The organism is Pseudomonas sp. DF5 (assembly GCF_058148225.1).
Genome location: NZ_JBYVYM010000010.1, coordinates 1 through 115343 on the forward strand (window position 1 = coordinate 1; position 115343 = coordinate 115343).

Sequence of the window (115343 nt, forward strand, 5' to 3'; positions counted from 1 at the left end):
AAGCGCCCTCACTACCCGCCTGGCGACTACCCAGGCTTGTGGTTATCCAGTACGCGTTTGACCGCTAACTCACTCATCAGGATCACCCGTTGCAACACCAGCATCGTATAGCGTCGCGAGCCGTCCGCCAGCTCGGCGAGATCGTTGACCATCTCGCTGGCGTCGACCAGCAACGTTTCGTCATCCACCGCTGCGTCGATGGTGAAGATGGTGCTGGGCTTGCGGGGCGCTATCTGCGTTTTCGTCGCCCCTGGGTTGAGATAGAAGTTGAGTGCGCGGTCGGCCGCCTCTTTCAGTTTCTTGGGGTCAAGATCAAGAGAGACGTCGTAAGGTACTGGATTGGTATCCGGGGGGTTGGGCGTGACTTTGAACATAGATAAAACTCCATCGCAAATTTGAGGAGCCATCACCTTCGCTACCAAACGACTGGGTGGCGGCCATACGTGGGTTGGTAGACCGGTCGCGATAGAAAACCCGGCGCTCACAAAGGAGCCCCACGCATGACCACCATATAAAGCGAGTCCCAAAAACAGGGCTGCATAAGGTGTTGCCATACGACTATCACGACGGGCTACCAAACCCGATCACTGTTTTGCAGTGACCCGGAAACGATATAGACCACCCCGCAGCCGCACAAGCCGGCGGATTCTGGCGCACACGTAGGTAACGACGCAAGGTGTTGTAGCCGCTTATGACGTAACACCGAGTGTCTATAAACACGCGTCGTTAAACCTTAAACGGTTGAGTGTTGGGGGGAATGGATGGCGGAGCATGCTCGCTCCTGCAGAGGGAGTTGGCCCATGTCCCTCAAAGGGACATGGGCCGGGTTCATACCAGCGGGAGCGCGGATCAGAACTCCGGCGTGTATTTCACGCTGAACATCACGTTGCGTGGATCACCGTAGTTGTTGTTGCCGTTGATCTGGTTGTAGGCCGCTGCGAAGTAGGTCTTGTCAAACAGGTTGTTGGCATTCATCGCCAGCTCGATTTCCGGGGTGAGCTGGTAACCGACGCGGGCATTCCACACGGTGTAACCCGGAACGTTGACGGAGTGGTCGAAACCTATCGTGTGGGTTTGTGCGGTAAAGCCCAGGCCTGTACTCACACGGCTCCAGTCGCCGCTCAACTGATAATTGCCCCACACACGCAGCATGTGTTTAGGCGTCCACCAGCTGAAGATTTTGCCTTCGTTGTCAGGGTCGTCGAGGTATTTGGTGGTGTTGTAGGTGTAGCCGGCAAACAGTTGCAGATTGTCGATCACTTCGCCGCTGATTTCGGCGTCCAGACCCTGGCTGCGCACTTTGCCCGATGCCGTCGAGCAATACCAACCGTCGCAGGTTTGCGCACCCTGCGTATCGAGAACGGCACGGTTTTCCTGGTCGTAACGGAACAGGGCCACGGAGGTATTGATCCGGCCATCCATTAACTCGCCCTTGAGACCGATCTCGTAGTTAGTACCAACAATCGGTTTAAGTACCGAGCCGGCGGTATCGCGTTCGGTCTGCGGTGTATATACGTCGGTGTAACTGGCGTAGACCGTCCATTCGCGGCTCAGGTCATAGACGATACCGGCATAGGGCGTGACTTCTCCGGTTTCAGTGGCGGTGCTTTTTGGATCTTCTGTAATGCCGCTCGCGGTCTGGGTCGAAGACTTGTAATTGTAGTCGTACCAACTGACGCGCGAGCCGAGCACCAGGGTCAGGTCTTCAACAGGCTTGACCCGCCAGCTGCCGTACAGGCCTTTCTGGCGGATGTCGTATTGGCTGGGAGTCCCACGACCACCGGGGCTATTGATCAAGCCTTCGTAGCTGATATCCGGACGGTTGTGATCAATGTCGAAGATATTGTCGGAGCTGTCATTGAAGGTTCGGGCGTATTTGTCGCCCGAGGTGTATTTGGAATAGTTGCCGCCCACCATGATTTCCTGCGGCATGGACAAGGCTTCGAACTTGCCGGTGAGGTTCATGTCCAGAGCGACTTTGGTGGAGTCCATGTCCGTCACGAAGTCCGCGTATTGCACGCCGCTGCCATCGGGATTGATGCCATCGCCGGTGGATTGCACCCGCTGGTTCTTCGCCTTGTTGGTTTCCGTCATGCGCACGGCGCCGATCTTGAAAGCCCAGTCATCGTTGAAACGGTGTTCCAGATCGGTGTAGAGCGTGGTGACGTCGATATCCGAATGGTTCCACTTCGCCCCGGTGTACGTGCTGCGCGGCAGGTCGATGGGTTTACTGTCGGAGTAACGCGGGAAGCCGCGGACATTCGAGCGCGATTCGCCGTCGGACTGGCTGACCGCCACGCCCACGGTGGTGGCTTCGCTCAGATCGAAGTCCAGCGCGCCGTACAGCGAGGTGGTCTTGTACCATTCGGAATCAACGAACGTGTGGGTGTCGTCCTGGTCGGCCACGAAACGTCCACGGATGGTGCCGTTCTGGTTCAACGGCCCACCGGCGTCCAGTTGCAGACCGTAGTGATCCCAGGAGCCGGCCTTGCCGGTCAGGGTCACGGTCGGTGTGGCCTGACCGCGCTTGCGCACCAGGTTGACCGCGCCACCCGGGCTGCCGGTGCCTTGCAGCAAGCCCGACGCACCACGCAGCACTTCCATGCGATCGAAGAAAATCAAGTCCTGCGTGGCCCAGTTGCCCAGCGCGTAAGTGTTGCGCGGAATCGGCACACCGTCGTACTGCCAGTCATCGATCTGGAAACCGCGCGAAGAGAGGATCAAACCTCTGCCAACGCCTTGGGCACCGACCAGTCCGGTGGTCTTGTTGGCGGCGTCCTTGAGATCGACGATATCCTGATCGTCCATTTGCTTGCGGGTCATCACCGTGACCGACTGCGGGATTTCCTTGAGGGTGTGGGTGCCCTTGCCGATGGTCACGGCATTCGAGGTGTAGGAGTTCGAACCTTCGGTGGTCGCGCCCACCTGTTGCGCATTGATGGTGGTAGCGCCCAGTTCCAGACCCTCGGTCGAACTGCCGCGTACCAGCATCAGCGTGTTGCCTTCAAAGCTGTAGTGCACGCCCGTGCCCTTGAGCAATTGGGCAATCGCCGCTTCGCTGCTCAACTTGCCGCTGACGCGTGTGCTGCGCAGGCCGGCCATGTCATCGGCGCTGTAGATCACCTGCTGATTGGTCTGCGTGCCAAACGCCTGCAACGCCTGGGGCAAAGGCTGGGCAGGAATGTCGAGGGTGAAGTCTTCCGCGTGGACCTGCGCGCTGAGCGGCAGCAGGCAAGCCATGCCCAGACCGGCCAACGAGCGACGCGAGCGCAGGGTTCGGGCAATGACCAAGGCCTTGAACAGAGGTTTCAACTCATGAATTGCTGACATCGTGCTCTCTATTTTTAATTGAAATGGATAGGATCCATGGGCAATCGAGTGCCCTGCCGCTGCCTGGACCTGTGAACCACCTGGATCGGCTGCCATCTCGGGCAACGTGTCGCAAGTCGATGACCGGCCCCTCCCCGGGCACGATCGTTTGTCCGGGCAGCGGTAAAAATGTGTACGGCTGGGAAAAACTGAACCCTGTGGCTACCCTGCCCGGCTCGATTTATCTGCTTACGTAAGTAAGACGCAGCACCGCGCAAAAACCGGAATGAGTTTATTTATCATTTGCGCAAACATTCAAAAAAAAGGCCGACGCATTGGGCGTCGGCCTTTTTTTCTGCTACTTCAACCGTTTTGTGCAGCCTTGGCGTTCTGCAGTTGCCGGGCTTTTTCGGTGAGCAACGCTTTTTCTTCGGGGCTCATATTGTCCAGACGCAACCGCGCCTGGGCGATTTTCTCCAACTGACCCGGACTGCTTTCCCGGGAGCGCAACGCCGCCGCCAGCCCCGCCACGGTCGGATGGTCAAACACCACGCCCGGCTGGATTTCGCACTGCAACAACTTGCGAATGCCGGCCACCAGTTTGATCACCAGCAAGGAATGGCCCCCAGCGGCGAAAAAGTCCCGGTCGATGCCCAGACGCTCAACCCCCAGCAACTGCGCCATGCGCGTCACCAGCAATTGCTCAAGAGCATCGCGGGGTTGCATGCCTTCATCGTCAGCCGAGGTGGACGCGAGTTGTTGCAAGGCCTTGCGGTCAACCTTGCCGTTGGCCAGTCGCGGGAAGCTGTCGATCAACTGCAAGTGCTGCGGCAGCATCACACTGGGCAGGCGCCGCGCCAGTTCGTCGCGAACGGCATCGAGCAAAGTCGCCGAAGGCGCCTGATGCGGCACGATGAACGCGAGCATCCCGTCTTGCGCGGACGGCCCCGGCAACACCAGTGCTTGCGCGACCTGCGGCACACGCAGTAACTCGGCTTCGATCTCTGCCAGTTCGATACGGAAACCCCGTACCTTGATTTGCTGATCGCGCCGACCGTGCAACGCAATCGCCAGATCCGGGCGATAGCGGGCCAGGTCGCCGGTGCGGTACAGGCGCTCCTGCGGATTGAACGGGCTCTGGATGAACACTTGCGAATCGGCCTCGACATTCACGTAGCCGCGACACAACTGCGCGCCGCCGAGGTACAACTCGCCCAGCACACCGACCGGCGCCAGTTGCCGGTTATCGTCGAGTACAAACACCTGATTGTTGCCCAACACCCGGGACAGAACGCCGGTGTCAGGCACCGCCGCCTCCAGATCCAGCGGATGAACCAGCACGCCGACCGTGGCCTCGGTCGGGCCGTAGTGATTGAACACCCGGCAATCACTGCGCAAACCGGCGATCCGCTGCACCAATGCCTGGGCAATCGGCTCGCCACCCAGCACCAGCGTGCGCGGCAGTTGCGCGAGTTCGCTGTCGAGCAGCGCAGCCAGGTGCGACGGAACGATCTTCAGGCAATCGATGGCTTGCCGTTGCAGGAAGTCGGCAAACAAATTGCCGTCCTGCATTTGCTCATCGCTGGCCACATGCAGTGCGGCGCCGTTGAACAAGGCGCCGAACAGCGCCGTGTTGCCCAGGTCCGCCGCCACCGTGGAGGTGAAGCCGAACTGCTGGCATTGCTCCAGCCCCAGGGCCTGGCTGACGTGAGCGGTGTAATTGAGCAATTGCCGGTGCTCGATGACCACGCCTTTCGGCATACCGGTGGAGCCGGAGGTGAACAACACGTACGCCGCCTGATCGCCCTGTGTGTCGAGGGTGATGGCCGACGTGCTCGCCGGGGCCGATTGCAGCACACGATCCACGGTCGCCAGGGGCAACGGATAATCGTGCCATTGCGCGATGTGCCCGGCGTCGACCAGTAGCAACGCAGCGCCGGCCTGTTCCAGCATCAAGGCTTGACGGGCTTGCGGCCATTGCGGGTCCAGCGGCAGGTACGCGGCGCCGATGCGCCACGCCGCGAGCATGGCGATCACCAGCTCCGCCGAGCGTGGCAAGGCCAGCGCGACGATAGCCCCCGGCCCCATGCCCTGGGCTTTTAATGCCTGGGCCAACACCTCGACCTTCGCCTGCAACTGCCCGTAACTCAGGCGTTGATCGCCGTCAGTCAGGGCGATAGCTTGCGGCGTGGTCCTGGCCCAGTCGGCAATGCGCTGCGGCAAGAACCGGCTATCGACCCGTGCTCGCGCTGGCGGGTTGATCGACAGCAAGCGCTGTTGTTCGGCGGCTCCCAACACGTTCAGTTGACCGAGTTCGGCGTGAAGATTGGCAACGATGTTTTCGAGCAATACGCGCAACTGCTCCAGCAACCCTTCCATCGCCTGAACCGAGTAACGGGACGCGTTGTAATGCAGGTGGAACCCGTGGGCGTTGCCCGCCTCGTCCGTTTCCAGTTCAAGCATTAATTCAAACAGTGCTTCGCGCACTGCCGAATGCGGAGTCCATTGCAGATCAGCGGACGTCGCGGCTTGCATGGCCCGGCACACGGCAAAACCATAGGCCGGGCGAGCCGCCGTCGGCGCCAGTTCAGGCGACCAGTATTCCTGCCACGTACGGTGCTCATCCAGGCGCGCCGCCAACTCCGCCACCCAAGTGCTGAACCCTGCATTCGCCGTCAGTGGCAGGTTCAGCGGCAGGGTTTTCTCGAACACGCCCACGGCATCGCTGAAGTATTGGTAATCTTCGCGACTGTCATGCCGCACCCCGACCAGCACCTGTTGATGCCCGCTGAGCCGACCCAGCAACAGCCACCAGGCCGCTTGCAGCACCACACTCGGCGATTGCTCCAACGCCCCGGCCACTTGCTGCAAACCGCTGCGCAGCGCCGGATCGAGCGTGAGCGCCAGCGATTCAGTGGCCGACGACAATCGAGGATTGCCGTTGCGATAGGCCAGCCACGGAGTACTCAAATCGGGATCGGCGCCTTGCAGGTGTTCCTGCCAGTAACTACGTGCGCCGGCCGCGTCTTCGTCGAGCACCACTTCACTGCGCCATTCCAGGTACTGGGTGAATTCACCGGTCTCTTCATCATCGTCCGCCGCTGCTGGTTGCCCATAGGCCCGCACCAACTGCTGATACAGCAACCGCACGCCGCTTTGATCGAGGCTGTGCCGGGCCAGGCCCAACACCAATTTCCATTGATCATCGGCCAGGCGATAGAGCACCGCTTGCGCGCCCTCGGATTCACCGACGACAAAAGCACGCTCCGCCCATTCGCTGAGCTGAGCCTGAATACCGGCCGGGGTATCGACCCGCGCCTGCACGCTCAGCGGGAAGCGCTCCGCCCCCCCGACGAACTGCCGGACACCATGGAAACCCGGCGCCTTGCCCAGCCGCGCGACCAGCATTGGCTGTTGCGCCAGCACGCTATCCAGTGCGCTTTGCACCCGCTGCGGATCGAGGGCGCCGCTGATCTCGACCTCCAGGAAATGCAGCGCATCACCACAGGCCGGGGCCTTGGGCAACTGCTCCAGCAACCGTTGCTGTTCAGGCGTCAAGGCGTAACCCAGGTCCTGCTGGTCCATCGATACCTCGTTCATGCTCCGGTTTCCTCGGTGTTCATTTCGCGTTCAAGGGCGCTGCGGTCGAACATATCGCCCATGGCCACGACAATCTTGCGCGGGCCTTCGAACGGATCACGGGCATGGGCCACCAGCATGTTGTCGAGCAGGATGGCGTCGCCTTTTTGCCAGTCGAAACGCACCGCGCATTCTTCGTACAAGTCACCGATGCGTTGCATCACTTCGTCTTCGATCGGCGTGCCGTCGCCGTAGAACACGTGGCGCGGCAAGCGGTCCAGGCCGAACATCGACAACAGGTCTTCCCGCACGTCCGGCTCCAGCCAATAGATGTGATGCAGTTGCACCTGGTTGAAGAACGATTTGGCGCCGGTCACCGGGTGACGAATGATGGCCGGCCCTGGGGTGCGGGTTTGCAGTTCATTGTTGTCGAGCCAGCGCCATTCGATGCCGCCGGCCCGGCAACGGGCCTCGACTTCGGCACGGTCTTCAGTCTTGAAGAAGTGCTGCCAGGACACGTCGAGGTTGTCGGTGAAGGTGCGCACGTAAAGCAGGCCTTTTTCCTCGAACTTGTCCCGCAGGTCCGCCGGCAGTTTTTCGTACATCAACCGGCAATCCACCACTGGAGTCGCACCGCCAATGGGCGCGGCTTGCTCGCAATAGAACATTTGCTTGCGCGGCCAGCGGTCCTGATGGGAGCTCTCGTTGTGGAACAGGATCATCTTGCGTTCCGGGTACGGCGTGGAGCGGTAGGTGTTCTTGCCGCCCTCTTTCTTCGGCAGATCGCCGTACTGGCCGTAAAGCCCTGGCTGGATCGCTTCGGCAAACGCCTCGAAGCCCTGAATGCCGTCCAGTTCGAAACCACGGAACAGAATCCCGGCGTGCCTGGCGAGTTTTTCTTCGATCAGCGGCCGGTTGTTGTTGATCCACTCGATCAAGTCCAGATGCGGCTCGTTAGGTTCCAGCAGCAGCGGGAACGGCTGTGGTGCGGCGATCAGCGATTCGCGGATCGGTGCCGGTCGGGCCTTGGCCGCCGGGGCGGTGCCGCGCTTGAGGAACTTGCCGAGTTTGTCGGCCTTGGGTCCGGGGACGGCAGGCTTGGCGGCCACCGCTAAATTGTCGACTGGCATGCTGATAGCTCCCAATAGAATGTCCTGATCAGCGACGATCTGTTCCAACAGGGCTATCCAGGCCTTCACCAGGTGCTGAATGCGCTCGTGTCCGAACAAGGTTGTGGCGAATTGCCAATTACCCAGCAATTGCCCTGCTTCATCGTCAACGAACAACGCCATGTCGAATTTAGAATGGGTCTCCAGCGCCGGCAGCGATTCCACGCTCAAACCGCCCAGGGCCTGGGTACGTCCCGGCAGGTTGTTCATCACGAACAACACTTGCACCAGCGGGTTCATGCCCTTGTGCCGCGGCACATCCGAGGCGTCGACGATCATGTCGAACGGCAGGTCCTGATGCTCCAGGGCACTGAGCAGGGATTCCTGGGTCTGGCCCAGGAATCGGGCGAACGGTGTGGCGGCGTCGAACTGCGAACGCAACGGCAAGACGTTGACGAAGAAGCCGATCAACCGTTCAAGCTCCGGCTGTTCACGCCCGGCCACGTCGGCACCGACCAACACATCCGCAACGCCGCTGACCTGGTGCAACAACACCTGGAACGAGGCCAGCAGCGTGCTGTACAGCGTGACGCCCGCGTCCATCGACAACTGGCGCAAGGCCGTGCTGAGTGGCGTGGTGAGCTGGAACTGCACCGAGTCACCCGCATAGGACGGTGTCAAGCCACGGGGGTTGTCCGATGGCAACTTCAGTTGCCCGTCATAGCCCGCGAGCCGCGCTTTCCAGTACTCGGCCTGACGCGCCAGCACGCCTTGCTGTTCCAGCTCCTGCTGCCACAGCGCGAAGTCGGAATACTGCACCTCCAGCGCCGGCAACGGGGTCAGGTCACCGGCCTTGATGCGGTGGTAAATCTCCACCAGTTCGTTGACCAGCAAGCCCATCGACCAGCCATCGGAAATGATGTGGTGCATCGCATAAAGCATCACATGCTCGGTCGGCCCCAGGTGCAGGATCCGCCCACGCAACAGTGGCGCGTGTTCCATATCAATCGGCGTGCGCGCGTTTTCCAGTGCCGCTTGTGCCACCCATTCTTCCTGGGCACTGCGGGACAGAGCGGACAAATCGATCACCGGGAAATCCAGTTCAACCTGCTCGGCGATCACGGCAATCGGGTCACCTTCATCGTCCTGGGTATACGCGGTGCGCAGCACTTCATGGCGACGCACCACCTCGGCGAAACTGCTGATCAGTCGTTCCACCGACAACTCACCGCGCAAACGCAAGGCCATCGGCATGCCATAGGCCGCGGTGCCGCCGGACAATTGCTCGGCGATCCACAAGCGACGCTGCACCAGCGACAACGGTGCGCTGTGCCGGGTGCCATGGGCCTTGAGCACCACACCGTGGCCGTTCGGCTCAGGTGTGCCCTGCTGCGCGATCCACGCCGCCAGGTCCTTGAGTCGCGGATGGTTGAACAGGTCGCGCAGGCTCAACGTACAGGCCGTGAGTTTGCGCAGGCGCGAGACCGCTTGCGTCGCGAGCAGGGAATGCCCGCCCAGTTCGAAAAAGTGATCGTCGCGGCCGACCTGTTCCCGTTCCAGCACGTCCTGCCAGACCGTAGCGATCTGCTGTTCCAGTGCACCTTCAGGCGCGACAAAGTCCAATGCCGCCAGACGGGCATCGACGCCCGGCAAGGCCTTGCGATCGATCTTGCCATTCGGGCTCAGGGGCAGGCCTTCGAGGAACAGCACATGGGCCGGAACCATGTAATCCGGAAGGCTGGCCTTCAGGCGTGCCTTGATGTCATTGCGCAACGCCGCCAGCGTGGATGAATCGGCTCTGGCTTGCGCCGGATCGTCGAACACCACGTACGCCACCAATTGCTGACCGATGGCGCCCGGTTGCGCCACCACCAGTGCCTGACGCACCGCAGGAACCCGCAGCAGATGGGTTTCTATCTCTCCGAGCTCGATGCGCAAACCACGAATCTTCACTTGATGATCGACCCGCCCGACGTACTCAATCACGCCGTCGGCGCGATAACGCGCGAGGTCGCCGGTGCGGTACACGCGGCCACTGCCCAGTGGATCGAACGGGTCGGGAATGAAGCGCTCGGCGGTCAATTCCGGGCGTTGGAAGTAGCCCCGTGCGAGCAGCTCACCGCCAATCACCAGTTCACCGACCACACCGGCCGGCGCCGGTTGGCCCTGGGAGTCGAGTACATGAATCGCCCGACCGCCCAACGCCCGGCCAATCGGCATGGTCACCGGCAACGGGTTGCGGCCGGACACATAGTCGCTGCAATCGAGCGCCGTGGCGCTGACCGTGGCTTCGGTCGGGCCGTAGGTGTTCAGCAGGCGCACATGGCCCAGCCCGGCCTGGCCCCAGGCGGCAACACCTTCCGGCGGCATGGCTTCGCCACCGACGATCACCTGGCGCAACGCGCCATAGTCACGATGACCCGCCGCCGCGAGGTCCTTGGCCAACATATTCCAGTAGGCGGTGGTCAGGTCGCTGACGCTGAACTGCTTGTCGCGCAATTCGCGATACCAGGTCTCGCTGTCCCAGATATCCGGCCCGCGCAGCACCACCGAGGCACCGCAAATCAGTGCCGGGTAAAGCTGCTCGACAAAGGCATCGAAGTTGAACGTGGCAAATTGCAGCGAGCGGTCCTGCGGCGTGAGGCCGAGGAAATCCAGGGCCACCCGGGCATGACGGGTCAGCGCCGATTGAGTGATGCCAACCCCTTTCGGGCGCCCGGTGGAGCCCGAGGTGAACATCACATACGCCAGGTTTTGCGGGCCACTGCGCTGCGGCAGATTGTCGGTCTGGGTCGGGTAATCCAGTTGATCCAGGCTCAGGACAGTCACACCCGCAGCTTCTGGCAACGTCGGCACGAGGTGGCTTTGGGTCAACAGCACACGCAGACCGCTGTCCTCGATCATCGCGCCCAGTCGCTCGGCCGGGTACTCCGGGTCCAGCGGCACGTAGGCGCCACCGGCCTTGAGCACCGCCAGCAGGCTGATGATCATCTGCGTCGAACGCTCGACCACAATGCCCACCAGCACTTCGGGGCCGACGCCGTGTTGCAGCAGCACGCGGGCCAATTGGTTGGCCTGGGCATTGAGCTGGGCATAGCTCAGGCGTTGCTCGTCGAAAATCAACGCCAGCGCGTGCGGCGTGCGTTCGGCTTGCCGTTCAAACAAACGCTGCACGCACACGTCATCGACCGGCAGCGCCAGCGGCTCGCGCACAGCGGTGGAGACCAGGGCCAGATCGCCCACGGCACTGGCGGCAGGTGCCTCGACCATCTGCAACAGCAGGTGCGCGAGATGCCCGGCCAGTTGTTCAATCGCGGCGTCATCGAACTGCTGACGATCGAAACTCAGTTGAAACGACAACTCGGCGCCGAGGTTGACCGACAGGGTCAACGGGTAATTGGTTTGCTCGAAGTTACCCACTTCGCCGAAGCGCAGATCTTGCGGTGCGCCCTGTTGTAGGGCTTCGGAGATCGGGTAGTTCTCGAACACCAGAATGTTGTCGAACAGGGCTTCGCCGCCCTGCCCGGCCCAACGCTGGATGTCGAACAGTGCGGTGTGTTCTTGCTCACGCAAGGCCAGGTTCTGCGCCTGCACCTGTTGCAACCACTGCGCCAGCGGCTGTTCGGCCCGTGGGCTGGCGACCACCGGCAAGGTGTTGATGAACAGGCCGATCTGCTGCTCGACCCCGGCCAGTTGCGCCGGACGTCCGGACACCGTGGCGCCGAAACTGACCGTGTCCAGCCCGGTATAGCGTTGCAACAGCAGCAGCCAGGCTGCCTGCACCAGGGTGTTGAGGGTGACTTTCTGTTCCCGTGCAAACGTGTTGAGCCCGGCGGTCTGCGCCAGGTCCAGGGTCAGGAAATGCTCGCCCTGGGCGGCATTGGCCGCTTCGCTGCCGGTCCACACCAGCGCTTTGGCCAACCGGGTCGGCTCATCGAACCCGGCCAACTGGCCTTTCCAGAAACCTTCGGTGACCTGCGCGTCCTGTTGCGTCAGCCATTCGATGTAGTCGCGATAACGCCCCGCCGTGTTCGCCGGCACCTGGCCGCTGTAGCGTTGCAGCACTTCCCCGAGCAGCTGCGAATTGCTCCAGCCGTCCATCAAGATGTGATGGCTGGTGTAGATCAGGTGAAAACGCGCGGTGTCGAGACGCACCACCGTCAGGTTCAGCAACGGTGCGGCGGCAAGGTCAAAACCCTGCTGGCGCTGTGCGGCCGCCAGTTCGCTGAGCGCCAGGGCCACATCGCTGTGGTCGCGCCAGTCATGGAAGGTGAACGGCACGGCCAGTTGCTTGTGAATCACCTGCAACGGACGCTTGAACTCGCCGTCCCAGACAAAACTGCTGCGCAGCACATCGTGCGCATCCATTGCCGCTTGCCAGGCCTCGCGGAAACGCTCGACGTTCAAGCCTTCGACATCCACGCACAGCTGATTGATGTAATCGCCGGCCTGCTGCTCGTAGAGGGTGTGGAACAGCATGCCTTGCTGCATCGGTGACAACGGGTAAATGTCTTCGACCTGGCGTGGCGTCACGGGCAATGAATCAAGCTGGCGTTGCGTCAACCCGGCCAGCGGGAAGTCCGATGGCGTCAGGCCCTGATGCCGAGCCTCACAGCAGTGCTCGATCAACAGCCCCAGTTCCTGCGCATAAGTCTGCGCCAATCGGGCGATGGTCGACTGATCGAACATCTGCCCGCTGAACGTCCAGCCGATACTCAGTTCGCCGCCATACACCCGGCCATTCAGGGTCAGCCAATTGTCCAGCGGCGCCAGCGGACTTTGCTCCGCGCCCGCCGATTCGCTGGCCGGGGTGAACAGTGCGCCCGCCTCGTCGCCAAACCCGGCATCGAACTGGCCGAGGTAGTTGAAGGTAATGCGCGGCACGGGCAAGGCTTGCAGCATTTGCCGGGTACTGTCATTGCCCAGGTAGCGCAGCGCGCCAAAGCCCAGGCCTTTATCGGGGATCGCCCGCAGTTGCTCCTTGATCGTCTTGATCGAGTCCTGCGGCGTGCTCGCCGGGGTCAGCCGAACCGGGAACAGACTGGTGAACCAACCCACGCTGCGGCTCAAATCGAGTTCGTCGAACAGCGCCTCGCGACCGTGGCCTTCGAGCTGGATCAGGGTCGAGGCTTCACCCGTCCAGTCCGCAATCACCCGCGCCAGCGCCGTCAGCAACAGGTCGTTGACCTGCGTGCGATAGGCCGCCGGCGCCTCCTGCAACAGCTGGCGAGTCTGCTGTTTGTCCAGACGGGTCTGCACATGCAAGGCGTGGCGATTGTGCAACTCGCCCTGGGGTCGATCGCAGGGCAAGTCATTGCGTGAACCCTGCAACTGTTCTTGCCAGAACCTCAGCTGAGCCTGCATCGCCGGGCTGTCGGCATGTTGTTGCAAGCGTCGCGCCCAGGCCTGGGTGGCGCTGGTCTTGGTCGGCAATGTGAGCGTTTGGCCCGCCTGCAACTGCTCGCAGGCCTGTTGCAGGTCTTCGAGCAGAATCCGCCAGGACACGCCGTCGACCACCAGGTGATGGATCACCAGCAACAGTCGCTGACTGCCATCGGCCATATTCGCCAGCACCGCGCGCAGCAGATTACCGTTCGCCAGTTCGAGGCTGCGCTGTGCCTGTTCGCCCAACTGTTCGAGTGCCGCCGCATCAGCAACGTCGGCGGTCCACAGCAGCGGCGACTGTTGCCAGAGCGCCTGTTGCTCGGCCAGGGAGCGATGCTGCGCGGTCCATTTATTACCCTGACGGGTGAAGGCCAGACGCAACACGTCGTGATGGCTGACCAGTGCCTGCAACGCACGCTCCAGGTGTTCGGCGTGCAGTGGTTTGGCGGACTTGAGCAGCACCGACTGGTTCCAGTGGTGCGGCTCGGCCATCTCGCGTTCAAAGAACAACTGCTGGAATGGCAGCAACGGCGTATCGCCAGTGACCGGGCCCTGGTCGATGCGCAAGCCACTGTCGCCGACCTTCGCCACCGCCGCGAGGCTTTGCACGTTCTGGTGCAGGAACAGGTCTTTGGGGCTGAAATGAATCCCCGCCTGACGCGCCCGGCTGACCACCTGGATCGAGATGATCGAATCGCCGCCCAGCTCGAAGAAGTTGTCGCTGATCCCTACCTGCGGCCGCCCCAACACGCTTTGCCAGATCTCCACCAGCGCTTGTTCGATAGCGCTGGTCGGGGCGGTGTAAGCCTTGCTGCTGGCCGTGGTGTCGGCCTTGGGCAACGCCTTGCGTTCCAGTTTGCCGTTGGGGCTGACCGGCATTTTTTCCAGCCACAGCCAATGCTGCGGGACCATGTAGTCCGGCAATGTCTGGCTCAGGTGTTCCTTGAGACTGCGCTGCAAGGCGTTGCGAGTTTCATCGTCGGCGTGCAGCAACGCGTCACGGGCCGGCACCACATACGCCACCAGCAGCGTGCCGTCCTGGGCGATGACCACGGTTTCACGGACTTCGGCGTGTTCGGCCAGGCGCGCTTCGATCTCGCCCAATTCGATGCGCAGGCCACGGATTTTCACTTGATGGTCCATGCGTCCGGCGTATTCGATCACCCCGTCGGCGCGATAACGCGCCAGGTCGCCGGTGCGGTACAGACGCTGGCCGTCACCGAACGGGCTGGTCGCGAAGCGCTCTGCCGTGAGCGATGGGCGACGGTGATAACCCCGGGCCAGGCCTTCGCCGCCCAGGTACAACTCGCCAATCACGCCCACCGGCACCGGCGACAACTCATGATCGAGAATGTAAGTGCCCAGGTTGGCGATCGGCCGGCCGATCGGCACGCTGTCGCGCCCTTCCTCGATGCACGTCCAGTGCGTGACGTCGATGGCCGCTTCCGTCGGGCCGTAGAGGTTGTACAAACCGGCATTCGGCAGCTTGGCAAACACTTGCTGCTGCGCATCCACTGGCAGGGCTTCGCCACTGCAGACGATCCGGGTCAGGCTGCTGCACTGGCCCACCGAAGGGTCTTGCAGGAACGCCTGCAACATCGACGGTACGAAGTGCAGCGTGGTGATGCGTTGCGCGGTGATCAGCTCGATCAACTGCGCCGGATCACGATGAATACCCGGCGCGGCCACCACCAGGGTCGAACCGGTCAGCAGCGGCCAGAAGAACTCCCAGACCGACACGTCGAAACTGAACGGCGTTTTTTGCAACACGCTGTCCGTGGCGTCGAGCCGATAGGCCTGCTGCATCCAGCACAGGCGATTGACCAGTGCCGAATGACGGTTGCCCGCACCTTTGGGTTTGCCGGTGGAGCCCGAGGTGTAGATCACATAGGCAAGGTTTTCCCCGTCGAGATCAACGCCAGGGTTGCCGTCGCTGCGGCCTTCCAGCCAGTCGCCGTCCTGATCCAGCACCAGGCTGCGAATGCCGGCCGGAATCGGCAATTGCTCAAGCAAATGGCTCTGGGTCAGCAGCAACTGGATGCCGCTGTCTTCAAACATGTATGCCAAACGTTCCTGTGGGTACTCCGGGTCCAACGGCAAATAAGCACCGCCGGCCTTGAGAATCGCCAGCAGGCCCACGACCATTTCCACCGACCGCTCGACCGCGATGCCCACCAGCATATCCGGGCCGACGCCCTGCTCGATCAGTACGTGAGCCAATTGGTTGGCACGGCCATTGAGTTCGGCGTAGCTCAAGCGTTGCTCAGCAAACACCAGCGCACACGCCTGCGGGGTTTTACCGACCTGCTCTTCGATCAGCGCCTGCACGCTGCGATGCAACGGGTAGTCGACAGCGGTGGCGTTCCAACCGGCGACCGTCAATTGCCGCTCGCGGTCATCGAGCAACGCCAATTGCCCGACCGGACGGTGGATGTCCTCGACCAGGCCCTGCAACAGATTCAGCCAGTGCCGGCCCATGCGCTCGATGGTCGATGGCTCGAACAAATCAGTGGTGTAGGTCAGCGACGCGTGCAGGCCTTGCGGGTTATCACTGGTGTCCAGGGTCAGGTCGAACTGCGCGGTGCGGTGTTCCCAACTGAGGATTGCCAGCTCGATGCCCGGCAACGATTCGGCCAGCGTTGAGGCCGCTTCGCTGCGATGGTTGAACATCGCCTGGAACAGCGGGCTGTGGCTCAGGTTGCGTTGCGGTTGCAAGGCATCGACCAGTTGCTCGAACGGCAGGTCCTGATGCATCTGCGCCGCCATGGCCGTCTGCTTCACCTGTTGCAGCAATTGAGCGCCCGTCAGCTGGCCGTCGAACTCGGCGCGCAGCACCTGGGTGTTGACGAAGAAACCGATCAGCCGCTCGGTTTCCAGGCGGTTGCGGTTGGCAATCGGCACGCCGACGCGGATATCGGCCTGGCCGCTGTAGCGATGCAGCAAGGTCTGGAACGAGCCGAGCAACAGCATGAACAGCGTGACGTTTTCCCGTCGGGCCAAGGCCTTCAGGGCATTGCTCAGGGATTCGTCGAGGGTGATCGGCAGACGCGCGCCACGGAAACTTTGCTGCGCCGGACGCGGATGATCCAGTGGCAGCTCCAGCAGCGGCTGTTCGCTGCCCAGTTTCTCGCGCCAGTAGGCCAACTGCCGATCCCGTTCGCCGGCGGCCATCCATTGACGCTGCCACACCGCATAGTCGGCGTACTGCACCGGCAGTGGCGGCAATTCGGCCGGCCGGCCCTGGCTGATCGCCGCATACAGGCCCATCAAATCGTCGATCATCACCTGCAACGACCAGGCGTCGGAGACGATGTGGTGCAGGGTCAGAATCAGCACGTGATCCTGCTCGCCCACCTGCAGCAGAACGAAGCGCACCAACGAGCCGTCGAGTACATCGAACGGGCGTTGCGTCTCCTGTTCGACGAAGGCCTTGATGCTCGCTTCATCGCTGGCAGCCAGGCGTTGTTCGACAAAACTCACGCGACCTTGCGGGCGGATCACCTGCCAGGTCCGACCGTCTTCCTCGACGAACGCAGTGCGCAGGCTCTCGTGGCGCTCCACCAGCGCCTCGAAGCTACGTTGCAGGGCGTTTTTGTCCAGCGCGCCGCGCATCCGCAGCGCGGTCGGGATGTTGTAGGCGGCGCTGTCGGGGTCCATTTTCCACAGGAACCATTGGCGCTCCTGGGCAAAGGACAGCGCCAGCGGTTGGTCACGGTCGACCCGGGTCATCGGCGGTGACTGTTCGCCCGGCTCGGCGCCCAGCGCCTGGACGAAATCCTCCAGGGTGCTGTGCTCGAACAGGCTGCGCAACGGCACCTGAATGCCCAGCACCCGACGCACCCGCGACACCACTTGGGTCACCAGCAGGGAGTGCCCGCCCAGCTCGAAGAAGTTGTCGGTCAGGCCCACGCGGTCCAGCTTCAGCACGTCCTGCCAGATGGCGGCGACTTGCTGTTGCCGCTCGCTCTGTGGGGCGACATAACGCGCCTGTAACTGGCTCGCGTCCACCGCTGGCAACGCCTTGCGATTGAGTTTGCCGTTAGGTGTCAGCGGCAGGTTGGCGAGGAACAGCAGATGCGCCGGGACCATGAATTCCGGCAGGCATTCCTTGAGCCGCGCCTTGAGTTCATCGCGCAGACGCAGTTGCTCGTCGGCGGCATCGAGGTCCAGTTGCGGCGCGACCACATAGGCCACCAGTTGCTGGCTGCCCAGGGCTTCCTGCGCCAGCACCGCCACTTCACGGACTGCTGGCTGCTCCAGCAAACGCGCCTCGATTTCACCCAGTTCGATGCGGAAACCACGGATCTTCACTTGATGGTCGATACGCCCCATGTATTCGAGCACGCCGTCATGACGATGGCGTGCCAGGTCGCCGGTGCGGTACAGCCGCGCGCCGTTGCCGAACGGGTCGGGCAGGAAGCGCTCGGCGGTCATTGCCGCTCGGTCGTGATACCCACGGGCCAGGCCGTCCCCGCCGATCAGCAGTTCGCCAATCGAGCCCGCCGGATTCGGTGCCAGGTCATCGCCCAAAATGTACAGCGTGGTGTTGGCAATCGGTTTGCCGAGGTACGGCTGGCGCTGCTCGCGGGTCAGCTGCCAGGCCGCCGACCAGATGGTGGTTTCGGTCGGGCCATAAAGGTTCCAGACCTGCCCCGCCAGACCGAGCATGCGCTGGGCCAAGTCATCGGCCAGCGCTTCGCCGCCGCAGAGGAATTTACAGCCCTGGAGGGTGGGCGCCTGTTCGTGGTCGAGCAACATGCGCCAGGTCGACGGCGTGGCTTGCACCACCGTGACTTCCTGCTGCCGGATCATCTCCAGCAGCGCTTGCGGATCCTGGGCGGTGTGCTTGTCCACCAGCACCACACGGGCACCGCTGAGCAGCGGGCCGTAGATTTCCAGGCCGAAAATATCGAACGAGAATGTGGTCAGCGACAGCATGCGGTCCCGGGCTTCAATGCCCGGCTCCTTGACCATGCTCACCACGAAGTTCACCAGCGCCTGATGGCGCACCATCACCCCTTTGGGCTTGCCGGTGGAGCCGGAGGTGTAAATCGCATACGCCAGGTGTTCACCGCTGAGCGCTACCTGCGGATCGGCCTCGCTGTAACCGCGAGCGTGTTCGCCTTGCGGGTCGAGCAACAGGGTCTGCACGCCGGCCGGAATCGGCAGTTGCCCGATCAAATGCGCCTGGGTCAGCAGCAGTTGCAAGCCACTGTTTTCGATCATGTGCGCCAGACGGTCTTCAGGGTATTGCGGGTCCAGCGGCACGTAGGCACCGCCCGCCTTGAGAATCGCCAACAGTCCGATCAGCATTTCCAGGCTGCGGTCGATGGCGATACCGACCAACTGATCCGGGCCGACGCCCCGTTCGATCAGCCGATGGGCCAACTGGTTGGCCTGGCGATTGAGTTGTGCATAACTCAGGGATTGCCCGTCGAACACCAACGCCGTGACCTCTGGCGTGCGCCGGACCTGGGCTTCGATCAATTGATGGATGCAGCGGTCGGTCGGGTATTCGGCGGCGCTGCGGTTCCAGTCGACCAGCACCTGCTGTTGTTCGGTTTCGTCGAGCAGCGCCAGTTCGCCCACCCGTTGCTGCGGATCGGCAACCAGGCTGCCGAGCAGGTTTTGCCAATGCCGCGCCAGACGCTCGATGGTCGCGCCGTCAAACAGGTCGGTGGCATAGGTCAACTGTGCGCCGAGGCCTTCGGGGCCGTCGAAGGTTTCCAGGGTCAGGTCGAATTGCGCGGTGCGCGAGGGCTGATGCAAGTGGCGGATCGTCAGCGCCGACTCGCCGGTGCCCTGGCGGCTTTGGCTTGCGCCGGTGCTCTGGTGGTTGTACATCACCTGGAACAGCGGGCTGTAGCTCAGGCTGCGTTCCGGTTGCAAGGCTTCGACCAATTGTTCGAAAGGCAGGTCCTGATGCGCCTGGGCGGCCATCGCGGTCTGTTTGACCTGGGCCAGCAGCGTGCTGAACGTGGCCTGAGCATCGACCTCGGTCTTGAGCACCTGGGTGTTGACGAAGAAGCCGATCAGCCGCTCGGTCTCGACCCGGTTGCGGTTAGCGGTGGGCACGCCGACGCGAATCTCGGCCTGGCCACTGTAGCGATGCAACAAGGTCTGGAACGACGCCAGCAACAGCATGAACAGGGTGACGTTTTCGCTTTTGGCCAACGCCCTCAGGCGCTCGCCCAGTGCCGGCGGCAATGCCAGCTCATGACGGGCGCCACGCAGGCTCTGCACCGCCGGACGCGGGTAATCGGTGGGCAACTCCAGCAGCGGATGTTCGCTGCCCAAGTGCGCCTGCCAGTAGTCCAGTTGCCGCTCGCGCTCCCCGGCTTCCATCCAGTGCCGTTGCCAGATGCCATAGTCGGCGTACTGGATCGACAGCGCCGGCAAAGCGAGTTCGTGGCCCTGGCGGTAAGCGCCATAGAGTTGCAGCAGTTCATCGACCATGACCCGCATCGACGCGCCATCCGAGGCGATGTGGTGCTGGGTCAGGGTCAGCACATGCTCCTGCGCGCCAAGGCGCAGCAGGCTGACGCGCAACAGCGGACCGTTGACCAAGTCGAACGGCTGCCCGGCCTGTTCGGCGACGAACACTTGAATCTGCGCTTCTGGCGACAGGGCATCGGGGCGTTCATCCAGTTCATGCACGGCGACGGTCAGGTTCATGTGCGGATGAATCACCTGCACCGCTTGTTCATCCTGCTGCCGGAACGTGGTGCGCAGGCTTTGATGACGGGCAATCAATGCATTGAAACCGCGTTCGAGCGCCGCGACGTCGAGCTCGCCCTGCAAGTGCATGGCACTGGGAATGTTGTAGGCGGCGCTGTCGGGGTCCATCTGCCAGAGGAACCACTGGCGCTCCTGAGCAAAGGACAGCGGCACCGGATCGAACTGCGACTGGGTTTCGGGAATCGGCAGGTTAGCCGGTGAAACGCCCTCCTCGAGCATCTTCTGCAGATAGACCCTGCGCTTGTCGAGCGGCAAAGTTATGAAGCGCCGGGCGATCTTCAAAGCGACATTGGTATCCATCAAGCTTCCTCCATTTCGTCAAGCAGGGCGTCCAGCTTGCTCAGTTTCAACGTATCGACCTGCTCCCCTGCGGTTGCCAGACTGCTGACGAAATCCGTGAGTACGGGGTGTTGAAAAATCAGTTGTGGGGTCAGTTTCAGGCCCAGTTCCAGTTGCAGGCGTGAAACCACATTGACGGCCAGCAACGAGTGGCCGCCCAGTTCGAAAAAGTGATCCAGCAGGCCGACACGCTCGACTTGCAGTACGTGCTGCCAGATCGCCGCAACCTGCTGCTCGCGCTCGCTCTGCGGGGCGACATAACGCCCCTGCAAATGACCGCCCTCCACCGTCGGCAACGCCTTGCGGTCGAGTTTGCCGTTGGGCGTCAGCGGCAATTGTTCGAGGAACAACAGGTGCGCCGGGACCATGAATTCCGGCAAAGACTCCCTGAGCCGTGCCTTGAGTTCATCGCGCAGGGACTGCTGATCATCGAGCTCCAGTGGTGAAGCGACCACGTAGGCCACCAGTTGCTGATTGCCCAGGGCTTCCTGCGCCAGCACCGCCACTTCGCGAACCGCTGGCTGCTCCAGCAGGCGCGCTTCGATTTCCCCCAGTTCGATGCGGAAGCCGCGGATCTTCACTTGATGATCGATTCGCCCTCGGTACTCGAGCACACCATCGGCCTGATAGCGGGTCAGATCGCCGGTGCGGTACAGACGCTCGCCGTTGCTGGCGAACGGATTCGGCACGTACTTCTCGGCGGTCATGCCCGGCCGCCCCAGGTAACCCCGGGTGATGCCGGCACCGGCCAGGTACAGCTCGGCCGATACGCCCAGAGGCACCGGTTGCAAGTCGGCATCCAGCAAATAGCTGACGGTGTGTTTGAGCGGGCGACCAATGTTCGCCGTGCCACCCGCCTCGCGACGGGTCCAGGTGGAATAGGTGGTGTCTTCCGACGGGCCGTAAAGGTCGTAGACATGCGCCACGGTCGGTTGCCTATAAAGCGCATCGACCAGCGACTGCTTCAGCGGCTCACCGGCGAGGTTGATGATGCGCACGCTCGGCGGAATCTGCCCGGCACTGTGCAGCGCATTGATCGCCGACGGCACGGTGTTGATCAGGCGCACCTGATCGCGGGCGGGCAGTTGCGGCAGCTCCAGGGCGTTGCGGGCGATGATCAGCGAGCCGCCGTTGGCCAAGGTGACAAACAGCTCCCACACCGACAGGTCGAAACACACCGAGGTCGAGGCCAGCACGCCCTGAATGTCTTCGCGGCTGAACACCGATTGCGACCAGTCGATCAGCGCCAGCACGTTGCGATGGGCGATGGCCACGCCTTTGGGCTTGCCGGTGGAGCCGGAGGTGTAGATCACGTAGGCCAGGTTATCCGGCGTGACACGGGTGACCGGTGCGCTGCTTGGGTAAGTGGCCAGCCACGACTCGGCGTTGTCCATCAACAGCACTTGAGTGCCCGCCGTCACGTTCAATGTTGCCGCAACAGCCTGCTCGGTCAGCAGCACCAGCGCACGGCTGTCGTCGAGCATGTAGGCCACGCGGTCGGCCGGATAATCCGGGTCCAACGGCACATAGGCGCCGCCGGCCTTGAGCACCGCCAGCAGCGCCACCAACAGACTGTCGGAACGCTGCATCGCCACGCCGACCCGCACTTCCGGACCCACGCCCAACTCGATCAGCTTGTGGGCCAGACGGTTGGCCCGGGCGTCGAGTTCGGCGTAAGTCAGTTGCTTGGTTGCGAAGGTCACCGCCAGCGCATCCGGTTGAGCGGCGACTTGACGGTCGATCAACTGGTGAATGCACAGCTCCTGGGCGAAACCTTCATCGCGATGGTTCCAGTCCAGCAACACTTGTTGCTGCTCGGTTTCATCCAGCAGCACCAACTCGCCGAGACAGCGTTCACCGGCGTCGATCATCTGGCTCAACAGGTGCTGCAAATGAGCCGCCAGTCGCGTCACTGTCGCCTGCGCAAAACTGCCGCGCTGATAGCTGAAGTGCAGCGACAGTTGCGCGTCGAGGCTCACCAGCAGGGTCAGCGGATAGTTGGTCTGCTCGCGGCTGGCCACCGGACCAAAACGCAGCCCTTGCGGGGCGCCCTGCTCCAGAGCCTGGGCAATCGGGTAGTTCTCGAACACCAGAATGTTGTCGAACAGCGCTTCACCGCCCTGCCCGGCCCAGCGCTGAATATCGAACAGCGCGGTGTGTTCGAACTCGCGCAAGGCCAGGTTTTGCCCTTGCACCGTTTGCAGCCAGCTCGTGAGCGATTGCTCGGCCCGAGGGCTGGCAATCACCGGCAAGGTGTTGATGAACAGCCCGATCTGTTGCTCGACACCCGGCAAGTCCGCCGGACGACCCGCAACCGTCGCGCCGAAGGCCACGGTGGTTTTCCCGGTGTAGCGTTGCAGCAACAGCAACCAGGCCGCCTGCACCAGCGTGTTGACGGTGACTTTCGCGGCCCGGGCAAACTCGCCCAAACGCAGGGTTTGATCGGCCTCCAGCACCTGGAAGTGATCGCCATAACCTTGGCTGTCGATAGACGCCTGAGGCTTCGCGACGGTCTGGGCCAGGCGCGTCGGCTCGTCCAGCGCGTGCAGCGCCGGGGTCCAGAACGCTTCGCTGGCCGCCGTGTCCTGGCGTTGCAGCCAGGCGATGTAATCGCGGTAACGTCCGCTGTGAGCGGCGTTGAACTGGCCGCTGTAACGCTGCAGCACTTCGCCGAGCAACTGCGAGTTGCTCCAGCCGTCCATCAGGATGTGATGGTTGGTGTAGATCAGGTGATGACGGTGGTCGTCGATACGCGCAATCACCAGCCGCAACAAGGTCGGTGCGCTCAAGTTGAGGGCCTGGCGTTCCGTGTCGGCGAGCGTCTGCAAGGCCTGATCGCGCTGCGGATGGGCGCGTAAATCATGCAGGCTGTAAGGCATCTGCGCGTGTTTGCCGACCACCTGCACCGGGTTTTCCAGTTCGCCCTGCCAGACAAAGCGTGTGCGCAGAATGTCGTGGGCATCCACCGCTGCTTGCCAGGCCTGATGGAAACGCTCGGGGTCGAGCCCTTCCACATCCAGGCGAATCTGGTTGATGTAATCGCCGGTGGTTTCCTGGTACACGGCATGGAACAACATGCCCTGCTGCATCGGCGACAATGGATACAGGTCTTCGATCGACTGCGGCGCCAGCGGCAAGCCGTCCAGTTGTGCCTGACTCAAGCGCGCCAGCGGGAAGTCCGACGGGGTGACGCCGTGCTGTCCGGCCTGGCAGCAATGGGCGATCAGCGCTTGCAGTTCCAGTGCGTAATCGTCGGCCAGCGCTTGAATGGTCGCCTCATTGAACATTTCGCGGCTGAAGGTCCATCCCAGATTCAGTTCGCCGCCATACACCTGACCGTTGAGGGCCAACTGGTTAGCCAATAGCGCACGAGCATCCAGTTCATCGCCGGCCGCGTCACTGCACGGCACGAACAAGGCGCCGTCGGCTTCGGTGAAGCTGCCGTCGAACTGGCCCAGGTAGTTGAAGGTCAGGCACGGCACCGGCAATTGGCTGAGGGTTTTGCGTGCAACGTCGTCACCCAGATGGGCCAGCGCAGCAAAACCGAGGCCCTTGTTCGGGATCGCGCGCAGCTGTTCCTTGATCTGTTTCAGCGAACCGCCGAGGTCAGCGACCGGCGTCAATTTTGCCGGGTACAGGCTGGTGAACCAGCCGACGGTACGGGTCAGGTCAACGCCGTCGAACAGCTCTTCACGGCCATGACCTTCGAGCTGGATCAACGCGCTGTCAGTGCCGGTCCAGCGCACCATGACGCGGGCCAGAGCGGTCAGCAGCAGGTCGTTGACCTGCGTGCGATACGCCGCCGGGGCGTCTTGCAGCAGTTGCCGGGTCAGTTCCTTGTTCAGTTGCGTGCGCACCGTCAGTGCATGCTTGTTCTGCTGCCCGCCCTCGGGATTGTCCACCGGCAACGCCACGTCGGCGCCGTGCAACTGCTGTTGCCACCAGGCCAGTTCGCTGCGCAATTCAGCACTGCGGGCGTAGGTTTGCAGGTGCTCGGCCCAGACCTTGGCCGCACTGGTTTTGGCCGGCAATTGCAGGGGCTCGCCGCTCAACAGCTGACGGTAAGCGGTTTGCAGATCGTCAAACAGAATCCGCCACGACACGCCGTCCACCACCAGATGGTGGATCGCCAGCAACAGGCGCTGAGTGCCGTCATCGAGGTTCGCCAGCACCGCGCGCAGCAGCGGCCCGTGTTGCAGGTTCAAGCTGCGTTGCGCTTCATTGGCCACCGCTTCCAGTGCCGTGGCGTCGGCGACGTCAACCGCCCAGAGCAACGCCTCGGTCTGGCTGCCCGGCGCACGGTACTGCGCCTGCCAGCCCTCAGCTTGTTCGACGAAACTCAAGCGCAAGCCATCGTGGTGAGTAACCAGTGCGCCCAACGCCTGCTCAAGCAGATTGGCATTCAGTATTTGCGTCGGCTTGAGCATCACCGCCTGGTTCCAGTGCTGACGCTCGGGGATGGCTTGTTCGAAGAACACCTGTTGCACCGGCAACAACGCCAGTTCACCCGTGACCGGCCCTTGATCGATGACCTGAGCTTGCTCACCCAACCGCGCCACCGTGGCCAGTGCCTGGATGGTCTGGTGCTGGAACAGGTCTTTTGGCGTGAAGCGGATACCGGCCTGACGGGCGCGGCTGACCACTTGAATCGAGATGATCGAATCGCCGCCCAGTTCGAAGAAGTTGTCGCTCAAACCGACCTGATCGAGTTTCAGCACGTCCTGCCAGATCGTCGCCAGTTGCTGCTCCAGTGCGCTTTGCGGCGCCACGTAAGCTTGCTGCAATTGACTGACGTCCGGCTTGGGCAGGTTCTTGCGGTCGAGTTTGCCGTTGGGGGTCAGCGGCAGGCGCTCAAGCAGCAGCAAATATGCCGGGACCATGTGCGCCGGCAGCGCGACTTTGAGTTGCTCGCGCAGGCTGTCGGCGAAATCAGCACGCTCGGCGTTGAGTGCATCGGCGACCACATAAGCCACCAGGCGCTTGCCACTGCCGGCGGTGCCTTCCTGGGCGACCACCACGGCTTCGCGCACGCCGTCGAGGGTTTGCAGGCGCGCTTCGACTTCCCCCAGTTCGATGCGGAAACCGCGAATCTTCACCTGATTGTCGATGCGATCCAGGTAATCGAACGTGCCATCGGCACGCTGCCGCACCAGGTCGCCGGTGCGGTACAGCAAGCCACCGACCGCGCTGAACGGATCGGCAACAAACCGCTCAGCCGTCAGGCCGGGACGGTTCAGGTAACCCCGGGCCAGGCCGGTGCCGCCCAGGTACAGCTCACCGGCCATGCCTTGGGGCAGCAGGTTCAGGTCGGCGTCCAGCACATAAGCGCTGCGGTCACCGATGCGACTGCCGATCGGCGCGTAGGCCGCGCCGCACGGCACGTCGCGCCCGGCCTTCCAGATCAGCGGCGTGACCACGGTTTCGGTCGGGCCGTAGCCGTTGATGATGTAGTCCGGATCGAGCGCACGCTTGACCCGATCGAAACTGGCGTTAGGCACGGCATCGCCGCCGAAGCAGTAGATCCGCACCCTCGGCGGGTGGCCTTCACGCTCGGCGTGTTCGGCCAGTTGTTGCAGGTAGACCGGCGGGAACGCCACCACCGTCACGCCGTGTTCGCGCATGGCGTTGTAGGTCTGTTCCGGGGTCCACAGGCTGTCGTCGCGAATCAGCAGCGAAGCGCCGTGAGTCAGGCTGGTCAGCCAACGCTCATGGGCGCCGTCGAAGGCGAAGGACATGAAGTGGAATTCGCAGTCGCTGTCACGCATTTCATAGCGTTCACCGATGGCCTGGCAATGCATCGCCAGCGGGCCATGGGCGACGCTCACGCCTTTGGGGTTACCGGTGGAGCCGGAGGTGTAAATGACGTAAGCGAGGTTCTGCGGATCGAGCGGCACCTTGGGCGCGGTGAGGGATTGGCTGCGCAGATCGAGACGGTCGAGCTCCAGCACCGGGACCGCATCATCCACCGGCAACTGCACAGAAACCGACGAATCGCTGAGCAACAACGCCAGCCCCGAATCCTCGATCAGATAGGCCAGGCGTTCGCGCGGGTAGCTGGTGTCCAGCGGCACGTAGGCACCGCCAGCCTTGAGCACCGCCAGCAGCGCGACAATCACCCCTTCGCTACGCGGCAAGGCCACGCCGACCCGGCTTTCCGGGCCGACACCCCGCGCGATCAGGGCGTGGGCCAACTGATTAGCGCGTTGGTCGATGTCGCCATAGCTGAACCGCTGGCCGGCGAAGATCACCGCCGTGCGCTCCGGGCGCTGGGCGGCGAGTTCGGCGATGCGCTGGTGCACGGCGACATTCACCGGGTACGGCTGCGGCTGGTTATCGGCCTGTTGCTGCGCCCGTTCGGCGGCGCTGGCCAGGGCAATTTCACCAAGATTGCGTTCGGCCGACTCGGCGAACTGCTCCAACAGTTGCAGCAGGTGCGCAGCGATGCGTTCGATCGTGGACGCTGAGAAATGCGCCCGGTCGAAGCTGTAATGCAGGGCCAGGGTCTGGCCCAATGTCACGGCAACGCTCAACGGATAATGGGTTTGCTCAAGGTTGGCGACGTCGCCGAACACCACGCCTTGCTCCGCGCCCTGTTGCAGCGCCTGGGCAATCGGGTAGTTCTCGAACACCAGAATGTTGTCGAACAGCGCTTCGCCGCCCTGCCCGGCCCAGCGTTGAATGTCCGCCAACGGCGTGTGCTCGAACTCGCGCAGGCTGAGGTTTTGCGCCTGTACCGCTTGCAACCAGTGGCCGACGCTTTGGTCCGGACGCGGCGTGCCGATCACCGGCAAGGTATTGATGAACAAGCCGACCGCTTGCTCGATGCCGGGCAAGTCTGCCGGACGCCCGGCCACCGTGGCGCCGAACGCCACGGTTTGGTGACCGGTGTAGCGTTGCAACAACAGCAGCCACGCGGCTTGCACCAAGGTGTTAAGGGTGACTTTTTGTTGCCGGGCAAAGGCTTCAAGGCCTTGGGTGCGACTGACGTCCAGGGTCTGGAAGTGATCGCCATGCCCGCTCTGGGTTTCGTTGCCGGACGCCACCCGCGCCAGTCGGGTCGGCTCTTGCAAGGAGGCCAATGGCTCGCGCCAGAAATCCTGGCTCAGTTGTATATCCTGACGCTGCAACCAACCGATGTAATCGCGATAGCGCCCGCCGGTAGCTATCGGTGGGCGACCGCTGTAACGCTGCAAGACTTCGCCGAGCAACTGCGAGTTGCTCCAGCCGTCCATCAGGATGTGGTGATGGGTGTAAATCAGCTGCCAGCGATCGGCTGCGGTGTGCACCAGCACCAGTCGCAGCAATGGCGCCCGGCTCAGGTCGAATCCTTGTTGGCGCTCGGCATCGGCCAGTTCATTCAGGGCCTGAAGCTGATCGCCACGCTCACGCCAGTCGAGCACGGTGAACGGCAACTGCACCTGCTTGTGGACGATCTGCACCGGTTGCTCCAGTTCGCCCTGCCAGACAAAACCGGTGCGCAAGATATCCTGAGCATCGACCGTGGCCTGCCAGGCGGCGCGGAAACGCTCAGGCTCGATGCCTTGCACATCCACCCGCAACTGATTGATGTACTCGCCCGCCGCCTGCTCGTACAGGGTGTGGAACAACAGCCCCTGTTGCATCGGCGACAGCGGATAGAGGTCGTCGAGTTGGCTGACGGCCACCGGCAATGCATCGAGTTGTGCCTGGGTGATGCGCGCCAGCGGGAAGTCCGATGGCGTGGCCTGTGGCACCTCAAGGGTGCAGCAATGCTCGATCAACCCGTTGAGTTCGACAGCGTATTGATCAACCAGCTGCTGGATGGTCGCGGTGTCGAACATCTCGCGGCTGAAGCCCCAGCTCATCGACAGCTCGCCGCCGTACACCTGGCCTTCGACCGTCAGCCAGTTGGCCAACGGTGCCGACGGATCCTGCGCGGCGCCGCTGCCTTCGCTGGACGGCACAAACAACGCCGCTTCGTCGAACTGACGGTCGAACTGCCCCAGGTAGTTGAAGGTGATGCGCGGTTGCGGCATGGCTGCCAGTGCGGCGCCAACCTGCGAGTCGGCCAGATAGCGCAGCACGCCGTAGCCCAGTCCTTTGTCCGGCACCGCGCGCAGTTGCTCCTTGACCGTTTTGATCGATGCGCCGAGGTCGCCGGCCGGGCTCAGGTTGACCGGGAACAGACTGGTGAACCAGCCGACAGTGCGGGTCAAATCGATGTCGTCGAACAGGTCCTCGCGGCCGTGGCCTTCGAGCTGGATCAGCGTGCTGCCCTGCCCGGTCCAGCGGCACACGGCCCGCGCCAACGCGGTCAGCAGCAGATCATTGACCTGAGTGCGATAAGCCGCCGGCGCCTGTTGCAGCAGTTTGCGGGTTTGTTCGGCATCGAAGGTCAGTTCGACTTTCTGCTCGAAACGGTTTTGCAGTGCACCGTCTGGGCGGTCGCACGGCAAGTCGTGTTGCGCTGCATCGCGCAGTTGCGACTGCCAATAATCGACACTGCTGTGGAACGTTGGCAGGTGGCTTTGTAGACGCGCCACCCAGCGCTGGTATGAACTGGTTTTCGTCGCCGTCGTCAGCGTCGAGCCGTCGCGTGCCTGGCGATAGAACTGCTGCAGATCCTCCAGCAACACCCGCCAAGACACACCGTCCACCGCCAAATGGTGAATCACCAGCAGCAGCCGCTGAGTGCCATCGGCCATCTGCACCGACAACGCTCGCAGCAACGGGCCGTTGCCCAGATCAAGACTGCGCTGGGCTTCGTCGCACAACGCATTCAGATCTTCGAGCGATTGCGCCGAGCGTTGCCACAGCACCGACTCAACAGACGCTGCGCCATAGGCCTGCTGCCAACCGGCGTCGGTCTGTTGATAACGCAGACGCAACCCATCGTGATGCTGGAGCAACTGCGCCAACGCCTGATCCAGCGCCCCGGCATCCAGCGCTTCGCGCGGCACCAGCAGCAGCGACTGGTTCCAGTGATGACGCTCAGGGATGGCTTGCTCGAAGAACCAGTGCTGCACCGGCGTCAGGGCCACCGCGCCAACAGCCGGACCTTGATCGATCAGCTTCTGTTCGCCGCTGCGGGCCACTTGCGCCAGGCTGCGGAGGGTCTGGTACTGGAACAGGTCTTTGGGGCTCAACAGGATGCCCGCCTGACGCGCGCGGCTGACCACTTGCATCGACACAATGGAGTCGCCGCCCAGCTCGAAGAAGTTGTCTTCCAGGCCGACATTGTCGATGGCCAGGATGTCTTGCCAGATCGTTGCCAGCGACTTTTCCAGCGCCGTGCGTGGCGCCACGTGTTCACGTTGTTGCTGGGAGCCGTCGACCGCAGGCAAGGCCTTGCGGTCGAGCTTGCCGTTGGGGGTCAACGGCAATTGCTCGAGGAACAGCAGATGCGCCGGGACCATGTAGTCCGGCAAGTGTTGGCGCAGCGCGGCTTTCAGGGTTTCGCGCAGGTTCGCTTGAGCATCGGCATTGTCCGCCAACACCACGGCATCGGTCGGCACGATGTAGGCGACCAGTTGCTGACCACTGGCGCCGTCCTGGGCCAGCACCGCCAGTTCGCGTACCGCGTCCTGCTGCAACAGCCGCGCTTCGATTTCACCCAGTTCGATCCGGAAACCACGAACCTTGACCTGATGGTCGATGCGACCGACGTATTGCAACGCACCGTCGACCTGATAACGGGTCAGGTCACCGGTGCGATACAGACGCTCGCCGTTGCTGGCAAACGGGTTCGGCACGTACTTCTCGGCGGTCATGCCCGGCCGCGCCAGGTAACCCCGGGTGATGCCCGCGCCGGCCAGGTACAACTCGGCCGATACGCCCTGCGGCACCGGTTGCAGATCGGCATCCAGCAAATAGCTGGCGGTGTGTTTGAGCGGTCGGCCGATGTTGGCGCTGCCGCCGGACTGGCGGCGAGTCCAGGTGGAATAGGTGGTGTCTTCCGACGGGCCGTAGAGGTCGTAGACATGCGCCACGGTCGGCTGCCCGTAAAGCCCGTCGACCAGCGACTGTTTAAGCGGCTCACCGGCCAGGTTGATGATGCGCACGCTCGGTGGAATCTGCCCGGCACTGTGCAGCGCATTGATCGCCGATGGCACCGTGTTGATCAGGCGCACCTGATCGCGGGCCGGCAGTTGCGGCAACTCCAGGGCGTTGCGGGCGATGATCAGCGAGCCGCCGTTGGCCGGGGTGACAAACAACTCCCACACCGACAGGTCGAAACACACCGAAGTCGAGGCCAGTACCCCCTGAATATCGTCGCGGCTGTACACCGATTGCGACCAGTCGATCAGCGCCAGCACGTTGCGATGGGTGATGGCCACGCCTTTGGGCTTGCCGGTGGAACCGGAGGTGTAGATCACGTAGGCGAGGTTATCCGGCGTGACGCGAGTGACCGGTGCGCTGCTTGGGTAAGCGGCCAGCCATGGCTCGGCGCTGTCCATCAACAACACTTGTGTCTCGGCAGCGATGCTCAATGTTGCCCCAACAGCCTGCTCGGTCAGCAGCACCAGCGCGCGGCTGTCGTCGAGCATGTAGGCCACGCGGTCGGCCGGGTAATCCGGGTCCAACGGCACATAGGCGCCGCCGGCCTTGAGCACCGCCAGCAGCGCCACCAACAGACTGTCGGAACGTTGCATCGCCACGCCGACCCGCACTTCCGGGCCCACGCCCAACTCGATCAGCTTGTGGGCCAGACGGTTGGCCTGGGCGTCGAGCTCGGCGTAAGTCAGTTGTTTGGCTGCAAAGGTCACCGCCAGCGCATCCGGTTGGGCGGCGACTTGGCGGTCGATCAATTGATGGACGCACAGATCATCGGCGAAACCTTCGTCAGCGCGGTTCCAGTCATGGACGATGCGCTGGTATTCCTCGGCTTCAAGCAACGGCAAATCGCTGATGCGCTGCTGGCTGTCGTTGACCATACCGTGCAGCAAATGGGTCCAGTGCCGCGCCATGCGCTCGATGGTCGGCGCATCGAACAGGTCATTGGCGTAGGTCAGCGCGGCGTGCAGTGTGCCGGCCTTTTCATAGGTGTCCAGGGTCAGGTCGAATTGGGTGGTGCGCCCTTCCCATTCGATCATGCCCAGCTTCAGGCCCGAGGCGGTGGTCACCGTGGAAATGTCCGCCACCTGCGGTTGATGGTTGTACATCACCTGGAACAACGGCGTGTGGCTGAGGCTGCGCTCCAGCTTTAGCGCTTCCACCAGCCGCTCGAATGGCAAGTCCTGATGGGCCTGGGCGCCGAGGGCGGTTTCCTTGATGTCACTGAGCAAATCCGCCACGCGGGTCTGGCCATCGAGCCGGGTGCGCAGCACTTGGGTGTTGACGAAGAAACCGATCAGGCCTTCGATTTCACCGCGATTGCGGTTGGCGATCGGCACGCCGACGCGAATGTCGGTCTGCCCGGTGTAACGGTGCAGCAACGCGTTGAATGCGCCGAGCAACAGCATGAACAAGGTGATGTTGTGCTTCTGCGCGGTGGCTCGCAGTTGCTCGGCCAGTGGGCCGTCGACGCCGAACTCATAACGAGTGCCGCGATAGCTGGGCATCGCCGGGCGCGGGTGATCAGTGGGCAGCTCCAGCACCGGATGCTCGAAGCCCAATTGGGCTTGCCAGTATTCCAGCTGCCGCGCCTGCTCCCCGGCTTCCAGCCAGCGGCGTTGCCACAAGGCATAGTCGCTGTATTGAATCGGCAACGGCGCGAGCTGCGGTTGCACGCCGGCATCATGGGCGTCGTAGCAGCGGATGAACTCGTCGATCAACACGTTCATCGACCAGCCATCAGAAACGATGTGGTGCAGGGTCAGCAGCAGCACGTGCTCCTGCTCGGTGAGTTTGAGCAGCTTGACCCGCAGCAACGGCCCGACGGCCAAATCGAACGGCAGCAACGATTGCTGCTGGGCGGCCTCGGCCACGGCCTGTTCGCGCTCAAGGGTTGGCAGCGCGCTGAAATCAATTTGCTCGATCACCAACGGCGCACTGGCAGGTGCCTGTTGCAGGGACTCGTCGGCCTGGCGCTGGAACACCGTGCGCAGGGTTTCATGACGCGCCACCAGGCTGGCGAACGCTTGCTCCAGGGCCGGCAGGTTCAGTTGCCCGGTCAGGCGCACTGCGCCCGGCAAGTTGTAGGCGCCGCTGTGCGGGTCCAGTTGCCAGAGGAACCACATGCGCTGCTGGGCGTAGGACAGCGCTTGCCGGTCCTCGGCCTCGACCCCTTGCGGAATCGGAAAACGGGCGAAGTCCACGCCCTCCTTGTGCAAGGCCGCAAGGAACATCTGGCGCTTTTCCAGGGGCAACCCGATAAACCGGCGAGCAAGTTTCAAGGAGTCTTCAGCATTCATTTCTTAGCATCCGGATCAGTAGGCAGGAAGCACAAAGGCACGTCGTCCCTATGAAACGAATGCAGACCGGAAAAATTAGCGTTTGAGAACAAGTATCAGGAAGGGAGGTCGAAGCGACTGGAATCGGCAGGGCGGCGAAGGAATGACGGCCGAACACAGACCTGTGGCGAGGGAGCTTGTCGGATCGCCGCACCGTCCCGCTCGGCTGCGCAGCAGTCGTAAACCGGCGAATGCGGTATTCCTGACACAGCGAGGTCGCAGGTTTTAGGGTCGCTTCGCAACCCAGCGGGAGCAAGCTCCCTCGCCACAGAGATCACCAAACTGAAGCATCGTGTTAATCGACAGCCGCCAAGGCATGCCGCCGATGGTGAACCTCCAGCTGATCCTTGATCACCCGCAGCACCTTGGCTTCGTGCTCGTGAATGAAGAAGTGCCCACCGGCCAGCATGTCCACCGAAAAGCTGCCGAGGGTTTCCCTGCTCCAGCCGATCAACTGCTCAGTGGTGGCCTTGTCGGCCTTGCCACCCAGCACATGCACCGGGCACTTGAGCAATGGCCGCCGCACCGGCTGAAAACGCCCGCACAATAGAAAATCCGCACGCAGAATCGGCAGCGTCAGGCTCATCAGCTCTTCATTGGCCAGCACCTCTTCGCTGGTGCCATTGAGCGTGCGTAGCTGCTCGATCAACTGCGCATCGGTTTTGGGCTCGGCAAAGCCCCGATCGTAGTCGGCGCGCATCGTTGGCGCCGCCGTTCCCGAGGCAAACAGCGCCACCGGCTCCGGGCAACCCAACGCACGAAAGGCGTGGGCCAGCTCACACGCGAGCAAGGCGCCCAGGCTATGGCCAAACAGGGCGTAAGGCGCCTTGAGCGTCGAACGCAACTCCCTGGCCAATTGCATCGCCAGCGCGCGCATGTCGGTGTGCAGCGGTTCGCCGAACCGTGCGCCCCGCCCCGGCAGCTCCACCGGTTGCAACAGCAGCCACTGCGGCAACTTGCGCCGCCAGCGGCTGTAGACCATGGCACTGGCGCCAGAATACGGCAGGCACAGCAGGGTCAGCTTGGTCACCAGGTTTACCTCAAAAAGTCGCCTGTAAGGGAAGACGACCCGCCAGCAGCGCAAATTAGTCAGCGTCGGTTAAATCTCTGCTGCAGGTGCTCGTTTCTCTTCAAACCAGAATCAGTTCAAACCAAAACCAGCTCAGACCAAAACCAACAAGAGGCGTCGCCGTGGACCTGCAGACCATCTTGGGCAAACTGTTCGCCAATGCCGGTGCCGTCGGCATCGAAGGGGTTTTTCAATTCGTGTTCGGCCCGCATCAGGCGTACTGGTCCGAGGTCAAGGCCAGCAGCCGCACCGAAGCCGGCCGTCATGCCAGCCCCGACGTGACCATCGAAGTCGCGGAACAGGACTTTCTCGGGATCATGGGCGGCATGGCCAATGTCGAGGAACTGTTCGCCAGCGGCCGCTTGAAAATCGGCGGCAACATGGGCCTGGCGACGATGCTGCCGCAGATCATCGATCACGCCCGCCATGGTGGCGGCGTGGTGGAAAAGGTCGACATGAACAAGCGCTACCCGACCCCGCCGCGTTTCAGCGAAAAGGTCTCCGCCAGCCTGTCGCCCCAACGCTCGGTGGAGCGTCGGCCACGTCGCGAACTGTCAGTGCTGGAGTTCGAAACGCGCTACCTGCCCCACGGGATTCCGCTGGTGATCAGCGATGCCCTGCAAGACTGGCCCCTGTTCAAGCTCAGCCGCGAAGAATCGCTGGTGCATTTCGCCGAACTGCAAGGCATCACCCGCCACGGCGATTACGTGAAGAAAACCTTCTCCACGGAGCGGGATTTCCGCTCCACCTCCATGGCCGAGTTCATCGCTTCGCTGGACACCCCGGCAGTGAAAAGCGCCGATGGCGAACCTCCGGCGTACATGGGCAACAACATCCTGCCGGCGCAGTTGATGGAGCAGATCAAGTACCCGCCCTACTTCGATCAAGCGCTGTTCATCCCGCCCCGCATCTGGATCGGCCCCAAGGGCACGCTGACACCGCTGCATCGCGACGATACCGACAACCTGTTTGCTCAGGTCTGGGGCCAGAAAACCTTCACCCTCGCCGCCCCCCATCACCGCGAAGCCCTAGGCACCTGGTCGACAGCCCCGCAGGGCGGGCTCGACGGTTGTGATTTCAACCCGGATGCGCCGGATTACCAGCGTTTCCCCGGCGCGCAAGACGTGACGTTTCTGCGAGTAACCCTGGAGGCCGGCGACCTGCTGTTTCTGCCCGAAGGCTGGTTCCATCAGGTGGAATCGGTCTCGACATCGTTGTCGGTGAATTTCTGGGTGAATTCGGGAAGAGGCTGGTAATCCCTTATGGGAGCAGCGGGCTATTTCAAATGACGGAAACTCTGCACCGCCGATCCCAACACCACGGCGCCAGCGGCAATCGACACCCAGAACCCGCTGCGCGCCCCGAACGCATCCACCAGCCAGCCGGAACTGGCCGCGCCGAGGGCCACACCGATGCTCAAACCGGTGACCAGCCAGGTCAGGCCTTCGGTGAGTTTGGCCGGCGGCACGATGCGCTCCACCAGCGCCATCGCCACAATCAGGGTCGGAGCGAAGAACAGCCCGGCAACGAACACCGCCAGCGACAAGCCGACAATATTCGCCGCCAGCAGCAACGGCAACGTGGTCACCGCCGTCGCCACCCCGCCATAGAGAAACAGTAACGGCAGCGGCAGTTTCGAGCGCAACGCACCGAACGCCAACCCGGCCAGGCATGAACCGATGGCATACACCGACAGCACAATGCTCGCGGCCGCCGGTTGCCCCTGCTGCGCGGCGAAGGCAACGCTGACCACATCCACCACACCGACAATGGTGCCCATGGCAACCATCAACAGCATCAACAACTGGATCTCGCTCGAGCGGATGATCGAACCCTGATGGTGTTCTTCATGGGGATGCACCGGCGGCTCGGTGCCGCGCTGCAACACAAGCGCCGTGACCCCGATTGCCAGCATCAACAACGCCGCCAACGGCCCCGCCTCGGGGAACGCCACCACGCACAACCCCACCGACAGCGGCGGCCCGACGATAAAACACACCTCATCCAGCACCGACTCCAGCGCATAGGCGGTTTGCAACTCAGGGCGACCGCGATACAACTCGGTCCAGCGTGCCCGCACCATCGCCGACATGCTCGGCATGCAACCGGCCAGCGCGGCAAACGCAAACAACGTCCAGTGCGGCGCCTGCAAGCGGGTGCAGAGCAACAGCATCAACAGCGCCCCGCCGCCGACCAGCGCCGACACCGGCAAGATCCGGCCTTGCCCAAAACGGTCCACCAGTCGCGAAACCTGCGGCGCACAAAACGCCGTGGCCAGGGCAAAAGTCGCCGCGATGGAGCCCGCCAGGCCATAACCGCCCTGGAGCTGCGAGAGCATGGTGATCAGGCCGATGCCGGTCATGGAAATCGGCATGCGCGCGATCATCCCGGCCAGCACAAAGGCACGTGCGCCTGGGGCGTGGAACAGCTCGCGGTAGGGGTTTGCCATGGGATCGGGCCTCAACAAGGGCCTGCAACTTGCCACAGCGTCGGTCTGCGGGAAAGCGTCGAATTGTAGGTTGAGTGTGAAGGCCGGTTCGGCGCCAAATGAACTCTCTGTGGCTTTAACCAGTCAGCTGGTTAGGCCCTCGATTCCCGGAGTTCTGCGGCAATGGCTGATCCTTCCGAACGACAAAGCGCGATCGACGCCCACGGCATCATTGGCGACATGCGCAGCGCGGCGCTGGTCAACGACAAGGGCAGTGTGGACTTTTTCTGCTGGCCGGAATTCGACAGCCCGTCGATCTTCTGCTCGCTGCTGGACAGCCCCGAAGCCGGCATCTTCCAATTGGCTCCGGACCTGCCCGACGCCCGCCGCGAGCAGATTTACCTGCCCGACACCAACGTCTTGCAAACCCGCTGGCTCAGCGATCATGCGGTGGTCGAAGTCACCGACCTGCTGCCCATCGGCGACAGCGAGGATGATTGGCCGATGTTGATGCGCCGGGTGCGCGTGGTCAGCGGTCAAGCGACGATTCAGATGTTGTGCAACCTGCGTCATGACTATGCGCGGGCTCACACCAAGGCGCGGGCGCGCGGCCGCAGTGTGTATTTCGAGGCCACCGGTCAGCCGCCCATGCAGCTGTGTGCGGATCAGCCCTTGCGCGTCGAGGGCAACGCAGCGATTGCCGAATTCACCCTCGAACAGGGCCAGAGCGCCGAGTTTTTGCTCGGCGGCGTTGACGATCCGCGCTTCAAGGAAGGCGCCGCCGATCTGTGCCTGGAGCGCACCCTGAAGTTCTGGCGCGACTGGATCGGCCAGTCCAATTACCGCGGGCGCTGGCGGGAAATGGTCAATCGCTCGGCCCTGGCGCTGAAGCTGCTGACCTCGCGCAAACACGGCGCCATCCTCGCCGCCGCCACCTTCGGCCTGCCGGAAACACCTGGCGGCACACGCAACTGGGACTACCGCTACACCTGGATCCGCGACGCCTCGTTCACCGTCTACGCCTTCATGCGCCTGGGCTTCGTCGAGGAAGCCAACGCCTACATGCGCTGGCTGCGCGGCAGGGTCAGTGATTGCCGTGGTAAACCGATGAAACTCAATATTCTCTACGCCATCGATGGCCGCCAGGAACTGCCGGAAGTCGAACTTGCGCACCTGTCCGGCCATGGCGGCGCGACGCCGGTGCGCATCGGCAATCAGGCCTACGAACAAATCCAGCTCGACATCTTCGGCGAGCTGATGGACGCGGTGTACCTGGTCAACAAGTACGGTGAGGCGATCTCCCACGAAGGCTGGAAACACACCGTGGAAGTGGTCGATCAGGTCTGCGGAACCTGGCAGCAAAAGGACGTTGGAATCTGGGAAATGCGCGGCGAGGAGTATGACTTCCTGCACTCGCGACTGATGTGCTGGGTGGCGCTGGATCGGGCCATCCGGCTGGCCTCCAAACGCTCGCTGCCCGCCCCGTTCGCCCGTTGGGACCAGACCCGTCAAGCGATCTACGCCGACATCTGGAGCAATTTCTGGAACGAAGAACGCGGGCATTTCGTCCAGCACATCGGCGGCACCGGCCTCGACGGCTCGATGCTGCTGATGCCGCTGGTGCGCTTCGTCAGCGCCAAGGATCCGCGCTGGATCGCGACCCTCGAAGCCATCGAGAAACACCTGGTGCGCGCGGGCATGGTCTACCGCTACCGCAACGACGACAGCCAGATCGACGGCCTGCCCGGCACCGAAGGCGCCTTTGCAGCCTGTTCGTTCTGGTACGTCGAATGCCTGGCCCGGGCCGGCCAGATAGAAAAGGCGCACCTGGAGTTCGAACAATTGATGCGGTACGCCAACCCACTGGGGCTGTACGCCGAAGAGTTCGACAGCCACGCCCGACACCTGGGCAACACACCGCAAGCCCTGACGCACCTGGCGCTGATCAGCGCGGCGAGCTTTCTGGATCGGAAATTGAGTGGGGAGAAGAACTTCTGGCAGCCTTGAGGCTGAGTTGTCTTCTTCGTAGGCAAGCCTCGCTCCCACAGGTCCAGCGCGAGTCTGTAGGAGCGAGGCTTGCCCGCGAAGACGGTGTGTCAGGCGACATCCATGTTGAATGTGAGATCGCCTTCGCGGGCAAGTCGGATCGCCGCACCGCTCGCTCCTACAGAGGGTCAGCTGTGTGGCGCAGGCTTCGGTACGTCGACGTTATCCAGCACCCGGTTAACCGCCAGCTCGGCCAGCATGATGACCTGCTGAATCGCCAGGAGCGTATGCCGCTGCGGGGCATCGAAGTACGCAGCAATGTCGCTGGTCATGACGCTGGCTGAGGCCAGTGATTCGCAGACATCGGCGAGCAGGCTTTCGTTATCCATGTCCGGCGCAACCTGAAACATCCTGCTTGGCTTACGACCTTCGGCTTTTTTCGGGGTGGGTTTGAGGTAGTGGTCGAGCGCGCGTTCGGCGGCTTCGTTGAGTTTTTTGGAATCGGGTGATTCGTAGGGGGAAAAGTTGTCGGTTTCTGGGGGATTCGGTGTGGCTTTGAACATGGTGACACTCCAAGTAAGTAATGGAGCTGCCACTGATCGCCGCGATGCGATGGAGGGTGGCAGCTGTACGCAGGTTCGCGGACCGAGCTACTTGGAAACCCGGCATACCCGAAGGTATCCCGCGCACAGCCACCATAAGACCAAACGACAGGAATGTCGGTTGTGGCCGGTGATTATGCACCAAGTAAGCTGATTCAGGCCGCGACGCCCGGTCGCTGAATTTGCAGCGACCCCCAAAGCCTATCGGCTCCCTTTCCTAACTTACAACCGCCAAAACTCGTCGGAAATATCCACTTTTACGACACTTTTTGTAGGATCAAGGCTTACCCGCGATGAGCTTAAACACACACCGTCAGCCACTACTGACCTCCTGTGGCGAGGGAGCTTGCTCCCGTTGGGGCGCGCAGCGGCCCTGAAATCTGCAACCACATTCCTCCAGAAGCACCGTATTTACTGGCTTAGCGACTGCTACGCAGCCGAACGGGGGCAAGCCCCCTCGCCACAGGATTGCGTAGGCCAATCGCCTACATTTACTAAACAAACCAGCCCAATCAACACCTGGTAACTGATTCCTACATCCGGAAATACCTTGTTGCCAGCACCTACATCCATCCCTACCATCCACGCTCAACGGGCACAGCGGAGCTGTCCAACAAAACCCGAATTCAAGGAACCAGAATGACCCAGCGCATCCATCGCAGCATCAACGTCCCACTCCGATCAGGCCTGAATCGGACTGAACTGTGGGAAGGCCCCGACAAAGGCTTGATCAAATGCTGGGAAATCGGCCGTCAGCGCGCCGCCCGCTTCCCCGACCTCGCCCACCAATGCCTCACCGGCGAACTCCCGGTGCTGGGTTGGAAAGGTGGCGTCAATCGCAGCCTGAAGAAACTTGAAAAATACGGATCCCTGAAATACCTCGCCCAATGGCAAGGGTTACGCGGGGAAGATCTGGATATTGATCTGAGCGCAGAACGGGCGTTGACCTGTTCCAGGACCAAAATGGTCGTGACGTATACACCGGACCGGTCGAAGTATTTTAACCAGTTGGCGGACGTAGAAGCCTGAGAAGTAAGGCCTCAGGTCGATCAGACAGCATTCCCGAGGAAGCACCCGAGGCGACGCTCAAGGCATTACTGGATCTGCTGGAGGGCTGACGGAAAACCGCTCGCGATAAGCCTGCGGTGTCACGCCCATGGCCCGCAGAAAACTGCGGCGCAGGGTCTCTTCGCTACCAAACCCGCATTGCACCGCGACCCGTTTGATCGGCACACCTGTGTCGCTAAGCAAGCGCCGGGCGGTCTCGACCCGAATCAGTTCAATGGCCCGGGCCGGGGTCTGGCCGGTGTCAGCGCGGTAGTGACGGACGAAGCTGCGCTCGCTCATCCCGGCCTGCAAGGCCAGGGTCGGGATGCCGAGGTCTTTGGTGAGGTTTTCGCTGATCCAGGCATGAAGTTCGTCGAATCGGTTGCCTTCCTTTTGCAAAGACAGGGTCACGCTGAACTGCGACTGGCCCCCCGGACGCTTGAGAAACACCACCAGTTGCCGGGCGACGTCCAGGGCCATGGTTCGGCCGAGGTCCTGTTCGACCATGGCCAACGCCAGATCAATGCCTGCGGTGACCCCGGCCGAGGTCCAGACCGGACCGTCGTTGATGAAGATCGGGTTGGGTTCGACCTGCAGTTTGGGATGCTGCTGCGCCAATTGCTCGCAACGGGTCCAGTGCGTCACCACCCGTCGACCATCAAGCCAGCCGCTGGCCGCCAGCAAAAACGCCCCGGTACACACCGACGACACCCGCCGGCAATCTCGCGCATGCTCACGCACCCACGCCACCAGCGACACGTCCTGCGCTGCCGCGTAAACGCCCCAGCCACCGGCAATGATCAAGGTGTCGCTGCCCCGATCCGGCAGCGGCTCTGCCAACAGTGCCAACCCCGCCGACGACATCACCGCCCCGCCACCGCTGGCAATCACCGACGGCGCATAGGGCGGCGGCAGACCTTGCTGGCGGGCAATGTCATTGGCCGAGGCGAACACCTGCAACGGCCCGGTGACATCGAGCACTTGCACGTTGGCGAAGGCCAGCACATGAATGGTTTTCGGGTGGTTCGGCATGATTGGCGTAATTCGTGGGGTTATTGGCGTATTCGCCAAATCCTACGAGCCTACAGTGAAGCCGTCCACCCCCATCAGGAGAAAAACGCCATGACGTTGCAGATCGGTTTACTGTTGTTTCCACAGGTTCAACAACTGGACCTGACCGGCCCTTATGACGTGCTGGCCTCGCTGCCGGACGTGAAGGTGCACCTGATCTGGAAGGACCTGGTGCCCGTCACCGCGAGTACCGGGCTGGTGTTGAAACCGACCACCACCTTCGACGATTGTCCGGCGCTGGATGTGATCTGCATTCCCGGTGGTGGCGGCGTCGGTCCATTGATGGAGGATGACCAAACCCTGGCCTTCATCAAGACTCAAGCCGCCACGGCGCGGTATGTCACCTCGGTCTGCACTGGCGCCCTGGTGCTTGGCGCGGCGGGGTTGCTCAAGGGCAAGCGCGCCACCACTCACTGGGCGTATCACGAATTGCTCGGGCTGTTGGGGGCCATCCCGGTGAAGGATCGGGTGGTGCGCGACGGCAATCTGCTGACCGGTGGCGGGATCACCGCAGGGATCGATTTTGCCCTGACCCTGGCCGCTGAATTGTTCGATAAGGACACCGCGCAACTGGTGCAATTGCAGCTGGAATACGCCCCGGCACCGCCGTTTGCGTCGGGTAGCCCCGAGACAGCGCCAGCCAGCGTGCTGGAGGAAGCCCGTAAACGCGCTGCCGGGTCGTTGAAATTACGTACGGAAATCACCGAACGCGCAGCGGCGAAACTCGACCTCCAGTGAAGGAAAAGGCTGCGGGATTCCAAGCCCCGCAGCCAACCACTCAGGCTGGAAAATCCGTCGCCAGCGATATGGCTTTCCACTGGTTCAAGTCCTGCTGCACCCGAGTGATTTTCTGCTGCGCCAGGTCAACCGCAATCTGCCCCATGAACAAGTGCAGCGGCGGCTCGCTGACGTTGGCTGCCTGGATGATTGCCAAGGCGATTTTGTCCGGGTCGCCGGCCTGCTGACCATCAAGGGTGTTCCGGTGCAAATCCAGCGACGCTTGCGCGGCGGTGTAGTCATCGATCCTGCGTTCGGCAACGGCCAGCGAAGCGCTGGACAGGAACCCTGTGCGCACCGGTCCCGGATAAACCACGGTGGCCTTTATTCCCAACTCCTGAACCTCTGCCGCCAGCGCTTCGGTAACGCCGCCCAGGGCGTATTTGCTCGCCACGTAACTCCCCCAACCGGCATAACCACCATCGAAGCCGACAATCGACGAGATGTTGATCACATGCCCGCTGCGCTGAACCCGCAACGTCGGCAAGACGTGCCGCAGTACGTTAAGCGGCGCAAACAGATTCACATCGAAATTGCGCCGCAATTCGTTGTCCGACAGTGCTTCGAAAGTGCCCTGCTGGCCATAACCGGCGCAGTTGACGACGACATCAAGGCTGCCGAAGACTTCAACGGTGCTGGCGATAGCGGTGGCCACGCTGGACTCATTCATCAAATCGACTTGCAGCGGCAGAAAGCGCTCGCTGGCTGCCTGCAGTTCCTCGAGGTGACGGGAGGTGGCGGCGACGCAATCCCCCAAGGCCAATACATGCCGTGCGAGGGCCAGGCCGAGCCCCTTTGAGGCGCCGGTGATAAACCAGGTTTTAGGCGTGTTTTTCATGAGTAGATTCCTGTGTTTCTGTGCATAACTTGCTTGGTAAAAATCAATAACGCGTCATTCCGACTTGCGGTACAGCACCATCCCGGCGTGATAGAGCACCCCGCTGCGAAAGTCGCCGTCAGCCGAGAAACCGGTGTCGTCGACATATTCGATGTGATCGCCCTCCAGCCAATAGCGCCCCAGATAGGCGCTTTCCCGGTGCCCGCGTGCTTCGTCGTAACGACCGCCGGGCAACAGTCGGTGGCGGATCAGTCCGTCGGCGGTGACCCACAGGCCGACGTATTGGTCTTGATTGCCTGATGCTTTAGTCATTTCAGCTCTCCCGACTTCAAATGGATGAGGACTCAAAACGGACTGGCCGTCGGCCGCACGATCAATTCGCTGACGTCCACATTGGCTGGCTGATCGATGGCGTAGGCAATGGCCCGAGCGATAGCGTCGGCAGGAATGGCGATCTTGCGGAACTCGCGCATTTCGGCGCGGCCACCGGCATCGGAAATGCTTTCGGCCAGTTCGGATTCGGTCACGCCGGGGGAAATCACCGTGACCCGCACATCACCACCGACCTCCTGACGCAATCCTTCGGAGATCGCCCGCACGGCGAATTTGGTGGCGCAGTACACTGCAGCGGTCGGGCTGACGGTGTAGGCGCCGATGGAGGCAATGTTGATGAACTGACCCGAGCGCTGGCGCTGCATCAGTGGCAACCCGGCAGCGACCCCGTGAAGGACGCCACGGATGTTGACGTCGATCATCCGGTCCCATTCCTCGACCTTCAGCGCCTCGAGCTTCGAAAGGGGCATGACCCCGGCGTTGTTGACGATCACATCGACCCGGCCAAAGCGCTCGACAGCGAAATCGATGAAGGCCTGCACGTCATCGCGACGGGTGACGTCCAGCGCCTTGAACGCTGCGCTCTGGCCGGCCGCGGTGAGCTCTGCAACCAGTGTTTCCAGGCGATCGACGCGCCGGGCACCGAGCACTAGATGGGCGCCCTGACTGGCCAGAAGACGTGCGGCGGCTTCGCCGATTCCGCTGCTGGCGCCGGTAATGACAACGACTTTGCCTTGAATATTGGACATGACTGTTTCCTTATCTGGAGGCTGGAATATCCCGCAGGGGACGTTGCGACAGGTCCAGATTAGGGAGGCGTCGACGGGTTTCGTTAGTCGGTTCCTCCTGGGTTCTTGCACGATCCTGCAGCCGCGAAACCGGCGCTGGCCGGCACGCAAACAATCGGTTTTACTAACCCAACCCAACCATAGGCCAGGGAGATTGTTCAGCATGACGGCGTCTACTTTCGCGAATGCCCTGCCCCAGGACGGCATCGACCTGCGACGTGCCGAACTGGTGAGCCTGATGAAGCGCTTTGCCCCGGCATACGGCGTTCACGCTACGCCAATGAAAGACTTGCACCTGATCCGCAGCGACCACCCCACTGAAGACCTGCACACAGTGCACAAACCGGGGCTGTGCGTGATTGTCGAGGGGCGCAAGGAAGTCCGCCTGGCCGCAGAAAGCTATGTTTACGACCCGCTCAACTATCTGGTGGTGTCGGTCACCCTCCCCCTGACTGGCAAAGTGATTGAGGCCAGCCCGGATCGGCCTTACCTGTGCCTGCGTCTGGATATCGACCCGGCGCAGATCTGCCGGTTGATCGCCGATGTCAGCCCCATCGGGGTGGCCGGGGCAAGGAATACCGGGCGTGGGCTGTTTCTGGACCGGATAGACGCCCCGCTGCTCGATGCTGTGTTGCGCCTGCTGCGGCTGCTGGAAACCCCGGACGATATCGCGCTCCTGGCACCACTGGCGCAACAGGAAATTTTCTATCGATTGTTACGCGGCGAACAGGGCCAACGCTTGCACGAAATCGCCATCCCCGACACCCAGACCCACCGCATCAGCCGCGCCATCGAATGGCTGAACAACCACTACGCCGAGCCCCTGAGTATTGAAAACCTGGCGCAGATGATCAATCTCAGCCCCTCGGCACTGCATCACCGCTTCAAATCGGTAACGGCCATGAGCCCGTTGCAATATCAGAAGCAATTGCGCCTGCAGGAAGCACGGCGGCTGTTGTTATTGGAGAACAGCGACGTTTCGTCAATCGGCTACAAAATGGGCTACGAAAGCCCTTCGCAATTCAGCCGTGAATACAGCCGACTATTCGGCGCCCCACCGAGCAAGGACATTGCCCGGCTTCGCACCCAGCAAATCTAGAGGGGTTTTGTGCGGTTCCCAAAAGCGCGCTCCACTTTACTTTGGCGATCACCTGATAACCCGTGCTACCGAAAATCGATTCGATCAGCCTCGACGTGTTGAAGCGCGCCCTGGAGACATTGCGTGAAGTCGTGGACATCTGACGGACTTTTCCGACGCCCATAAAAAAACCCGCCTAAGCGGGTTTCTCAAGACCATTGCGACATCCTGTCGGCAGCCATCCTGGCGTATGGTCGATCATCCATGATCCTGAACACGTCCAGTGTTCAGTTGATGGATCCAGATTAAACACATCGGTGAAGCCTAAAAAGACGACATACCAGCGAATGCGTGTAAGCCATTGACCACTCAGCACCTGAAAACAGCCTTCGGCAGCTGCTACAGGTAGAGGTGCGGGTAGGGAGATCGGTTGCAGTTTTCTGCAGACGAAAAAAAACCCGCCGAAGCGGGTTTTTCCCAAGACCATATCGACTCCTTGTCAGCAGCAATCCTTGCTTATGGTCGATCATCCGTGACCCTGAAGTACTTCCTGTGCTTCAGTTGATGAGGCTAGATTACGCTTCGGATCCAATCCGCAATAGACGACATAGCTACTACCGCGTGTAAGACATTCGCTATAACCGACCTTCCGAAAACCCTTAGACGTGCCCGCCTTCATGGGCTGAAGCCGCGAAATTCGCGGCCTGTAGCCATCAACCTCCCTGACGCTCGTGGGCCTTGGTGTTTTCTGCCAGAAACTGTTCGATGTTGTTCATTTGTTCCTCCCAGCCACGACTGTCCATACGAAACGCTTTTTCACGGCGGGATTGGGGAATGTGATCGAAACCGGACTCGGACACCTTGAGCAACGTGCCCTCGTTGTGATCTTCAAGTTCAAACTTCACCAGCGTGGTGGGCTCTTGGGAATAGTCGATATCCGCCTTCACGGCATACGGATGCCAGCGAAAGGAAAACACCCGCTCCGGCTCTACCCGCTCCACCAGGACATTCCACAGCACGTGCTCGTAACCGGGATACGTGACCTGTCCCTGGGTCCACTCCCCGGCGACAAAGCGCTTGCCTTCGAGTGCCACGCCGAACCATTGCCCGAACATTTCGGCATTGGCCAGCATGCGCCAGACCCGCGAGCGCGGCGCCTTGAGCAGGATCTTCCTTTCGATGCGATCTGATGCTGGGTTCATAAGTCACCTCCTGTATTGAACAGTAGGCCGTACAGACCATAAGACCAACCTAAAAGTTGTATCAAACGGCTGATGCAATCAACCGTACCTGAAATATTCGGCCTCGATTTTGGCCATAAGTTCTGGTTTGAAAGGCACAGTCAACGGATTGAAACTGCTAACGTTTGCAACGACGTGCAACCTTACAAGGAAGATTCATGCAGCCTTCACCCACGGAGCGTTATCGCGCAACCCTGTTAGGGCTTGCTTGTGCAGATGCTATCGGCACCAGTGTCGAATTCCAGCCACGCGGCTCGTTCGAGCCCGACCGATATGGTTGGCGGCGGCCCGTTCAATCTGAAGCCGGGGCAATGGACCGATGACACATCCATGGCACTTTGCCTGGCTGAAAGTCTGCTGAACAAAAAAGGTTTTGATGCGGCTGACCAGATGGGCCGTTATCTCAACTGGTGGCAATGGGGTTACCTGAGTTCGACCGGCGAATGCTTCGACATTGGCATGACCGTACGTGAAGCGCTGGCTCGTTATCAGAAAACCGGTCAGCCATTCGCAGGCTCCTCCGATCCCGACACGGCGGGCAACGGTTCGCTGATGCGGCTGGCGCCGGTCGTTTTGTACTACTTTCCCGACCGCGACCGGATCAGGACGTTTTCCGTAGACAGTTCGCGTACTACCCATGCCGCGCCGGAGGCACTTGAATGCTGTCAGTTGCTGGCCGAACTGCTCCGCAAGGCATTGCTAGGCGCCACCAAGCCGGATTTGCAGCGCCTGCCAGAGACAATATTCCTGGAACCGAAAGTCTTGGCCATCGCCCGAGGCGACTACCTCGACAAGTCCAAAGACGATATCCGGGGCAGCGGCTACTGCGTAGCATCGCTGGAAGCGGCCTTGTGGTGCTTTCACCACACTGACAGTTTTGCAGCCGCCATCCTCGAAGCCGCGAACCTGGGTGACGACGCCGATACCACGGCCGCCATCGTCGGTCAGTTGGCCGGGGCTCACTACGGTGTGCAAGCCATCCCTGAAGGCTGGCTGGCGAAGTTGCACAGGCGCGATGACATCCAGGCCTGCGCAGATCAATTGCTCACAGCTTCAGGCGCCCTTGCTGCCAGCTGAAGCCCGCGTCTTCGCTACACTGCAACCTCATCTTTTCATTTGTAATAGCGAGAATCCCTATGCACCCACGCTTGCTCCTGGCGCTGACGCCACTGCTGTTCGCCCCTCTTGCGCACGCCGTCGACTGTGACAACGCCACCGACCAGACAACGATGAATCAGTGCGCGGCGCAGCAGAACAAGGCCGCCGACAAGGAGCTGAATGCGCTTTACCAGCAGATCACCACGCGATTGAAGGATAGCCCTGACGCCAAGAAGCTGTTGGTCGGTGCCCAGCGCGCATGGATTGCGTTTCGCGATGCCGAGTGCAAGTTCTCGGCGTCCGGAGTGGAGGGAGGCAGTGTCTATCCGCTGATCTACAGCAACTGCACCACGGCGCTGACCAAGGCGCGGGTCGAAGCGTTCAAGATTTACTTGAAGTGTAAGGAAGGGGATTTGAGCTGTCCGGTGCCTGAGGCTTGAGGCTGCGGTGTTCTTGAGGGTCCCTTCGCGGGCAAGCCCGCTCCCACATTGGATCTCTGGTGAACACAACATTTGTGTACGACGTAGATCCAATGTGGGAGCGGGCTTGCTCGCGAAGGCGTCCGCTCAGGCAGCACAATTACCGAACAAACACCTGCGCCGTGGTAATCGCCATATCCCCACCCGGCAACTTGACGCTGCCGATCTGTTTCAGGCTGTCAGCATCGAAAATCGCCACATCGTTGAACGTCCCGGCCAGGTAGATCTTGCTGCCGTCCTTGTTGAAGGAAATGCAGTAGTAGGAGTGATCGAGCGTCGCCGCCTGCAGCATTTTCTTCTGCTTGATGTCGTACTTGGCCAAGCGATTGAGCACGCCGAACATCAGGTTCGGATCCTTGGGCGAGCGCATGCCGCTGAAGTAGATTTCCGTCAGCGGGCCGAAGTCGGTGGTTTCGGTCTTGCCGGTTTTCAGGTCGATGCTGAACAGCCCGTAGAGGTTCTCGGCGGTGGCCGGGTCCTGCTTCTTGTCCTTGAATTTCGCGGCGGTGTAGAGCAGCGAGAAATCATGACGATAGGTCTGCTGGTTCCACACGTAGAGTACATCCGGTGCGCTGTAGTTGGCCCGTTTCCAGTGACGGCTGGGGATCAGTACGTCGAACTTTCCGGTGTTCACGTTAACCTTGTAAACGTCGGCCCCCGCCACATACAACGTGCCGTCGTCGCCGCTCTGCATGATGGTCAACTGCCGTGGTGCCGGGAAACTGCGCACGGGTTTGGCGTCCATGCCGGCGTTGGTCGCATACACATCGAGACGCGGTTGCTGCACCTCGTAGCGATCGTTGAGCATCAGCGTCGGGTTGGCGATGGTGAACAGTTCCTTGCCGTCATGGCTGAGGGTGAAGGCGAACATCGAGCGTGCCTTCTCCCCCGGTTTCTGGGTGATGCTGGCGTGGAATACCTGTTTGCAACTGTCCAGCTCGACGCCGTAGACATCCGCGTAGTGGTTGTTCAATACGTAAGCCGTCTTGCGATCCGGCGACAGCTGCACGGTGCCAGGGCCGAAGGCATCCGGCATTTTGCAGGTCTTGAACAACGTGTCCGTCGCCAGGTCGATGACGTGCAGATTGTTCGGGTAATTGGTGGTCAACATGTACTCGTGACCATCTTGCAAAGCGGTGTTTTCATCGGCCAGAACGGTGAGCGAGCAGACGTTCAGGGCGGCAAACGCGGCGAGGCCGCAAGCTTTAATAGGAAGCATGCTGGAATCCTTCATCAGTCCGATCATTTGTCTTTTGGAAAGACAGTGCCGAGGTTGCGCCAGTTTTCGTTGGACGCCTGGGCATCCTTGTTCCAGTCCGGGTAGGTGCTCATCATGTCCGGCACCTGGGCCGGCCACCAGCACGGGTCGGAGCAGCCATACAGGTCCGCTTCCATCGGCTGACACAAGGACGACACACCACCAAAGGCGTCGATCTCCCAACCCGGGTCGGTGGTCGAGGCGCAGCCGGCGACGGAACTCATCGCCACCACTTCTTCGATGCGGTTTTCATCCGCGGCCTGATCCAGCTTCAATGCTTTGTTATTGATTGCCTTGAGATGTTTCATATCAGTGAGCCTTGCGCGGAGTGATGTAGCTGCTGATGAACGCAGGGTTATTGGCCATGATCCGGGTGTAGACCTCGATGCCGAAATCCACCCAGTCACGCATCAGTTCGCAGTAGTGATAGGTCGGGTGCGTCGGGTCGCCGTAACGGGCGTAGCTCTCGTGATAGCAGCCGCCGGAGCAGAGGTTACGGATCTGGCAGTCCTCGCAACCGGTGTTGGTGCGGTCCAGGCGCTGTGAGAGGAAGTCGTTCAACTCCACCTGTTTCACACCGCTGTGGACGTTGCCGAAGGTCGGCAGGCTCGAACCGGTGAAGCGATGGCACAGGTTCAATTCGCCCTTGTGATCCACCGCCAGCATCTTCAGGCCCGCGCCGCATGGCAGGGCTTTTTTGTGGCCTTCATGGATGTCGGTGATCAGCTGGTGCAGATTGGAGAAACCGATGTTGCGGTGCTCCAGCGCCGCTTCCAGATACCGCCGACCGAGCTTTTTCATGTTGGCGAAAACTTCAATCAGTTCATCGCTGGACAGGTTGAAACTGCTGATATCGCCCGAAGTCACGGGAGCAAAACCGACCTCGGCAAATCCCAGTTCGTTGAACAGGTGATCCCAGATGGTTTCGACGTCGGTGACGCCGGTGGTCAGGGTCACCCGCGCGCCCACCGGACGGCTGTTGTAGCGCGACAGCAGCATTTCGGCCTTGCGCCGCACCACGTCGTAGGTGCCCTGCCCGCCCACGGTGATGCGGTTGCGGTCGTGCACGGTTTTCGGCCCGTCGATACTGACCGAGAGCCCGAAGCGATGGGCATTGAGGTAGTCCACGGTCTCTTCGGTGAGCAGCGTGGCGTTGGTGGTCATGACGAATTCGACGAACTTGCCCGCCTCGGCAAAGCGCTTTTCACAGTAGTCGACCATGTACTCGATCAACTTGCGATTGCTCAGCGGCTCGCCACCGAAGAACACCACGGTGAAGCGTTCTTCGTCCGGGGATTCGCGCAGCAGCATTTCCACCGACGCGATCGCGGTTTCGACGTCCATTTTCTTGCCGGCCGAGGGCTTGTCCAGGTCTTCCTTGTAGCAGTAGGTGCAGCTCAGATTGCAGCCGGTGTTGACGTTGAGCACCACGGTATTGATCGCGGTGCGCTCGACCCGTTTGGTGCCGATGTCCGGGGTCAGCGGCGAACCGTCGCTGACCAGTTCCAGCGAGATCAGCTCGCGCAGGGTCTCGGTGATTTCTTCGCCGTTGAAGCGTGTGGCCAAGCGCTGGATCAGGTCTTCCGAGGAACAGCCGGGACCGCGCAAGGTATCAATGATGGTGCCGGTCAGCTCATCGCTGGCGAACAGCGAACTGCTGGGAATGTGAAACAGCATGCGGTCGGCATCAACGTGCACTTCATGCAGATTACGCTCGACCAGATTCAAGATAGCGCCCATGGCAAACCTCCTGTGCAAGCCCCGTCTTACGGGGTCTGCGGTCATTCCAAAAAGTGTCTGAAACCGTATGGGTCAGCAAAATCACGGAATGGGTGGATTGTTCCAGCGTTGCACAGTGACGATCATGTGGCCTTCGCCGGTCAGGGATTTCCCTGCGTCGTCGACGGCGGCGATCACCTTGAGGTTGCCGGCATTGTTGGTGGACATTTTGCGCGCAGGGTTCGGCCCGGCATCGCCCGGTGTAAACACGCCCGCGTCGGCCTGCATGGTGCCGGCGAACTTGACGTCTTCGTCGTCCCTGGCGCGGTCGTCGAAGGCTTCGACTTTCCACTGCGCCGGGAACACGCCGATGCGATACGGCTTGCCGTCGGCGCCCTTGCCCCAGGCTTCGGCATCGAAGCGGCCCTGGACTTTCGGTGTAGAGCCACCGCCCTCGCCGATCCGCGCCACCGAGAATTCCGGCACCACTTTGACCGAGTCGATCTTGCTGTAGACCGACAGGCTCGGGCCTTTCAGGCTGCCAACAGTCACCGCGCGCAGGCCCGGTTGGGCATTGGCGGCGGCCTTGAGTTTGACCTTGATCCGGGCCGGACTTTGCTCGACGACTTCGAGCACTTCCACGCCTTTGCCGAAGTTCGGTTTGCCGGTGAGGCCACTGCCGACCAGCGTCACCTCTGTCTCGGCGCCCGCCTTCAGATAACCCGGCTGAACCGCCAGCAAACGCTGGGAACCCTGTTTGGCGGCGACGACGTCCAGACCGCGCTCGTCGTGCTCGGCCTCGAACATCCGCCCCTGCATGGCATTGCCTTGGGCGGCGAACACCTGGCGCATGATCACACCATCAATGGTCACGTTGCCGCGCCATTCGTAGCCGGTGTAGAGAATCGCGCTGCCGTCGCCGTTGAAGGGCGTGCCATCGGCGTATTGGCCTTTGACGTTGACCTTGAAGGTGTCGCTGCCATCAGCGGTAACGCTCATCACGCCGGCCAATTCACCTTTACCCGGCAAGTGGCCGCTGAAGCTCCAGTCGCCCACCAGCGCAGCGCTTTTCGGCGCGCTGCCCTGCCATTTTTTCCAGGCCGGGTTGTCCAGCGGATAACGCTTGGCCAGCAGTGGCACCATGTCTTTGCGGGCGATATCAAACCAGTCGCGATCACGGGCCAGCGCCTGGTATTCCAGCGACGGCCATTGGCCGAGGTGGAAGTTCACCAGACGCTCCCATTCCTGTGCCGGACGCCGTTGCAGGGCAACCCGCGCGCCGGAGTGGCAGCGACCGCACATCTGGCTGGTCTGGTCGTCAAACTTCTCGACGGTGTTGAGCCGCCGCTCCAGCGCATAACGCACACCATCGGTCTCGCTCGGCGCCAGGCCCTGAGTGTCGGCCAGGTATTTGACGAGTGTCCGGCGGTCGTCATCGCTGATCTGCAAACCGTGCATGGTCTGCATCCGGGCGATGCTCATCAGCCAGCCTTCCGGGGATTTGCGCTGGTGGCTGATGCGGCTCAGGGCGTTACCGGCTTCGGGGGTGTGACAGCCCTGACAGGTTTCCTTGAGGATGGTCTGGGCGTCGCGGGCTGCCAGGCTATGGGGTGAGTGCAGCGCCATACAGGCGGCTACTACCAGCAGACTGGCGCTCATGCCTGATCGGAGTTTTCTCTTCATCAACGTCGAACCTCGCACGGTGCTTTCTTATTGTTGTGGCTTATCGTTTTTATGGTTTCTGCCGTCGGCTTTGATCCGCTGACGGAGGCAAGCGAAACGTCTGCGATGAGCAATACACGGAGCGTGCCAGCTTAACGATCACTATCAAAATCAATCAGTTACGTTAAAACACTGGCCATTGAGCGCGTCTGAACGAGATCGCCCGCGTCTAATATCGCGACATCTGTTGCAGTGTGAGACAAGCATAGATGCTCCCGGCCGGAACACTTCATCGCCCAGCGATTGACGGTGCTCCAGTGCAGGCGCGAAATGAGGGTTCACCGATTGCCAGTCAGAGGGTAAGAACATGGCAAGCATAACTGTCCTGGCAGGGGACTTTCTGCAGGGTGATGGAGAATTCAGAGACGGCGTTTTCACACTCAGGACGTCGCTTCACCCGTGGCCCGGCATCACCCTCCCGCTCTCATTGTTCAGGAGCGTAGAAGTGGCTAACGAGGATTCGATCAACAACATCAAGGATGCTATCGGCTTCGGCGTGGCGGGAGCCATGTTGCTGGGGCCGATCAGCGCGATTGCCGGTTTCATGTTGGCAGGCAAGGAAACCGAAGTGACCTTCCTGGCCACACTCAAGGATGGAAGAAGGTTGCTGGCAGCTGTAGATAGCGACACGTTCGATGAGATTTCCCAAAAAATCCCGTCATGACACGACGGACGCACGCCGCACCACCGACGGGTGCGGCGTGACATCGGTTCAGCTGTAGAACGTCGGGTGAACGCCTTTGTGAGCCTCGATTTCCAACCGCATATCAGCCACCAGCGAAGCAATTGCATGGGGGCTGTCCAATGTCCACACCGGAATGTGAGCGGCCACCAGATCCACTTTGCCGGTCATGCAATCGCAGACCCGAATCGTCAGGGACTGGTCCGCCTCCATGCTGCAGGTGCACACGGCGGGCAGAAAACTTTGCTCGATGATGTTTTTGATTTCCAGGGGTGACAGGAACATCGCTACCTCCCTCACGCCAGATGGATGCCGGGCAAATGCTCCGTCATTTCACCCTTTAGCTTGAAAATTCTAGTCCTCAACAGCGAGTGTCTCAAGGCTGTGACAGGTTGTTCGTCGTCTCATCGGGCTGTCGCGATTTGCGACACCTCCAAGGGAGTCGTCTGGCTCCTCACATCACTCAAAACCCCGCCGGCGCTGGGCTTTCAGCCCCTTCCGGCACTTGGCACAGCCATTGCCAAACATTGAGCAAGCCCCGTTCTCACGCACAACAAGAGGTCTTGCCATGCCCCTTCCTTATCTGCTTCCCGCCACCTCGGCGTTCATCCAGCGCGCACCGCGCATGCTCATCGGTGGTGACTGGGTCGAGGCCGCCGACGGCCAAACCATGCCCCTCCACAACCCGGCCACCGGCGAGGTGCTGTGCACGGTGCCACGGGCCACGCCCGAGGATGTCGACCGCGCGGTACTTGCCGCCCGTCAGGCTTTCGACGATTCGGCCTGGACCCGCACTCGCCCTAGGGAGCGGCAAAACCTGCTGTGGAAACTCGCCGACCTGGTGCAGCGCGACGCCGAACTGCTGGCGCAACTCGAATGCCTGAACAACGGTAAAAGCGCGGCCGTGGCCCAAGTGATGGATGTGCAACTGTCCATCGACTTCCTGCGCTACATGGCCGGTTGGGCGACCAAGATCGAAGGCTCCAGCGTTGAAGTGTCGCTGCCGCTGATGCCCAACGACCAGTTCCACAGTTTCATCCGTCGCGAAGCGGTGGGCGTGGTCGGCGCCATCGTCGCCTGGAACTTCCCGCTGTTGCTGGCCTGTTGGAAACTCGGCCCGGCCCTGGCCACCGGTTGCACCGTGGTGCTCAAACCCGCCGACGAAACCCCGCTGACCGCCCTGAAACTCGCCGAACTGGTGCTGGAAGCCGGTTACCCCGAGGGCGTGTTCAACGTGGTCACCGGCACCGGCATCACCGCGGGCTCCGCCCTGACCCACAACCCGCTGGTCGACAAACTGACCTTCACCGGATCCACCGCCGTGGGCAAGCAGATCGGCAAAATCGCCATGGACTCCATGACCCGGGTCACCCTGGAACTGGGCGGCAAGTCGCCGACCATCGTCATGGCCGATGCCGACCTGAAGACCGCCGCCGCGGGTGCAGCCAGTGCGATTTTCTTCAACCAGGGCCAGGTCTGCTGCGCCGGCTCCCGGCTGTATGTGCAGCGCAAGCATTTCGACAATGTGGTCGCAGACATCAGCGACATTGCCAACGCCATGAAGCTGGGCAATGGCCTGGACCCGAGTGTCGAAATGGGCCCGCTGATCTCGGCGCGTCAACAGGAACGGGTTTACCGCTACATCGAAATGGGTCGGGAAAGCGGCGCGACCATCGCCTGCGGCGGTGAGCAATTCGGGCCGGGGTATTTCGTCAAACCGACGGTGATTGTCGATGTCGATCAACAGCATTCATTGGTGCAGGAGGAGATCTTCGGCCCGGTGCTGGTGGCGATTCCGTTCGACGACGAGGCCGATGCGCTACGCATGGCCAATGACAGCCCTTATGGGCTGGGAGCGAGTATCTGGTCGAATGATCTGGCGGCGGTGCACCGGATGATTCCTCGAATCAAATCAGGTTCGGTGTGGGTCAACTGTCACAGCGCACTGGACCCGGCGCTGCCGTTTGGCGGCTACAAGATGTCGGGGGTCGGGCGCGAGATGGGGTATGCGGCGATCGAGCATTACACCGAGTTGAAGTCGGTGTTGATCAAGCTCTGATCAGCGGCGTTCTTCAGGCCGCCTTCGCGGGCAAGCCTCGCTCCTACACAGGGGCGTAATCCTGTAGGAGCGAGGCTTGCCCGCGAAGGGGCCAGACCGTCCATAATAAATCTCAGGGCTTGAACCCCTGACTCAACAACCATCCGCGAACCATCCTCCCCTGCTCCACCGTCAGCCCGGCCAACACCTGCTCGGCCGGCTCGCTGCGCAACCGTCGCACCAACGGCGCCAGCTCAACCCCTTGCACATGCCAGATCCCCAGCGGCTGATCCGCCGTGATCACCACCTCGGCCTCATCCACAAATCCATCGCGTAACACCGGCGCTCGCTCAATTCTCAGCGAGGAGAAATCCGCCTCGGCATGGGCCTCTTGTGCATCCGGCCATTGCCGTCGCGCCTGCCAGAACGGCTGATCCGCCCAGCGCTGCTCATCGGCATAAAAGTCCCGGCCAATCCGCGCAAAACGCAAAAACAACTGCTCGACCCGCTGCTGATGAAAACGCTGCGCCAACAATGCCCGCTCTGGCTTGCGCAACAATGTGTTGATCACCGTCGGTGCCTGCAACGCCGAAGACAATGATTGAAAGATGCCGTTGCCCGACAGCGGATCCACCGCCATCGCCGCATCACCGACCCGAATCCAGTGATCGCCGCACACCTGTGACGACAGAATCGCCGTGCTGCTACGCGCATGCAGCTGCAAATCGGTTTCCGCTTCGCTGGCAAAAAACGCCCGAGCCACCGCCGAAGCCTGGCGCCGCTGGCGGCAGTAATCGAGCAACAGCGCCTTGCCCGGCAACTCGGCACTGGCCACGTCGATCGTCCATTGCCAATAGCATTGACCGTCGGCCCGCCGCGCCATCCAGGCCCAACCGTCCTCAAGGCTTTCCACCGCGCTGGCGGTGGTACCCGGCGCACCTTGCCAGCGATTGAGCAAGCTGAGCGTCTCCGGCCCGCGCCGGCCTTTGCCGAGGGCCGGCGCCTGGCGTCCGCGGGCCTCCACCAGAAAATCCGCGACCAGCGCTTCGCGCCCTTCAATATCGATTCGATGCCCCGCAGCCGACGACTGCACCGTCAGTACCCGGCCTTCGATCAGCTCGACACCGGCCAGCCGCAAATCCTCGCGCAAGCCTCGATCAAAGCTCGGGCGATCCAGTAAAAATTCGATGTTCTGCGCATGCTGCTGACCGTTCCAGGACACCTGCCGTTGGGAAGGCACCGTCGCATCCGCCAACGCTCGATGCAGCCCCGCACCACGCAACGCATCCAGCACCCGTACGGAAACTCCTTCCAGCGCCGCAAACCGCCGCCACTCACTGACCAGCGTCACGGCGTACCCGAGCCGTCGCAGCCCCAGGGCCACCGCCGCTCCCGCAGGCCCGGCGCCAAGAATGACAATCGCGTTCATGCGCCAGAGCGCCGTTCAGGGCCACGATAACGGGCATTCTCCCGCAGCCAATCGACCACCTGTTCGTTGCTCGCCTCGGGGCTTGCAACGAGGAAGCTCGCAATGTGCCCGCTCAATGCCGCACAGCCGAGGCTCGCGCCGGACTGCCCCGGGTAGGTGCCGTGAACACACGCGGCGAAGTCCGCCTGGGCGCTATTGAGCCACGACCATTCCTGCTCGGCGCAACGGGCATCACCGGTGACCCGCAGCACCTGCGGATAATTGGCCGGAAACACCCCTTCGCCCTGAGCCGGGCTGGATGCACAGAGCAACACGCCTCGCGCCACCGCTGCCGCACAGGCTTCACGCAACAGGCTGCGATCCTGCCGCAAACCGAGGCTCAGATTGATCAACCGCACATCCTGCGCCACCAGCCAATCGATGGCCGTGGCGATCTGCAAGGCGCTGGTGACCCCACGCTGGTCGAACACCTGGGCCACACAAAAAACCGCCGAAGGTGCCCGTCGGCCGATGGCCTCGATCACTGCGCTACCGTGGCCAAGCGGATCATCGCGTAACTCACTTTCCGCCAGCCCATCCTCCAGCAGCGAGAACCGCCGACCGGCAACCACTTGCACCCGTTGCGCTGCCGAGTGACCGCTGTCCACCACGCCAATCCGCAACTCAGGCTTCATGCTGCACCGTTTTTGAGGTGAGCACGCCATCCAGCAATTCAAAGCGCAGATCGGCATCGGCCAGGGTCGAGGGACGATGGCTGATCAGAATCCGTGTACGCCCGGCGAACAGTCGGTCGATCGCCTCGATCACTTCGCGCTCGGTGGCTTCGTCGACCGCCGAGGTCGCTTCGTCCAGCACCAGAATCAGCGGGTCCTGCAACAGCGCCCGGGCAATGGCGATGCGTTGTTTCTGCCCGCCGGACAACTGCTGGCCGCGTTCGCCCAAAGGGCTGTCGAGGCCTTCGGGTAAAGACTCGATCAGGCTGTCGAGTTGCGCCAGTCGCGCGACTTCGGCAATCGCTTCGCGACTGGCGTCCGGCACGGCGTAGGCCAGGTTGTCGGCGAGGCTGCCGCGAAACAAGACGATGTCCTGGCTGACCACGGCAATCCGCCGACGCAGCTGGAACAGGTCCAGTTCCCGCAGATCGACCTCACCGAGCAACACCCGACCGGACTGTGGATCGTGGTGCCGCTGCAACAGGTCTATCAGGGTCGACTTACCGACACCGGAGCCGCCGCTCAGGGCGACTTTCAAACCGTAGGGAATGCGCGCCTCGATACCACGCAAAGTCGTCGGGCGACCGGGATGGCTGAAGTGCACGTCGTCAAAACGCAACTCGCCAGAGGACGGCATCGGCTGTGGCGCAACCGGCGTGAGGATGGTCGGTTCTTCACCGCGCAACTCCATGACTCGCCCAAGACTGACGGTCATCCGTTGAATCGCAACGTAAAGCCCGAGCAGGCTCTGAACCGGGCCGACCGCCATGCCCAGATAGGTCGAAAACGCGATCAGCGCACCCAATTGCCAAGTCCCTTGCACCACCCAATAACCGCCAATCAAAAACGCACAGGCCCGCGACAGCGAGGTCAGCGTGCCGGGCACCGCTTGGGTGAAAAACTCGGTGACTTGCAGGCGCAACAACTGGCTCATATACCCTTGGCCCAACCCCTCCAGCCGCCGCGCTTCACGCTGTTGCTGACCGGCGGACTGGATGAACTTCATCACCGGCAAGGTCTCGACCATGAACGAGGACATGTCCGCCGAACGCTCGCGCAATTGCCGCACATCGCGCTCGACCTTGCGCCGCATCCAGCGCAGCCAGAGTACGTCGAGCGGAATCAGCACCAAAGCCAGCAGCGAGAGTTTCCATGACAGGGTTACCAGCATCGCCACCGCAACCACCAGACCGATCACGCTCGACACCGCAGAGAACAGCGAATCCACGGCAAAACGCTGGATCTCCGCGACATCGCCATCGAGGCGCGACATCAGATCGCCGATGCGCCGCTGGCCGTAGAAACCCGGCGAGAGCGTCTGCAAATGCCGATAAAGGTCATCACGCAGGGCGAACAGAATCCGACCGGACAGGCGCGTGTGCAGGTAACGATTGATGCCCGACAGTGCAGTGCCCAACAACCCGGCGACGATCATCAACCCGGCGATCAACACCAGCATTGGAAAGTTGCGTGCCAGCAGGCCGTCGTCGATCAGCAGTTTGGTCAGCCAAGGCTGCACCAATACCAGCGACGAGGCACAGACCGACAACCCGAGCAGCCCGGCAATCGCCAGCCGATGGGGGCGCACGAAGCTGTACAGCCAGCGCAACGCCGCTTGCAGGGCGGCGGGGTTCTGGCTGTCGATCAGCCGCACGATCAGGCGCTGCATCACGAGCGCAACTGTTTGAGCTTGCGGTACAGGGTCGCGCGGCTGATGCCCAAGGCATCGGCGGCGGCCGAGACGTTGCCTTGGTGAGTGTCCAGGGACTGTCGGATCAGCTCCAGTTCGTGCTCACGAATACTGCCGCTCCGGGGACGTTCGCCGGCTGTCAATTCGTCGAGCATGCTGTCGGGCAAATGGTCGAGGGTAAGCACAGTTTCTCCCGGCTCGCGCATGGCCAGCGCGGTGCGCAACACCATTTCCAGTTGGCGGATGTTGCCCGGCCAATGATAGCCGTCGAGCAAGCGACTCAGATCGTCATGCAGGACCACCGTCGGCGCATCGAGTTTGGCCAGTAAACGCCCGACCAGGCCGCTGAAATCGTCGCGCTCGCGCAGGGCCGGGAGCATCACGCTGATGCCGTTGACCCGGTAGAACAGGTCTTCACGGAAGTGTTTGTCTTCCACCAGACGCTTGAGGTCGCGGTGGGTGGCGCAGATCAGCGCGACGTCGATGTCTTGCTCTTCGCCGGCACCCAGCGGCGCGACTTTGCGGTCCTGTAGCACGCGCAAGAGCCTGGCTTGCAGGGCCAGTGGCATGTCGCCGATTTCGTCGAGAAACAAGGTGCCGCCGTGGGCCTGTTGCAGACGACCGATCATGCCGCCACGACGGGAGCCGGTGAACGCGCCTTCGCGGTAGCCGAACAGTTCCGACTCGATCAGGCCTTCAGGAATGGCCGCGCAGTTCACCGCGATGAAAGGTTTGTCGCACCGCGCTCCTGCCATGTGCAGCGCCCGGGCAACGACTTCTTTACCGGTACCGGTTTCGCCCAGCAGCAACACCGGCAGTTCATTGGCCAGGCCTTGGCGGGCCATGCGCAAGGCCCGGGCATAACGGGTGTTACTGCCGGCCAGTGATTCAAGATCCGGGGGTGACTTGGCGGTTTTGGCTGGGGTGCGCGCCGGGCTGCTGACGTTGATCGACCGCTGCGGTGCGCGCAGGGTTTTGTAGAAGAATTCGCCTTTGGCGGTTTGCAGACTGCCGACGCCCCCCTGATGCAGACGCGACAACAGTTGCAGACCATCGACACCCAGAAACTCTTCGCAGCGCCGACCGACCAGCGCCGAGCGTTCGGCATGCAGCAACTGGCAGGCCTGGGCACTGACCGCGAGAATTTGCCCGCCGAGGCTCACCGCCAGCAAGCCCTGCCAAGGGGATTCGAGGTATTGCCGACGGCTGTGGAAGGCCAGCACGATCTGGTCCGGATAACTGGCGTTGAATACGCGACTTTCGATCTGGCTGACAGCCATGGCCAGCAGCGCGGTGCTGTCGTGAACGCGGCCGAGCGGGCCTTCGCGGGTCAGGTCGAGCACGCCGAGGATGTCGCCTTGCGGGCAATAAATCGGCACTGAGGTGCAGGAAAAATCGGTCAGACGATCGAGATAATGCTCGCCGCAATCGATCATCGTCGGCCGGGCTTCCACCAGCGCGGTGCCCAGCGCATTGGTGCCGCGAGCGGCTTCGCTCCAGCAGGCGCCAAGGGTAATGTCTTGCAGGCCGCTGCCCTTGAGACGGTCGGCGCGCCCTTCGACGGCGAGGATGGTGGCGTCGGAATTGGCGAGGATGATCAGCCCTTCCTTGCCCTGACGTTCGGCCAGATAGTCGATGGCCGGCATCGCCGCATCGATCAACAAGCGATTGCTCGCCAGCAGCACGTCGAGGCTCGCGCTCGATTCCAGCGCCAGCTCATGCTTGGCATTGAAATGCACGCCATGGCTGAGGCTGCGCCGCCACGACGCATCGATTTCCGCACGCAACACCCCATCGGGGACGGCGCCTTCGAGATGCAGCTTTTCCCGTGCCAGCCTGGCTTCGCGGTGCAATGTGGGATGGGTTGTTTTTATTAGCGTCATCAAGCGCTCCGGATCGGTCCGCCCTGCGCTTTTTTAAGATCAGCGCCCTGCCGCAATCTTTACGTTAACGTCAGGGCGATGGCAAGTGCCTTACGGCGCTTGTATTTCACGATCTGGTCATGACTGAAACGAGCTTAGCCCTTCAATACCCGCGCCAACGTCGACTTCACTTTGCCCATCCCGTCATGCAATGCCTGTTCAATCTCGGCCATGGTAATCACCGCCGTCGATTTGCCCGCCGCCGGGTTCACCACCAGCGCCAGACAGGCATAGTCCAGTTCCAGTTCACGCGCCAATGCAGCTTCTGGCATACCGGTCATGCCGACGATGTCGCAACCGTCACGTTCCAGCCTCGCGATTTCAGCAACTGTTTCCAGACGTGGCCCTTGAGTGCAGGCGTACACGCCATGGCTGCTATAGCCGACGCCTTCAGCCGCCAACGCCGCGATTAATCGCTGACGCAGGGGTTCGCTGTAGGGATAGCTGAAGTCGATGTGTGTAACCTGTTCCAGGTCATCGGCGAAATAGGTGTGTTCGCGACCGCTGGTGTAGTCGATCAATTGATGCGGCACGCAGAAATGCCCGGTGCCCATCGCGGCATGAATCCCGCCCACGGCGTTGACCGCGAGAATCGCTTCAGCTCCGGCTTGCTTCAAGGCCCACAGATTGGCGCGGTAGTTCACCTGATGCGGCGGGAAGCGGTGTGGGTGGCCGTGACGTGCGAGAAACAGCACTTCCTTGCCGGCGTACTCACCGATCTGCACCTCGGCCGAAGGCGCACCGTAAGGGGTGTCCACCGCCAATGACTGAAGAATGCTCAAGCCTTCGAGTTGAGTCAGGCCGGTGCCACCGATAATCGCGTAAACCGTCATAACGAAAAGTCCTTAATCAATCAATTGAGCTTCTTTGAGCGCGCCGACGGCCGTCAGCCAGCGCGGGTCTTGACGGTATTCGGTGCTGGCGTACGCCTGCCCACGCATCCGCGCGATACGCGCCGAAGGCTTGACCTTCAACCGCTGGGCGGCACTCAAGGCCAACTCGGCCGCCGCGCGGTCGTTGCACACCAGGCCCATGTCGCAACCGGCGGTCAATGCCGCTTCGATGCGACTGGCGGCATCGCCCACCACGTGCGCACCGGCCATCGACAGGTCGTCACTGAAGATCACGCCATCGAACTGCAGCTCGCCGCGCAGGATGTCCTGCAACCAGCGACGGGAGAAACCGGCAGGCTGGGAATCGACTTGTGGATAAATAACGTGGGCCGGCATGACGGCGGCCAATTGCTTGCTCAATCGCGCGAACGGCACCAGGTCGTTGGCGCGGATCTCTTCGAGGCTGCGTTCGTCATTGGGAATCGCAACGTGGGAATCGGCCTCGGCCCAGCCATGACCGGGGAAATGCTTGCCGGTGGCAGCCATCCCGGCGCTGTTCATGCCACGGATGAATGCACCGGCGAGCAAGGCTGCGCGCTCGGGATCACCTTCGAACGAACGGGTGCCGACAACGGCGCTGCGTTGGTAGTCCAGGTCCAGCACCGGGGCGAAGCTCAGGTCGAGACCGACCGCAAGCACTTCGGTCGCCATGATCCAGCCGCACTGCTCGGCCAGGTATTCGGCATTCGGGTTGTCGGCGATGGCGCGCATGGCGGGCAGTCGCACGAAGCCCTGACGCAGTCGCTGAACCCGACCGCCCTCCTGGTCCACCGCCAGCAGCAGATCAGGGCGAATGGCGCGGATCGCGGCGCTCAATTCGCGCACCTGACGCGGGTGTTCGATGTTGCGGGCAAAAATGATCAGACCGCCCACTTCGGGCTGGCGCAACAATTGGCGATCTTCAGACGTCAGCCAGGTACCGGCGACGTCCACCATCAACGAGCCTTGCAGGCCAGCAGTCATGGAATTTCCTTGATTACGATAAACCCGGCTCGCACGAATTCGCCGCCATGGGCTGAGCCCGGCAGGTCGGCGATATCAATGAGGGGGTTCAAAACGAGAGTCGGCATGGGCGCCTAGCTTAGCGGATGTCCGCCACCGCGCCCACCCGTGTGCGGTTAAACCTTGGCGGCTACCGGAGTCGATTTACTGCGCGGACGCAATTGCGCGGCAGCCATGGCGGTGTCGGTGACGCCGGTTTCGGCACGCATGCCCGCAGCCAGGAATGGCACCATCAGACGCATCACTTGCTCGATGGAAGTGTTGACGCCGAAATCGGTCTCGGCAATCGCACGCAAGGCCTTGATCCCCGACATGCTGAATGCCGCTGCACCGAGCATGAAGTGCACGCGCCAGAACAGTTCGATCGGAGGAATGCGTGGCGCGGCTTCGTTGACCAGCAGCATGTAGCGGCGGAAAACCTTGCCGTACATGTCTTCCAGATAACGACGCAAGTGCCCTTGGCTCTGACTGAAAGCCAGCCCCAGCAAACGCATGAAGATGGACAGGTCGTTGCCGCTGCGTGGTTGCACCACCAGGGCTTGCTCGACGAGGATCTCCAGCAATTCTTCGAGGGTCGGTTTGTTCTCGGGTTTGGCCTGACGGCGCTCCAGCTCTTTATCGAGACTGAGGCAGAACGGCCCGAGAAAACGCGAGAAGACCGCTTGAATCAGCGCCTTCTTCGATCCGAAGTGATAGTTCACCGCCGCCAGATTGACACCGGCCTTGCTGGTGATCAGACGCAACGAGGTTTCAGCGAAACCTTTTTCCGCGAACAATTGCTCGGCAGCATCGAGAATGCGTTCAACGGTTTCCGACTGGGCCATGGCTACTCCGCCTGACAAACACTTGTTTGAAACATACGTTTCAGCCCAGGCCTTGTCAAGTCTGGCGGGTTCGTTTTGGGAATGGTCGGTCAGCTATTTAACCATACAACACTGGCGCTTCAATCGGTGAGCTGAATGACCGTCCAGCGGCCGGCAAAAAAAGGGGCATTGCCAAGACCGGTTCACTGTATATAATCCCAGTCACTGTATAAAAAGACAGAGCGATCAATATGCTAAAGCTGACGCCACGCCAAGCAGAGATTCTGGCCTTCATCAAACGCTGCCTCGAAGACAACGGCTACCCGCCAACCCGCGCGGAAATCGCTCAGGAACTGGGCTTCAAGTCGCCCAACGCGGCGGAAGAACACCTCAAGGCACTGGCCCGCAAGGGCGCGATCGAGATGACCCCGGGCGCCTCCCGTGGCATTCGCATCCCCGGCTTCGAAGCCAAGGCCGACGATTCTACCCTGCCGATCATCGGCCGAGTGGCAGCAGGCGCTCCGATCCTCGCCCAGCAGCACATCGAAGAATCCTGCAACATCAACCCTTCGTTCTTCCACCCTCGCGCTGACTATCTGTTGCGGGTCCATGGCATGAGCATGAAGGACGTCGGCATTTTCGACGGAGACCTACTGGCCGTCCATACCACCCGCGAAGCCCGTAACGGTCAGATCGTGGTGGCGCGGATTGGCGACGAAGTGACCGTCAAGCGCTTCAAGCGCGACGGCAGCAAAGTCTGGCTGATTGCCGAAAACCCTGAATTTGCCCCTATCGAAGTCAACCTGAAAGATCAGGAACTGGTGATCGAAGGCTTGAGCGTCGGCGTGATTCGCCGCTAAAGGAGGCTTTATGCAGTTCCCACACACTTCACAGCAAGCCCAACTGCCGTTGTTCGAGGCATTCATGGCGCAGCCGCTGGCGCCGATCCTGAAAGAAGTGGTCGAGTCGCCCTGGAGCGCCGAGCCCGAAGTCTTCAGCGAGCTGTCATTGCGTGGCGCGGCCGGGAACTGCCTGAACCTTCTGGCACCAATCCTCAGGGAGCTGAGCCAGGATCAGGACGCTCGCTGGCTGACGCTGATCGCCCCGCCCGCCAGCCTGACCCAGGCCTGGCTGCGAGACGCCGGCCTGAACCGTGAACGCATTCTGCTGCTGCAACCACGCGGCACACAGAGCGCTCAGCAGCTGACCTGTGAAGCTTTGCGACTTGGCCGCAGCCATACGGTCGTCAGCTGGCTAAACCCGTTGAGCACATCGTCGCGGCAACAGCTGATCAGCGCCGCCCGTACCGGGGATGCGCAAAGTCTGAATATTCGGCTGGGTTAACTGACAAAACAGTGTTTGCACTGAACAGCGCGGGGCTTCTCCAAGGATAGAGAAGCCGGTCTGTAGAGGTATCCGCAAAATCCGACGGGCGGGATCAATGAAGAACCCGTGGCCCCTCTTCCTTATCAAATTCGCCTTCAACCAGACGTCCTGCCATCTGAACACCAACGCTCAACATTGCCTTGGCAACTTCCACGTGCTGGCCTTGCAGGAAAGCCTTGGCATCCTCGGAGAAATCCAAAGTAACCAGAGAACCCTCGTCCTCGGCCCTGCGCAGCTCAATTCGGCCGTCTGGTAACTCGACAATTTCTAGAAAGGACGTTGGCATAAAGGTCTGTTCTCCACGAAAGGCGGGGATTATATAGGCATCGGCCAAGCTTCGCTCGGGATCTTGACCAGATGCCATCACGAAGAGAAATTTCTGACAGCATGCTTCCTTGAGCGGACCATTCGCCGAACACTCAATCTTTCAGCACTCGTTCAGCCCTTCGCGAAACCGGATCGCCAAGCTTTTCAGGTTCTGGCGCCAGCTCTCCAGTTCTTCCCGGCTTAGCTCTTCAGGCGCCTCTTCTTCGTCCAGGTTGACGGCCAGAATAAGCGGCTGCGTCACATCACCCTTGGGCTTGTGTGGAGCACGAGGCGGTTGAAACAGCGCGGCATAAGCCGACAGCAGCTTGGCCAGCCAGGTTTCAGGGTTTTGCGCCAACTCGACCATCTCGGCCATTTCCGGAATAGCGATGGTTTCGAGCACTTCGCGGGTCAGCAGCATCTCTGCCCGCGGCGCATTGGCCTGAGGCAAGCGATAGAAACCGGCGATTTCATGGCACAGCCCCAACAGCGCTCCGTACAGGTGAAACAACGCCGATTCGCGCCCGGCCTGAATCAGCGCGAGGGAGTTCATCGCCCGCCCCTCTTCGGCCTTGGCGAGCGCTTCCAGCGACAAGCCGGCGAAATAAATTTTCTGGTTGGTACGGGTATAGAGTTCGTGGGCCATGACGGCAGCCTCCACAACGAAATAATTGCTTCACGCAGGTCTGACAGTGTCGTGGATCACCCAAGCTCACCGCAAGCCCAAAACAAAAAGGCCGCATGAAAACCCGAGGGTTGTCATGCGGCCTTTTTATGTGCAGCGGCTTTTAAGCCTTGGCTGCTGGACGCTTGTCTTCAACCGTCCACTTGCCGCCATCGTAATACGCTTTCCAGCCAGTCGGCTTACCGTCGACTTCCGTCTGCACGTATTGTTCTTTGGTCTTGCGGCTGTAACGGATCACTGCTGGCAGACCGTCAGGATCTTTCTTCGGCGCTTCGCAGAGGAAGTGGTACTTCGGATCGATCTCATCCTTGTGCGGCACGATCTCCATGACCAATGGAGCACGGGTCTCGCGGTTTTTCGGGAACTGGCTGGCCGCCAGGAACAGGCCGGAAGCACCGTCACGCAGGATATAGGTGTCGTTGACCTTTTCGCATTTGAGCTCAGGCATCTTCACCGGATCCATCTTCGGCGGCGCCGCATCACCGCTTTTCAGCAGCTTGCGGGTGTTCTTGCAGGTTGCGTTGGTGCAACCGAAGAACTTGCCGAAACGGCCGGTCTTGAGCTGCATCTCGCTGCCGCACTTGTCGCATTCCAGGCTCGGACCTTCGTAGCCCTTGATGCGGTAAGCGCCCTCTTCGATCTCATAGCCTGCGCAATCCGGGTTGTTACCGCAGATGTGCAGCTTGCGCTTCTCGTCGAGCAGGTAAGCGTCCATCGCTGTGCTGCAGATCGGGCAACGGTGCTTGCCGCGCAGAACCAGCGACTCAGACTCACCCTCGTCGTCCGCAGCGATTTCGTCGCCCGGCACCAGGTTGACGGTGGCCTTGCAGCGCTCTTTCGGCGGCAGGCTGTAGCCCGAGCAACCGAGGAACACGCCGGTCGATGCAGTACGGATCTGCATCGGACGACCGCACACCACGCATGGAATATCAGTCATTACCGGCTGGTTGGCGCGCATGCCGCCTTCGGCGCTTTCGGCCACTTCGAGTTTCTTCTTGAAGTCGCCGTAAAACTCGTCGAGCACGTTTTTCCAGTCGCGTTCGCCCTGGGCCACGTCATCGAGATTCTCTTCCATGCCGGCGGTGAAGCCGTAGTCCATGAGATTGGAGAAGCTCTCGGCCAGACGCTCGGTGACGATGTCGCCCATCTTTTCCGAATAGAAACGACGGTTGTGCAGCGCCACGTAGCCGCGGTCCTGAATGGTCGAAATGATCGCCGCGTAGGTCGAAGGACGACCGATGCCGCGTTTTTCCATTTCCTTTACCAGGCTCGCTTCCGAGTAACGCGCCGGCGGCTTGGTGAAGTGCTGGGTCGGATCAAGCTTGATCAGCTTCATCGCATCGCCCTGGGCCATGTCCGGCAGCACGTCGTCATCGCCAGGCTTGGTAATTTGCGGCATGACGCGGGTGTAACCGTCGAACTTCAGGATACGGCCCTTGGCGCGCAACTCGAAGTCACCGGCACCGACAGTGACCGTGGTCGACAGGTATTGGGCCGGCAGCATCTGGCAGGCGAGGAACTGGCGCCAGATCAGCTCGTAAAGCCGCTCGGCATCACGCTCCATGCCCGACAGCTTGCTTGGCTCGGTATTGGCGTCGGACGGACGAATCGCTTCGTGAGCCTCTTGTGCGCCTTCCTTGCTGCTGTAGACGTTCGGGGTTTCCGGCAGGTACTTCTTGCCGAATTCGCCTTCAATATAAGTACGCGCCATCGTCACGGCATCGGCCGAGAGGTTGGTGGAGTCGGTACGCATATAAGTGATGTAGCCGGCCTCATACAGACGCTGGGCCATCATCATGGTTTTCTTCACACCGAAGCCCAGGCGATTACTCGCAGCCTGCTGCAGGGTGGAGGTGATGAACGGTGCCGACGGCTTGCTGCTGGTCGGTTTGTCTTCGCGCTTGACGATGCTGTAGCTGGAAGCCTTGAGCTTCTCCAGCGCGGCCATGGCCTGGGCTTCGTTGAGCGGCTTGAAGGCTTCGCCTTTCTCGCGAGCCACGTCGAAGCGCACAGTCGCGCCCTTGGCGGTGCCGAGGTCGGCGTGAACTTCCCAGTACTCTTCCGGGTTGAACGCGCGGATTTCACGCTCACGCTCGACCACCAGCTTCACGGCAACCGATTGCACGCGACCGGCGGACAAGCCACGAGCAACCTTCGCCCACAGCAGTGGCGAAACCATGTAACCCACCACGCGGTCGAGGAAGCGACGCGCCTGCTGAGCGTTTACGCGATCGATGTCCAGCTCGCCCGGCTGGGAGAAAGCTTCCTGGATCGCTTTTTTGGTGATTTCGTTGAACACCACGCGCTTGTAGCGGCTGTCGTCACCACCGATGGCTTCGCGCAGGTGCCATGCAATGGCTTCCCCCTCGCGATCCAAGTCGGTTGCGAGATAGATGGTGTCAGCATCTTTGGCGAGCCGGCGCAGCTCTTCGATAACCTTTTCCTTGCCCGGGAGGATCTCGTACTTGGCTTTCCAGCCATGATCTGGATCGACACCCATGCGCGAGACCAGCTGCTTGCGCGCCTTCTCTTTCGGCGTGAGCACCGGACCTTCACCTGCGGCGGCCTTGCCACGCTTGGCGGCAGGCTCTTTGCTGGCGCTAGCCGAACCGCTGGTGGGCAGGTCTCGGATATGGCCGATACTCGACTTCACCACGTATTGGTTACCCAGATACTTGTTGATGGTCTTGGCCTTAGCCGGGGATTCCACAATGACCAGCGATTTGCCCATGGATCAGAAAATTCCTGAATTCTAGAAGTGAAAGGCGATTGGCGCCTGACGCGGCACCGCTATATATAGTGGCTACAAGGTGAGGTCAAGCGCAGGGTTCTGCGCGCACTCCCCTCATGGCTGCGGAAAAATGCTCGGTTCGGCTTGCACCAAAGCAAAGCGTGGCACCTGTTCGCCGTCAACCTCGACCGACTCCAGGAACATGCTCAAGGGGCGCACCCAAAAGCCGTAATCGCCATACAGGGCTTGGTAGAAGACCACTTCTTCTTCGGTCTCCGAATGCCGCGCAACACTGAATACGCGGTACTGCGGACCTTTGTAATGTTGGTAGAGCCCAGGTTGTATCGGCATGCTTTGGCCCTCACTCAAATTTTTTCAAAATAAAAACAAAATAAATCCGGAAAAACAAAAACCGGGGCACTTGGCCCCGGCTTCCATCGACGAAACGCTTAAACGCGTTCGAAGACGGTGGAGATGCCTTGGCCGAGACCAATGCACATGGTAGCCACCCCGAAGGTGCCGCCATTCTGCTTCATCACGTTCAGCAAGGTGCCCGAAATACGTGCACCGGAGCAACCGAACGGGTGACCCAGGGCGATCGCGCCGCCGTGCAGGTTAACCTTCTCGTTCATCTTGTCGAGCACTTTCAGATCTTTCAGCACTGGCAGGGCCTGTGCAGCGAAAGCTTCGTTGAGCTCGAAGAAGTCGATATCGTTGATGCCAAGGCCCGCGCGCTTCAATGCTTTCTGCGTTGCCGGTACTGGACCATAGCCCATGATCGCCGGGTCCACACCTGCCACTGCCATCGAGCGAATCACCGCCAGCGGCTGGATGCCCAGGTCCTGGGCACGCTGTGCCGACATCACGATCATGCACGAAGCACCATCGGTGATCTGCGACGAAGTACCAGCGGTCACGGTGCCGCCCTTCGGATTAAACGCCGGCTTCAGAGCCGCCAGGCTTTCCAGGGTGGTTTCCGGACGAATGGTTTCGTCGTAGTCGAACAGTTTCAGGAAACCGTTCTCGTCGTAGCCCTGCATCGGGATGATTTCGTCCTTGAACTTGCCTTCCACGGTCGCCTTGTGGGCGAGTTGGTGGGAGCGCACGCCAAAGGCATCCTGCTGTTCGCGAGTAATGCCGTGCATTTTGCCGAGCATTTCTGCGGTCAGGCCCATCATGCCCGAGGCTTTCGCCGCGTACAGGGACATGTGCGGGTTCGGATCGACACCGTGCATCATGCTCACGTGACCCATATGCTCGACGCCACCAACGACGAACACGTCACCGTTGCCGGTCATGATGGCTTGCGCGGCAGTGTGCAGCGCACTCATCGACGAGCCACACAGACGGCTGACGGTCTGACCGGCCGAGGTGTGTGGAATCTGAGTCATCAGGGATGCCATGCGGGCGATGTTCCAGCCCTGCTCCAGGGTCTGGTTAACGCAGCCCCAGATCACGTCTTCGACTTCGCTCGGGTCGACCTTGACGTTGCGTTCCAGCAATTTGCTGATCAGGTGTGCCGACATGTCTTCGGCGCGGGTGTTGCGGTGCATGCCGCCCTTGGAGCGGCCCATCGGCGTACGACCGAAGTCGACAATCACGACGTCTCTAGGATTCAAGCTCATATACGTTCACTCTCGCTCTAGTGTGGGCGCTTAACCGAAGAAGCTCTGACCGTTCTTGGCCATTTCACGCAGCTTCGCGGTCGGGTGGTACAGCGCGCCCAAATCAGCGTACTGGTCAGCCAGGGCAACGAACTCTGCAACACCGATCGAATCGATGTAGCGCAGCGCACCACCACGGAATGGAGGGAAACCAATACCGTAGACCAGCCCCATGTCGGCTTCAGCGGCGGTTTCGACGATGCCGTCTTCCAGGCAGCGCACGGTTTCCAGGCACAGCGGGATCATCATCCAGTTGATGATGTCTTCGTCAGTGACTTCGAGCTGTTGGAAAACGATCGGCTTGAGCACTTCCAGCACCGACGGATCGGCGACTTTCTTCTGCTTGCCGCGCTTGTCGGTCTCGTAGGCGTAGAAGCCCTTGCCATTCTTCTGGCCCAGGCGCTTGGCTTCGTAGAGCACGTCGACGGCCGAACGGCGATCATCCTTCATGCGATCCGGGAAGCCTTCAGCCATGACGTCACGACCATGGTGGCCGGTGTCGATGCCGACCACGTCCATCAGGTATGCCGGGCCCATTGGCCAGCCGAACTTCTCCATGACCTTATCGATGCGGACGAAGTCCACGCCGGCGCTGACCAGCTTGGCGAAACCGCCGAAGTACGGGAACAGCACGCGGTTAACCAGGAAGCCTGGGCAGTCGTTGACGACGATCGGGTTCTTGCCCATTTTCTTGGCGTAGGCAACGGTGGTGGCAACGGCCACTTCGCTGGACTTCTCGCCACGGATCACTTCAACCAGCGGCATCATGTGCACCGGGTTGAAGAAGTGCATGCCGACGAAGTTTTCCGGACGCTTGAGGGCTTTGGCCAGCAAGGTGATGGAAATGGTCGAAGTGTTGGACGCGAGGATGGTGTCCTCTTTGACCTTGTCTTCGACTTCGGCCAGAACGGCTTGCTTGACCTTCGGGTTCTCGACAACAGCTTCGACGACCAGGTCGACGTGACCGAAATCGCCGTAGGACAGGGTCGGACGAATGCCGTTGAGCACTTCGGCCATCTTCGCGGGGGTCATGCGACCTTTATCAACGCGGCCAACCAGCAGCTTGGCGGCTTCAGCCAGACCTTGCTCGATACCGTGCTCGTTGATGTCCTTCATCAGGATCGGCGTGCCTTTGGAGGCCGACTGATAAGCGATACCGCCACCCATGATGCCGGCGCCCAATACGGCGGCCTGCTTCACTTCCTTGGCGATTTCGTCGTAGGCCTTGGCCTTTTTCTTCAGCTCCTGATCGTTCAGGAACAGACCGATCAAGCTTTGTGCGGCAGAGGTCTTGGCCAGTTTGACGAAACCGGCTGCTTCGACTTCAAGCGCCTTGTCGCGACCGAAGTTCGCGGCTTTCTGGATGGTCTTGATCGCTTCGACCGGAGCCGGGTAGTTCGGACCTGCCTGACCGGCCACGAAACCTTTGGCGGTTTCGAACGACATCATTTGTTCGATGGCGTTGAGCTTGAGTTTTTCGAGCTTCGGCTGACGTTTGGCCTTGTAGTCAAACTCACCGGAGATGGCGCCCTTGACCAGGTTCAGCGCCGCTTCGTGCAACTTCTGCGAGTCGACCACCGCGTCGACGGCACCGACTTTCAGTGCGTCTTCAGCGCGGTTTTCCTTACCGGCGGCAATCCACTCGATAGCGTTGTCGGCACCGATGATGCGCGGCAGGCGAACGGTACCGCCGAAGCCTGGGTAGATGCCCAGCTTGACTTCCGGCAGACCGATTTTGGCGGTGCTGGCCATGACGCGGAAATCCGCCGCCAGGCACATTTCCAGACCGCCGCCCAGTGCGATGCCATTGATCGCGGCGACAGTCGGGACGTTGAGGTCTTCGAAATCGCTGAAAATCTTGTTGGCTTCGAGGTTGCCAGCAACAAGCTCGGCATCCGGCAGCTTGAAGTTGTCGACGAATTCGGTGATGTCGGCGCCGACGATGAATACGTCCTTGCCACTGCTGACGATCACACCCTTGATCGAAGCATCTGCCTTGATGGTGTCTACAGCCTGACGAAGTTCGTTCAGGGTAAGACGGTTGAACTTGTTGACGGACTCACCCTTGAGGTCGAACTTCAGTTCGACGATGCCACTTTCAAGAGCCTTAACCGTGATGGCTTTACCTTCGTAAATCATCAACTGATCTCCACGATATGGAAGCTGAACAGTACACGTCGGACGCAGGCGGCTGGCTCGGCAGGGACGTTTATCGTCAATGCTAACGCCAACTCACCCGGCACACCCGCCAACGCGATAGTCGGGATTCTGTAGGAGCAGTCTGTAATACAAACGCTCAATTCATACGCCCGTTTGATTTGGGTGTGTCACCTTCACGGAATTTCCGGCAATTGTCAATCGCCCAAAATACTGGTTGAAACGCGACTTTCCGGTCACTTCCGTACCACGAAGCCCTGCAACACGCAGATGCATGTGAGGCCATTCATAGAATCAATAGTTAGAAAAGTCGCCCTAATTCGCAGCAACTTGTGTTTAACAAGCTACGCTGGCGTGACCCTGAAGAAAAAATTTGAACGCTTTTGACGAATGCCCAGCGTAAGATCTGTGCCACAAAGAATTACCGGCCTGCCTGGCCAACTCCAGCCCGATGATGATGTCGGGCTTTTTATTGCCCTCTGTAGCAGCTGCCGAGCCTGCGAGGCTGCGTTCGGCGACGAAGTCGTCGTAAACCCTTAGCACGCGATTAGCCTGATATCCCACGGTGCCTGATTTACGACTGCTTCGCAGCCGGACGCAGCCTCGCAGGCTCGGCAGCTGCTACGGATCGGAGTTCAGGCGAGTGCCTTGAGCGTAGCGTCGATCTGTTGCAGAACCTCGGCTTCGCCCTTCTCGCCCCAATACAGGGCAATCATTTGCTTGTCCGCCTCGACCTTGTAGACGTTGGCAGGCAATTTTTCGAAATGATTCAGCAGCGCTCCATCCTCGCAGACTTCCTGCCACTGATTGACCCACACACCCGGCGCCTTCTGCCAATAGCTCCAGCACGTCGGCTGAGTGCCACGGCGCGGCCGGTGGTACTGGGCGCAAGGGCTTGGCGGCTCCTGGCTCAGCCAGTGCGGCCACTCCTGGGGCGCCAATTGCATGGCAAGGCCAATGCGTCGCGCCTCCATGCGCAAGGCCATACGCCCGCTCTGGACACGAGACGGACGCAACCACGCCAGCGGGCTTAACACCACCAGCAGGATTGACACCACTATCCAGACCGTCATATCTGTACCCCCGATTCTTGATGAGCACATTGAGTCACTTTGAAACCAATGCGCTTGAAACCAGCCATACTTACCAATGTTGCAATCCTCAGGAGGAGCACCTCATGCCCTACCACCACATTCTGGTCGCTGTAGATCTAACCGAAGAGTGCGATCCTGTAATCCACCGCGCTCGGGAACTCTCGGTGAGCAATGGTGCAAAGCTGTCCCTGGTGCATATCGTCGAGCCGATGGCCATGGCTTTTGGCGGTGACGTGCCGATGGACCTTTCCCAGTTGCAACAGCAACAGTTCGATCAGGCCAAGGAACGCCTTGAGCGGTTGATCCTGAAATACCCGGAGCTCTCCAAGGAATACAGCCACCTGACCTACGGCCAGCCGCGCCAGGAGATTCACCATCTCGCCAAGGAGCAAACATGCGACCTGATCGTGGTGGGCAGTCATGGTCGACATGGTCTGGCGCTGCTGCTGGGCTCCACCGCCAACGACGTGCTGCACGGCGCGCCTTGCGATGTACTTGCGGTACGCCTGCAAAAAAGCTGACAACGTAAAACCAAGCGGGCTTGCTCGCGAAAGCGAACTGACAATCACCAAAGATGCTGAATGTTATAACGCCTTCGCGAGCAAGCCCGCTCCCACATTGGATCTGTAACAATTTCCAGATTGCATACCCTATGAAAAGCCCGGCATTCACGCGAGTGAAGCCGGGCTTTTTTTATAGCCGGATCAATCAGGCATCCAGTTCGGCCCAGCGCTCGACCATCACGTCGAGTTCAGCCTGTAACTGCTCAAGCTGAGCGATCACTGCAGCCGTCTCGGCAGGAGGACGCTGATAGAAGCCGGCGTCCGCCATCTGCGCTTCAACCACCGCGATCTGCTGCTCCATGGCTTCGATCTGGCCAGGCAAGGCTTCCAGCTCACGCTGCAATTTGTAGCTGAGTTTCTTTTTTGCCACCGGCGCTGGCGTTTCCACTGCAGCAACCGGCGCAGGTTCGGCCGTCACGACAGCCGAATTCAGGTCGGCTTTGCCGGACTTGCTCTCGGTCACACCCAGCAGGCGCGGCGAGCCGCCCTGACGCAGCCAGTCCTGATAACCGCCGACGTATTCGCGAACCTTGCCTTCGCCTTCGAAGACCAGGGTGCTGGTGACCACGTTGTCGAGGAATGCCCGGTCGTGGCTGACCATCAACACGGTGCCGTTGAAGGTCAGCAAGACCTCTTCCAGCAGTTCGAGGGTTTCCACGTCGAGGTCGTTGGTCGGTTCGTCGAGCACCAGCAGGTTCGCCGGTTTGCTGAACAGTTTGGCCAGCAGCAGACGCGCACGCTCACCACCGGACAACGCCTTGACCGGCGTGCGGGCACGCTGCGGGCTGAACAGGAAGTCGCCAAGGTAGCTCAGCACGTGACGGCTCTGGCCATCGATATCGATGAAGTCGCGACCTTCAGCCACGTTGTCGATCACGGTCTTTTCCAGATCCAACTGATGGCGCAACTGGTCGAAATAGGCCACGTCGATGCGCGTCCCCTCTTCCACTGTGCCGCTGGTCGGTTGCAGACCGTTGAGCATCAGCTTCAACAGCGTGGTCTTGCCGGTACCGTTGGCGCCGAGCAGACCGATGCGGTCGCCGCGCTGCAGGACCATCGAGAAATCCTTGATCAGGAACGGGCCGCCCGGGTGAGCGAAACTCACGTTCTCGAGCACCATTACTTGCTTGCCGGACTTGTCGGCGGTATCGAGCTGAATGTTGGCCTTGCCGGTACGCTCGCGACGCTCGCTACGCTCGACGCGCAGGGCTTTCAGTGCACGGACACGACCTTCGTTACGGGTGCGACGCGCCTTGATGCCCTGGCGGATCCAGACTTCTTCTTGGGCCAGTTTCTTATCGAACAGCGCGTTGGCGGTTTCTTCAGCGGCCAATGTGGCCTCTTTGTGCACGAGGAAGCTGGCGTAATCGCCGTTCCAGTCGATCAAGCCGCCGCGATCCAGTTCCAGGATACGGGTTGCAAGGTTCTGCAGGAATGAACGGTCGTGCGTGATGAACAGCACGGCGCCCTGGAAATCCTTCAGCGCTTCTTCAAGCCAGGCGATGGCACCGATGTCCAGGTGGTTGGTCGGCTCGTCGAGCAGCAGCAGGTCCGGTTCGGAAACCAGCGCCTGAGCCAACAGGACGCGACGACGCCAGCCGCCGGACAATTCGGCGAGGGTCTTGTCGGCAGGCAACTGCAGACGGCTCAAGGTGCTGTCGACCAGTTGCTGCAAGCGCCAGCCATCTCGGGCTTCAAGGTCGTGCTGGACGTGCATCAGTTTGTCCAGATCGGCGTCAGTGACGATGTTCTGGCTCAGATGGTGATATTCGGCAAGCAACGCGCCAACGCCGTCGAGGCCTTCGGCGACCACGTCGAACACGGTCCGCTCGTCGGCTACCGGCAATTCTTGCGGCAATTCACCAATCTTGAGGCCAGGTGCGCGCCAAACGGAGCCATCGTCGGGCTTCTGGTCGCCCTTGACGAGCTTCATCATGCTGGACTTGCCAGTGCCGTTGCGGCCGATGATGCACACCCGCTCACCACGGGCGATCTGCCAGGACACCTTGTCCAACAACGGCATAGCGCCGAAAGCAAGGGACACATCGCTGAATTTGAGCAGGGTCATGAGCTTCTCCAAAAACCGGGCGCGCATTCTACCTGACTTGAGGCTACAGAAGGCCGGCAATTTCAATGTCGAAGCACTCTGCACAACAATTGTTGCGAACTTATGCTGGCATGTCGGCAAAGCTTTCGCCCGTTGCTGGCAAAAGGCTAAGCTACAGATAATTAGGTGCCGGTTTTATCGGCACTTGTCATGATTTCTCTGCCCGGATGTCTCATGCGCAGTCGCCTTTTCAGTCTTTTTTCATGCTTGCTTCTTACAGCCGCTGCCGTTCAATCCGCCCAGGCGGTAGACCTGTCTACCCAACGACAATATTACGACGAAGCCAAGCGTGCCTTGGCCAAGGGCGATTCCGGCCCATATTTCCGTTATAGCCAGGCGCTCAGCGATTATCCGCTGACACCCTACCTGGCCTATGACGAACTGACCGCGCGACTGAAAACCGCGAACAACGCCGAAATCGAGAGTTTCCTCGCCGAACATGGTGACCTGCCGCAAGCCAACTGGATGAAATTGCGCTGGCTGCGCTGGCTGGCTGAACGCGGCGATTGGGAAACGTTCGTCAAATATTATGACCCCAAGCTCAATTTCACCGAACTGGACTGCCTGAACGCGCAGTATCAGATCAGCCATAACCGTAAGGCCGAAGGTTACGCCAACGCTGACAAACTCTGGCTGAGCGGCAAAACCCGGCCCGAGGCATGCGATGCAGTGTTCGGCATGTGGGCCGCCGATGGTCAACTGACTGAACAGAAACGCTGGGAACGCACCAAGCTCGCCGCCCAGGCCGGCAACTACCCGCTGGCCAACAGCCTGATCAATGGCCTGACGACCCTCGCCCCGCGCGGTCGCCTGCTGGTGGATGTGGCGCAGAAACCAGAACTGCTGAATCAGCCGTCGCGCTTTACCCCGGCCGATGAGCCGATGTCCGACATCGTCAGCCTTGGCCTGCGCCGCCTGGCCCGTCAGGATCCGGACAGGGCCATGGCCCTGCTCGACGGCTACGCCAGCAGCATGCACTTCTCCCGGGACGAGAAAGTCGCGATCGCCCGGGAAATCGGCCTGACCCTCGCGCGTCGTTTTGACAGCCGCGCACTGGACGTGATGACCAAATACGACCCGGAACTGCGGGACAACACCGTTTCGGAATGGCGCTTGCGCCTGCTGTTGCGCCTGGCTCGTTGGGACGACGCCTATCAGTTGACCCGCCGCCTGCCTCAGGACCTGGCCACCACCAACCGCTGGCGTTACTGGCAGGCTCGCACCCTGGAGTTGGCGCAGCCACAGAATCCACAAGCGCAAACGCTTTACAAGGGCCTGGCTCGCGAACGCGACTTCTACGGCTTCCTGGCGGCCGATCGTTCGCAGTCTCCCTACTCGCTGATCAACAAACCGCTGATGCTCAGCCAGGCACTGATCAACAAAGTGCGCAATACACCAGGCGTGCGACGCGCCCTGGAATTCCATGCACGCGGGCAGATCGTCGACGGCCGACGCGAGTGGTACCACGTCAGCCAGCATTTCAGTCGGGACGAAATGGTCGCCCAGGCGAAACTGGCCTATGACCTGAAATGGTATTTCCCGGCAATCCGCACCATCAGTAAGGCGCAGTACTGGGACGACCTGGACATCCGCTTCCCGATGGCCCACCGCGATACCCTGGTGCGTGAAGCCAAGGTCCGTGGCCTGCACTCGAGCTGGGTGTTCGCGATCACTCGTCAGGAAAGCGCCTTCATGGACGACGCCCGTTCCGGCGTTGGCGCCAGCGGCTTGATGCAACTGATGCCCGGCACCGCCAAGGAAACCGCGCGCAAGTTCAGCATTCCCCTGGCCTCGCCACAGCAAGTGCTCGATCCGGACAAAAACATCCAGCTCGGTGCCGCTTATCTGAGTCAGGTCCACAGCCAGTTCAACGGCAACCGCGTCCTCGCCTCCGCCGCCTACAACGCCGGCCCCGGCCGCGTGCGTCAATGGCTGCGCGGCGCAGATCACCTGAGTTTCGATGTGTGGGTGGAAAGCATCCCGTTCGACGAAACCCGCCAGTACGTGCAGAACGTGCTGTCGTACTCGGTGATCTACGGGCAGAAACTCAATTCACCGCAGCCATTGGTGGATTGGCATGAACGTTACTTTGACGATCAATGAGCCTGCTTTGAAACGCTGACAAAAATGCCCGCATCGATTGATGCGGGCTTTTTTTATGGTGCTCGACTTGGTCGGTTATTTAGTCGGCTACTTGGTCGGTTGGAGCATGGCGCCCATCATTGAACTGCAACGCCGCCAATCGCGCATACAGCGCATTGCTCGCAATCAACTCCTGATGCGTCCCCACCGCCACCAGTTTCCCTTGATCCATCACCGCGATCCTGTCGGCGTTTTTCACTGTGGCCAGTCGATGGGCGATGACCAGCGTGGTGCGGTTTTTCATCAGGCTGGGCAGGGCTTGCTGGATCAGGTGCTCGCTCTGGGCATCGAGGGCGCTGGTGGCTTCGTCCAGCAGCAGGATCGGCGCGTCCACCAGCAGCGCCCGGGCGATGGCCAGGCGTTGGCGTTGGCCGCCAGACAAACCGAGACCCGCGTCGCCGAGGTGCGTCTGGTAGCCGTTGGGCATTTGCTCGATGAAGTCGTGGGCATAGGCGATTTTCGCGGCCTCCTGAACCTGAGCCGAAGTCGCCGTCGGGTGGCCATAACGAATGTTCTCTTCGATGCTGCCGAAGAACAGCGCCGGGGTTTGCGAGACGAGGGCGAAGCAACGACGCAAGTCCAGAGGATCGAGTTGGGTCAGCGGCACACCGTCCAGCAGGATGCGTCCTTCGGCAGGGTCGTAAAAGCGCAACAGCAGGTCATACACCGTCGATTTACCGGCACCTGACGGCCCGACCAGGGCGAGGGTCTCGCCGGCGTTGATCGTCAGACTCAAACCATCGACGGCATAGCTTTCAGGACGCGACGGGTAGGAAAAGCGTACATCTTGCAACACCAGATCGCCCCTCACCCGCTCAGGCAAAGTCACCAGCCCATGGGTCGGTGGCTGGATGATGTTTTCCGAACGCAACAGCTCGGCAATCCGCTCCGCCGCGCCCGCTGCTCGCTGCAGTTCGCCGATCACTTCACTCAAGGTGCCGAAGGCGCCGCCGACGATCAGGCTGTAGAAGACAAACGCTGCCAGTTCGCCTGCGGAAATCCGCCCGGCGATCACATCCATGCCGCCGACCCAGAGCATTACCCCGACAGCCCCCAACACCAGCAGGATCACCAGGGTAATCAACCAGGCCCGCTGGAAGATGCGCTTGCGGGCGGTATTGAACGCCTCTTCCACGGTCGCGGCAAAACGCTGCTCGTCCTGCACCTGATGGTTGTAGGCCTGCACGGTTTTGATCTGACTCAGGGTTTCGGAAACATAACTGCCGATATCGGCAACCCGATCCTGGCTCTGTCGCGATAGGGTGCGCACCCGGCGACCAAAAATCAGGATCGGCGCGACCACCAATGGCAACGCGACCACTACGATGCTGGTCAGCTTGGGGTTGGTGATAAACAGCAAGACAATCCCGCCGATTACCATCAGCCCGTTACGCAGGAACAGCGACAGCGAAGAGCCGATCACCGATTGCAGCAGCGTGGTGTCGGCAGTCAGCCGTGACTGGATCTCGGAGCTGCGGTTGTCTTCGTAAAAGCCCGGATGCAGGTAGACCAGGTGGTTGAACACCTGACGACGGATGTCCGCGACAACGCGCTCGCCGATCCACGACACCAGATAAAACCGCACAAAGGTGCCGATCGCCAGACCGATCACCAGCAACATGAACAGGCCGATGGATTGATTGAGCAAATGCGTCGACTGAGTCATGAAACCCTGATCCACCAGCAGGCGAATCCCCTGCCCCATCGACAAGGTGATGCCAGCAGTGACAATCAACGCCAACAAGGCGCCAAAGGCCGGCCAGCGATAAGGCTTGATGAAGCGACCGGCCAGACGAACAGCGCGGCGGTGACGGGCAGAGAGCATGAAGATCATCCGATGATGCAACCAATGGTTTTTGATCCGATCAAGCCTACACCGGTCAATCGGGTTGAACGCTGTAAATCACAATGAGTAACGTTAATTATGACCTCCAAGACTAGTGGCTAGAGATTATTGGTCTAAAGTCCGGGTGGAAACGTCAGGGTATTTCTGATGGACTGAAGAGGCCGACCTGAAAGATCGCAGGGAGTTGTCACAGCCCGGTCACCTGGCGGTTTTACAGTAAGTGCACAACCTGATGAGGAGACAGGCCATGTCCTTGCAAAACAGCAGCGATGACAAGATTCAAGTGATCCGCACACAACCAGACCAGTCTCTGGGTTGCTCGATTATTGATGAGGATGGGCGCGAAGTACCGATCACTGAAAGCATGATCCAGGACGCTTGCCGCGAACTGGAAAAGCGATTGGTCAAGCCTGCCGAACAAAAGTGATATAGCCACCGTCTTCTTGACCCGGCCCTGTTGGCCGGGTTTTTTATGGGTGCCTTTTGAGGGGGCAAGCCCGCTCCCACAGGGTTACCGCGACTCCAAAATTGATGCATGACCTGTGGGAGCGTGGCTTGCCCGCGATTGGGCCGACACGTTTCTTCAGACCGCCAAAGCCCCCAAAGCCGCGACGATCTTCTGCAACACCGGCGAATCCCCCTCAATCCGCACCTTCAACCCATCAATCTCACGTCGCAGCGGGTAATGTTTGCGCAGTGCATCGAATGCTGCACGTTGTTCGCTCACATTGCCGACAAGGCTGCGGCGAAAATCCGCGTCATCACGACGCGGGTCGTACACGCCACGGCACAACATCGCCAGCGCCCAGGCCGGATCAGTCTCGGCGTTCAATGTCACGGCCGACAACCACGGTGCCGGCAGCAAATCGTTCAGGCTGATCTGTTCCGGTTGCCCAAGAAATTTGCAAAATGCCTGATAGATCTGCGCCGTCCCACGCTGTTTGCCGTCGAGGCTGTAGCCGGCAATGTGCGGCGTCGCGATGACACACAACTCCGCCAGCGCTACATCGACTTCAGGTTCAGCCTCCCAGACATCCAGCACCGCTTGCAGATCTTCACGTTGCAACAGTACTTGGCGCAGGGCGGGATTATCGATCACCGGGCCACGACTGGCGTTGATCAGCCAGGTGCCAGGTTTGAGTTGGTTCAAACGGTTCTTGTCGAACAGATGCCAGGTGGCCTGAGGGCCTTGTTTTTCCAGCGGCGTGTGCAGACTGATGACGTCGCATTGCGCGATGATCTGCTCGAGGCTGACGTAATCGCCCCCTTCAGCAGCTTGCCGTGGTGGATCGCAGACCAGCACGTTCCAGCCCAGGCCTTGCAGAACCTTGACCAGGCGCCCGCCCACCTCGCCGGCACCGACCACGCCGTAAGTACGCTGAGTCAGGTCGGCACCTTCGATTTCGGCCAGGGTCAGCAAGCTACCCAGCACGTAATCGACCACACCCCGGGCATTGCAGCCTGGCGCGCTGGACCAGGTGATGCCGGCCTGCTGAAAGTAATCCAGGTCCAGGTGATCGGTGCCGATGGTGCACGTGCCGACAAAGCGCACCTTGCTGCCTTCGAGCAATGCGCGATTGACGTTGGTCACTGAGCGCACCAGCAGCACATCGGCCTGTTCGACGGTGGCGCGGTCGATGGAACGTCCCGGCACTCGGCGGATTTCACCGAAACCTTCGAAGAAGGCATCGAGCAGCGGGATATTTTCGTCGGCAACAATCAACATGGCAGGCTCCTTTGGCGGACCGGCAGTTTAGGCGCAGATGGAGGTGATGAGCCAGCAGGTATTAAGCACCTTAGTTGCCCCCCTGTGGCGAGGGGGCTTGCTCCCATCCGGCTGCAAAGCAGTCGCAAAGACTGATGCCGCGGTGTGTCTGAAGGAACTGGACAGCTGCTTTTGGGGCTGCTGCGCAGCCCAGCGGGAGCAAGCTCCCTCGCCACAGGGAGTGGGGGATGCCTGTAAAACTGATTACAAATCCGCAACACAGGTTTTTTCCTGACCACTGTGTCAAGGCGTAGAATGCGCCGCCTCGCGCATCAAAATCCTTTGGACGTTTCGCCTTGAATTCCGTGACCGACCCCACCGCCGCTATTTCCCTCAACCGCCCGGCCCGGGTTCGCCTGGAGCTGAAAAACCTGCTCGGCCTGGCGTTGCCGATCATGATCGCGCAACTGGCGACCACCGCCATGGGCTTCGTCGATGCGGTGATGGCGGGACGGGTCGGGCCTCGCGATCTTGCGGCCGTCGCGTTGGGCAACTCGATCTGGGTGCCGGTGTTTCTGTTGATGACCGGTACGCTGCTGGCCACCACCCCGAAAGTCGCTCAGCGCTTCGGTGCCGGCACTCACAGCGAGATTGGCCCGATCGTGCGTCAGGCCTTGTGGTTGGCGCTGGTGGTGGGTTTGATGGCGACCGGCCTGCTGTTCAGCGCCGAACCGATCCTGCATTTCATGAAGGTCGATCCCGAGCTGATCGGCCCGTGCATGCAGTACCTGCACGGCATTGCCAGCGGCCTGCCCGCCGTCGCGTTCTATCACGTATTGCGCTGTTTCAGTGATGGCCTGGGTCGCACGCGTCCGGCCATGGTCCTTGGTTTGTGCGGGCTCGCGCTGAATATTCCGCTCAATTACATCTTCATCTATGGCCACTTTGGTGTGCCGGCGATGGGCGGTGTCGGCTGCGGCTGGGCCACGGCAATCGTGATGTGGGTGATGGCGCTGGGGATGGCCGGCTGGGAACGGTGGGCGCCAGCCTATCAGTCGAGCCAGTTGTTCAGCCGTTTCGACTGGCCCCAGTGGACGGTGATCAAACGTTTGCTGGGCATCGGCCTGCCAATCGGCATCGCCGTTTTCGCCGAGTCGAGCATCTTTGCGGTGATCGCCCTGCTGATCGGCAGCCTCGGCGCCACGGTGGTCGCCGGGCACCAGATCGCCCTGAATTTCAGCTCACTGGTGTTCATGATCCCCTACTCCCTGGGCATGGCCGTGACCGTGCGGGTCGGCCAGGCACTGGGCCGTGAAGAACCACGCGAAGCTCGCTTCGCCGCCGGGGTCGGCATGGGCACGGCACTGGCTTATGCGTGTATTTCCGCAAGCATGATGCTGTTGCTGCGTGAATCCATCGCCGCAATCTACACCGCCGATCCGACGGTGATTCACGTAGCCGCGATGCTGATTGTGTACTCGGCGCTGTTCCAGTTTTCCGATGCGATCCAGGTGACAGCGGCCGGCGCACTGCGCGGCTATCAAGACACGCGAGTGACGATGATCCTGACGCTGTTCGCTTATTGGGGCATCGGTTTGCCGGTGGGTTACGCCTTTGGCCTGACCGATTGGTTCGGCGCGCCGAGTGGCCCGAGCGGGCTGTGGCAGGGTTTGATCGTCGGCTTGAGTTGCGCGGCGCTGATGCTGTCGATCCGCTTGGCGCGCAGCGCACGCAAACGGATCCGCATCAGCCGTTCGGCCGGTTAAGCGAGCGCAAAAAAAGGGCCTGCACATGCAGGCCTTTTTTGTGCCCGTTAAGCGAGTTTCTTGCGGATCCAGTACAGGTAGGTGCCTGCCTCTTCGTGCTGCGCCACCAACTCGTGGTCGAGGAACACGCAGAACTTGGGAATGTCGCGACGGGTCGACGGGTCGGTGGCGATCACCTTCAGCAGGCCGCCGGGCACCAGGTCACGGATGTGCTGGTGCAGCATCATCACCGGTTCCGGGCAATTGAGGCCGGTGGCGTCGAGGGTGCCGTCGACCGGCGTATCGATCATTTCACTCATGGTTTACTCCTGAAACTTGCCGGCATTGTCGCGCATTGCCGGGTGTTCGGTCACCTGTGGGAGCGGGACCGTGTGAATCAGCGGGATTTCGGTTTTTTCACGTCAAGCCGGCGCAAATGGCAGGTCACTTCTTCACGGTCGTGATACAGCTGCTTGCAGCCGATTTCAACCCGGATGCCCCGCGCCTTGAACCCCTCGGCAATACGCTCCAGCAAGCGCTTCACTTCGGCATAACGCTGTTTCATCGGCAGCTTGAGGTTGACCACCGCTTCCCGGCAATGCCCCTCGCCAATCCATTCTTCCAGCATCGCCGCGTTGCGCGCCGGCTTCTCGACAATGTCGCAGACCATCCAGTCCACCGGCTGCTTGGGCTTGAAGGTGAAACCGTCGGCCATCAAGTGCTGCACCAGACCGGTATCCATCAGGCTTTCGGCCATCGGGCCGTTGTCGATGGCGGTCACCAGCATGCCGCGGTTGACCAGTTGCCAGGTCCAGCCGCCAGGGGCAGCGCCGAGGTCGACACCGGTCATGTCGCTGTGCAGACGCTCATCCCACTGGTCGCGGGGAATGAAATGGTGCCAGGCCTCTTCCAGCTTCAGCGTCGAACGGCTCGGTGCTTCACGGGGGAACTTCAGGCGTGGAATGCCCATCGGCCACATCGCCGAATTGTTCGACTCCGCCAACCCCATGAACACTTCCCGGCCGCTCTTGAAGGTCAGCAGCAGCCGCGGCTTGTGGGCGTCTTCCACCAGTTTGCCGGCTGCCATCAACGCCTTGCGCAGGTGCACTTCAAACTTCTTGCAGAAATTCGACAGCTCTTTGCCATCGTTGGTGTCGACCATTTCCAGCCACAGGCTGCCACACAGCGGGAAGTCCGCCATGTGGGCGAGGATCACGCTGATGCGGTCGGTTTCCGGCAGATCAATAAAGATCCCACGGGCCCACTGGCGCGGGAAGATCAGGTCGGCGAAACGCTGGCCACGCATCAGGCGCTCGGCACCGTCTTCTTCGGTGCAGATGAATTCGGCATAGGCGCTGGCGGTCTTGGCCTTCGCATAACCGGCCACGTTCAGCCGCGCGGCATGTTCGGAAATCTCGGAACAGACTTCGCCTTCGAAGCCCGGTCGGCAATGCATAAAGAGGGTGTTCATTCTTACTCCTGGGCAGTTGGCGGAAAAATTGCGCCACTGCGCGATGCCCAGACTTGCGTTGAAGCAAAGCCTGTCACGAAAACCGGCGCATGATAGCCGAGTTCGGAACCTTGGACTTGCCCTTAGGGTCCAGTTATTAGCCTTAAGCACCAAACAGGACTAGGTTTAAACCTCTGCCCGTCCCTCAGTCCGTAGCCGTGTGGACTTAAAGGAGTCATTTCAATGCCGTCCCTCGATAGCCTGAAAACCCTTAAAACCTTACAAGTCGACGACAAGACCTATCACTATTTCAGCCTGCCCGAAGCCGCCAAGAGCCTGGGTGATCTGGACAAGCTGCCGATGTCGTTGAAAGTGCTGCTGGAAAACCTGCTGCGCTGGGAGGACGAAAAAACCGTCACCGGCGCCGACCTCAAGGCGATTGCCGCCTGGCTCAAGGAGCGTCGCTCCGATCGCGAAATCCAGTACCGCCCGGCACGGGTATTGATGCAGGACTTTACCGGCGTCCCCGCCGTGGTCGACCTGGCCGCCATGCGCGCCGCCATGGCCAAGGCCGGTGGCGACCCGCAGCGCATCAATCCGCTGTCGCCGGTGGACCTGGTGATCGACCACTCGGTGATGGTCGACAAGTTCGCCAGCAGTAGCGCCTTCGAACAGAACGTCGACATCGAAATGCAGCGCAACCACGAGCGCTACGCCTTCCTGCGTTGGGGCCAGAGCGCCTTTGCCAACTTCAGTGTGGTGCCGCCGGGCACCGGCATCTGTCACCAGGTGAACCTTGAGTACCTGGGGCGTACCGTCTGGACCAAGGATGAGGACGGGCGCACCTATGCCTTCCCCGACACATTGGTCGGCACCGATTCCCACACCACCATGATCAACGGCCTCGGCGTACTCGGCTGGGGCGTCGGCGGGATCGAAGCGGAAGCGGCGATGCTTGGTCAACCGGTGTCGATGCTGATTCCGGAAGTGATCGGCTTCAAACTCACTGGCAAGCTCAAGGAAGGCATCACCGCCACCGACCTGGTGCTGACCGTCACCCAGATGCTGCGCAAGAAAGGCGTGGTCGGCAAATTCGTCGAGTTCTACGGCGACGGCCTCGCCGACCTGCCGCTGGCCGACCGCGCGACCATCGCCAACATGGCCCCGGAATACGGCGCCACCTGCGGCTTCTTCCCGGTGGACGAGGTGACACTGGAGTACCTGCGCCTGTCCGGCCGCACCTCGGAAACCGTGAAACTGGTGGAGGCCTACAGCAAGACCCAGGGCCTGTGGCGCCTGCCCGGCAAAGAGCCGGTGTTCACCGACAGCCTGGCCCTGGACATGGGCAGCGTCGAGGCCAGCCTCGCCGGACCGAAACGCCCACAAGACCGCGTCTCGTTGCCGAATGTGGCGCAAGCGTTCACTGACTTTCTCGGCCTGCAAATCAAACCGACCAGCAAGGAAGAAGGTCGCCTCGAAAGTGAGGGCGGCGGTGGCGTCGCGGTAGGCAACGCCGATCTGATCGGTGAAGCGGACTACGCCCACGAAGGCCATACGCATCGGCTGAAAAACGGTGCGGTGGTGATTGCCGCGATCACCTCCTGCACCAACACCTCCAATCCCAGTGTGATGATGGCAGCCGGACTGGTGGCGAAAAAAGCCGTGGAAAAAGGCCTCAAGCGCAAACCCTGGGTCAAGAGCTCCCTGGCCCCCGGTTCGAAAGTGGTCACCGACTATTACAAGGCAGCCGGTCTGACCCAATACCTCGACCAACTCGGTTTTGCCCTGGTCGGTTATGGCTGCACCACCTGCATCGGCAACTCCGGGCCGTTGCCGGAGCCGATTGAAAAAGCCATCCAGAAAGCCGACCTGACCGTCGCCTCGGTGCTGTCGGGCAACCGCAACTTCGAAGGCCGCGTGCATCCGCTGGTGAAAACCAACTGGCTGGCCTCCCCGCCCCTGGTCGTCGCCTACGCGCTGGCCGGCACGGTGCGCATCGACATCAGCAGCGAGCCATTGGGAAACGACAAGGACGGCCACCCGGTTTACCTGCGAGACATCTGGCCGAGCACCAAGGAGATCGCCGACGCGGTGACTCAGGTGAACACTGCGATGTTCCACAAGGAGTACGCCGAAGTGTTTGCTGGTGACGAACAGTGGCAAGCCATCGAAGTGCCGCAGGCAGCGACTTATGTCTGGAACAACGATTCGACCTATATCCAGCATCCACCCTTCTTCGATGACATTGGCGGCCCTGCGCCGGTGGTCAAGGATGTCGAAGGGGCGAAAGTCCTCGCGCTGCTCGGTGACTCGGTGACCACCGACCACATCTCCCCGGCCGGCAACATCAAGACCGACAGCCCCGCCGGCCGTTACCTGCGCGAACAAGGGGTGGAACCGCGGGACTTCAACTCCTATGGCTCGCGTCGTGGTAACCACGAAGTGATGATGCGCGGCACCTTCGCCAACATCCGCATTCGCAACGAAATGCTCGGTGGTGAAGAAGGCGGCAACACGATTTACATTCCGACCGGGGAAAAACTGCCGATCTACGACGCGGCCATGCGTTACCAGGCATCGGGCACGCCGCTGGTGGTGATCGCCGGGCAAGAATACGGCACTGGATCGAGCCGTGACTGGGCGGCCAAGGGCACCAACCTGCTGGGGGTCAAAGCCGTCATCGCAGAAAGCTTCGAGCGGATTCACCGTTCAAATCTGGTGGGCATGGGCGTGTTGCCGCTGCAGTTCAAGCTGGATCAGAACCGCAAGAGCCTGAACCTCACCGGCAAGGAAACCCTGGACATTCTTGGCCTGACGGGCGTCGAACTGACTCCGCGGATGAACCTGACGCTGGTCATCACCCGTGAAGACGGCAGCCAGGAGAAGGTCGAGGTATTGTGCCGGATCGATACCCTGAACGAAGTGGAGTACTTCAAGGCCGGAGGGATTTTGCATTACGTGTTGCGGCAGTTGATTGCCTCGTAACAGCGACTGACAACGACACCGCCTTCGGGCGGTGTTTTTGTTTGGGCGGCATACGCCTCTATAATCGCGTGCCCATCAGTTTTGTGTCGATCACAGATCAAATGTGGGAGCCCTGTGGCGAGGGGGCTTGCCCCCGTCGGGCTGCGAAGCAGTCCCAAAATATCTGATGTACCAAAAATCTTGTGAGTGCTACGCACTCAAACGGGGCGGTGCGGCGTTCCGACAAGCCCCCTCGCCACAGGTCGCTCCCACATAGGCCGGGCAACCTGCAGAACCTCTGAAACAAGGACTTCAAATGATCGCTCTGCCATGGATCTATCTGGCACTTCTCTCCCTCGGCTACAGCCTGGCTCTGATCTATGGCCATCTCGGCTGGCTGGCGGCCATCTCTTTCGGGTTACTGCTGTTCGCAGGTTTCGCCGTTCGCCAGCAACAGATTCCGCTTGGCCGATACCTCGGCCATGGCTTGTTCATCGTTCTGGCGGTGGCGCTGGCGACGCATTGGCTTCCCGGTTTCTACAACGGACGCGCCATCGATCCCCAGCGTTTCACCGACGATGCCGCGCGGTTCGCCATGTACCTGAATCTGGACAAGCCCCTGATCGGCTTCTGGCTGTTGCTGGTTTGTCCGTGGATTATCGGCCGGCGCTCCCTGCGCCTGTCTGTTTACGCCACCGCCCTCGCCTTGCCCGTGAGCGCCGTGTTGGCCCTGGGTGGCGCGCTATTGCTGGGCGTCATCGGTTGGGCACCGAAATGGCCGGATCAGGCCTGGCTGTGGGTGCTGAACAATCTGTTGCTGGTGACGCTGGTGGAAGAAGCGCTGTTTCGCGGCTATATCCAGGGCGGTCTGAGCCGGCAGTTCAAACACCTGCCTTATGGCGAAAGCCTCGCACTGGTGCTCGCATCGATGCTGTTCGGCCTCGTTCATCTGGGCGCTGGCTGGCAATGGGTGCTGCTGGCGAGCCTGGCGGGTATCGGTTATGGCCTGGCCTACCGTTTCGGCGGATTGGGGGCGGCCATCGCCACCCATTTTGGTTTGAATCTGCTGCATTTCGGCTTGTTCACGTATCCGATGCTCGCGGGATGACGCAGCGGTCGTTTTGCGACGCACCACTGATTATTGAAAAAAAACTTCAATAAATGCCTGACGATGCCGATACCCCTTCAAAGCCTTGCGGATTGAAAAAGCCATGCGTAACAACCAACCCATTACACAACGCGAACGGACCTTCCCGGCTCAGCAACGGCTGATCTCCACCACCGATGCCAAGGGCTTGATCACCTACTGCAACGAAGCATTCGTCGAAATCAGCGGGTTTTCTCGTGAGGAACTGATTCGTGCGCCGCATAACCTGGTTCGTCACCCCGATGTCCCGGCTGCGGTGTTCGCGCACATGTGGGGCACACTGAAACAAGGCTTGCCATGGATGGGCATTGTCAAGAATCGCTGCAAGACCGGTGACCACTATTGGGTTAACGCCTATGTCACACCGGTGTTCGACGGCAATCAAGTGGTCGGTTACGAGTCGGTGCGGGTCAAGCCCACCGCCGAGCAGATCCGCCGTGCCGAAGCGCTCTACCAACGCATCAACCAGGGCAAGTCCGCCGTTCCTCAAAGAGATAAGTGGTTGCCGGTACTTCAGGACTGGCTGCCGTTCATTCTGGTCAGCCAACTGAGTTTCATGATCGGCGCCACCCTGACGTCGCAATGGGGCTTTGCCCTCGCCGCCGGTCTTTCGGTGCCGCTGGGCTTGATGGGCTTGGGCTGGCAACAGCGCGGTATCAAGCGCCTGCTGCGCCTGGCCGAACAGACCACATCCGACCCGCTGATCGCGCAGATGTACACCGACAGCCGTGGTGCCCAAGCGCGTCTGGAGATGTCGATCCTCAGCCAGGAAGCACGCCTGAAAACCTGCCTGACCCGTCTGCAGGACACCGCCGAGCACCTGACCGAACAAGCGAAACAGTCCGACGCCCTGGCCCACAACAGCTCCACCGGCCTGGAACGCCAGCGCGTCGAAACCGAACAAGTGGCGACCGCCGTCAATCAGATGGCCGCCACCACTCAGGAAGTCGCCAGCCATGTGCAGCGCACAGCCGACGCTACTCAGGAAGCCAATCGCCTGACCGGTCGCGGTCGCGACATCGCAGGCGAAACCCGCGAAGCGATTCAGCGCCTGTCGGTGGTGGTCGGTGAAACCGGCCTGACCGTTACGCAACTGGCCAAGGACAGCGACGAAATCGGTGGCGTGGTCGATGTGATCAAAGGTATTGCCGACCAGACCAACCTGCTCGCCTTGAACGCCGCGATTGAAGCCGCGCGTGCCGGTGAGATGGGCCGTGGTTTTGCGGTGGTGGCCGACGAAGTGCGCCAATTGGCGCAGCGCACCAGTGAATCCACCGGACAGATCCACACCCTGATCGCCAAGCTGCAACAAACCGCCAGCACGGCGGTACAAACCATGGAGGCCGGTCATCGCCAGGCTGAAGAAGGTGTAGCGCGGGTATTGGAAGCGGATCAGGCACTGGTGGGCATCAGCGAAGCGGTGGCCCACATCACTGACATGACCACCCAAATCGCTGCCGCGACCGAAGAGCAAAGTTCGGTAGCCGAAGAAATCAGCCGCAACATCAGCAACATCTCGCAGCTGGCTGACCAGACCTCGGAACAGGCACAAAACTCGGCGCTGCTGAGTGAAGAACTGACCAAGACCGCGAATACCCAGTATTCGTTGGTGGAGCGGTTTAACCGCTGATCGTGGTCGAAAAACAAAAACCCCGGACAGCGAAAGCTTCCGGGTTTAATGAGATGGTCAGCCTGACCGAGAAGCCCTGCAGGTTTACGCTTGCAGGGCTTTTCTCGTTTTCGGCGGAGGATCTCTCATGAACACGATGACGCTTCTCGGTATCGACATTGGCAAACACAGTTTCCACCTGCATGGCCATGGATGCCAGCTGCCAAAATCTCTGCACTTTTTGAACAAATAAACAACTGGCAAAACTTCGCCGCACACTTTTACAACTACAAAGTTGTGCGGCGAACTGCCGACTATTTTCGGGCGAGACGAACGGCTCGACCTCAGCGATATGCACCACATCCACCTGGCAAGCACTCAAGCGATTCAAGCCCAATGGGCAAAAATCGACCGCCAGTATTACCGAACCGCTCTGGTTGAAGATCCTGACAATGACTTCTGGCTGATCTATGCCTTTGACGCCTTTCGGGATGAATACCTTTTGCTGACTGTCAGCGGCCCTGATGCCCATAACCGAAGTGAGTGGGGTTCATTCCTGCGCACTGTGCATTGTGAAATCGTTGGGCCTTGGGTAGTGGGTAAAGTCATCTTTCCCGACCTGGACGACTGTTGATTCAAATGACGGACCAGACCTCGGAACAGGCACAAAACTCGGCGCTGCAGAGTGAGGAACTGACCAAGACCGCGAATACCCAGTATTCGTTGGTGGTGCGGTTTAACCGCTGACAACAAAGTCAAAGGCTGCGATCTTTTGATCTTGCTTCTCACAGAAACCCGGCGACCTTCTTCGCTGTCGCGTCCAAATGCTGCTCATGCGTAAACCCCGAAGCCTTCAACGGTTTCAAATCATGGTCCGCCGCCCCCAGCCAGAACACTTCGATACCTGATGCCAACGTGTAAGCCTCAACGGCTTCACGATTCCCCAGCGCATCGCGCTCGCCCTGCACAATCAACGTCCGTGTCTTTAGCGCAGCCAAATGCTCAACCCGAGGTTTCTCCGGTTTGCCGACGGCATAAAACGGATAACCGAGGCACACCAAGGCATCCGCACCCAGTTCATCAGCCAAAAGACTGGCCATCCGCCCGCCCATGGACTTGCCACCAATGGCCAGACGCCCAGTGACATGGCGTCGCACCACGGCGTACACCTCGCGCCAGCATTCCAGCAGTTTCGGCGCCGGGTTCGGTGGGCGCTTGCCCCCGTCCACTCGCCGCTGGGCCATGTACGGAAACTCGAAGCGCAGCACGTTGACGCCTTGCGCGGCAAGGCGCGCAGCCATGTCGCTCATCCAGCCGCTGTCCATCGGCGCACCGGCGCCATGGGCGAGAATCAGTGTCGCCGAGGCCGGCACCGAGGCGGCATTCCACAGCCATCCGTGATCCCGCACGCACTGCGCCCATTGATCCCCGTCAATACTGGCCTTGTGCTGTTTGTCCATGCTTGCCTCGCTTTTAGTCTGCCTATAACTCCAGGCGAAGGGAGCGTTGCCTTGCGCACGCGTTCTCCTTCGGCTGAACCGTGGATGGGGAACCATGAACACTTCTATCAGTACCGCCTACAACTACAAGGTGGTCCGCCAATTCGCCATTATGACGGTGGTGTGGGGCATCGTCGGCATGGGGCTCGGGGTTTTTCTCGCCGCCCAGTTGGTCTGGCCCGAACTCAACTTCAATCTGCCATGGACCAGTTTCGGCCGATTGCGCCCGCTGCACACCAACGCGGTGATCTTCGCCTTTGGCGGCTGCGCGTTGTTCGCCAGTTCGTTCTACTCGGTACAGCGTACCTGCCAGACTCGATTGTTTGCGCCGAAAATCGCCGCGTTCTGCTTCTGGGGCTGGCAACTGGTGATCCTGCTGGCGGCGATCAGCCTGCCGCTGGGTTACACCAGCTCCAAGGAATACGCCGAACTGGAATGGCCGATCGACATCCTGATCACCATCGTCTGGGTGGCCTACGCCATCGTGTTCTTCGGCACGATCATGCAGCGCAAGACCAAGCACATCTATGTCGGTAACTGGTTCTTCGGTGGATTCATCATCACCGTGGCAATCCTGCACATCGTCAACAACCTGGAATTGCCGGTGAGTCTGACCAAGTCCTACTCGCTGTACTCCGGTGCGACCGATGCCATGGTGCAGTGGTGGTACGGCCACAACGCCGTAGGCTTTTTCCTTACCGCCGGTTTTCTCGGGATGATGTACTACTTCGTGCCGAAGCAGGCCGAGCGTCCGGTGTATTCCTATCGCCTGTCGATCGTGCACTTCTGGGCGCTGATCACCCTGTACATCTGGGCCGGTCCCCACCACTTGCACTACACCGCGTTGCCGGACTGGGCGCAGTCGCTGGGCATGGTGATGTCGCTGATCCTGCTGGCGCCCAGCTGGGGTGGGATGATCAACGGCATGATGACCTTGTCGGGCGCCTGGCATAAGTTGCGCAGCGACCCGATCCTGCGTTTCCTCGTGGTGTCCCTGGCGTTCTACGGCATGTCGACCTTCGAAGGGCCGATGATGGCGATCAAGACGGTCAACGCCCTCTCCCACTACACCGACTGGACCATCGGCCACGTTCATGCCGGCGCGCTCGGCTGGGTGGCGATGATTTCCATTGGTGCGCTGTACCACATGATCCCGAAAGTCTTCGGCCGCGAGCAGATGCACAGCATCGGCCTGATCAACGCGCACTTCTGGCTCGCGACCATCGGCACCGTGCTGTACATCGCGTCCATGTGGGTCAACGGCATTGCCCAGGGCCTGATGTGGCGCGCAGTGAACGAGGACGGCACGCTGACCTACTCCTTCGTCGAAACCCTGGTGGCCAGCCATCCTGGCTTCATCGTGCGACTGGTGGGCGGCGCGATCTTCCTCAGCGGCATGTTGCTGATGGCATACAACACCTGGCGCACAGTGCGGGCCTCGCAGCCTGCCGAAGCCGTCGCCGCCGCGCAGATCGCCTGAGGAGTCCGCCATGAAACACGAAACAATCGAGAAAAACGTCGGCCTGCTGATGTTGCTGATGGTGTTCGCCGTGAGCATCGGCGGCCTGACCCAGATCGTCCCGCTGTTCTTCCAGGACGTAACCAATAAACCGGTGGAAGGCATGAAGCCCTACACCGCGCTGCAACTGGAAGGTCGCGATATTTACATCCGCGAAGGCTGCGTCGGTTGCCACTCGCAGATGATCCGCCCGTTCCGCGCCGAAACCGAGCGCTATGGCCATTACTCGGTGGCCGGGGAAAGCGTGTGGGATCACCCGTTCCTCTGGGGTTCGAAACGGACGGGACCTGACCTGGCGCGAGTTGGCGGGCGCTACTCCGAAGATTGGCACCGCGCGCACTTGTACAACCCGCGCAACGTGGTGCCGGAATCGAAGATGCCGGCCTACCCGTGGCTGGTGGCCAATGCGGTCGACAGCAGCCACACCGAAACCAAGCTCCGCGCCATGCGCACCCTCGGCGTGCCATACACCGATGACGACATCGCCGGCTCAGTCGCGTCACTCAAGGGCAAGACCGAGATGGACGCGCTGGTCGCCTACCTGCAAGTGCTCGGCACTGCCATCAAGAGCAAGAGGTGAGTCATGGTCATTGATATGAGCACAGGCCTGATCCGCGGCCTCGGCACAGTCGTGGTGTTCGTGGCCTTCGTCGGCCTGACGCTGTGGGTGTTCAACAGCAAGCGCACTCCGCAATTCGCCGAAGCGCGCCTGCTGCCGTTCGCTGATGAGCCGCAACCCGAAACCACCCAAGAATCTGCAACAACAAGGAGTCCCCGGCCATGACCACCTTCTGGAGTGCGTGGATCTGCGTACTGACCATCGGCAGCCTGATCGGCCTGACCTGGCTGCTGATCGGCACCCGCCGGGGCGAAACCAAGGGCAGCGTCGACCAGACCATGGGCCACAGCTTCGACGGCATCGAGGAGTACGACAACCCGCTGCCGCAGTGGTGGTTCATGCTGTTTGCCGGCACCCTGGTGTTTTCCGTTGGCTACCTGATTCTTTATCCGGGCCTGGGCAACTGGAAAGGCATCCTGCCCGGTTATGAAAACGGCTGGACTGGTGTCCATGAATGGGAAAAGGAGATGAGCAAGGCAGACGCGAAGTTCGGACCGATCTTCGCCAAATTCGCCGCCATGCCGGTCGAAGAAGTAGCGAAAGACCCGCAAGCGCTGAAAATGGGCGGCCGCCTGTTCGCCTCCAACTGCTCGGTGTGTCACGGCTCGGACGCCAAGGGCGCATTCGGCTTCCCCAACCTGGCCGACAGCGATTGGCGCTGGGGCGGCAGTGCCGAGACCATCAAGACCACCATCATGGGTGGCCGGATGGCGGCCATGCCGGCCTGGGGTGAAGTGTTGGGTGAGACCGGGGTGAAGAACGTCGCCGCGTACGTGCGTCACGAATTGGCCGGCCTACCGCTGCCGGCCGACAGTGGTGCCGACGTGCAAGCCGGACAGCAACTGTTCAGCACCACCTGCGTAGCCTGTCATGGGGCAAACGGCCAGGGCACTGAAGCCATGGGCGCGCCGAATCTGACGCACCCGGCCGGTTTTATCTACGGCACCAGCCTGGCGCAACTGCAACAGACTATTCGCCATGGTCGCCAGGGCCATATGCCAGCGCAAAACGAACTGCTGGGCAACGACAAGGTGCAATTGCTGGCCGCTTATGTGTACAGCTTGTCCCACGGAGTCGGCACCGAGCGTTTGCAGGCACAAGGCAAAAGCGAATAATTTTTGACCGCTCTGCTGCCGCATTCTGCGGAATGCGGCAGTTCCCTGCCTCTTTGCGACCCATTGTCGCACCCTCCCGTTCCCCTTCCTTTCGGTTCACCAGATTCGGGTCTAAGCTTCCTCGGTGCGGACTGGCATGAGTCGGTTCCAGGTCGATTTTACCCGATGTGTTCGACGATTCTGTTCGATGACAGGCCGCAAAGGCTGGTAGATACCGGCTGTCGCGCAAATTGCCGTCTGTCCCTCGATCGTTACGTTTGAACACACCCCGTTACATCTGACTTGAACCCCTCGCCTTTTTCATCCGCTGCGACATTTTGTCAGAGGGCAATTTTGTCCTTACGCGGCGCATGGAAAGGCCGCAGAATCAGGTTTTGAAAGCATTGACCCAGGTCATGGCGCGTTGCAATGACCCCCCGCTTTCTCCATACTTGCGGCCGATTTTTACTCCTAATAAAACACCCAAACCGTGGAACCTTAGAATGAGCACAGCAATCAGTCCGACTGCTTATAACTATAAGGTAGTCCGCCAGTTCGCCATCATGACGGTGGTCTGGGGGATCCTTGGCATGGGGCTTGGTGTCTTCATCGCCTCACAGCTCGTATGGCCGGAATTGAATTTCGGTCTGCCGTGGACGACTTTTGGACGCTTACGCCCGTTGCACACCAACCTGGTGATTTTCGCCTTCGGTGGTTGTGCTCTGTTTGCCACTTCCTATTACGTCGTGCAGCGAACCTGCCAAACGCGACTGATTTCCGACAGCCTCGCGGCCTTCACCTTCTGGGGTTGGCAAGCGGTGATCGTCGGCGCGATCGTGACCTTGCCGATGGGTTTCACCACCACCAAGGAATACGCGGAACTGGAATGGCCCCTGGCTATTCTGCTGGCCATCGTCTGGGTCACCTACGGTCTGGTGTTCTTCGGCACCATCGTCAAGCGCAAGACCAAGCACATCTATGTCGGTAACTGGTTCTACGGTGCCTTCATCGTCGTGACCGCGATGCTCCACATCGTCAACCACATGTCGCTGCCGGTCAGCCTGTTCAAGTCCTACTCGGCCTACTCGGGTGCGACCGACGCGATGATTCAGTGGTGGTACGGCCACAACGCCGTGGGCTTCTTCCTGACCACCGGCTTCCTGGGGATGATGTACTACTTCGTGCCGAAACAGGCCGAGCGTCCGATCTATTCCTATCGCCTGTCGATCGTGCACTTCTGGGCGCTGATCACCCTGTACATCTGGGCCGGTCCGCACCACCTGCACTACACCGCACTGCCGGATTGGGCTCAATCCCTGGGCATGGCGATGTCGATCATCCTGCTGGCTCCAAGCTGGGGCGGCATGATCAACGGCATGATGACCCTGTCGGGCGCCTGGCATAAGCTGCGCACCGACCCGATCCTGCGCTTCCTCGTGGTATCGCTGGCGTTCTACGGCATGTCGACCTTCGAAGGCCCGATGATGGCCATCAAGACCGTCAACTCGCTCTCGCACTACACCGACTGGACCATCGGCCACGTACACGCCGGCGCCTTGGGCTGGGTAGCGATGATCTCGATCGGCGCCATCTACCACATGATCCCGAAACTGTTCGGCCGTGCACAGATGCACAGCACCGGCCTGATCAACGCACACTTCTGGCTCGCGACCATCGGCACCGTGCTGTACATCGCTTCGATGTGGGTCAACGGCATCACCCAGGGCCTGATGTGGCGTGCAATCAACGATGACGGCACCCTCACCTACTCGTTCGTGGAAGCGCTGCAAGCCAGCCACCCTGGTTTCATCGTTCGTGCCCTGGGCGGCGCGTTCTTTGCCAGCGGCATGCTGTTGATGGCCTACAACGTGTTCCGTACCGTTCGCGCCTCGGACCCGGTTGAAGCCGAAGCCGCTACCAAGATTGCTGTAGTTGGAGCTCACTGATGAAGCATGAAGCAGTCGAGAAGAATATTGGCCTGCTGGCCTTCTTCATGGTTATCGCCGTCAGCATCGGCGGCCTGACCCAGATCGTTCCGCTGTTTTTCCAGGACGTCACCAACAAGCCGGTCGAGGGCATGAAGCCTCGTACCGCCCTTGAACTGGAAGGCCGCGACGTATACATCGCCAACGGTTGTGTCGGCTGCCACTCGCAGATGATCCGCCCGTTCCGTGCTGAAACCGAACGCTACGGCCACTACTCGGTCGCCGGGGAAAGCGTCTGGGACCACCCGTTCCTGTGGGGCTCCAAGCGTACCGGTCCGGACCTGGCCCGTGTCGGCGGTCGTTACTCCGATGACTGGCAGCGTGCGCACTTGTACAACCCGCGCAACGTGGTGCCAGAGTCGAAAATGCCGGCTTACCCGTTCCTCGTGGAAAACAAGCTCGACGGCAAAGACACCGCCAAGAAAATGGAAGTCTTGCGCACGCTCGGCGTCCCTTACACCGACGAAGACATCGCCGGCGCCAAGGATGCTGTGAAGGGCAAAACCGAAATGGACGCGCTGGTGGCCTATCTGCAAGGCCTGGGCACCATCATCAAAAGCAAACGGTGATTTAGATGGATATCGGGATGATTCGTGGCCTGGGCACCGTTGTTGTGATGGTGGCCTTCATCGGTCTGGCGTTGTGGGTATTCAGTCCCAAGCGCAAGTCGGAGTTTGAAGACGCGACCTTGCTGCCTTTCGCGGATGATCCCGAAGCCATCAAGCACGTCGAGCAAGCTTCTAGGAGTAACAAAGAATGACTACGTTCTGGAGTCTGTACGTCACAGTCCTCAGTCTCGGCACCATCTTCGCCCTGACCTGGCTGCTGCTGTCCACCCGCAAGGGCCAGCGCGCCGAGCAGACCGACGAGACGGTCGGCCACTCCTTCGACGGGATCGAGGAGTACGACAACCCACTGCCGAAATGGTGGTTCATGCTGTTCGTGGGCACCATCATCTTCGCCCTTGGCTATCTGGTCCTGTACCCGGGTCTGGGTAACTGGAAAGGCCTGCTGCCGGGTTACAGCTACCTCGATAACGAGAAGCAGACCGCGTTCGCCAACGGCCAGACCGGCTGGACCGGCGTTCACGAGTGGGAAAAGGAAATGGCCAGGTCGGACGCCAAGTTCGGCCCGATCTTCGCCAAGTTCGCTTCCATGCCGATCGAAGAAGTCGCCAAGGATCCGCAAGCCCTGAAGATGGGTGGCCGCCTGTTCGCCTCCAACTGCTCGGTCTGCCACGGTTCTGACGCCAAGGGCGCTTATGGTTTCCCTAACCTGACCGACGCCGACTGGCGCTGGGGCGGTGAAGCGGCAACCATCAAGACCACCATCATGGGCGGCCGTCACGCCGTGATGCCAGCCTGGGCTGAAGTGATCGGCGAACAAGGCGTCAGCGACGTTGCTGCTTACGTGCTGACCAACCTCGATGGCCGCAAACTGCCGGAAGGCGCCAAGGCTGACCCGGTTGCCGGTCAGAAGCTGTTCGCTGCCAACTGCGTGGCTTGCCACGGTCCGGAAGGCAAAGGCACCCCGGCCATGGGCGCCCCTAACCTGACTCATCCGGCAGCGTTCATCTACGGCTCGAGCTTCGCCCAACTGCAGCAGACCATCCGTTACGGCCGTCAGGGCCAGATGCCTGCGCAAGAACAGCTGCAAGGCAACGACAAGGTTCACCTGCTGGCTGCTTATGTCTATAGCCTGTCTCACGGCGAGAAGGCACCAGTGGCAGACGCCCAGTAAGGCAAACGCTTGATGTAAAAAAACGGCCCCGTCAGATGACGGGGCCGTTTTCGTTTAAGCCTGCACGGTTCCGGTTAACGGACCTCGATCGTTTCGATTGCCTTGCGGCTTGGCCAGTTATTGTCGTTAACCTGATGCACCGTCAACGTCTTGCGGTCCTGCGCAAAACTGGCGATCAGGTAGGTTTGATTGGATGCTCCACCACTGAGAAAAACCGGTACATCACCAAAATAGTCGTGCTTGTTCCATCCGAAATATGATCCTGGGCTGTTATGTAAATGGCCGGCGAATACCGCCGTCACCCCATAGCGCTCGATCATCGCCTTGAACCGGCCAATCTGCTCCGAACTTCCCTTCCAGCGATCAGGCTTGTGCATATTGAGCACAATGATCTTGCCGCCCGCTCGCGCCATCTTTAAATTTTGCTCCAGCCAATCCAGGGAGTCAGAAATATAATAACCCGTCGGCACGCCCCAGTCGTAGGCTGTGAAATTAGTTGTGTAAGTGGGCTCGTTATGCAATTGAATAACTTGCACATCCCCAAACACCTTGGAATAGGCCAGGCTTCCGTAAAGACCTTTCTTGATCGTGCCACTTTCTAACACCGTCAGATCCAGAGTCTCCAACTTCCCCCAATATCGCTCCTTGAAATCAACGATACTTCCCGCCGCACAATTATTCAGAAAACAATCATCGACATTGTTTTCATAGTCGTGATTACCCAAACCATAGTCATAGGCGCCGCCAAGCTGTTTATCCAGAATCGATTTGACAGTAGAACGCTCGCCACCGTGACCGAAAGCCGTCATATCACCGTTGATCATGACCGGAATACGGGTTGGGTCCTGATTGAAGTTCCTTCTGAAACTGGCAACATCCGAATACTGTGTCTCAATCAACCAGCGCGAGCGCCTGTCTCGATCCGAACTGGACTCCTCCCAGCCGTTATCGGAACTTTCAGTCCAGGGAAACTGTGGGTCCGAAGTAAAAATCAAGTGACCGGGCGAATAATCGGTTTCAGCTGCCTGAGCAGCAAACGAAGTGACACACAATACCAAGCCACACATCGACTTGATGATTTTGGTTAAAAACATAGAATTCCATTTCCATTAAGTTATTAGACAGTGCGGGACTTATTCACCCACACCAATAACCTATGCCAAGTGGAAAACCAACACAAACACTGACACCAGACTAATTAACAACTCATGTTTCCCAACATCACTTACATCAACTGCAAATACATTCCCACTGCCGGGAACGAGCATTGGAAACCTGCTGCGTGGCTGGATTAAAAATCACCCCGCGCACGCACTGTCCAGTAGCACCCTTCCCCGGACCAAGGCCTGACTGAGAGGCGACACCCATTGCCTGGTATGCGATTGATCAACCTGGGGGCCGATTGACCTGCACCCTCTGCAATACCGTCCATAATTCACAAGTCAATTGATTCAAGTCATTACACTGTCAGATGATTTCCACCAACGTGACCAAAGGTCGCACCCTTGAGCCAGAGCTACAGGCGTATCATTGCGCCACTGCTACACCTCTTTTTGACCACGGTCGGCACGTACTGACCGGGGCATTTTTCCACTGCCGTGGGATGCAATGATGAGCAATCAGATTCCGGTACACGACGTTACTCCGCCTGCCAAGAATGCGAACAACAGCGTCGACCTCTACGCCTCTCGAGAAAAGATCTACACCCGAGCCTTCACTGGTCTGTTCCGCAATCTGCGGATGGCGGGCGGTGCCGCGCTGTTTTTGCTGTATTTCGGCACGGTGTGGCTGAACTGGGGCGGTCATCAGGCCGTCTGGTGGAACCTGCCGGAGCGTAAGTTCTTCATTTTTGGCGCGACCTTCTGGCCTCAGGATTTCATCCTGCTCTCGGGCATTCTGATCATCAGTGCCTTTGGCCTGTTCTTCATTACCGTGTATGCCGGTCGGGTCTGGTGCGGCTATACCTGCCCGCAAAGCGTCTGGACCTGGATCTTCATGTGGTGCGAAAAGGTCACCGAAGGCGACCGCAACCAGCGTATCAAGCTCGACAAGGCGCCGATGAGCGCCAACAAATTCTTGCGCAAATTCAGCAAGCACACGATGTGGCTGCTGATCGGTTTCGTGACCGGTATGACCTTCGTCGGCTACTTCTCGCCGATTCGTGAACTGGTGATCGACTTCTTCACCGGTGAAGCCGATGGCTGGTCGTATTTCTGGGTCGGTTTCTTCACCCTCGCCACCTACGGCAACGCCGGCTGGTTACGCGAACAGGTGTGCATTTACATGTGCCCGTACGCCCGTTTCCAGAGCGTGATGTTCGACAAGGACACGCTGATCGTCTCCTACGATCCGCGCCGTGGCGAAGGCCGTGGCCCGCGCAAGAAAGGCATCGACTACAAGGCTCAGGGCCTGGGCGATTGCATCGACTGCACCATGTGCGTCCAGGTCTGCCCCACCGGCATCGATATCCGAGACGGCCTGCAAATCGAATGCATCGGCTGCGCGGCCTGCATCGACGCCTGCGACAACATCATGGACAAGATGGATTACCCGCGCGGCCTGATCAGCTACACCACCGAGCACAACTTGTCGGGGCAAAAAACCCATAAACTGCGCCCACGCCTGATCGGCTACGCCCTGGTGTTGCTGACCATGATCGCGTTGCTGGTGACCGCGTTCTTCATGCGCTCGCTGGTCGGTTTCGATGTCAGCAAAGACCGCGTGCTGTACCGCGAGAACGCCGAAGGCCGGATCGAAAACGTCTACAGCCTGAAGATCATGAACAAGGACCAGCGCGACCACACCTATGTGCTGGAAGCCACCGGCCTGCCGGACCTCAAGCTGCAAGGCAAGCGCGAGATCAAAGTCGCGGCCGGGGAGATTTTCAGCCAGCCGGTCGAGTTGTCCAGCTCGCCGGAGCAACTGCCGTCGAGCACCAACGAGGTGAAATTCATCCTCAAGGATGCCGATGACGCCAGCGTCCACGTTGAAGCCAAGAGCCGATTCATCGGCCCACAAATTCGTTGAGAGAAGTGATCATGCCCGCAGCAACTGCCGCAAGTCCCTGGTACAAGCACCTTTGGCCGTGGATCATCATCGCCATCCTGGCTTGCTCGGTGACCTTGACCCTGTCGATGGTGACCATCGCGGTGAACAACCCGGATAACCTGGTCAACGACAACTATTACGAGGCCGGCAAAGGCATCAACCGCTCCCTGGACCGTGAACTGCTGGCCCAGACCCTGCAACTGCGTGCCAGCGTGCACCTGGATGAGCTGACCGGCGAAGTCGACCTGCGCCTGAGCGGCAACAGCCAACCGAAAACCCTTGAGCTGAACCTGATTTCGCCGACCCAGCCGGAGAAGGATCGCAAGATCACCCTGGCCCGCAGCGAAACCGAACAGGGCCGTTACATTGGCCAGTTGAGCGACAAGGTCGAAGGCCGCCGGTTCGTTGAATTGCTGGGTGTGCAGGATGACAAGACCTGGCGCATGTTCGAGGAAGAACAGGTCAGCCATGCCAAGGATCTGTTGCTCGGTGATGAGCCGTTGCAAGGTGCCGAAGACCTGAAGAAATAAAAAGCTGCGCTTCGCGCATTCGCGAGCAAGCCCGCTCCCACATTGGATTCCCACACTTCGTGTACGACGCAGATCCAGTGTGGGAGCGGGCTTGCTCGCGAAGAGGCCCTACCTGACGACAGAGATTCATCGGCACTAGTGAAAACCTCATGACCACCCCAACCCCCTGCTACCACTGCGCCCTGCCCGTCCCGGCCGGTAGCCGTTTCACCGCTGCTGTCCTCGGGGATACCCGCGAGTTCTGCTGCCCGGGTTGCCAGGCGGTGGCCGAAGCCATCGTGGCCGGTGGGCTGGAAAGTTATTACCAGCATCGCAGCGAAGCCTCGGCCAACCCCGAAGCCTTGCCGGTGCAACTGGTGGACGAGTTGGCGCTGTATGATCGCGCCGACGTGCAGCAACCCTTTGTCCGCCACGAAGGCGAACTCGCCGAAACCACTCTGTTGATGGAAGGCATCAGCTGCGCCGCCTGCGGCTGGCTGATCGAAAAGCATCTTCGCAGCCTGCCGGCGGTGGCTGAAGCACGTCTGAACCTGTCCAACCATCGCCTGCACGTGCGCTGGGCCGACGCGCAATTGCCGTTAAGCCAGTTGCTCAGCGAATTGCGCCACATCGGTTACGCCGCTCACCCTTATCAGGCCGACCGTGCCAGCGAACAACTGGCCAGCGAAAACCGTCTGGCCCTGCGCCAACTCGGGGTCGCCGGGTTGCTGTGGTTCCAGGCGATGATGGCGACCATGGCCACCTGGCCGGAATTCAACATTGACCTCAGCCCCGAACTGCACACCATCCTGCGTTGGGTCGCGTTATTTCTCACCACGCCGATCGTGTTCTACAGCTGTGCGCCGTTCTTCAAAGGGGCGATGCGCGATCTGCGCACCCGGCACCTGACGATGGACGTCTCGGTGTCACTGGCAATTGGCAGTGCCTATATCGCCGGGATCTGGACCTCGATCACCGGGGTCGGCGAGTTGTATTTCGATGCGGTGGGAATGTTTGCGCTGTTCCTGCTGGCTGGGCGCTACCTGGAACGCCGTGCCCGGGAGCGAACCGCCGCCGCGACCGCACAACTGGTCAATCTGTTGCCCGCCTCCTGCCTGCGGCTGAGTGCGGACGGCCAGAGCGAGCGGATTCTGCTCAGCGAGTTACGCGTGGGCGATCAGGTGTTGGTGCACCCCGGTGCGATTCTTCCGGCCGACGGCAAGATCCTTGACGGTCAGTCGAGCATTGACGAATCCCTGCTCACCGGCGAATACCTGCCGCAACCACGAACCCTGGGTGACGCAGTCACCGCCGGCACCTTGAACGTCGAGGGTGCGTTGACCGTGGAGGTCCTGGCGCTAGGTCAGGACACGCGTCTGTCGGCCATCGTCCGCCTGCTGGATCGCGCCCAGGCCGAAAAGCCGCGGCTGGCGGAAATCGCCGACCGCGCCGCGCAATGGTTCTTGCTGCTGACGCTTATCGCAGTGGCCGCCATCGGCCTGCTCTGGTGGGAGCTGGATTCATCGCGAGCGTTCTGGATTGTCCTGGCGATGCTGGTTGCCACCTGCCCGTGCGCCTTGTCCCTGGCCACGCCGACCGCCCTCACCGCCGCCACCGGCACACTGCACAAACTCGGTTTGCTACTGACGCGCGGCCATGTACTGGAAGGCCTGAACCAGATCGACACGGTGATTTTCGACAAGACCGGCACCCTCACCGAAGGTCGGCTGGCCTTGCGTTCGATCCGGCCGCTTGGGGCACTGGCCAGCGATCAATGCCTGAGCCTCGCCGCCGCCCTGGAAAACCGTTCCGAACACCCGATCGCCCGGGCTTTTGGCCGCGCGCCGCTGGCTGCCGAAGAAGTCCACAGCACGCCGGGTCTGGGCCTTGAAGGCTTGGTCGGCGCGCAACGCCTGCGCATTGGCCAACCGGGTTTTGTCTGCGAGCTCAGCGGTGCTCAAGTGCCGATGATGCCCGATGAACCCGGCCAATGGCTGCTGCTCGGCGACAGCCAGGGACCACTGGCGTGGTTCGTCCTCGACGACCGTTTGCGCGCCGACGCCCCCGCCCTGCTGGCGGCATGCAAGGCTCGCGGCTGGCGCACCTTGCTGCTGTCCGGTGACAGCTCGCCGATGGTTGCCAGTGTCGCCGCCGAACTGCGCATCGACGAGGCCCGTGGCGGTTTGCGTCCGGACGATAAATTGCAGGTGCTGCAACAGCTGCATCTGCAAGGTCGCAAGGTGTTGATGCTCGGTGACGGGGTCAACGACGTGCCGGTGCTGGCCGCCGCAGACATCAGCGTGGCGATGGGCTCGGCCACCGATCTGGCGAAAACCAGTGCCGATGCGGTATTGCTGTCGAACCGCCTCGACGCGCTGGTGCAAGCCTTCAGCCTGGCTCGTCGCACCCGCCGGGTCATCATCGAGAACTTGTTGTGGGCAGCGCTGTACAATGGCCTCATGTTGCCATTCGCCGCCCTCGGCTGGATCACTCCAGTGTGGGCCGCGGTCGGCATGTCCATCAGTTCGTTGACCGTGGTGTTGAATGCTTTGCGCCTGACTCGCCTGCCGAGCGCGCCTGCCGCCAGCGCCACGCCAGAAACCCGCCCGCTGCCGGCCTGAGCCGCGCGGGCATGGAGTCCAGATGCCAGCTCTCTACGTGATGATCCCGGCCGCGCTGCTGATCGTGGCCATCGCTATCTACATCTTCTTCTGGGCGGTCGACAGCGGTCAGTACGACGACCTCGACGGCCCGGCCCACAGCATCCTGTTCGATGACCAGGACCCGAAGCACACGGCAGCGGTCGACGAAGCCAGCGGCCATCCGGCCAAACCGGACGACAAGGCGCCACCCCATGCTTGAGTTGGCGCCACTGCTGGTCTCTGCGCTGATCCTCGGCCTGCTCGGTGGCGGCCATTGCCTGGGCATGTGCGGCGGTTTGATGGGCGCGTTGACCCTGGCGATCCCCAAGGAACAGCGCAGCCGACGCTTGCGCTTGTTGCTGGCCTACAACCTGGGGCGGATTCTCAGCTACGCCGCGGCCGGCCTGCTGATCGGCCTGGCTGGATGGGCCGTGGCCAATAGCCCGGCGGCGATGTTCATGCGCGTCCTCGCCGGATTGCTACTGATCGCCATGGGCTTGTACCTGGCCGGCTGGTGGAGCGGTCTGACCCGTATCGAAAGCCTCGGTCGCGGCTTGTGGCGGCATATCCAGCCGGTGGCCAACACACTGTTGCCAGTGTCGAACCTGCCCCGCGCCTTGCTGCTCGGCGCGCTGTGGGGCTGGCTGCCGTGCGGGCTGGTTTACAGCACATTGCTGTGGTCGGCGAGTCAGGGTAATGCGCTGGACAGTGCGTTGCTGATGCTGGCGTTTGGGTTGGGCACCTGGCCGGTGCTGCTCGCCACAGGCCTGGCGGCCGAGCGGGTCACGGCGTTATTGCGTAAACGCAGCGTGCGCATGACCGGCGGCTTGTTGGTGATGGTGTTCGGCATCTGGACCTTGCCGGGGCCGCATCAGCATTGGCTCATGGGGCATTAGATCGGCGGTGCGCCCTTCGCGGGCAAGCCTCGCTCCTACAGAATTTCGCGATCCCTTGTAGGAGCGAGGCTTGCCCGCGAAGAGGCACTCACTGACACCACAAATCCCGACCCTTGATGCAAATCAAGATGTCTTTGTGCACTTCTCCCTAGACTCGCCGACACTGCCAGCCTATCCGGGGGAATGCCCGCATGCTCGACGCCATTCGTTGGGACACAGATCTGATCCGCCGTTACGACCTGGCGGGGCCGCGCTACACCTCGTATCCGACGGCCGTGCAATTCGACAGCCAGGTCGGCACCTTCGACCTGTTTCATGCCCTGCGCGACAGCCGCAAGGCGCTGCGGCCGTTATCCCTGTATGTGCACGTGCCGTTCTGCGCGAACATCTGCTACTACTGCGCCTGCAACAAAGTCATCACCAAGGACCGAGGCCGCGCCCTGCCCTATTTGCAGCGCCTGGAACAGGAAATCCAGCTGATCGCCTGCCACCTCGACCCCATGCAAAAAGTCGAGCAACTGCATTTCGGCGGCGGCACACCGACCTTTCTCAGCCACGATGAACTGCGCCAGCTGATGGCCCGGCTGCGCAAGCATTTCAATCTGCTGGACGACGATTCCGGCGACTACGGCATCGAGATCGACCCGCGCGAGGCCGACTGGTCGACCATGGGCCTGCTTCGGGAACTGGGCTTCAACCGAGTCAGCATCGGCCTGCAAGACCTTGACCCGGCGGTACAGCGGGCGGTCAATCGCCTGCAAAGCCTGGAAGAAACCCGCGCGGTGATCGACGCCGCCCGGACTCTGCAATATCGCTCGATCAACATCGATCTGATCTACGGCCTGCCCAAGCAGACGCCCGAGAACTTCGCCCGCACCGTCGACGAAGTCATCAACCTGCAACCGGACCGGCTCTCGGTGTTCAACTACGCCCATCTGCCAGAGCGCTTCATGCCGCAACGGCGGATCAACAGCAACGATCTACCGGAACCGGCGCAGAAGCTGGAAATGCTCCAGCGCACCATCGAACAACTGACGGCCGCCGGTTACCGCTACATCGGCATGGACCACTTCGCCCTGCCCGATGATGAACTGGCGATTGCCCAGGAAGAGTCGACCTTGCAACGCAACTTCCAGGGCTACACCACCCACGGTCATTGCGATCTGATCGGTCTGGGGGTATCGGCCATCAGCCAGATCGGCGACCTGTACTGCCAGAACAGCAGCGACCTGACCCAGTACCAGAACGCTTTGGCGTCCGCGCAACTGGCCACCGCCCGTGGCCTGCTGTGCAATGCCGACGATCGCTTGCGCAGGGCGGTGATTCAGCAACTGATTTGCCATTTCAACCTGGAATTCGCGGAAATCGAGCAGGCCTTCAATATCGATTTTCGTGGTTACTTCGGCGAGCTTTGGCCACAACTGCAGGACATGGCCGAGGACGGACTGATCGTGTTGGACAATGAAAGAATCACCGTGCTGCCCGCAGGCCGGCTGCTGGTGCGTTCGGTGTGCATGGTGTTCGATGCTTATCTGGAACACAGCAATCGCCAGCGTTTCTCACGCGTAATTTAGAGTATGAGGTTAAATTGTCGCAGGCTGGCCCGAATGTCCTCCCGTGGGGTACCCTTACGTCTTATGCGTGTTTTCCCACAAGGATTAAAGAAATGTCCGAGCCAGTAAAGCTGCGCGCTCATAACCAGGCCCATTGCAAGGATTGCAGCCTGGCCCCTCTCTGCCTGCCACTTTCTCTGAATCTGGAAGACATGGATGCGCTGGACGAAATCGTCAAACGTGGTCGCCCGCTGAAAAAAGGCGAGTTTCTGTTTCGCCAGGGCGACACGTTCGATTCCGTTTATGCAGTACGCTCCGGCGCCCTGAAGACTTTCAGCCTGAGCGATGGCGGCGAAGAGCAACTCACCGGTTTCCATTTGCCGAGTGAATTGGTCGGTCTGTCGGGCATGGACACCGAAAAGCATCCGGTCTCGGCGCAAGCCCTGGAAACCACTTCGGTGTGCGAGATCCCGTTCGAGCGCCTCGACGAACTGGCCCTGCAACTGCCACAACTGCGCCGTCAGTTGATGCGCGTGATGAGCCGCGAGATTCGTGACGATCAGCAAATGATGTTGCTGCTGTCGAAGAAAACCGCCGACGAGCGCATCGCCACCTTCCTGGTCAACCTGTCGGCCCGTTTCCGCGCCCGAGGCTTCTCGGCCAACCAGTTCCGGCTGAGCATGTCGCGCAACGAAATCGGTAATTACCTGGGCCTGGCGGTGGAAACCGTGTCCCGGGTGTTCACCCGCTTCCAGCAAAACGAACTGATCGCCGCCGAGGGCAAGGAAGTGCACATCCTCGACCCGATCCAGCTCTGCGCCCTGGCCGGTGGCTCGATCGACGGCTGATCCTGCTGACGGTGGCTGAGCGAAACGGTTCAGCCGCCGTTATACTGCGACGTTTGCAGCCCGCCAGGACACTTCGACGATGGTCTTCGACTCCTTCGACATCAAATCCCTGATCCGCCCCGTGATCGACTTTCCCAAGCCGGGTGTGATCTTTCGCGACATCACCCCGCTGTTCCAGTCGCCCACGGCCCTGCGCCTGGTGATGGACAGCTTTGCCCATCGTTACGTCGAGGCCGACTTCACCCACATCGGCGCCATGGACGCGCGCGGGTTCCTGATCGGTTCGATATTGGCGTATCAGCTGAACAAGCCATTGGTGCTGTTCCGCAAGCAGGGCAAATTGCCCGCCGATGTGCTGGCCGAAGGTTATGCGACCGAGTACGGCGAAGCCTTCCTCGAAGTCCATGCCGACAGCCTGTGCGAGGGGGATTCGGTGGTGCTGTTCGATGACCTGATCGCCACGGGCGGCACGCTGATTGCTGCGGCCAACCTGGTTCGGCGCATGGGCGCGCGGGTGCATGAAGCGGCGGCGATCATTGACTTGCCGGAGCTGGGAGGTTCGCAGCGACTGGAAGACATGGGGATTGCGACTTTCTGCCTGACGCAGTTTGCGTTGACGGATAAATAGGCGGCGTCTGCACCGACGCCTTCGCGAGCAAGCCAGCTCCCACATTTAATCACTGTCGAACACAAATTTTGTGTACGCAGGAGATCCCATGTGGGAGCGGGCTTGCTCGCGAAAGCGTCAGCCGCTACACCACAAAACTCAAAGCCCAATCTGCTTGCTGATAATCTCGTTCATCACTTCCCGCGTCCCGCCACCAATCGACAGAATCCGGTTATCGCGGTACAGCCGCTCCACCAGACTTTCACGCATGTAACCCATACCACCCAGAATCTGCACCGCGTCGGTGGTAATGCGATCCGCCGTGTCTGTAGCGAAATTCTTCGCCATGGAAATCTCTTTGATCACACTCTGCCCGGCCGCCATTTTCGCCGCCTGGCGGTAGGTGAATTCCCGAGACACCTCCAATGCCGTGGCCATTTCCGCGAGGCGGTGCTTGAGCACCTGGAACTTGCCGATGGGTTTACCGAAAGCTTCACGCTGACCAGCCCATTTCAGGCTCTCCTCCAGCGCCAACTGCGCGGTCATGTTGGCCATCAGCGCCAACGCCAGACGCTCGCTCTGGAAGTTGCCCATGATGCAGGCAAAGCCCCCGTTTTCGGCACCGATCAAATGGCTGGCCGGCACCCGGCAATCATCGAAAAACAGCTCGGCGGTGTCGGACGCCCACCAGCCCATTTTCTTCAACTGACGACCGACGGTGAAACCCGGCGTGCCCTTCTCGATCAGCAGCAAACTGATGCCGCCGAATCCCGGCTCGCCGGTGCGCACCGCCACGGTGTAGACATCCGCGCGAACGCCGCTGGTAATGAAGGTTTTGCTGCCGCTGACCCGGTAGAAGTCGCCATCACGCACGGCGCGGGTTTGCAGGTTGGCAACGTCGGAGCCGCCGCTGGGCTCGGTGACGGCCAAGGCGCTGATTTTCTCGCCCGCCAGCACCTGAGGCACTACGCGATCGCGAACTTCGGGCCTGGCCCACTTGAGGATCGGCGGCAGGCCGATGTCCAGCGAGCCCAACCCTGCGACCAGACCACCGGAACCGCAGCGCATCAGCTCTTCACTGGCGGCGATCTTGGCGAACACATCCCCTTCGTGGCTACCGCCGAAGGCTTCGGGATAGCCGATGCCCAGAATCCCCGCCGCGCCGGCCTTGAGATAGAGCTCACGGGGAAAGCTTTCGGTTTCTTCCCACTGATCGATGTCCGGAAGAATCTCGCGCTCGACGAAACGTCTGACGCTGTCGCGGACCAATTGGTGGCTGGGGTCGAAGTATTCCTGGAAGGCAGGCATCGGCGAACTCCACTGAAGGTTCAGCGAAGTTAACCGAGCGCTTGCTTGGTTTTCAACAGGATTGTGTGAATCAGATGGACCGAGGCGCGTTCTTCGCGGGCAAGCCTCGCTCCTACAGGTATCGGTTGTTCGCGACACGACGCTAAACCGTAGGAGCGAGGCTTGCCCGCGAAGGGGCCCGTTCAGACACTACAAGACAATTGGCTTACGCCCGGCAAACGAATGCGCCAATGTCCCGCCGTCCACCAGTTCCAGCTCGCCCCCCAATGGCACGCCGTGTGCGATGCGCGAGGCGATCAGGCCCTTGTTGTTGAGCAACTGAGCGATGTAATGCGCCGTGGCCTCGCCTTCCACCGTCGGGTTGGTGGCGAGGATAACTTCGGTAAAGGTGCCCGCCTCTTCGATCCGCGCCATCAGTTGCGGAATGCCAATGGCCTCCGGCCCCAACCCGTCCAGAGGCGACAAGTGGCCCTTGAGCACAAAATAGCGACCGCGAAAACCGGTCTGCTCCACCGCGTAAACGTCCATCGGACCTTCCACCACGCACAGCAAGGTGTCGTCCCGGCGTGGATCGGCGCATTGTGGGCACAGATCGTCTTCGGTCAGCGTACGGCACAAACGGCAATGGCCGACCCCTTCCATGGCCTGGCTTAGCGCCTGGGCCAGTCGCGAGCCGCCGCTGCGATCGCGCTCAAGCAGTTGCAACGCCATGCGCTGGGCAGTTTTCTGACCCACCCCCGGCAAAATTCGCAGGGCATCGATCAGTTGGCGAATCAAAGGGCTGAAGCTCATGGAGAAAAGTCCGACATAACAACGAGACGCGGTTTATACCCGCGCCTCTGTTTAGCGTCAAATAGGCAGCGTCGATTACCTGTTCCGCAGACGGAAACAAAAATGCCAGGCGCGATGCCTGGCATTTTTTTAACCCATCCGACGCGCGTTGGCGAATCAGAATGGCAATTTCATACCCGGTGGCAGTTGCATGCCAGCGGTCATGCTGCCCATTTTGTCCTGGCTGTTGGCCTCGATCTTGCGCACGGCGTCGTTGACGGCGGCGGCGAATACAGCTTCCAGCATTTCTTTGTCATCTTCGCTCAGGCCTTCGACCAGGCTTGGGTCGATGGTCACGCGCTTGACGTCGTGACGACCGGTCATTACCACAGTGACCATATCGCCACCGGCTTTACCGGTGACTTCGGCGTTGGCCAGTTCTTCCTGCATCTTGGCCATTTTTTCCTGCATCTGCTGCGCCTGCTTCATCAGGCCGGCCATGCCACCTTTCATCATGGGAATCACCTCAAAAGTACTTGGATAAAAACAGCGCCCGGCGAGTGCGGCCAAGCGCCTTCAGTTATTAGCCCTGACTGGCCAGAGCCTCGACAGGTTCAATAGTATCGTGACGGACCACCGCCCCGAACTGCTGCATCATTTGCTGGATGAACGGATCGCCATGAATCGACTCCTCGGCCTCGCGCTGACGGTCGGCACGACGCCGGGACGCCGCTTGGGCCGGGGTTTCCTGCTCGGGCTTGATCAGTTCGATGCTCAGGGTCAGCGTACGCCCGTGATGCTGGTTCAGCGCATCGTTGAGACGACGTTGTTGCGTCGCGTTGAACAAGGCGCTGTGGGCCGGGTCCAGGTGCAACAACCAATTGTCGCCATCGACAGCGATCAGCGTGCAGTTGGCGGCGATGCTGCCGGTCATGCCGGACACCGGCAATTTCGGGAACAACTCCAGCCATTGCAGTGCCAGGCCGGTGGCCGGCATCGCGGCCAGTTCAGGCTCGGGCTCTGCCGCAGGTTCGGCGGTGTGCTCACTGGCCAGATCGTCGAGGTAGCTGTAGGCCGAATCCATGTCCGGCTCGATGTAGTCCTCGTCCAGCGGCGGTTCGTCATCCAGGTCGATGCCTGGCGTGGCGGCATCGACTTCGGCCACGGACGGTTCCGGAATCGGCGCAGCGGCCCACTCAGGCGCATCCGGCACCACGCTGTCCGGCGTCGGCATGGGCATCGGTGGTAATTCGGGTTGTTCGCCGGCCGTCTCCAGCATTGGCTCGACGGCGGGCTGCTGGACGACCTCAGGCTCTACCGGATCGTTCCAGGGCAGATCGACGACTTCTTCGACCGCTACAGGTTCTGGCACAGGCTCAGGCATGACGACCGGCGCGACGGGCTCAGGCTCGACAGCCGGGACAGGCGCTGGTGCAACCACGGGCGCAACTGGAACCGCTGCCACGGTCGCAGCAACTACCGGCGCAACGATCGGCGCGGCAGCCACTGAGTTTGCGGAATCAACTGTGGCCTGGCTGATCCCCACTGGCTTTAGCGGTTGCCTGGGAGCGTCCTCGGTGTCTGCGGGCCTGAATGCGAGCATTCGCAGCAGGACCATTTCGAAGCCGCCGCGCGGGTCCGGCGCCAGCGGCAAATCCCGGCGACCGATCAGGCCCATCTGGTAATAGAACTGCACATCTTCGGCCGGCAGGGCCTGGGCCAGTGCCAACACCCGATCACGGTCACCGTGGCCGTTGTCGACGCCTTCAGGCAGGGCCTGGGCGATGGCGACACGGTGCAGCACGTTAAGAATTTCCGAGAGCACGCCGTTCCAGTCCGGGCCTTGCTCTGCCAGATGGCGCACCGCCTCGAGCAACGCCTTGGCATCGCCTTCAATCAGTGCATGCAAAACGTCGTAGACCTGGCCGTGATCCAGGGTGCCGAGCATCGCCCGAACGTCGGCGGCCAGAACCTTGCCTTCACCGAAGGCAATGGCCTGGTCGGTCAGGCTCATGGCGTCACGCATCGACCCGTCGGCGGCGCGACCCAGCAGCCACAGCGCATCGTCTTCGAACGGCACGTTCTCGACGCTCAGCACATGGCTCAGATGCTCGACCACCCGCTCCGGCGTCATGTTCTTCAGGGAGAACTGCAGGCACCGCGAGAGAATCGTTGCAGGAAGTTTCTGCGGATCGGTGGTAGCCAGGATGAACTTGACGTAGGGCGGCGGCTCTTCGAGGGTTTTCAACAGCGCATTGAAGGAATGGCTGGAAAGCATGTGCACTTCGTCGATCAGGTAGACCTTGAAGCGCCCGCGGCTCGGCGCGTACTGCACGTTATCGAGCAGTTCACGGGTGTCTTCGACCTTGGTGCGGCTCGCGGCGTCGATCTCGATCAGGTCGACGAAGCGCCCCTCATCGATTTCGCGGCACACCGAACACTCGCCACAGGGGGTCGAAGTGATACCTGTTTCACAGTTCAGGCATTTGGCGATGATCCGCGCGATGGTGGTCTTGCCGACCCCGCGGGTACCGGTAAACAGGTAGGCGTGGTGCAGCCGCTGGCTGTCCAAGGCATTGATCAGAGCCTTGAGCACATGGGTCTGGCCGACCATTTCGCGGAACGAGCGCGGGCGCCATTTACGTGCAAGAACCTGATAACTCATCGAAAACCGTCGCAACGAAGGAAGCTGAAGCGGCTAATGCTAGCGGAGCAAGGCCAAAATTGCATCCGGTGCGCTCGTCTATTCTGGCTAAGCTGCACTTTGAGGAGCTTTAATCGGCTCAGATTTTGGCCCTACCGGAGCGTTTATGCGTGTTGCCTTGGGGGCACTGCTATTAGCCAGCCTAAACGTCGCGGCTGCCGATGCGCCGTTGCGCTTTGTAGTGTCCGACAGCTGGGCCATGCCGATGGTGCAGATCGAGCGCGGCCAGCCGACTCAGGGCATTCTGTACGACATGATGCTCAGCCTGGCGACACAGGTCGGCATGCCAGCGGAATTTCATGTGCTGCCTCGGGCACGAGTGCAAAACGCCATGGACCATGACGAAGTCGATATCCGCTGCCATATCTCGCAGTCCTGGTTGCCGGACCTGCCCGGGGACTATATCTGGAGCGTTCCGCTGTTGGTCCAGCGCGATTTACTGATTGGCCGACGCGATTCACCTACATCAATCAACGTGACGGACCTGCCGCGACAGTCTATCGGCACCGTTCGTGGCTATAGCTACCCGACCTTGCAACCCTTGTTCGACGCCGACCGGCTGCAGCGCGAAGACGCGCGCAATCAGGAACAGGTGCTGGAAAAACTGTTGGCCGGACGCTACCAATACGCCGTGAGCAACCAATGGACCCTTGACTGGTTCAACCATCGCCTGTTGCCCGACCGGCAACTGCAAAGCGTAGCGCTGGTGCACGAACAAACCGTCGGCTGCTACGTGCGCAACGACGCTAAGGTGCCTGTACAACGTATTTTGCGTACGTTGCAGCAAATGAAAACGTCAGGGGAGATCAATGACATTATCCGACTCTATACCGGCACCCCAACCCAGTAGCAGCTGCCGAACGCAGCCTTTGGCGGCTGCTATATATAGCGAGTCAGGCGATTTGATCGAGTGCCTGCCATTGCGACGGAGCGACGAACCCCGCCACCCAGGCCGGCACCTCGGCGGGTGGCATCGGACGGGCGATGAAATAGCCTTGAGCGACTTCGCACCCCAGCCGCAACAACAGCTCACCATGCTCAAGGCTTTCCAGCCCCTCGGCAATCACCTGCCGGCCGAATGCCCGGGCCAGGCCAATCACCGCCGTGGTCAGGGCCAGGTCATCCCGATCAGTCAGAATGTCGCGTACGAACGATTTATCGATT

General features: G+C 60.8%; 80 protein-coding genes and 1 pseudogene (1 of these 81 running past the window's edge). 36 read left to right on the top strand and 45 right to left on the bottom strand.

All coding sequences use genetic code 11. The features are described from left to right. Nucleotides 1-26 precede the first annotated feature (26 nt). The 6 genes from AC30D7_RS11295 to AC30D7_RS11320 all read right to left on the bottom strand — a co-directional run bounded on the left by AC30D7_RS11295 (nt 27) and on the right by AC30D7_RS11320 (nt 33863). Nucleotides 27-374 (bottom strand): DUF6124 family protein, encoded by a 348-nt coding sequence (locus AC30D7_RS11295; protein ID WP_490134109.1) that lies wholly within the window; start codon nt 372-374, stop codon nt 27-29. 475 nt (nt 375-849) lie between these two features. Beyond that, nucleotides 850-3330 (bottom strand): TonB-dependent siderophore receptor, encoded by a 2481-nt coding sequence (locus AC30D7_RS11300; protein WP_490134110.1) that lies wholly within the window; start codon nt 3328-3330, stop codon nt 850-852. A 342-nt stretch (nt 3331-3672) separates the two neighbouring features. Next, on the bottom strand, nt 3673-6909 hold the full coding sequence (locus AC30D7_RS11305) for a non-ribosomal peptide synthetase (protein ID WP_490134111.1): 3237 nt from the start codon (nt 6907-6909) through the stop codon (nt 3673-3675). Continuing rightward, nucleotides 6906-20420, bottom strand: a complete 13515-nt coding sequence (locus AC30D7_RS11310; protein WP_490134112.1) for a non-ribosomal peptide synthase/polyketide synthase — start codon at nt 20418-20420, stop codon at nt 6906-6908. The genes AC30D7_RS11305 and AC30D7_RS11310 overlap by 4 nt, the downstream gene beginning before the upstream one ends. Beyond that, nucleotides 20420-32791, bottom strand: coding sequence for a non-ribosomal peptide synthase/polyketide synthase (locus AC30D7_RS11315; protein ID WP_490134113.1), 12372 nt, complete (start codon nt 32789-32791; stop codon nt 20420-20422). The genes AC30D7_RS11310 and AC30D7_RS11315 overlap by 1 nt, the downstream gene beginning before the upstream one ends. Nucleotides 32792-33125: 334 nt before the next feature. Further along, nucleotides 33126-33863, bottom strand: a complete 738-nt coding sequence (locus AC30D7_RS11320) for a thioesterase II family protein (RefSeq protein WP_490134197.1) — start codon at nt 33861-33863, stop codon at nt 33126-33128. Nucleotides 33864-34021: 158 nt separating this feature from the next. On the opposite strand from AC30D7_RS11320, the gene AC30D7_RS11325 reads away from it, so the two are divergent. Continuing rightward, nucleotides 34022-35155 carry a cupin-like domain-containing protein gene (locus AC30D7_RS11325; RefSeq protein WP_018925338.1) on the top strand — a complete coding sequence of 378 codons (1134 nt, stop codon included), beginning with the start codon at nt 34022-34024 and terminating at the stop codon, nt 35153-35155. Nucleotides 35156-35175: 20 nt separating this feature from the next. On the opposite strand, the gene AC30D7_RS11330 is transcribed toward AC30D7_RS11325, so the two are convergent. Further along, nucleotides 35176-36348, bottom strand: a complete 1173-nt coding sequence (locus tag AC30D7_RS11330) for an MFS transporter (protein WP_096479828.1) — start codon at nt 36346-36348, stop codon at nt 35176-35178. A 162-nt stretch (nt 36349-36510) separates the two neighbouring features. Between AC30D7_RS11330 and AC30D7_RS11335 the strand changes: the two genes are divergently transcribed. Beyond that, entirely contained in the window at nt 36511-38334 is a 1824-nt protein-coding gene (locus tag AC30D7_RS11335) for a glycoside hydrolase family 15 protein (protein ID WP_490134114.1), read from the top strand. 167 nt (nt 38335-38501) lie between these two features. On the opposite strand, the gene AC30D7_RS11340 is transcribed toward AC30D7_RS11335, so the two are convergent. Continuing rightward, nucleotides 38502-38876, bottom strand: coding sequence for a DUF6124 family protein (locus AC30D7_RS11340; protein WP_490134115.1), 375 nt, complete (start codon nt 38874-38876; stop codon nt 38502-38504). Nucleotides 38877-39554: 678 nt separating this feature from the next. Here AC30D7_RS11340 and AC30D7_RS11345 point away from each other — a divergent pair. Further along, the gene (locus tag AC30D7_RS11345) at nt 39555-39944 is read left to right on the top strand and encodes a hypothetical protein (protein ID WP_490134116.1); all 390 of its coding nucleotides are present in this window, start codon (nt 39555-39557) and stop codon (nt 39942-39944) included. A gap of 57 nt (nt 39945-40001) precedes the next feature. Here AC30D7_RS11345 and AC30D7_RS11350 read toward each other — a convergent pair whose 3' ends face one another. After that, nucleotides 40002-40994 carry a GlxA family transcriptional regulator gene (locus tag AC30D7_RS11350; RefSeq protein ID WP_490134117.1) on the bottom strand — a complete coding sequence of 331 codons (993 nt, stop codon included), beginning with the start codon at nt 40992-40994 and terminating at the stop codon, nt 40002-40004. Between the two features lie 90 nt (nt 40995-41084). On the opposite strand from AC30D7_RS11350, the gene inhA reads away from it, so the two are divergent. Beyond that, nucleotides 41085-41771: an isonitrile hydratase gene (gene inhA / locus AC30D7_RS11355; RefSeq protein ID WP_490134118.1), complete on the top strand. Its 687-nt coding sequence runs from the start codon at nt 41085-41087 to the stop codon at nt 41769-41771. Nucleotides 41772-41811: 40 nt separating this feature from the next. Here the strand turns inward: inhA and AC30D7_RS11360 are convergent, their stop codons facing one another. From AC30D7_RS11360 to AC30D7_RS11370, 3 genes are read right to left on the bottom strand one after another with little or no spacing between them, the layout of a single operon-like run. Further along, nucleotides 41812-42648 (bottom strand): SDR family NAD(P)-dependent oxidoreductase, encoded by an 837-nt coding sequence (locus tag AC30D7_RS11360; protein WP_490134119.1) that lies wholly within the window; start codon nt 42646-42648, stop codon nt 41812-41814. 54 nt (nt 42649-42702) lie between these two features. Continuing rightward, the gene (locus AC30D7_RS11365; protein ID WP_490134120.1) at nt 42703-42960 is read right to left on the bottom strand and encodes an Atu4866 domain-containing protein; all 258 of its coding nucleotides are present in this window, start codon (nt 42958-42960) and stop codon (nt 42703-42705) included. Between the two features lie 32 nt (nt 42961-42992). Beyond that, nucleotides 42993-43730 (bottom strand): SDR family oxidoreductase, encoded by a 738-nt coding sequence (locus AC30D7_RS11370; protein WP_490134121.1) that lies wholly within the window; start codon nt 43728-43730, stop codon nt 42993-42995. 202 nt (nt 43731-43932) lie between these two features. Here AC30D7_RS11370 and AC30D7_RS11375 point away from each other — a divergent pair, with 202 nt between their 5' ends. Beyond that, on the top strand, nt 43933-44868 hold the full coding sequence (locus AC30D7_RS11375; RefSeq protein ID WP_490134122.1) for an AraC family transcriptional regulator: 936 nt from the start codon (nt 43933-43935) through the stop codon (nt 44866-44868). Nucleotides 44869-45043: 175 nt separating this feature from the next. Here AC30D7_RS11375 and AC30D7_RS11380 read toward each other — a convergent pair whose 3' ends face one another. Beyond that, on the bottom strand, nt 45044-45334 hold the full coding sequence (locus tag AC30D7_RS11380) for a hypothetical protein (RefSeq protein WP_490134123.1): 291 nt from the start codon (nt 45332-45334) through the stop codon (nt 45044-45046). A gap of 226 nt (nt 45335-45560) precedes the next feature. Next, nucleotides 45561-46049 carry an SRPBCC family protein gene (locus AC30D7_RS11385; protein WP_490134124.1) on the bottom strand — a complete coding sequence of 163 codons (489 nt, stop codon included), beginning with the start codon at nt 46047-46049 and terminating at the stop codon, nt 45561-45563. 197 nt (nt 46050-46246) lie between these two features. Between AC30D7_RS11385 and AC30D7_RS11390 the strand changes: the two are divergent. Together AC30D7_RS11390 and AC30D7_RS11395 are read left to right on the top strand one after the other, a co-directional pair. Then, a pseudogene (locus tag AC30D7_RS11390) lies at nt 46247-47084 on the top strand (ADP-ribosylglycohydrolase family protein); the annotation flags it as partial. A gap of 140 nt (nt 47085-47224) precedes the next feature. After that, complete coding sequence (locus tag AC30D7_RS11395; RefSeq protein ID WP_490134125.1) at nt 47225-47626, top strand: lysozyme inhibitor LprI family protein; 402 nt, start codon at nt 47225-47227, stop codon at nt 47624-47626. 139 nt (nt 47627-47765) lie between these two features. Here AC30D7_RS11395 and peaD read toward each other — a convergent pair whose 3' ends face one another. The 4 genes from peaD to peaA form a co-directional block, all read right to left on the bottom strand. Next, the gene (gene peaD / locus AC30D7_RS11400; protein ID WP_490134126.1) at nt 47766-48884 is read right to left on the bottom strand and encodes a quinohemoprotein amine dehydrogenase subunit beta; all 1119 of its coding nucleotides are present in this window, start codon (nt 48882-48884) and stop codon (nt 47766-47768) included. A gap of 23 nt (nt 48885-48907) precedes the next feature. Further along, nucleotides 48908-49231: a quinohemoprotein amine dehydrogenase subunit gamma gene (gene qhpC, locus AC30D7_RS11405; protein ID WP_007971075.1), complete on the bottom strand. Its 324-nt coding sequence runs from the start codon at nt 49229-49231 to the stop codon at nt 48908-48910. A 1-nt stretch (nt 49232) separates the two neighbouring features. Next, the gene (gene peaB / locus AC30D7_RS11410) at nt 49233-50663 is read right to left on the bottom strand and encodes a quinohemoprotein amine dehydrogenase maturation protein (RefSeq protein WP_490134127.1); all 1431 of its coding nucleotides are present in this window, start codon (nt 50661-50663) and stop codon (nt 49233-49235) included. 81 nt (nt 50664-50744) lie between these two features. Then, entirely contained in the window at nt 50745-52325 is a 1581-nt protein-coding gene (peaA, locus tag AC30D7_RS11415) for a quinohemoprotein amine dehydrogenase subunit alpha (protein ID WP_490134128.1), read from the bottom strand. A gap of 346 nt (nt 52326-52671) precedes the next feature. On the opposite strand from peaA, the gene AC30D7_RS11420 reads away from it, so the two are divergent. Next, nucleotides 52672-53028 carry a hypothetical protein gene (locus tag AC30D7_RS11420; RefSeq protein WP_490134129.1) on the top strand — a complete coding sequence of 119 codons (357 nt, stop codon included), beginning with the start codon at nt 52672-52674 and terminating at the stop codon, nt 53026-53028. Between the two features lie 48 nt (nt 53029-53076). Here the strand turns inward: AC30D7_RS11420 and AC30D7_RS11425 are convergent, their stop codons facing one another. Next, a complete protein-coding gene (locus tag AC30D7_RS11425; RefSeq protein ID WP_490134130.1) occupies nt 53077-53331 on the bottom strand; it encodes a DUF1652 domain-containing protein in 255 nt (84 codons plus the stop codon). A gap of 283 nt (nt 53332-53614) precedes the next feature. Between AC30D7_RS11425 and AC30D7_RS11430 the strand changes: the two genes are divergently transcribed. Then, entirely contained in the window at nt 53615-55105 is a 1491-nt protein-coding gene (locus tag AC30D7_RS11430; RefSeq protein WP_490134131.1) for an aldehyde dehydrogenase family protein, read from the top strand. A 112-nt stretch (nt 55106-55217) separates the two neighbouring features. Here the strand turns inward: AC30D7_RS11430 and qhpG are convergent, their stop codons facing one another. The 7 genes from qhpG to AC30D7_RS11465 form a co-directional block, all read right to left on the bottom strand. Then, the gene (qhpG, locus tag AC30D7_RS11435; RefSeq protein ID WP_490134132.1) at nt 55218-56513 is read right to left on the bottom strand and encodes a flavin-dependent monooxygenase QhpG; all 1296 of its coding nucleotides are present in this window, start codon (nt 56511-56513) and stop codon (nt 55218-55220) included. Further along, nucleotides 56510-57187, bottom strand: a complete 678-nt coding sequence (qhpE, locus tag AC30D7_RS11440) for a subtilisin-like serine protease QhpE (RefSeq protein ID WP_490134133.1) — start codon at nt 57185-57187, stop codon at nt 56510-56512. The genes qhpG and qhpE overlap by 4 nt, the downstream gene beginning before the upstream one ends. Further along, a complete protein-coding gene (locus tag AC30D7_RS11445; RefSeq protein WP_490134134.1) occupies nt 57177-58895 on the bottom strand; it encodes an ABC transporter ATP-binding protein in 1719 nt (572 codons plus the stop codon). The genes qhpE and AC30D7_RS11445 overlap by 11 nt, the downstream gene beginning before the upstream one ends. Continuing rightward, nucleotides 58895-60799: a sigma-54-dependent Fis family transcriptional regulator gene (locus AC30D7_RS11450; RefSeq protein WP_490134135.1), complete on the bottom strand. Its 1905-nt coding sequence runs from the start codon at nt 60797-60799 to the stop codon at nt 58895-58897. Before AC30D7_RS11450 ends, AC30D7_RS11445 begins: the two co-directional genes overlap by 1 nt. Nucleotides 60800-60933: 134 nt before the next feature. Next, a complete protein-coding gene (locus AC30D7_RS11455; RefSeq protein ID WP_490134136.1) occupies nt 60934-61671 on the bottom strand; it encodes an S-methyl-5'-thioinosine phosphorylase in 738 nt (245 codons plus the stop codon). A gap of 12 nt (nt 61672-61683) precedes the next feature. Then, a complete protein-coding gene (nagZ, locus tag AC30D7_RS11460) occupies nt 61684-62694 on the bottom strand; it encodes a beta-N-acetylhexosaminidase (protein ID WP_019579917.1) in 1011 nt (336 codons plus the stop codon). A gap of 155 nt (nt 62695-62849) precedes the next feature. Next, nucleotides 62850-63557, bottom strand: coding sequence for a TetR/AcrR family transcriptional regulator (locus AC30D7_RS11465; protein ID WP_018925321.1), 708 nt, complete (start codon nt 63555-63557; stop codon nt 62850-62852). 230 nt (nt 63558-63787) lie between these two features. Between AC30D7_RS11465 and lexA the strand changes: the two genes are divergently transcribed. Continuing rightward, a complete protein-coding gene (gene lexA / locus AC30D7_RS11470; protein ID WP_026286346.1) occupies nt 63788-64396 on the top strand; it encodes a transcriptional repressor LexA in 609 nt (202 codons plus the stop codon). A gap of 10 nt (nt 64397-64406) precedes the next feature. After that, nucleotides 64407-64880 carry an SOS-induced cell division inhibitor SulA gene (sulA, locus tag AC30D7_RS11475; protein WP_018925320.1) on the top strand — a complete coding sequence of 158 codons (474 nt, stop codon included), beginning with the start codon at nt 64407-64409 and terminating at the stop codon, nt 64878-64880. A gap of 94 nt (nt 64881-64974) precedes the next feature. Here the strand turns inward: sulA and AC30D7_RS11480 are convergent, their stop codons facing one another. The 7 genes from AC30D7_RS11480 to AC30D7_RS11510 form a co-directional block, all read right to left on the bottom strand. Continuing rightward, nucleotides 64975-65208: a hypothetical protein gene (locus AC30D7_RS11480; protein ID WP_007933173.1), complete on the bottom strand. Its 234-nt coding sequence runs from the start codon at nt 65206-65208 to the stop codon at nt 64975-64977. A gap of 141 nt (nt 65209-65349) precedes the next feature. Next, nucleotides 65350-65874: a DUF6586 family protein gene (locus AC30D7_RS11485; RefSeq protein WP_007933174.1), complete on the bottom strand. Its 525-nt coding sequence runs from the start codon at nt 65872-65874 to the stop codon at nt 65350-65352. Nucleotides 65875-66016: 142 nt separating this feature from the next. After that, nucleotides 66017-68644 carry a type I DNA topoisomerase gene (gene topA, locus AC30D7_RS11490; RefSeq protein ID WP_490134137.1) on the bottom strand — a complete coding sequence of 876 codons (2628 nt, stop codon included), beginning with the start codon at nt 68642-68644 and terminating at the stop codon, nt 66017-66019. Nucleotides 68645-68758: 114 nt separating this feature from the next. After that, nucleotides 68759-68995, bottom strand: coding sequence for a DUF1653 domain-containing protein (locus AC30D7_RS11495; protein ID WP_007933188.1), 237 nt, complete (start codon nt 68993-68995; stop codon nt 68759-68761). Between the two features lie 98 nt (nt 68996-69093). After that, nucleotides 69094-70269: an acetyl-CoA C-acyltransferase FadA gene (gene fadA / locus AC30D7_RS11500; protein ID WP_007933190.1), complete on the bottom strand. Its 1176-nt coding sequence runs from the start codon at nt 70267-70269 to the stop codon at nt 69094-69096. A gap of 30 nt (nt 70270-70299) precedes the next feature. Further along, nucleotides 70300-72447 carry a fatty acid oxidation complex subunit alpha FadB gene (gene fadB, locus AC30D7_RS11505; RefSeq protein ID WP_490134138.1) on the bottom strand — a complete coding sequence of 716 codons (2148 nt, stop codon included), beginning with the start codon at nt 72445-72447 and terminating at the stop codon, nt 70300-70302. Between the two features lie 653 nt (nt 72448-73100). After that, nucleotides 73101-73538, bottom strand: coding sequence for a hypothetical protein (locus tag AC30D7_RS11510; protein ID WP_490134139.1), 438 nt, complete (start codon nt 73536-73538; stop codon nt 73101-73103). 104 nt (nt 73539-73642) lie between these two features. Here AC30D7_RS11510 and AC30D7_RS11515 point away from each other — a divergent pair, with 104 nt between their 5' ends. Then, nucleotides 73643-74080, top strand: coding sequence for a universal stress protein (locus AC30D7_RS11515; RefSeq protein WP_007933196.1), 438 nt, complete (start codon nt 73643-73645; stop codon nt 74078-74080). Between the two features lie 187 nt (nt 74081-74267). Here AC30D7_RS11515 and AC30D7_RS11520 read toward each other — a convergent pair whose 3' ends face one another. Beyond that, on the bottom strand, nt 74268-76190 hold the full coding sequence (locus AC30D7_RS11520; protein WP_018925314.1) for an ATP-binding cassette domain-containing protein: 1923 nt from the start codon (nt 76188-76190) through the stop codon (nt 74268-74270). Between the two features lie 213 nt (nt 76191-76403). On the opposite strand from AC30D7_RS11520, the gene AC30D7_RS11525 reads away from it, so the two are divergent. Continuing rightward, on the top strand, nt 76404-78332 hold the full coding sequence (locus tag AC30D7_RS11525; RefSeq protein WP_019579912.1) for a transglycosylase SLT domain-containing protein: 1929 nt from the start codon (nt 76404-76406) through the stop codon (nt 78330-78332). A gap of 79 nt (nt 78333-78411) precedes the next feature. Here the strand turns inward: AC30D7_RS11525 and AC30D7_RS11530 are convergent, their stop codons facing one another. After that, complete coding sequence (locus tag AC30D7_RS11530) at nt 78412-80196, bottom strand: ABC transporter transmembrane domain-containing protein (RefSeq protein WP_490134140.1); 1785 nt, start codon at nt 80194-80196, stop codon at nt 78412-78414. A gap of 268 nt (nt 80197-80464) precedes the next feature. On the opposite strand from AC30D7_RS11530, the gene AC30D7_RS11535 reads away from it, so the two are divergent. Then, nucleotides 80465-80644 (top strand): PA1571 family protein, encoded by a 180-nt coding sequence (locus tag AC30D7_RS11535; RefSeq protein WP_018925311.1) that lies wholly within the window; start codon nt 80465-80467, stop codon nt 80642-80644. Nucleotides 80645-80800: 156 nt separating this feature from the next. Here the strand turns inward: AC30D7_RS11535 and pdxB are convergent, their stop codons facing one another. Continuing rightward, nucleotides 80801-81943: a 4-phosphoerythronate dehydrogenase PdxB gene (gene pdxB, locus AC30D7_RS11540; RefSeq protein ID WP_490134141.1), complete on the bottom strand. Its 1143-nt coding sequence runs from the start codon at nt 81941-81943 to the stop codon at nt 80801-80803. Between the two features lie 335 nt (nt 81944-82278). On the opposite strand from pdxB, the gene AC30D7_RS11545 reads away from it, so the two are divergent. After that, complete coding sequence (locus tag AC30D7_RS11545) at nt 82279-83688, top strand: MATE family efflux transporter (protein WP_490134142.1); 1410 nt, start codon at nt 82279-82281, stop codon at nt 83686-83688. A 47-nt stretch (nt 83689-83735) separates the two neighbouring features. Here AC30D7_RS11545 and tusA read toward each other — a convergent pair whose 3' ends face one another. After that, nucleotides 83736-83987: a sulfurtransferase TusA gene (tusA, locus tag AC30D7_RS11550; protein ID WP_007907805.1), complete on the bottom strand. Its 252-nt coding sequence runs from the start codon at nt 83985-83987 to the stop codon at nt 83736-83738. A 77-nt stretch (nt 83988-84064) separates the two neighbouring features. Further along, nucleotides 84065-85138, bottom strand: a complete 1074-nt coding sequence (gene rlmM, locus AC30D7_RS11555; protein ID WP_490134143.1) for a 23S rRNA (cytidine(2498)-2'-O)-methyltransferase RlmM — start codon at nt 85136-85138, stop codon at nt 84065-84067. 222 nt (nt 85139-85360) lie between these two features. Here rlmM and acnA point away from each other — a divergent pair, with 222 nt between their 5' ends. The 4 genes from acnA (at nt 85361) to AC30D7_RS11575 (ending at nt 91471) form a co-directional block, all read left to right on the top strand. Then, nucleotides 85361-88102, top strand: a complete 2742-nt coding sequence (gene acnA, locus AC30D7_RS11560) for an aconitate hydratase AcnA (protein ID WP_064619107.1) — start codon at nt 85361-85363, stop codon at nt 88100-88102. A gap of 295 nt (nt 88103-88397) precedes the next feature. Continuing rightward, nucleotides 88398-89189 (top strand): CPBP family intramembrane glutamic endopeptidase, encoded by a 792-nt coding sequence (locus tag AC30D7_RS11565; RefSeq protein WP_490134144.1) that lies wholly within the window; start codon nt 88398-88400, stop codon nt 89187-89189. Between the two features lie 103 nt (nt 89190-89292). After that, the gene (locus AC30D7_RS11570) at nt 89293-90858 is read left to right on the top strand and encodes a methyl-accepting chemotaxis protein (protein WP_490134145.1); all 1566 of its coding nucleotides are present in this window, start codon (nt 89293-89295) and stop codon (nt 90856-90858) included. 331 nt (nt 90859-91189) lie between these two features. Beyond that, entirely contained in the window at nt 91190-91471 is a 282-nt protein-coding gene (locus AC30D7_RS11575; protein WP_490134198.1) for a type II toxin-antitoxin system YafO family toxin, read from the top strand. 151 nt (nt 91472-91622) lie between these two features. Here the strand turns inward: AC30D7_RS11575 and AC30D7_RS11580 are convergent, their stop codons facing one another. Next, nucleotides 91623-92297, bottom strand: a complete 675-nt coding sequence (locus AC30D7_RS11580) for an alpha/beta family hydrolase (protein WP_490134146.1) — start codon at nt 92295-92297, stop codon at nt 91623-91625. A gap of 94 nt (nt 92298-92391) precedes the next feature. Between AC30D7_RS11580 and ccoN (AC30D7_RS11585) the strand changes: the two genes are divergently transcribed. The 8 genes from ccoN (AC30D7_RS11585) to ccoP (AC30D7_RS11620) all read left to right on the top strand — a co-directional run bounded on the left by ccoN (AC30D7_RS11585) (nt 92392) and on the right by ccoP (AC30D7_RS11620) (nt 99293). Then, nucleotides 92392-93816, top strand: a complete 1425-nt coding sequence (ccoN, locus tag AC30D7_RS11585; protein WP_007942213.1) for a cytochrome-c oxidase, cbb3-type subunit I — start codon at nt 92392-92394, stop codon at nt 93814-93816. A 10-nt stretch (nt 93817-93826) separates the two neighbouring features. Beyond that, a complete protein-coding gene (gene ccoO / locus AC30D7_RS11590) occupies nt 93827-94435 on the top strand; it encodes a cytochrome-c oxidase, cbb3-type subunit II (protein ID WP_490134147.1) in 609 nt (202 codons plus the stop codon). 3 nt (nt 94436-94438) lie between these two features. After that, nucleotides 94439-94639, top strand: a complete 201-nt coding sequence (locus AC30D7_RS11595) for a cbb3-type cytochrome oxidase subunit 3 (protein ID WP_490134148.1) — start codon at nt 94439-94441, stop codon at nt 94637-94639. Beyond that, nucleotides 94636-95589 (top strand): cytochrome-c oxidase, cbb3-type subunit III, encoded by a 954-nt coding sequence (ccoP, locus tag AC30D7_RS11600; protein WP_018925302.1) that lies wholly within the window; start codon nt 94636-94638, stop codon nt 95587-95589. Before AC30D7_RS11595 ends, ccoP (AC30D7_RS11600) begins: the two co-directional genes overlap by 4 nt. A 482-nt stretch (nt 95590-96071) precedes the next feature. Next, complete coding sequence (gene ccoN / locus AC30D7_RS11605) at nt 96072-97514, top strand: cytochrome-c oxidase, cbb3-type subunit I (protein ID WP_490134149.1); 1443 nt, start codon at nt 96072-96074, stop codon at nt 97512-97514. Then, on the top strand, nt 97514-98122 hold the full coding sequence (gene ccoO / locus AC30D7_RS11610; protein WP_009042961.1) for a cytochrome-c oxidase, cbb3-type subunit II: 609 nt from the start codon (nt 97514-97516) through the stop codon (nt 98120-98122). Before ccoN (AC30D7_RS11605) ends, ccoO (AC30D7_RS11610) begins: the two co-directional genes overlap by 1 nt. A 5-nt stretch (nt 98123-98127) precedes the next feature. Then, nucleotides 98128-98313 carry a CcoQ/FixQ family Cbb3-type cytochrome c oxidase assembly chaperone gene (locus tag AC30D7_RS11615; protein ID WP_003175465.1) on the top strand — a complete coding sequence of 62 codons (186 nt, stop codon included), beginning with the start codon at nt 98128-98130 and terminating at the stop codon, nt 98311-98313. After that, on the top strand, nt 98310-99293 hold the full coding sequence (gene ccoP, locus AC30D7_RS11620; RefSeq protein WP_490134150.1) for a cytochrome-c oxidase, cbb3-type subunit III: 984 nt from the start codon (nt 98310-98312) through the stop codon (nt 99291-99293). The genes AC30D7_RS11615 and ccoP (AC30D7_RS11620) overlap by 4 nt, the downstream gene beginning before the upstream one ends. A 74-nt stretch (nt 99294-99367) precedes the next feature. Here ccoP (AC30D7_RS11620) and AC30D7_RS11625 read toward each other — a convergent pair whose 3' ends face one another. Beyond that, a complete protein-coding gene (locus AC30D7_RS11625; RefSeq protein ID WP_490134151.1) occupies nt 99368-100387 on the bottom strand; it encodes a metallophosphoesterase family protein in 1020 nt (339 codons plus the stop codon). 517 nt (nt 100388-100904) lie between these two features. Between AC30D7_RS11625 and ccoG the strand changes: the two genes are divergently transcribed. The 8 genes from ccoG (at nt 100905) to AC30D7_RS11665 (ending at nt 109417) form a co-directional block, all read left to right on the top strand. Continuing rightward, a complete protein-coding gene (gene ccoG / locus AC30D7_RS11630) occupies nt 100905-102320 on the top strand; it encodes a cytochrome c oxidase accessory protein CcoG (RefSeq protein WP_490134152.1) in 1416 nt (471 codons plus the stop codon). An 11-nt stretch (nt 102321-102331) separates the two neighbouring features. Further along, nucleotides 102332-102871, top strand: a complete 540-nt coding sequence (locus tag AC30D7_RS11635; protein WP_018925298.1) for a FixH family protein — start codon at nt 102332-102334, stop codon at nt 102869-102871. Between the two features lie 149 nt (nt 102872-103020). Beyond that, entirely contained in the window at nt 103021-105471 is a 2451-nt protein-coding gene (locus AC30D7_RS11640; protein ID WP_490134153.1) for a heavy metal translocating P-type ATPase, read from the top strand. A 22-nt stretch (nt 105472-105493) separates the two neighbouring features. Continuing rightward, complete coding sequence (ccoS, locus tag AC30D7_RS11645; protein ID WP_007933363.1) at nt 105494-105712, top strand: cbb3-type cytochrome oxidase assembly protein CcoS; 219 nt, start codon at nt 105494-105496, stop codon at nt 105710-105712. Further along, on the top strand, nt 105705-106388 hold the full coding sequence (locus AC30D7_RS11650) for a sulfite exporter TauE/SafE family protein (protein ID WP_490134154.1): 684 nt from the start codon (nt 105705-105707) through the stop codon (nt 106386-106388). The genes ccoS and AC30D7_RS11650 overlap by 8 nt, the downstream gene beginning before the upstream one ends. A 191-nt stretch (nt 106389-106579) precedes the next feature. Further along, nucleotides 106580-107962, top strand: a complete 1383-nt coding sequence (gene hemN, locus AC30D7_RS11655; RefSeq protein WP_490134155.1) for an oxygen-independent coproporphyrinogen III oxidase — start codon at nt 106580-106582, stop codon at nt 107960-107962. 92 nt (nt 107963-108054) lie between these two features. Continuing rightward, nucleotides 108055-108789 (top strand): fumarate/nitrate reduction transcriptional regulator Fnr, encoded by a 735-nt coding sequence (gene fnr / locus AC30D7_RS11660; RefSeq protein WP_490134156.1) that lies wholly within the window; start codon nt 108055-108057, stop codon nt 108787-108789. A gap of 79 nt (nt 108790-108868) precedes the next feature. After that, complete coding sequence (locus tag AC30D7_RS11665) at nt 108869-109417, top strand: adenine phosphoribosyltransferase (protein WP_490134157.1); 549 nt, start codon at nt 108869-108871, stop codon at nt 109415-109417. A 138-nt stretch (nt 109418-109555) separates the two neighbouring features. Here AC30D7_RS11665 and AC30D7_RS11670 read toward each other — a convergent pair whose 3' ends face one another. The 4 genes from AC30D7_RS11670 to dnaX all read right to left on the bottom strand — a co-directional run bounded on the left by AC30D7_RS11670 (nt 109556) and on the right by dnaX (nt 114140). Beyond that, nucleotides 109556-110704 carry an acyl-CoA dehydrogenase family protein gene (locus AC30D7_RS11670; RefSeq protein ID WP_490134158.1) on the bottom strand — a complete coding sequence of 383 codons (1149 nt, stop codon included), beginning with the start codon at nt 110702-110704 and terminating at the stop codon, nt 109556-109558. A 189-nt stretch (nt 110705-110893) separates the two neighbouring features. Beyond that, entirely contained in the window at nt 110894-111496 is a 603-nt protein-coding gene (recR, locus tag AC30D7_RS11675) for a recombination mediator RecR (RefSeq protein ID WP_490134159.1), read from the bottom strand. A 156-nt stretch (nt 111497-111652) separates the two neighbouring features. Continuing rightward, nucleotides 111653-111991 carry a YbaB/EbfC family nucleoid-associated protein gene (locus tag AC30D7_RS11680; RefSeq protein ID WP_007933349.1) on the bottom strand — a complete coding sequence of 113 codons (339 nt, stop codon included), beginning with the start codon at nt 111989-111991 and terminating at the stop codon, nt 111653-111655. A 67-nt stretch (nt 111992-112058) separates the two neighbouring features. Beyond that, nucleotides 112059-114140: a DNA polymerase III subunit gamma/tau gene (dnaX, locus tag AC30D7_RS11685; protein ID WP_490134160.1), complete on the bottom strand. Its 2082-nt coding sequence runs from the start codon at nt 114138-114140 to the stop codon at nt 112059-112061. Between the two features lie 145 nt (nt 114141-114285). On the opposite strand from dnaX, the gene AC30D7_RS11690 reads away from it, so the two are divergent. Continuing rightward, nucleotides 114286-115029 carry a substrate-binding periplasmic protein gene (locus tag AC30D7_RS11690; RefSeq protein ID WP_490134161.1) on the top strand — a complete coding sequence of 248 codons (744 nt, stop codon included), beginning with the start codon at nt 114286-114288 and terminating at the stop codon, nt 115027-115029. Nucleotides 115030-115072: 43 nt separating this feature from the next. Here the strand turns inward: AC30D7_RS11690 and AC30D7_RS11695 are convergent, their stop codons facing one another. Beyond that, nucleotides 115073-115343 carry the 3' portion of a putative bifunctional diguanylate cyclase/phosphodiesterase gene (locus tag AC30D7_RS11695; protein ID WP_490134162.1) on the bottom strand. 1430 nt of this gene lie beyond the right edge of the window, so 271 of the gene's 1701 nt are visible here — the last part of the coding sequence; its start codon lies beyond the right edge, outside the window; the stop codon is at nt 115073-115075.

Bases quoted from the DNA above. Each gene is read 5' to 3' on its own strand.
- ccoN (WP_490134149.1), top strand. From the start codon at position 96,072: ATGAGCACAGCAATCAGTCCGACTGCTTATAACTATAAGGTAGTCCGC.
- AC30D7_RS11330 (WP_096479828.1), bottom strand. From the start codon at position 36,348: ATGGCAAACCCCTACCGCGAGCTGTTCCACGCCCCAGGCGCACGTGCC.
- peaD (WP_490134126.1), bottom strand. From the start codon at position 48,884: ATGCTTCCTATTAAAGCTTGCGGCCTCGCCGCGTTTGCCGCCCTGAAC.
- pdxB (WP_490134141.1), bottom strand. From the start codon at position 81,943: ATGTTGATTGTTGCCGACGAAAATATCCCGCTGCTCGATGCCTTCTTC.
- inhA (WP_490134118.1), top strand. From the start codon at position 41,085: ATGACGTTGCAGATCGGTTTACTGTTGTTTCCACAGGTTCAACAACTG.
- ccoO (WP_490134147.1), top strand. From the start codon at position 93,827: ATGAAACACGAAACAATCGAGAAAAACGTCGGCCTGCTGATGTTGCTG.
- AC30D7_RS11570 (WP_490134145.1), top strand. From the start codon at position 89,293: ATGCGTAACAACCAACCCATTACACAACGCGAACGGACCTTCCCGGCT.
- ccoS (WP_007933363.1), top strand. From the start codon at position 105,494: ATGCCAGCTCTCTACGTGATGATCCCGGCCGCGCTGCTGATCGTGGCC.
- AC30D7_RS11565 (WP_490134144.1), top strand. From the start codon at position 88,398: ATGATCGCTCTGCCATGGATCTATCTGGCACTTCTCTCCCTCGGCTAC.
- AC30D7_RS11530 (WP_490134140.1), bottom strand. From the start codon at position 80,196: ATGCTCTCTGCCCGTCACCGCCGCGCTGTTCGTCTGGCCGGTCGCTTC.
- AC30D7_RS11310 (WP_490134112.1), bottom strand. From the start codon at position 20,420: ATGGATACCAATGTCGCTTTGAAGATCGCCCGGCGCTTCATAACTTTG.
- AC30D7_RS11295 (WP_490134109.1), bottom strand. From the start codon at position 374: ATGTTCAAAGTCACGCCCAACCCCCCGGATACCAATCCAGTACCTTAC.
- AC30D7_RS11575 (WP_490134198.1), top strand. From the start codon at position 91,190: ATGCACCACATCCACCTGGCAAGCACTCAAGCGATTCAAGCCCAATGG.
- ccoP (WP_490134150.1), top strand. From the start codon at position 98,310: ATGACTACGTTCTGGAGTCTGTACGTCACAGTCCTCAGTCTCGGCACC.
- AC30D7_RS11510 (WP_490134139.1), bottom strand. From the start codon at position 73,538: ATGACGGTCTGGATAGTGGTGTCAATCCTGCTGGTGGTGTTAAGCCCG.
- fadB (WP_490134138.1), bottom strand. From the start codon at position 72,447: ATGATTTACGAAGGTAAAGCCATCACGGTTAAGGCTCTTGAAAGTGGC.
- AC30D7_RS11445 (WP_490134134.1), bottom strand. From the start codon at position 58,895: ATGCAGCGCCTGATCGTGCGGCTGATCGACAGCCAGAACCCCGCCGCC.
- AC30D7_RS11305 (WP_490134111.1), bottom strand. From the start codon at position 6,909: ATGAACGAGGTATCGATGGACCAGCAGGACCTGGGTTACGCCTTGACG.
- AC30D7_RS11340 (WP_490134115.1), bottom strand. From the start codon at position 38,876: ATGTTCAAAGCCACACCGAATCCCCCAGAAACCGACAACTTTTCCCCC.
- AC30D7_RS11670 (WP_490134158.1), bottom strand. From the start codon at position 110,704: ATGCCTGCCTTCCAGGAATACTTCGACCCCAGCCACCAATTGGTCCGC.
- AC30D7_RS11380 (WP_490134123.1), bottom strand. From the start codon at position 45,334: ATGGTCTTGGGAAAAACCCGCTTCGGCGGGTTTTTTTTCGTCTGCAGA.
- topA (WP_490134137.1), bottom strand. From the start codon at position 68,644: ATGGGCAAATCGCTGGTCATTGTGGAATCCCCGGCTAAGGCCAAGACC.
- AC30D7_RS11350 (WP_490134117.1), bottom strand. From the start codon at position 40,994: ATGCCGAACCACCCGAAAACCATTCATGTGCTGGCCTTCGCCAACGTG.
- AC30D7_RS11420 (WP_490134129.1), top strand. From the start codon at position 52,672: ATGGCAAGCATAACTGTCCTGGCAGGGGACTTTCTGCAGGGTGATGGA.
- AC30D7_RS11520 (WP_018925314.1), bottom strand. From the start codon at position 76,190: ATGACCCTGCTCAAATTCAGCGATGTGTCCCTTGCTTTCGGCGCTATG.
- qhpE (WP_490134133.1), bottom strand. From the start codon at position 57,187: ATGAAGCCTGAGTTGCGGATTGGCGTGGTGGACAGCGGTCACTCGGCA.
- AC30D7_RS11495 (WP_007933188.1), bottom strand. From the start codon at position 68,995: ATGCCGATACAACCTGGGCTCTACCAACATTACAAAGGTCCGCAGTAC.
- AC30D7_RS11515 (WP_007933196.1), top strand. From the start codon at position 73,643: ATGCCCTACCACCACATTCTGGTCGCTGTAGATCTAACCGAAGAGTGC.
- AC30D7_RS11360 (WP_490134119.1), bottom strand. From the start codon at position 42,648: ATGAAAAACACGCCTAAAACCTGGTTTATCACCGGCGCCTCAAAGGGG.
- AC30D7_RS11425 (WP_490134130.1), bottom strand. From the start codon at position 53,331: ATGTTCCTGTCACCCCTGGAAATCAAAAACATCATCGAGCAAAGTTTT.
- AC30D7_RS11375 (WP_490134122.1), top strand. From the start codon at position 43,933: ATGACGGCGTCTACTTTCGCGAATGCCCTGCCCCAGGACGGCATCGAC.
- lexA (WP_026286346.1), top strand. From the start codon at position 63,788: ATGCTAAAGCTGACGCCACGCCAAGCAGAGATTCTGGCCTTCATCAAA.
- tusA (WP_007907805.1), bottom strand. From the start codon at position 83,987: ATGAGTGAAATGATCGATACGCCGGTCGACGGCACCCTCGACGCCACC.
- peaA (WP_490134128.1), bottom strand. From the start codon at position 52,325: ATGAAGAGAAAACTCCGATCAGGCATGAGCGCCAGTCTGCTGGTAGTA.
- AC30D7_RS11370 (WP_490134121.1), bottom strand. From the start codon at position 43,730: ATGTCCAATATTCAAGGCAAAGTCGTTGTCATTACCGGCGCCAGCAGC.
- recR (WP_490134159.1), bottom strand. From the start codon at position 111,496: ATGAGCTTCAGCCCTTTGATTCGCCAACTGATCGATGCCCTGCGAATT.
- AC30D7_RS11335 (WP_490134114.1), top strand. From the start codon at position 36,511: ATGGCTGATCCTTCCGAACGACAAAGCGCGATCGACGCCCACGGCATC.
- AC30D7_RS11580 (WP_490134146.1), bottom strand. From the start codon at position 92,297: ATGGACAAACAGCACAAGGCCAGTATTGACGGGGATCAATGGGCGCAG.
- AC30D7_RS11485 (WP_007933174.1), bottom strand. From the start codon at position 65,874: ATGGCCCACGAACTCTATACCCGTACCAACCAGAAAATTTATTTCGCC.
- AC30D7_RS11450 (WP_490134135.1), bottom strand. From the start codon at position 60,799: ATGACGCTAATAAAAACAACCCATCCCACATTGCACCGCGAAGCCAGG.
- AC30D7_RS11345 (WP_490134116.1), top strand. From the start codon at position 39,555: ATGACCCAGCGCATCCATCGCAGCATCAACGTCCCACTCCGATCAGGC.
- rlmM (WP_490134143.1), bottom strand. From the start codon at position 85,138: ATGAACACCCTCTTTATGCATTGCCGACCGGGCTTCGAAGGCGAAGTC.
- AC30D7_RS11480 (WP_007933173.1), bottom strand. From the start codon at position 65,208: ATGCCAACGTCCTTTCTAGAAATTGTCGAGTTACCAGACGGCCGAATT.
- hemN (WP_490134155.1), top strand. From the start codon at position 106,580: ATGCTCGACGCCATTCGTTGGGACACAGATCTGATCCGCCGTTACGAC.
- AC30D7_RS11595 (WP_490134148.1), top strand. From the start codon at position 94,439: ATGGTCATTGATATGAGCACAGGCCTGATCCGCGGCCTCGGCACAGTC.
- ccoO (WP_009042961.1), top strand. From the start codon at position 97,514: ATGAAGCATGAAGCAGTCGAGAAGAATATTGGCCTGCTGGCCTTCTTC.
- AC30D7_RS11650 (WP_490134154.1), top strand. From the start codon at position 105,705: ATGCTTGAGTTGGCGCCACTGCTGGTCTCTGCGCTGATCCTCGGCCTG.
- AC30D7_RS11680 (WP_007933349.1), bottom strand. From the start codon at position 111,991: ATGATGAAAGGTGGCATGGCCGGCCTGATGAAGCAGGCGCAGCAGATG.
- AC30D7_RS11395 (WP_490134125.1), top strand. From the start codon at position 47,225: ATGCACCCACGCTTGCTCCTGGCGCTGACGCCACTGCTGTTCGCCCCT.
- AC30D7_RS11300 (WP_490134110.1), bottom strand. From the start codon at position 3,330: ATGTCAGCAATTCATGAGTTGAAACCTCTGTTCAAGGCCTTGGTCATT.
- AC30D7_RS11635 (WP_018925298.1), top strand. From the start codon at position 102,332: ATGCCCGCAGCAACTGCCGCAAGTCCCTGGTACAAGCACCTTTGGCCG.
- acnA (WP_064619107.1), top strand. From the start codon at position 85,361: ATGCCGTCCCTCGATAGCCTGAAAACCCTTAAAACCTTACAAGTCGAC.
- fnr (WP_490134156.1), top strand. From the start codon at position 108,055: ATGTCCGAGCCAGTAAAGCTGCGCGCTCATAACCAGGCCCATTGCAAG.
- ccoP (WP_018925302.1), top strand. From the start codon at position 94,636: ATGACCACCTTCTGGAGTGCGTGGATCTGCGTACTGACCATCGGCAGC.
- qhpC (WP_007971075.1), bottom strand. From the start codon at position 49,231: ATGAAACATCTCAAGGCAATCAATAACAAAGCATTGAAGCTGGATCAG.
- AC30D7_RS11385 (WP_490134124.1), bottom strand. From the start codon at position 46,049: ATGAACCCAGCATCAGATCGCATCGAAAGGAAGATCCTGCTCAAGGCG.
- ccoN (WP_007942213.1), top strand. From the start codon at position 92,392: ATGAACACTTCTATCAGTACCGCCTACAACTACAAGGTGGTCCGCCAA.
- AC30D7_RS11625 (WP_490134151.1), bottom strand. From the start codon at position 100,387: ATGTTTTTAACCAAAATCATCAAGTCGATGTGTGGCTTGGTATTGTGT.
- AC30D7_RS11615 (WP_003175465.1), top strand. From the start codon at position 98,128: ATGGATATCGGGATGATTCGTGGCCTGGGCACCGTTGTTGTGATGGTG.
- AC30D7_RS11535 (WP_018925311.1), top strand. From the start codon at position 80,465: ATGTCCTTGCAAAACAGCAGCGATGACAAGATTCAAGTGATCCGCACA.
- peaB (WP_490134127.1), bottom strand. From the start codon at position 50,663: ATGGGCGCTATCTTGAATCTGGTCGAGCGTAATCTGCATGAAGTGCAC.
- ccoG (WP_490134152.1), top strand. From the start codon at position 100,905: ATGAGCAATCAGATTCCGGTACACGACGTTACTCCGCCTGCCAAGAAT.
- sulA (WP_018925320.1), top strand. From the start codon at position 64,407: ATGCAGTTCCCACACACTTCACAGCAAGCCCAACTGCCGTTGTTCGAG.
- AC30D7_RS11465 (WP_018925321.1), bottom strand. From the start codon at position 63,557: ATGGCCCAGTCGGAAACCGTTGAACGCATTCTCGATGCTGCCGAGCAA.
- nagZ (WP_019579917.1), bottom strand. From the start codon at position 62,694: ATGACTGCTGGCCTGCAAGGCTCGTTGATGGTGGACGTCGCCGGTACC.
- AC30D7_RS11365 (WP_490134120.1), bottom strand. From the start codon at position 42,960: ATGACTAAAGCATCAGGCAATCAAGACCAATACGTCGGCCTGTGGGTC.
- AC30D7_RS11640 (WP_490134153.1), top strand. From the start codon at position 103,021: ATGACCACCCCAACCCCCTGCTACCACTGCGCCCTGCCCGTCCCGGCC.
- AC30D7_RS11665 (WP_490134157.1), top strand. From the start codon at position 108,869: ATGGTCTTCGACTCCTTCGACATCAAATCCCTGATCCGCCCCGTGATC.
- dnaX (WP_490134160.1), bottom strand. From the start codon at position 114,140: ATGAGTTATCAGGTTCTTGCACGTAAATGGCGCCCGCGCTCGTTCCGC.
- fadA (WP_007933190.1), bottom strand. From the start codon at position 70,269: ATGAGCTTGAATCCTAGAGACGTCGTGATTGTCGACTTCGGTCGTACG.
- AC30D7_RS11525 (WP_019579912.1), top strand. From the start codon at position 76,404: ATGCGCAGTCGCCTTTTCAGTCTTTTTTCATGCTTGCTTCTTACAGCC.
- qhpG (WP_490134132.1), bottom strand. From the start codon at position 56,513: ATGAACGCGATTGTCATTCTTGGCGCCGGGCCTGCGGGAGCGGCGGTG.
- AC30D7_RS11690 (WP_490134161.1), top strand. From the start codon at position 114,286: ATGCGTGTTGCCTTGGGGGCACTGCTATTAGCCAGCCTAAACGTCGCG.
- AC30D7_RS11315 (WP_490134113.1), bottom strand. From the start codon at position 32,791: ATGAATGCTGAAGACTCCTTGAAACTTGCTCGCCGGTTTATCGGGTTG.
- AC30D7_RS11430 (WP_490134131.1), top strand. From the start codon at position 53,615: ATGCCCCTTCCTTATCTGCTTCCCGCCACCTCGGCGTTCATCCAGCGC.
- AC30D7_RS11455 (WP_490134136.1), bottom strand. From the start codon at position 61,671: ATGACGGTTTACGCGATTATCGGTGGCACCGGCCTGACTCAACTCGAA.